The sequence below is a fragment of the Kocuria cellulosilytica genome (assembly GCF_040981245.1).
GTDB lineage: Bacteria > Actinomycetota > Actinomycetes > Actinomycetales > Micrococcaceae > Kocuria > Kocuria cellulosilytica.
Map to the genome: position 1 here is coordinate 1 of NZ_JAVFWZ010000008.1, position 112,872 is coordinate 112,872.

Annotated in this window: 104 protein-coding genes, 1 pseudogene and 1 riboswitch (1 of these 106 only partly in view); of the genes and pseudogenes, 62 read left to right on the forward strand and 43 right to left on the reverse strand. The window is 73.6% G+C overall.

Annotated elements, in window-relative coordinates; all coding sequences use genetic code 11:
- Positions 1-631: 631 nt before the first annotated feature.
- From RCG67_RS12215 to RCG67_RS12235, 5 genes are all read right to left on the reverse strand, one after another.
- Positions 632-1,666 (reverse strand): hemolysin family protein, encoded by a 1,035-nt coding sequence (locus tag RCG67_RS12215; RefSeq protein ID WP_368826579.1) that lies wholly within the window; start codon positions 1,664-1,666, stop codon positions 632-634.
- The gene (locus tag RCG67_RS12220; protein WP_368826581.1) at positions 1,663-3,093 is read right to left on the reverse strand and encodes a hemolysin family protein; all 1,431 of its coding nucleotides are present in this window, start codon (positions 3,091-3,093) and stop codon (positions 1,663-1,665) included. The genes RCG67_RS12215 and RCG67_RS12220 overlap by 4 nt, the downstream gene beginning before the upstream one ends.
- 227 nt (positions 3,094-3,320) lie before the next feature.
- Positions 3,321-3,689 carry a hypothetical protein gene (locus tag RCG67_RS12225; protein ID WP_368826582.1) on the reverse strand — a complete coding sequence of 123 codons (369 nt, stop codon included), beginning with the start codon at positions 3,687-3,689 and terminating at the stop codon, positions 3,321-3,323.
- 10 nt (positions 3,690-3,699) lie between these two features.
- Positions 3,700-6,321, reverse strand: a complete 2,622-nt coding sequence (locus tag RCG67_RS12230; RefSeq protein WP_368826584.1) for a cation-translocating P-type ATPase — start codon at positions 6,319-6,321, stop codon at positions 3,700-3,702.
- A gap of 445 nt (positions 6,322-6,766) precedes the next feature.
- Entirely contained in the window at positions 6,767-7,891 is a 1,125-nt protein-coding gene (locus tag RCG67_RS12235; RefSeq protein ID WP_368826586.1) for a zinc-binding dehydrogenase, read from the reverse strand.
- 213 nt (positions 7,892-8,104) lie between these two features.
- Between RCG67_RS12235 and RCG67_RS12240 the strand changes: the two are divergent.
- A pseudogene (locus RCG67_RS12240) lies at positions 8,105-8,317 on the forward strand (aa3-type cytochrome oxidase subunit I); the annotation flags it as partial.
- 466 nt (positions 8,318-8,783) lie between these two features.
- Here the strand turns inward: RCG67_RS12240 and RCG67_RS12245 are convergent.
- Positions 8,784-9,440: an isochorismatase family protein gene (locus tag RCG67_RS12245; protein ID WP_368826588.1), complete on the reverse strand. Its 657-nt coding sequence runs from the start codon at positions 9,438-9,440 to the stop codon at positions 8,784-8,786.
- 140 nt (positions 9,441-9,580) lie between these two features.
- Between RCG67_RS12245 and RCG67_RS12250 the strand changes: the two genes are divergently transcribed.
- From RCG67_RS12250 to RCG67_RS12260, 3 genes are all read left to right on the forward strand, one after another.
- Complete coding sequence (locus tag RCG67_RS12250; RefSeq protein ID WP_368826589.1) at positions 9,581-10,543, forward strand: GlxA family transcriptional regulator; 963 nt, start codon at positions 9,581-9,583, stop codon at positions 10,541-10,543.
- Between the two features lie 297 nt (positions 10,544-10,840).
- Complete coding sequence (locus RCG67_RS12255; protein WP_368826590.1) at positions 10,841-11,917, forward strand: SDR family oxidoreductase; 1,077 nt, start codon at positions 10,841-10,843, stop codon at positions 11,915-11,917.
- Between the two features lie 337 nt (positions 11,918-12,254).
- The gene (locus RCG67_RS12260) at positions 12,255-12,809 is read left to right on the forward strand and encodes a dTMP kinase (protein ID WP_368826592.1); all 555 of its coding nucleotides are present in this window, start codon (positions 12,255-12,257) and stop codon (positions 12,807-12,809) included.
- A 114-nt stretch (positions 12,810-12,923) separates the two neighbouring features.
- Here the strand turns inward: RCG67_RS12260 and RCG67_RS12265 are convergent, their stop codons facing one another.
- Complete coding sequence (locus RCG67_RS12265) at positions 12,924-13,958, reverse strand: MBL fold metallo-hydrolase (protein WP_368826593.1); 1,035 nt, start codon at positions 13,956-13,958, stop codon at positions 12,924-12,926.
- Between the two features lie 429 nt (positions 13,959-14,387).
- Between RCG67_RS12265 and RCG67_RS12270 the strand changes: the two genes are divergently transcribed.
- The 8 genes from RCG67_RS12270 (at position 14,388) to RCG67_RS12305 (ending at position 22,576) form a co-directional block, all read left to right on the forward strand.
- The gene (locus RCG67_RS12270) at positions 14,388-14,762 is read left to right on the forward strand and encodes an ArsR/SmtB family transcription factor (RefSeq protein WP_368826594.1); all 375 of its coding nucleotides are present in this window, start codon (positions 14,388-14,390) and stop codon (positions 14,760-14,762) included.
- Entirely contained in the window at positions 14,759-15,295 is a 537-nt protein-coding gene (locus RCG67_RS12275; protein WP_368826596.1) for an SRPBCC family protein, read from the forward strand. The genes RCG67_RS12270 and RCG67_RS12275 overlap by 4 nt, the downstream gene beginning before the upstream one ends.
- A 358-nt stretch (positions 15,296-15,653) precedes the next feature.
- Entirely contained in the window at positions 15,654-15,953 is a 300-nt protein-coding gene (locus tag RCG67_RS12280) for a hypothetical protein (RefSeq protein WP_368826597.1), read from the forward strand.
- 316 nt (positions 15,954-16,269) lie between these two features.
- Positions 16,270-17,787 (forward strand): ABC transporter substrate-binding protein, encoded by a 1,518-nt coding sequence (locus tag RCG67_RS12285; RefSeq protein WP_368826801.1) that lies wholly within the window; start codon positions 16,270-16,272, stop codon positions 17,785-17,787.
- 43 nt (positions 17,788-17,830) lie between these two features.
- A complete protein-coding gene (locus RCG67_RS12290; RefSeq protein ID WP_368826598.1) occupies positions 17,831-18,772 on the forward strand; it encodes an ABC transporter permease in 942 nt (313 codons plus the stop codon).
- Positions 18,765-19,610 carry an ABC transporter permease gene (locus tag RCG67_RS12295; protein WP_368826599.1) on the forward strand — a complete coding sequence of 282 codons (846 nt, stop codon included), beginning with the start codon at positions 18,765-18,767 and terminating at the stop codon, positions 19,608-19,610. Before RCG67_RS12290 ends, RCG67_RS12295 begins: the two co-directional genes overlap by 8 nt.
- The gene (locus RCG67_RS12300; RefSeq protein WP_368826600.1) at positions 19,603-21,267 is read left to right on the forward strand and encodes an ATP-binding cassette domain-containing protein; all 1,665 of its coding nucleotides are present in this window, start codon (positions 19,603-19,605) and stop codon (positions 21,265-21,267) included. The genes RCG67_RS12295 and RCG67_RS12300 overlap by 8 nt, the downstream gene beginning before the upstream one ends.
- Positions 21,254-22,576: an MFS transporter gene (locus RCG67_RS12305; protein WP_368826602.1), complete on the forward strand. Its 1,323-nt coding sequence runs from the start codon at positions 21,254-21,256 to the stop codon at positions 22,574-22,576. The genes RCG67_RS12300 and RCG67_RS12305 overlap by 14 nt, the downstream gene beginning before the upstream one ends.
- A gap of 151 nt (positions 22,577-22,727) precedes the next feature.
- Here RCG67_RS12305 and RCG67_RS12310 read toward each other — a convergent pair whose 3' ends face one another.
- Entirely contained in the window at positions 22,728-23,897 is a 1,170-nt protein-coding gene (locus RCG67_RS12310; protein WP_368826603.1) for an MFS transporter, read from the reverse strand.
- A 544-nt stretch (positions 23,898-24,441) separates the two neighbouring features.
- Between RCG67_RS12310 and RCG67_RS12315 the strand changes: the two genes are divergently transcribed.
- Both RCG67_RS12315 and RCG67_RS12320 read left to right on the forward strand, forming a co-directional pair.
- Entirely contained in the window at positions 24,442-25,461 is a 1,020-nt protein-coding gene (locus RCG67_RS12315; protein ID WP_368826604.1) for a bile acid:sodium symporter, read from the forward strand.
- Positions 25,458-26,045 (forward strand): hypothetical protein, encoded by a 588-nt coding sequence (locus RCG67_RS12320; protein ID WP_368826605.1) that lies wholly within the window; start codon positions 25,458-25,460, stop codon positions 26,043-26,045. Before RCG67_RS12315 ends, RCG67_RS12320 begins: the two co-directional genes overlap by 4 nt.
- A gap of 15 nt (positions 26,046-26,060) precedes the next feature.
- Here the strand turns inward: RCG67_RS12320 and RCG67_RS12325 are convergent, their stop codons facing one another.
- Positions 26,061-26,669 (reverse strand): flavodoxin family protein, encoded by a 609-nt coding sequence (locus tag RCG67_RS12325; protein WP_368826607.1) that lies wholly within the window; start codon positions 26,667-26,669, stop codon positions 26,061-26,063.
- A 215-nt stretch (positions 26,670-26,884) separates the two neighbouring features.
- Here RCG67_RS12325 and RCG67_RS12330 point away from each other — a divergent pair, with 215 nt between their 5' ends.
- The gene (locus RCG67_RS12330) at positions 26,885-27,370 is read left to right on the forward strand and encodes a pyridoxamine 5'-phosphate oxidase family protein (protein ID WP_368826608.1); all 486 of its coding nucleotides are present in this window, start codon (positions 26,885-26,887) and stop codon (positions 27,368-27,370) included.
- Positions 27,371-27,453: 83 nt separating this feature from the next.
- On the forward strand, positions 27,454-27,636 hold the full coding sequence (locus RCG67_RS12335; RefSeq protein WP_368826609.1) for a PspC domain-containing protein: 183 nt from the start codon (positions 27,454-27,456) through the stop codon (positions 27,634-27,636).
- Between the two features lie 109 nt (positions 27,637-27,745).
- On the opposite strand, the gene RCG67_RS12340 is transcribed toward RCG67_RS12335, so the two are convergent.
- The 8 genes from RCG67_RS12340 to RCG67_RS12375 all read right to left on the reverse strand — a co-directional run bounded on the left by RCG67_RS12340 (position 27,746) and on the right by RCG67_RS12375 (position 34,937).
- Positions 27,746-28,774 (reverse strand): ion channel, encoded by a 1,029-nt coding sequence (locus tag RCG67_RS12340; protein WP_497801006.1) that lies wholly within the window; start codon positions 28,772-28,774, stop codon positions 27,746-27,748.
- Positions 28,775-28,860: 86 nt separating this feature from the next.
- Positions 28,861-30,024 (reverse strand): NAD(P)/FAD-dependent oxidoreductase, encoded by a 1,164-nt coding sequence (locus RCG67_RS12345; protein WP_368826612.1) that lies wholly within the window; start codon positions 30,022-30,024, stop codon positions 28,861-28,863.
- 8 nt (positions 30,025-30,032) lie between these two features.
- A complete protein-coding gene (locus RCG67_RS12350) occupies positions 30,033-30,239 on the reverse strand; it encodes a hypothetical protein (RefSeq protein ID WP_058874083.1) in 207 nt (68 codons plus the stop codon).
- 45 nt (positions 30,240-30,284) lie between these two features.
- Positions 30,285-31,229: an EamA family transporter gene (locus RCG67_RS12355; protein ID WP_368826614.1), complete on the reverse strand. Its 945-nt coding sequence runs from the start codon at positions 31,227-31,229 to the stop codon at positions 30,285-30,287.
- Between the two features lie 33 nt (positions 31,230-31,262).
- On the reverse strand, positions 31,263-32,135 hold the full coding sequence (locus RCG67_RS12360) for an N-acetylglucosamine kinase (protein WP_368826616.1): 873 nt from the start codon (positions 32,133-32,135) through the stop codon (positions 31,263-31,265).
- A gap of 97 nt (positions 32,136-32,232) precedes the next feature.
- Positions 32,233-32,454, reverse strand: coding sequence for a hypothetical protein (locus tag RCG67_RS12365; RefSeq protein WP_368826618.1), 222 nt, complete (start codon positions 32,452-32,454; stop codon positions 32,233-32,235).
- A gap of 275 nt (positions 32,455-32,729) precedes the next feature.
- A complete protein-coding gene (locus tag RCG67_RS12370) occupies positions 32,730-33,488 on the reverse strand; it encodes a dienelactone hydrolase family protein (RefSeq protein WP_368826619.1) in 759 nt (252 codons plus the stop codon).
- A 6-nt stretch (positions 33,489-33,494) separates the two neighbouring features.
- Positions 33,495-34,937 (reverse strand): sodium/glutamate symporter, encoded by a 1,443-nt coding sequence (locus tag RCG67_RS12375; RefSeq protein WP_368826621.1) that lies wholly within the window; start codon positions 34,935-34,937, stop codon positions 33,495-33,497.
- Positions 34,938-35,076: 139 nt separating this feature from the next.
- On the opposite strand from RCG67_RS12375, the gene RCG67_RS12380 reads away from it, so the two are divergent.
- From RCG67_RS12380 to RCG67_RS12395, 4 genes are all read left to right on the forward strand, one after another.
- Positions 35,077-36,108: a DUF368 domain-containing protein gene (locus RCG67_RS12380; RefSeq protein ID WP_368826623.1), complete on the forward strand. Its 1,032-nt coding sequence runs from the start codon at positions 35,077-35,079 to the stop codon at positions 36,106-36,108.
- A 79-nt stretch (positions 36,109-36,187) separates the two neighbouring features.
- Complete coding sequence (locus RCG67_RS12385; RefSeq protein WP_368826625.1) at positions 36,188-37,669, forward strand: DUF1538 domain-containing protein; 1,482 nt, start codon at positions 36,188-36,190, stop codon at positions 37,667-37,669.
- Complete coding sequence (locus RCG67_RS12390; RefSeq protein ID WP_368826626.1) at positions 37,666-38,016, forward strand: P-II family nitrogen regulator; 351 nt, start codon at positions 37,666-37,668, stop codon at positions 38,014-38,016. Before RCG67_RS12385 ends, RCG67_RS12390 begins: the two co-directional genes overlap by 4 nt.
- A gap of 46 nt (positions 38,017-38,062) precedes the next feature.
- Positions 38,063-38,452 (forward strand): CBS domain-containing protein, encoded by a 390-nt coding sequence (locus tag RCG67_RS12395; protein ID WP_368826627.1) that lies wholly within the window; start codon positions 38,063-38,065, stop codon positions 38,450-38,452.
- A gap of 87 nt (positions 38,453-38,539) precedes the next feature.
- On the opposite strand, the gene RCG67_RS12400 is transcribed toward RCG67_RS12395, so the two are convergent.
- From RCG67_RS12400 to RCG67_RS12420, 5 genes are all read right to left on the reverse strand, one after another.
- Positions 38,540-38,731 carry a CsbD family protein gene (locus RCG67_RS12400; RefSeq protein ID WP_368826628.1) on the reverse strand — a complete coding sequence of 64 codons (192 nt, stop codon included), beginning with the start codon at positions 38,729-38,731 and terminating at the stop codon, positions 38,540-38,542.
- A gap of 113 nt (positions 38,732-38,844) precedes the next feature.
- Positions 38,845-39,348: a hypothetical protein gene (locus RCG67_RS12405; RefSeq protein WP_368826630.1), complete on the reverse strand. Its 504-nt coding sequence runs from the start codon at positions 39,346-39,348 to the stop codon at positions 38,845-38,847.
- A gap of 32 nt (positions 39,349-39,380) precedes the next feature.
- A complete protein-coding gene (locus RCG67_RS12410; protein ID WP_368826632.1) occupies positions 39,381-40,433 on the reverse strand; it encodes an alcohol dehydrogenase catalytic domain-containing protein in 1,053 nt (350 codons plus the stop codon).
- An 83-nt stretch (positions 40,434-40,516) separates the two neighbouring features.
- Entirely contained in the window at positions 40,517-41,488 is a 972-nt protein-coding gene (locus RCG67_RS12415) for a hypothetical protein (RefSeq protein ID WP_368826633.1), read from the reverse strand.
- A gap of 180 nt (positions 41,489-41,668) precedes the next feature.
- Positions 41,669-42,283, reverse strand: a complete 615-nt coding sequence (locus RCG67_RS12420) for a PadR family transcriptional regulator (protein WP_368826634.1) — start codon at positions 42,281-42,283, stop codon at positions 41,669-41,671.
- A gap of 177 nt (positions 42,284-42,460) precedes the next feature.
- On the opposite strand from RCG67_RS12420, the gene RCG67_RS12425 reads away from it, so the two are divergent.
- From RCG67_RS12425 to RCG67_RS12435, 3 genes are read left to right on the forward strand one after another with little or no spacing between them, the layout of a single operon-like run.
- Positions 42,461-43,576, forward strand: a complete 1,116-nt coding sequence (locus RCG67_RS12425; protein WP_368826636.1) for an aromatic ring-hydroxylating dioxygenase subunit alpha — start codon at positions 42,461-42,463, stop codon at positions 43,574-43,576.
- A gap of 10 nt (positions 43,577-43,586) precedes the next feature.
- Complete coding sequence (locus RCG67_RS12430) at positions 43,587-44,591, forward strand: PDR/VanB family oxidoreductase (protein ID WP_368826637.1); 1,005 nt, start codon at positions 43,587-43,589, stop codon at positions 44,589-44,591.
- A gap of 10 nt (positions 44,592-44,601) precedes the next feature.
- Entirely contained in the window at positions 44,602-45,963 is a 1,362-nt protein-coding gene (locus tag RCG67_RS12435; RefSeq protein WP_368826639.1) for an MFS transporter, read from the forward strand.
- Between the two features lie 14 nt (positions 45,964-45,977).
- On the opposite strand, the gene RCG67_RS12440 is transcribed toward RCG67_RS12435, so the two are convergent.
- Together RCG67_RS12440 and RCG67_RS12445 are read right to left on the reverse strand one after the other, a co-directional pair.
- Positions 45,978-46,910: a hypothetical protein gene (locus RCG67_RS12440; RefSeq protein WP_368826641.1), complete on the reverse strand. Its 933-nt coding sequence runs from the start codon at positions 46,908-46,910 to the stop codon at positions 45,978-45,980.
- Between the two features lie 7 nt (positions 46,911-46,917).
- Positions 46,918-47,415 carry a DUF427 domain-containing protein gene (locus RCG67_RS12445; protein WP_368826642.1) on the reverse strand — a complete coding sequence of 166 codons (498 nt, stop codon included), beginning with the start codon at positions 47,413-47,415 and terminating at the stop codon, positions 46,918-46,920.
- A gap of 147 nt (positions 47,416-47,562) precedes the next feature.
- On the opposite strand from RCG67_RS12445, the gene RCG67_RS12450 reads away from it, so the two are divergent.
- From RCG67_RS12450 to RCG67_RS12460, 3 genes are all read left to right on the forward strand, one after another.
- A complete protein-coding gene (locus RCG67_RS12450; protein WP_368826644.1) occupies positions 47,563-48,618 on the forward strand; it encodes a YeeE/YedE family protein in 1,056 nt (351 codons plus the stop codon).
- A 35-nt stretch (positions 48,619-48,653) separates the two neighbouring features.
- Complete coding sequence (locus tag RCG67_RS12455; protein WP_058874103.1) at positions 48,654-48,881, forward strand: sulfurtransferase TusA family protein; 228 nt, start codon at positions 48,654-48,656, stop codon at positions 48,879-48,881.
- Between the two features lie 196 nt (positions 48,882-49,077).
- Complete coding sequence (locus RCG67_RS12460) at positions 49,078-50,511, forward strand: aminobutyraldehyde dehydrogenase (protein WP_368826646.1); 1,434 nt, start codon at positions 49,078-49,080, stop codon at positions 50,509-50,511.
- A 62-nt stretch (positions 50,512-50,573) separates the two neighbouring features.
- Here the strand turns inward: RCG67_RS12460 and RCG67_RS12465 are convergent, their stop codons facing one another.
- On the reverse strand, positions 50,574-51,257 hold the full coding sequence (locus RCG67_RS12465) for a TetR/AcrR family transcriptional regulator (protein WP_368826648.1): 684 nt from the start codon (positions 51,255-51,257) through the stop codon (positions 50,574-50,576).
- Positions 51,258-51,401: 144 nt separating this feature from the next.
- On the opposite strand from RCG67_RS12465, the gene RCG67_RS12470 reads away from it, so the two are divergent.
- The 4 genes from RCG67_RS12470 to RCG67_RS12485 all read left to right on the forward strand — a co-directional run bounded on the left by RCG67_RS12470 (position 51,402) and on the right by RCG67_RS12485 (position 56,075).
- On the forward strand, positions 51,402-52,133 hold the full coding sequence (locus tag RCG67_RS12470) for a mycothiol-dependent nitroreductase Rv2466c family protein (RefSeq protein WP_368826650.1): 732 nt from the start codon (positions 51,402-51,404) through the stop codon (positions 52,131-52,133).
- A gap of 101 nt (positions 52,134-52,234) precedes the next feature.
- The gene (locus RCG67_RS12475; RefSeq protein ID WP_368826651.1) at positions 52,235-53,686 is read left to right on the forward strand and encodes a flavin monoamine oxidase family protein; all 1,452 of its coding nucleotides are present in this window, start codon (positions 52,235-52,237) and stop codon (positions 53,684-53,686) included.
- Entirely contained in the window at positions 53,683-54,558 is an 876-nt protein-coding gene (locus RCG67_RS12480) for a universal stress protein (protein ID WP_368826652.1), read from the forward strand. Before RCG67_RS12475 ends, RCG67_RS12480 begins: the two co-directional genes overlap by 4 nt.
- Positions 54,555-56,075, forward strand: coding sequence for an APC family permease (locus tag RCG67_RS12485; protein WP_368826654.1), 1,521 nt, complete (start codon positions 54,555-54,557; stop codon positions 56,073-56,075). Before RCG67_RS12480 ends, RCG67_RS12485 begins: the two co-directional genes overlap by 4 nt.
- 91 nt (positions 56,076-56,166) lie before the next feature.
- Here the strand turns inward: RCG67_RS12485 and RCG67_RS12490 are convergent, their stop codons facing one another.
- Positions 56,167-58,146, reverse strand: coding sequence for a M13 family metallopeptidase (locus RCG67_RS12490; RefSeq protein WP_368826656.1), 1,980 nt, complete (start codon positions 58,144-58,146; stop codon positions 56,167-56,169).
- Positions 58,147-58,282: 136 nt separating this feature from the next.
- Positions 58,283-59,140: a transporter substrate-binding domain-containing protein gene (locus tag RCG67_RS12495; protein ID WP_368826657.1), complete on the reverse strand. Its 858-nt coding sequence runs from the start codon at positions 59,138-59,140 to the stop codon at positions 58,283-58,285.
- Positions 59,141-59,416: 276 nt separating this feature from the next.
- On the opposite strand from RCG67_RS12495, the gene RCG67_RS12500 reads away from it, so the two are divergent.
- The 6 genes from RCG67_RS12500 (at position 59,417) to RCG67_RS12525 (ending at position 65,773) form a co-directional block, all read left to right on the forward strand.
- Positions 59,417-59,794, forward strand: a complete 378-nt coding sequence (locus RCG67_RS12500; RefSeq protein WP_368826658.1) for an RNA-binding S4 domain-containing protein — start codon at positions 59,417-59,419, stop codon at positions 59,792-59,794.
- Positions 59,795-59,923: 129 nt separating this feature from the next.
- Positions 59,924-61,381, forward strand: coding sequence for a benzaldehyde dehydrogenase (locus RCG67_RS12505; RefSeq protein ID WP_368826659.1), 1,458 nt, complete (start codon positions 59,924-59,926; stop codon positions 61,379-61,381).
- Between the two features lie 51 nt (positions 61,382-61,432).
- On the forward strand, positions 61,433-62,785 hold the full coding sequence (locus RCG67_RS12510; RefSeq protein ID WP_368826660.1) for an MATE family efflux transporter: 1,353 nt from the start codon (positions 61,433-61,435) through the stop codon (positions 62,783-62,785).
- A 51-nt stretch (positions 62,786-62,836) separates the two neighbouring features.
- Positions 62,837-63,817: a universal stress protein gene (locus tag RCG67_RS12515; RefSeq protein ID WP_368826661.1), complete on the forward strand. Its 981-nt coding sequence runs from the start codon at positions 62,837-62,839 to the stop codon at positions 63,815-63,817.
- Between the two features lie 52 nt (positions 63,818-63,869).
- Positions 63,870-64,763, forward strand: a complete 894-nt coding sequence (locus tag RCG67_RS12520) for a universal stress protein (protein ID WP_368826662.1) — start codon at positions 63,870-63,872, stop codon at positions 64,761-64,763.
- Positions 64,764-64,900: 137 nt separating this feature from the next.
- On the forward strand, positions 64,901-65,773 hold the full coding sequence (locus RCG67_RS12525; protein WP_368826663.1) for a TPM domain-containing protein: 873 nt from the start codon (positions 64,901-64,903) through the stop codon (positions 65,771-65,773).
- A 121-nt stretch (positions 65,774-65,894) separates the two neighbouring features.
- Here RCG67_RS12525 and pdxT read toward each other — a convergent pair whose 3' ends face one another.
- Together pdxT and pdxS are read right to left on the reverse strand one after the other, a co-directional pair.
- Positions 65,895-66,497, reverse strand: coding sequence for a pyridoxal 5'-phosphate synthase glutaminase subunit PdxT (gene pdxT, locus RCG67_RS12530; protein ID WP_368826665.1), 603 nt, complete (start codon positions 66,495-66,497; stop codon positions 65,895-65,897).
- On the reverse strand, positions 66,494-67,459 hold the full coding sequence (gene pdxS / locus RCG67_RS12535) for a pyridoxal 5'-phosphate synthase lyase subunit PdxS (RefSeq protein WP_197412676.1): 966 nt from the start codon (positions 67,457-67,459) through the stop codon (positions 66,494-66,496). Before pdxS ends, pdxT begins: the two co-directional genes overlap by 4 nt.
- A 108-nt stretch (positions 67,460-67,567) precedes the next feature.
- Between pdxS and pdxR the strand changes: the two genes are divergently transcribed.
- The 4 genes from pdxR (at position 67,568) to RCG67_RS12555 (ending at position 70,699) form a co-directional block, all read left to right on the forward strand.
- Positions 67,568-69,118 carry a MocR-like pyridoxine biosynthesis transcription factor PdxR gene (gene pdxR / locus RCG67_RS12540; protein WP_368826666.1) on the forward strand — a complete coding sequence of 517 codons (1,551 nt, stop codon included), beginning with the start codon at positions 67,568-67,570 and terminating at the stop codon, positions 69,116-69,118.
- Between the two features lie 69 nt (positions 69,119-69,187).
- The gene (locus RCG67_RS12545; RefSeq protein WP_368826667.1) at positions 69,188-69,778 is read left to right on the forward strand and encodes a DUF308 domain-containing protein; all 591 of its coding nucleotides are present in this window, start codon (positions 69,188-69,190) and stop codon (positions 69,776-69,778) included.
- A gap of 60 nt (positions 69,779-69,838) precedes the next feature.
- Positions 69,839-70,345, forward strand: coding sequence for a hypothetical protein (locus RCG67_RS12550; protein ID WP_368826668.1), 507 nt, complete (start codon positions 69,839-69,841; stop codon positions 70,343-70,345).
- Positions 70,346-70,501: 156 nt separating this feature from the next.
- Positions 70,502-70,699: a hypothetical protein gene (locus RCG67_RS12555; RefSeq protein ID WP_058874119.1), complete on the forward strand. Its 198-nt coding sequence runs from the start codon at positions 70,502-70,504 to the stop codon at positions 70,697-70,699.
- Between the two features lie 82 nt (positions 70,700-70,781).
- Here RCG67_RS12555 and RCG67_RS12560 read toward each other — a convergent pair whose 3' ends face one another.
- The 3 genes from RCG67_RS12560 to RCG67_RS12570 all read right to left on the reverse strand — a co-directional run bounded on the left by RCG67_RS12560 (position 70,782) and on the right by RCG67_RS12570 (position 73,661).
- On the reverse strand, positions 70,782-73,079 hold the full coding sequence (locus RCG67_RS12560) for a heavy metal translocating P-type ATPase (RefSeq protein ID WP_497801007.1): 2,298 nt from the start codon (positions 73,077-73,079) through the stop codon (positions 70,782-70,784).
- Positions 73,072-73,281 (reverse strand): heavy-metal-associated domain-containing protein, encoded by a 210-nt coding sequence (locus RCG67_RS12565; protein ID WP_368826670.1) that lies wholly within the window; start codon positions 73,279-73,281, stop codon positions 73,072-73,074. The genes RCG67_RS12560 and RCG67_RS12565 overlap by 8 nt, the downstream gene beginning before the upstream one ends.
- A 65-nt stretch (positions 73,282-73,346) precedes the next feature.
- Entirely contained in the window at positions 73,347-73,661 is a 315-nt protein-coding gene (locus RCG67_RS12570; protein ID WP_368826672.1) for a metal-sensitive transcriptional regulator, read from the reverse strand.
- Between the two features lie 99 nt (positions 73,662-73,760).
- On the opposite strand from RCG67_RS12570, the gene RCG67_RS12575 reads away from it, so the two are divergent.
- The 3 genes from RCG67_RS12575 to RCG67_RS12585 are packed head-to-tail and all read left to right on the forward strand — an operon-like array spanning position 73,761 to position 76,833.
- Positions 73,761-75,800 carry a glycoside hydrolase family 15 protein gene (locus RCG67_RS12575; protein WP_368826674.1) on the forward strand — a complete coding sequence of 680 codons (2,040 nt, stop codon included), beginning with the start codon at positions 73,761-73,763 and terminating at the stop codon, positions 75,798-75,800.
- Complete coding sequence (locus tag RCG67_RS12580; protein WP_368826675.1) at positions 75,797-76,525, forward strand: AzlC family ABC transporter permease; 729 nt, start codon at positions 75,797-75,799, stop codon at positions 76,523-76,525. The genes RCG67_RS12575 and RCG67_RS12580 overlap by 4 nt, the downstream gene beginning before the upstream one ends.
- Positions 76,522-76,833 (forward strand): AzlD domain-containing protein, encoded by a 312-nt coding sequence (locus RCG67_RS12585; RefSeq protein ID WP_368826677.1) that lies wholly within the window; start codon positions 76,522-76,524, stop codon positions 76,831-76,833. Before RCG67_RS12580 ends, RCG67_RS12585 begins: the two co-directional genes overlap by 4 nt.
- A gap of 100 nt (positions 76,834-76,933) precedes the next feature.
- Here the strand turns inward: RCG67_RS12585 and RCG67_RS12590 are convergent, their stop codons facing one another.
- Both RCG67_RS12590 and RCG67_RS12595 read right to left on the reverse strand, forming a co-directional pair.
- A complete protein-coding gene (locus RCG67_RS12590; RefSeq protein ID WP_368826678.1) occupies positions 76,934-78,355 on the reverse strand; it encodes an FAD-binding oxidoreductase in 1,422 nt (473 codons plus the stop codon).
- Between the two features lie 357 nt (positions 78,356-78,712).
- Positions 78,713-79,363, reverse strand: a complete 651-nt coding sequence (locus tag RCG67_RS12595) for a helix-turn-helix transcriptional regulator (RefSeq protein WP_368826679.1) — start codon at positions 79,361-79,363, stop codon at positions 78,713-78,715.
- A 420-nt stretch (positions 79,364-79,783) separates the two neighbouring features.
- On the opposite strand from RCG67_RS12595, the gene RCG67_RS12600 reads away from it, so the two are divergent.
- From RCG67_RS12600 to RCG67_RS17640, 3 genes are all read left to right on the forward strand, one after another.
- On the forward strand, positions 79,784-81,934 hold the full coding sequence (locus RCG67_RS12600) for a glycosyltransferase (RefSeq protein ID WP_368826680.1): 2,151 nt from the start codon (positions 79,784-79,786) through the stop codon (positions 81,932-81,934).
- A gap of 163 nt (positions 81,935-82,097) precedes the next feature.
- The gene (locus RCG67_RS12605; protein ID WP_368826681.1) at positions 82,098-83,486 is read left to right on the forward strand and encodes an OFA family MFS transporter; all 1,389 of its coding nucleotides are present in this window, start codon (positions 82,098-82,100) and stop codon (positions 83,484-83,486) included.
- A 1-nt stretch (position 83,487) separates the two neighbouring features.
- Positions 83,488-83,589: an MFS transporter small subunit gene (locus RCG67_RS17640; RefSeq protein WP_424346921.1), complete on the forward strand. Its 102-nt coding sequence runs from the start codon at positions 83,488-83,490 to the stop codon at positions 83,587-83,589.
- A 333-nt stretch (positions 83,590-83,922) separates the two neighbouring features.
- On the opposite strand, the gene RCG67_RS12610 is transcribed toward RCG67_RS17640, so the two are convergent.
- The 4 genes from RCG67_RS12610 to RCG67_RS12625 form a co-directional block, all read right to left on the reverse strand.
- Positions 83,923-85,335 carry an LLM class flavin-dependent oxidoreductase gene (locus tag RCG67_RS12610; protein WP_368826682.1) on the reverse strand — a complete coding sequence of 471 codons (1,413 nt, stop codon included), beginning with the start codon at positions 85,333-85,335 and terminating at the stop codon, positions 83,923-83,925.
- Positions 85,335-86,099 carry a 3-oxoacyl-ACP reductase gene (locus RCG67_RS12615; RefSeq protein ID WP_368826684.1) on the reverse strand — a complete coding sequence of 255 codons (765 nt, stop codon included), beginning with the start codon at positions 86,097-86,099 and terminating at the stop codon, positions 85,335-85,337. The genes RCG67_RS12610 and RCG67_RS12615 overlap by 1 nt, the downstream gene beginning before the upstream one ends.
- 46 nt (positions 86,100-86,145) lie before the next feature.
- Positions 86,146-86,249, reverse strand: a riboswitch (TPP riboswitch).
- A 54-nt stretch (positions 86,250-86,303) separates the two neighbouring features.
- The gene (locus RCG67_RS12620; protein WP_368826685.1) at positions 86,304-87,062 is read right to left on the reverse strand and encodes a FadR/GntR family transcriptional regulator; all 759 of its coding nucleotides are present in this window, start codon (positions 87,060-87,062) and stop codon (positions 86,304-86,306) included.
- Positions 87,063-87,147: 85 nt separating this feature from the next.
- Positions 87,148-87,294, reverse strand: coding sequence for a hypothetical protein (locus RCG67_RS12625; protein WP_368826686.1), 147 nt, complete (start codon positions 87,292-87,294; stop codon positions 87,148-87,150).
- Positions 87,295-87,466: 172 nt separating this feature from the next.
- Here RCG67_RS12625 and eat point away from each other — a divergent pair, with 172 nt between their 5' ends.
- The 5 genes from eat to RCG67_RS12650 all read left to right on the forward strand — a co-directional run bounded on the left by eat (position 87,467) and on the right by RCG67_RS12650 (position 93,335).
- Positions 87,467-88,897 carry an ethanolamine permease gene (gene eat / locus RCG67_RS12630; protein ID WP_368826687.1) on the forward strand — a complete coding sequence of 477 codons (1,431 nt, stop codon included), beginning with the start codon at positions 87,467-87,469 and terminating at the stop codon, positions 88,895-88,897.
- A gap of 69 nt (positions 88,898-88,966) precedes the next feature.
- Positions 88,967-90,349, forward strand: a complete 1,383-nt coding sequence (locus RCG67_RS12635; protein ID WP_368826689.1) for a glutamine synthetase family protein — start codon at positions 88,967-88,969, stop codon at positions 90,347-90,349.
- A complete protein-coding gene (locus RCG67_RS12640; RefSeq protein WP_368826691.1) occupies positions 90,330-91,145 on the forward strand; it encodes a gamma-glutamyl-gamma-aminobutyrate hydrolase family protein in 816 nt (271 codons plus the stop codon). Before RCG67_RS12635 ends, RCG67_RS12640 begins: the two co-directional genes overlap by 20 nt.
- Entirely contained in the window at positions 91,142-92,500 is a 1,359-nt protein-coding gene (locus tag RCG67_RS12645) for an aldehyde dehydrogenase family protein (RefSeq protein ID WP_368826693.1), read from the forward strand. The genes RCG67_RS12640 and RCG67_RS12645 overlap by 4 nt, the downstream gene beginning before the upstream one ends.
- A gap of 58 nt (positions 92,501-92,558) precedes the next feature.
- Positions 92,559-93,335 (forward strand): 3-oxoacyl-ACP reductase, encoded by a 777-nt coding sequence (locus tag RCG67_RS12650; RefSeq protein WP_368826695.1) that lies wholly within the window; start codon positions 92,559-92,561, stop codon positions 93,333-93,335.
- 64 nt (positions 93,336-93,399) lie between these two features.
- Here RCG67_RS12650 and RCG67_RS12655 read toward each other — a convergent pair whose 3' ends face one another.
- Positions 93,400-94,473 carry a threonine aldolase family protein gene (locus RCG67_RS12655; protein ID WP_368826696.1) on the reverse strand — a complete coding sequence of 358 codons (1,074 nt, stop codon included), beginning with the start codon at positions 94,471-94,473 and terminating at the stop codon, positions 93,400-93,402.
- A 95-nt stretch (positions 94,474-94,568) separates the two neighbouring features.
- On the opposite strand from RCG67_RS12655, the gene RCG67_RS12660 reads away from it, so the two are divergent.
- The 6 genes from RCG67_RS12660 (at position 94,569) to RCG67_RS12685 (ending at position 103,226) form a co-directional block, all read left to right on the forward strand.
- Positions 94,569-94,967 carry an NUDIX hydrolase gene (locus RCG67_RS12660; protein WP_368826698.1) on the forward strand — a complete coding sequence of 133 codons (399 nt, stop codon included), beginning with the start codon at positions 94,569-94,571 and terminating at the stop codon, positions 94,965-94,967.
- A gap of 192 nt (positions 94,968-95,159) precedes the next feature.
- Complete coding sequence (locus tag RCG67_RS12665) at positions 95,160-95,633, forward strand: DUF2867 domain-containing protein (protein WP_058874138.1); 474 nt, start codon at positions 95,160-95,162, stop codon at positions 95,631-95,633.
- Between the two features lie 131 nt (positions 95,634-95,764).
- Positions 95,765-99,316 (forward strand): proline dehydrogenase family protein, encoded by a 3,552-nt coding sequence (locus RCG67_RS12670; RefSeq protein WP_368826700.1) that lies wholly within the window; start codon positions 95,765-95,767, stop codon positions 99,314-99,316.
- A 39-nt stretch (positions 99,317-99,355) separates the two neighbouring features.
- Positions 99,356-101,206 (forward strand): gamma-glutamyltransferase, encoded by a 1,851-nt coding sequence (ggt, locus tag RCG67_RS12675; RefSeq protein ID WP_368826701.1) that lies wholly within the window; start codon positions 99,356-99,358, stop codon positions 101,204-101,206.
- Positions 101,207-101,335: 129 nt separating this feature from the next.
- Positions 101,336-102,025 carry a hypothetical protein gene (locus RCG67_RS12680; RefSeq protein WP_368826702.1) on the forward strand — a complete coding sequence of 230 codons (690 nt, stop codon included), beginning with the start codon at positions 101,336-101,338 and terminating at the stop codon, positions 102,023-102,025.
- A gap of 148 nt (positions 102,026-102,173) precedes the next feature.
- On the forward strand, positions 102,174-103,226 hold the full coding sequence (locus RCG67_RS12685) for an LLM class flavin-dependent oxidoreductase (RefSeq protein WP_368826704.1): 1,053 nt from the start codon (positions 102,174-102,176) through the stop codon (positions 103,224-103,226).
- 66 nt (positions 103,227-103,292) lie between these two features.
- Here the strand turns inward: RCG67_RS12685 and RCG67_RS12690 are convergent, their stop codons facing one another.
- The 3 genes from RCG67_RS12690 to RCG67_RS12700 all read right to left on the reverse strand — a co-directional run bounded on the left by RCG67_RS12690 (position 103,293) and on the right by RCG67_RS12700 (position 106,407).
- Positions 103,293-104,678 carry a sensor histidine kinase gene (locus RCG67_RS12690; RefSeq protein ID WP_368826705.1) on the reverse strand — a complete coding sequence of 462 codons (1,386 nt, stop codon included), beginning with the start codon at positions 104,676-104,678 and terminating at the stop codon, positions 103,293-103,295.
- Positions 104,675-105,340, reverse strand: coding sequence for a response regulator (locus RCG67_RS12695; protein ID WP_368826707.1), 666 nt, complete (start codon positions 105,338-105,340; stop codon positions 104,675-104,677). Before RCG67_RS12695 ends, RCG67_RS12690 begins: the two co-directional genes overlap by 4 nt.
- Before the next feature lie 155 nt (positions 105,341-105,495).
- Positions 105,496-106,407 (reverse strand): AfsR/SARP family transcriptional regulator, encoded by a 912-nt coding sequence (locus tag RCG67_RS12700; protein ID WP_368826709.1) that lies wholly within the window; start codon positions 106,405-106,407, stop codon positions 105,496-105,498.
- Between the two features lie 286 nt (positions 106,408-106,693).
- Between RCG67_RS12700 and RCG67_RS12705 the strand changes: the two genes are divergently transcribed.
- The 5 genes from RCG67_RS12705 (at position 106,694) to RCG67_RS12725 (ending at position 112,292) form a co-directional block, all read left to right on the forward strand.
- Positions 106,694-107,272, forward strand: coding sequence for a hypothetical protein (locus RCG67_RS12705; RefSeq protein ID WP_368826711.1), 579 nt, complete (start codon positions 106,694-106,696; stop codon positions 107,270-107,272).
- Between the two features lie 169 nt (positions 107,273-107,441).
- Entirely contained in the window at positions 107,442-109,238 is a 1,797-nt protein-coding gene (locus RCG67_RS12710) for a multicopper oxidase family protein (protein ID WP_368826712.1), read from the forward strand.
- Positions 109,235-109,726, forward strand: a complete 492-nt coding sequence (lepB, locus tag RCG67_RS12715) for a signal peptidase I (RefSeq protein ID WP_368826713.1) — start codon at positions 109,235-109,237, stop codon at positions 109,724-109,726. Before RCG67_RS12710 ends, lepB begins: the two co-directional genes overlap by 4 nt.
- A 99-nt stretch (positions 109,727-109,825) precedes the next feature.
- Positions 109,826-111,490 carry a peroxidase family protein gene (locus tag RCG67_RS12720; protein WP_368826714.1) on the forward strand — a complete coding sequence of 555 codons (1,665 nt, stop codon included), beginning with the start codon at positions 109,826-109,828 and terminating at the stop codon, positions 111,488-111,490.
- Between the two features lie 91 nt (positions 111,491-111,581).
- On the forward strand, positions 111,582-112,292 hold the full coding sequence (locus RCG67_RS12725; RefSeq protein WP_368826715.1) for a cation diffusion facilitator family transporter: 711 nt from the start codon (positions 111,582-111,584) through the stop codon (positions 112,290-112,292).
- 144 nt (positions 112,293-112,436) lie between these two features.
- Here the strand turns inward: RCG67_RS12725 and RCG67_RS12730 are convergent, their stop codons facing one another.
- Positions 112,437-112,872 carry the 3' portion of a hypothetical protein gene (locus tag RCG67_RS12730; RefSeq protein ID WP_368826717.1) on the reverse strand. 1,517 nt of this gene lie beyond the right edge of the window, so only the last 436 of its 1,953 coding nucleotides appear in the window; the start codon falls outside the window, past its right edge; the stop codon is at positions 112,437-112,439.

Sequence of the window (112,872 nt, forward strand, 5' to 3'; positions counted from 1 at the left end):
TTGCGCACGTGGAACACGTAGTCGAACAGCAGCAGGCCGACGATCGCGACGATCGTCACGGCCCACACGGTAGTGGAGACGTCCATGGGAATTGGCTTTCCGGGTCGGGTGCAGGACCGCCGTAAGTCTCTCCGCCGCCCCGGCAGGGACCGCTGTGGTCCGTGCTGCCGAGCTGGGCCGCTGCGTCCGGCCGGGAATCGACTCCCCGACGTACTGACGTCCGCAGCGCTGAGGGATACTCCCCTAAAGCTCCCCCGATCCTATCCGAGGATCCGTGCCGCCCCTGTCACGAAGGACACACACCGGGCCGCGTGTCCCCGGGACGGGCTGGCGGGGCGGCGACCGCTCCGCGGGAGAAGTTGGTTCACCGATCCGCAGATCCGCCACGCGGTGGAGCCGACCGGGACCGGGGAACCGGCCGGCCGGATCACCTGCGATCTGGGGAAGTCGCGAACGCCCCTGTACCGACGGATCCGGGAGCTTCCACGGCCCGCCGGTTGATGCGGCCGTGGTCGGCGGGCTCCCTGATGCACCTGCAGACGGGCAGGAGCTCATGGGGTGAGAAGGTCCGGCCGAGCTGAATGATCACCACGGCTGGGGCTGCCGAGCACGATCGCGGTCGCCGGTCGCGTTACTGACTGGTGTGCTTCTCCTCGGTGAGCTCTCGGGGCAGGACCCGTCGCAGAACGTCGGAGAGGGTGATCACGCCGATGAAGCGGCCGTGCTGCATGACGGCGGCGAGCTGCTCGCCGGCCGCCCGGACCTGGGCCAGGGCCTCGTACACCGGGGTGTCGGCCTCGAGCACGAACGCCGGGCGGGCCAGGTCCCGGACGGGCCGGTCCGGCGGCTCGAGCAGCGTGTCGCGCACGTGGACCACACCGGGGGCACCGGAGCCGGGGTCCTCCACGAGGATGCGCAGGTGCCCCGACCTGGCGGCGGCTTCCTGCACGTCGGCCGCGGTGGCCCGGACCGGAACGGTGGTCGGCGTCGTGCCCGGTGCGACCAGTGCTTGGACGGTGAGCTTCTCGAGCTCGAGCACGCCGGACAGATGCGTGCGGAAGGACGCGTCGAGCGCGCCCACGGAGGCGGAGTGCTCCACGAGGTGCCGGATGGTGTCGACATCGTGGCCGCCCACGGCCGCCCGGTTCACCGGGGTGACACCGCTGGCCTCGACCAGCCGGTTGGCGATCGCGTTGACCCAGCTCAGGAGCGGCCGCACCAGCCAGATGAAGCCGCGGGAGGGCACGCCGATCAGCTTGGCCGAGGTCTCGGGGTAGGCGATGGCCCAGGACTTGGGCGCCATCTCGCCCACGACGAGGTGCAGGAACGTGACGAACAGCAGGGAGAGACCGAAGGCGGTCCCGTCGGCCAGTCCCTCCGGTGCGCCCCAGGAGGCGAACACGGGGCTCAGCCACGCGTCCACGGCCGGTTTGGTGACCGCCCCCAGGGCGAAGGTGCAGGCGGTGATGCCCAGCTGCGCGCCGGCGAGCATGATGGTCAGCTCGTTGATCCCGCGCAGCGCGGCACGGGCGGAGCGGTTGGTCGCGGCCTCGGCCTCGAGCCTGTGGCGGCGCGCGCCCAGCAGGGCGAACTCGACGATGACGAAGAAGGCGCTGAGCACGATGAGCAGCGCGGTCACGGCGATGACGGTCAGCGGATCGCTCATCGGTCCTCCTCGCTCTCGGTCTCGGCCTCGGTCTCGGAGCGGATGGCGGTGCTCCCGTTCGGGTCGGCGCCGTCGGCAGTGATCTCGACGAGCCGCACGAGCAGCTCACTGGGCACGTGCCGGGAGAGCTCCAGCACTTCGACGTCGAGGACCCGGTGGACGGGGCGGTCGAGGACGAGATCGCGGGGGTCGTCGGCCAGTTCGACCCGCACCACCTCGCCGGAGGCCGGGAGCTCACCGCGGTGGGCGATGAGCAGGCCCGAGATGGTCTCGTAGTCACCGTCGGGCAACTCGTAGCCGACCGCCCGTTCGACCTCGTCGACGTGGATGTCACCGCTCATCCGCCAGGCGTCCCCGTGCTGGGGCGTGATGGTGGCGGGCGGCTCGTCGTCGTGCTCGTCGGTGATCTCCCCGACCAGCTCCTCGGCCAGGTCCTCGACGGTCAGCACTCCGGCGAAGCCACCGTACTCGTCGATGATGCAGGCGATCCTCTTGCGCGACTCCGTCAGCTGCGCCAGGGCGTCGGGCAGGGACATGAGCGTGGGTAGCACCAGCGGGGGCGCCATGATGGAGGAGACCGCGGCGTCGTCGGGCGCGCTGCCGCGCAGCAGATCGGTGAGCTGGACGACGCCGAGGGGCTCCTCGGTCGCGGAGATCACCGGATAGCGGGTGTGCTCGGCCGCCATGAGGACGCGCAGCTCACCCACGGTCGTGTCCGGGGTGACGGTGCCGACCTGGGAGCGGGGGATCATGGCGTGCTCCACGTCCCGGTCGGGGAAGTCGATGATGCGGTCGATGAGCACCGAGAGCTCCTCGGGCAGGTCCCCGCTCTCTCGGGAGTCGGCGACGATGCGCTCGAGGTCCTCGACGGTCGCGGTCGTGTCGACGTCGTGCACCGGCTCCACGCGCACCAGGCGGAGCAGGGCGTTGGCGGCGTGGTCGAACACGGTGATCAGCCAGCCGAAGAGACCGAGGTAGATCGTGGTGGAGCGGGCCAGAGCGCGGGCGAGCGGCTCGGCATTGGCGATCGCGAGATTCTTCGGGTACAGCTCGCCGAAGATCATCTGCACCACCGCGGCCACGACCAGGGCCACCACCGTCCCCACCGAGATGCTCAGCGCAGCCGGCACTCCGGCGCCGCCGAGCAGCACGCCCAGGGACTCACCGACCATGGGCTCGGCCACGTAGCCGATGAGCAGACCGGTGACGGTGATGCCCAGCTGGGCGCCCGAGAGCATGAACGAGGTCCGGCCGGTGACCTTCAGGGCGCGCTGGGCGGCCTTGTCGCCGGCCTCGGCGCGGGCGCCGAGCTTGGCGCGGTCCACCGACATGTAGGCGAACTCCTGGGCGACGAAGTACCCATTGGCGGCGATGATCGCCAGAATCACCACGATCCCGAGGAGGAGAGTCAGGGCTGCGGCGATCATCGGGAGCTCACCCCCGCAACGGGGGAGCCGGGCGAGAGCGTGCGGCGCTGGTCAGTCGTGGCGGGCGAACAACAACTGTCTCCCGGGTCGTCGGACGACCCGGATCTGGCAGGCGATAGGCCCATGGTGCTGGTTCACACTCTTCGTGATCGAGGGAGTCGGAGTCGTTCCATCGTACATTTTCCGATGCGCGGCCAGGAGCGAGCAGTGCCCGGGCGGACCGTGGCCTACTGCAGCACCGGTAGCAGCAGCCCGAGGAGCACGAGGGCCGCCCCGCAGACCCCCAGCGCCCCGGCGAGGCGGTGCGGGCTGGTCAGTCTCCACTGCTCGGGGTGCCGGGAGTGGAACCAGACGATCACGTCCGCCCCCGGGGCGGGTGCCGGTGAGCAGTGCCAGGGCTCCTCGTGGATCTCGTAGCGGGTGGTGTGCCAGCGCAGGCAGTGCGCCCCGTCCCGGAGGACGTGGATCGCCTCAGTCCGGTGCCACCGGGCGTGCAGGCAGCGGATGATCAGGGCGGCCGCCACCAGGGCCACACCGGTGTTGGTGGTGGCGGCGCTGATGACTTCGAGCAGAGCCGCTCCACTGAGTCCGGTCACGACCCTGAGCCTAGCGGCCCGCGGGGCGGCTGCTCGTGCGGTGCTCGTCCTTCCAGGACTCCTCCGAACCGGTGGTGCTGGGTCGGCGCTGCCCAGCGGCTCGGGTGCGGGCGCGGGTCATCCGCACCGTCTGGGTGAGGAGCAGCGGCAGCGGGGCCAGGGCGGCCGCGACCCACCAGCCGCCGGCCGGCAGCAGCGCCAGGCCCAGCACTTCCCGCAGCGGGGTGATGCCCAGGGCGGCGGCCTCCAGGGCCACGGTGATGCCCAGCGCCGCCCAGAGGTAGGGGTTGCGGGTGGCTCCGGTGAAGCCGGAACCGTGCTCGGAGCGGGCGTTGAACACCGCCAGCAGCTGTGCGCTCGTCACCGCCACGAACGTGGTGGTCTGGGCCTGGGCCGGGGACAGATCCAGCGGGCCCAGGGCCAGGAAGTAGGCGGCCAGCCCCACCGAGGCGATCAGCACGCCCTGGACGAGGATGCGCGCCAGGGTGCCGCGGCCGAGCACCGGTTCGCCCTTGGGGCGGGGCCGGTCCTTCATCGCGTCCTGGCGCCCGGGTTCCAGGGCGAGGGCGAAGGAGGGGATGACGTCGATGACCAGGTTGTTCCACAGGATCATCAGCCCGGCCAGCGGGGCGCTGAACCCCGCGGTGAGGCTCGTGGCGATCAGCAGCACGATGCCCAGATGCCAGCTGAAGAGGAACTGCCCGAAGCGGCGGATGTTGGCCACGATCCGCCGGCCCTCCTCCACCGCGGCCTCGATGGTGGCGAAGTCGTCGTCCATCAGCACGATGTCGGCGGCCTCCCGGGCCACGTCGGTGCCGGACCGGCCCATGGCCACCCCGACGTCGGCCTGGCGCAGGGCGGGGGCGTCGTTGACCCCGTCCCCGGTGACGGCCACGACCTCCCCGGCCGCCTGCAGGGCGCGCACGATGCGCAGCTTCTGCTCCGGGGCGACCCGGGCGTAGACGTCCACGTCCCCGGCGATCTCCGCGAACCGGTCGGAGTCGAGGGCGGCGAGCTCCTGGCCGGTCAGCACGTGGGCGGCGTCCATCCCGATCTGCCGGGCCACCGCCTGGGCGGTGCGGGGCTGGTCGCCGGTGACCATCACCACCCGGATCCCGGCCTCCCGGAAGGTGTCCACCGCCTGCACGGCCTCCGGTCGGGGCGGGTCCTGGATGCCGACCACCCCCAGCAGCTCGAGTTCCTCGTAGGCGCTCTCCCCGGGGTCGGTGCCGTCGTCGATCTCCCCCTCGGCGACCGTGCGGCGCCCGATCGCGAGGGTGCGCAGCGCCCGGTGCCCCATCTCCTCGGCCGCCCCGGCCAGCTCCGAGTGCTCCTGTCCGGTCAGCAGCACTTCCGGGGCGCCCTTGGCGTGGACGGTGGAGCCGACGACCACGGCCATCCGCTTGGACTCGGAGTCGAACGGGTCCTCCGCCCGCCGCGCGCGGCCGGCGCGGAGTCCACGCCAGTCCACTCCGGCGGCCTCGGCCGCCCGCAGCAGGGCGGTCTCGGTCGGATCCCCGACCTCGTCGCCGTCCTCGGCCAGGTCGGCGTCGTTGGCCAGCACGGCGGACTCCCACAGGACGTGCTCCTCCACACCGTCGGCGAGGGCGAGGTCGACGACCTCCATCACGTTGGTGGTCAGCGTGCCGGTCTTGTCCGAGGCGATGACGGTGGTCGAGCCCAGGGTCTCGACGGTCGGCAGGCGCCGGACCAGGGCGTGTCGCTGGGCCATCCGCCGCATTCCCACCGTCAGGGTGAGGGTCGCCACGGCGGGCAGGCCCTCGGGGACGACCGCCACGGCCAGGGCGATGGCCACCTCCAGGACCTCCTCGACCGCCAGACCCCGCCACAGGCCGATCGCGATCAGCGCCCCCGTCAGTCCGACGACCACGATCGACAGCGTCCGGCCCAGCCGGTCCAGGCCCTCCTGCAGCGGGGCGCGCCCGGACTCGGCCTGGTCCACCATCGTGGCGATCTGCCCGACCTCGGTGTCCAGGCCGGTGGCCACCACCACACCGCGGGCCCGGCCCGACTGCACCGTGGTCCCCATGAACACCATGCTCAGACGGTCCCCGATGCCCGCCTCGGTCTCGACGGCGTCCAGGGACTTCTCCACCGGATCGCTCTCCCCGGTCAGGGCCGACTCCACCACGGTCAGCTCCGAGGCCTCCACCAGGCGCAGGTCCGCCGGGACCCGGTCGCCGGCCTCCAGGCTCACCATGTCGCCGGGCACCAGCTCGACGGCGTCGACCTCGTCGCGGGAGTCCTCGCGCTCCACGTCGGCGACGGCCGAGGCCAGACCGCGCAGCCCCTCGACCGAGCGCACCGCGCGCAGCTCGGTGACGAAGCCCACCACGGTGTTCACGACCAGGACCACGGCGATGGCGGCCGCCTCGATGTACTCCCCGATCAGCACCCCGGCCACCGCGGCCACGGCCAGCAGCACGACCACCGTGCTGCGCACCTGGTCCAGCAGGATCCGGGCGGTGGGGACCTTCTGCTGAGCGCCGAGCTCGTTGCGGCCGTGGCGCTCACGGCGCCGGGAGACCTCGGGGTGGGACAGCCCTGTGTCCGGGTCCACCGACAGGGCCGCCAGCACGTCGTCGATGCCGGTGGCGTGCGGATCCTCCACCCGGAGCTCCCCGCCGCGCGAGGCCATCACCGGCCCCCCGTGCCGGTCGGACGAGCTGTGCGGGCTGGGTCACCCCCCATGCCCACAGTTTAAGAGGGGGACTTCCGCGACACCAGGTATGAGCTGCCGCTGGCCGGCTGACGGCCACTGACCCCCTGGAAGTCTTGTATCCGGTGGACCTCCCGTTCGGCCGATCCTGCTCCGGTTCCGTGGTGTTCGGCGGTCCGCCGGACCGTGCCAGTGGTCGGACGGCTCAACCGGGTGCCGGCGCGCCGCCGGCCGACACAGACGTCCTGCATCGGAGGCACGATTCCACGGTGAGGTGGGATCCGGGTGGACGCTGTGCCGGGTCCGGTGCCTGATGTCCGGAACGACGCCCTCACGGCTCGCGCCGGATGCCTCGGGTTGGTGCTCGGTCGGGGCGTCTTCTCGTGCGTCAGCCCTGTCAGGCGGGATCGGGGTGGGGCGGGACCAGGACGAGGTTGCCGACGTGCGTCCTCTCGAGGAATTCCTGTTGCGCGATCGCGATCCGGTCGAGCGGGAAGACCTTGGCGAGCAGCGGCCGGATCTCCTCGCGTTCGATGTAACGGATGAGGTCGGGGAAGACCTGTTCGTCCCACGCTGTGCACCCGATCAGGGTGAGGTCCTTCAGGTAGAGGGTGCGCATGTCGAGCTCGACCAGGGGACCGCCGATGGCGCCGGAGGAGACATACCGCCCACCCCGTACGAGGAGGCCGAGCAGCCCCGGGAAGCCGGGGCCGGCCACGTTGTCGATCACGACGTCCACGCTCTGCGCGTCCAGCAGGTCCGGTGGCTCGTGGCGCCCGATGACCTCGTCGGCGCCCAGGGCACGGACCCGGTCCTGTTTGGTCTCACCGGCCGTGCCGATGACGTGGGCTCCGCGTCGTTTCGCCAGTTGCACCACGGCCGATCCGACGCCACCGGAGGCGCCGGTCACCAGGACCCGGGTTCCGGTGGTGATCCCGGCGCGCCCGACCATGTTCTCCGCCGTTCCGTAGGCGCACGGGATGGTGGCCAGCTCCGCGTCGCTCCAGTGCGAGTCGACCGGGAAGACCTCGTGGGCGGGGACAGCGACGAACTGCGCGAAGGCCCCGTCGACGTCGGAGCCCAGCCAGGCGGTGTCCCACGAGGAGAAGCCCCGGGTGCGCATGCAGGGCCGGACCAGCACCCGGGCCCCGAGCACGGACTCGTCCCCGCCGGAACCGACGGCGACAACCCGGCCGCAGCAGTCCGCGCCCTGGATCAGGGGGAACGGGGTGGCCGCGTTCCAGCCCCCGTCCGGCCGCGCCGAGACGTCCCCGGTGAGGTTCTCCGAGGCGTCGTCGGTGCCGGCAGCCACTGAGGAGGAGTACCAGCCCAGTCGGGTGTTGATCTCGGTGTTGTTCATCCCGGCCGCCAGGACCTGGACGAGCACCTTGCCCTCACCCGGCTCGGGTATCGGGACACGGGACAGCACGAGCCGGTCGTAGTCGCCGACCCCGGTGGTGACGACCGCGACCATGGTCCGGGCGGGAGCGCGTTCCGCGGGGCGGGATGAAGGCGTGGCCATGGCCCCATCTTCTGCCACCCGGGCCAGGGGCGCCACAGAGTCGACGGTGGCGGTGTGCCTGTCGACGGGCCGACAGCGCGCACCGGCTGCCTGCCTCCGGTCAACAGCTCGCGTCAGGCGCACACAGTGCGGGACTGAGGTCAAGTGACCCCGTCGGGGGCTGAACTCAGGACCTTGGGGGCATGGCGCGGGGCAAGCGGCGGCGCCACCGTGTCCATGATCCCGTGGTTCTGGAACGTGCGCTCGACCTGGCGCAACGGCACGAAGGTCGAGGTCGACGACCCGTGGGGCTTCGGCGGCTCCCTGGAGTGGGCGACGTCGTGCCCGCCGCCGCGGCACAACGTCACCTCGCCGCCGCGGATCCGCTCCGAGCGGCCTGCGCTGGACCTGTGCCGCCCGGAGCCGGCCGCGGAGTCCCCGCAGCAGTCCCCGGTCGACGACGCCGCCATGGCCACGCGGAAGGATCGAGCCTCGTCCTCCGCACGGTGCAGTGCAGGCACTGGAAGGAAGAGGACTCCACCCCACCGAACCAGCGGATCGCCGCTCCGGAAGAGCCGCCGTGGCCGAACACGTGGCATGGGATGCCGGCGGTCGTCAGCATCCCCATCGGACTCACCTCGGCCCACCTGCGCGCCGTGTGAAGAAGCCGCCGACAGGTCACGGCCCTCTGACCGGTCGACGGGCCCGCCGACGGCGAACACCCCGCAGGACCGTTGACCGGCGGTCCGCCGCCGGGTGGCCGTCCAGCACGGGACGTCCGAGGCCGGTCCCCGGAGCGCGACCGAGGTCTCGCCGGATCCCGACGGGGGCATCAGCAACGGCAGGGCGCCTCCGGCGTGTGCCGGAAGCGCCCTGCGGAACGGCTGCGGTCGTCAGCGAGCGGGCGACGGCCTCAGGCGGAACGTCCGGCCACGGCGGCGTGCTGCTGGGCGCCGGCCACGGCGGAGCTGCCCAGGTCGCTGCCCGGCAGGGGCTGCCGGGCGTGCAGGGCCTCGACCCAGGCATCCGTCGAGGCGACGGCGGCCCAGTTGGAGTGCAGCAGGGTCATGAGCGTGGTGTGCACGGTCTCGGCGTCGACGGAGCCGGCGTCATTGGCGAGGTTGACCGCGCCCGTGGCGTCGGCGAGCACCTCGGTGGTGAAGCCGAGCCCCTCGCCCTCGACGGCAGAGGCCAGGACGCAGTTGTTCGTCATGTATCCGACCAGCGTGACGGTGTCGACTCCCTGCTCGCGCAGCCAGGTGGAGACGTCGGTGTCGGCGTAGACGGAGCCGTACTGCTTCACGACGGTCTTCCAGTTCTCGGTGCGGCGCTCCGCCACCTCTGGGTGCAGCTGGAAGCCGGGCTGGGTCGGGTCGAACACCGGCGCGCCCTCACCCATCGTGTGCTGGACCACGACGACGGGGATCCCGGCGGCGGAGGCCGCCTCGATCGCCTGGGCGATGCGCGGGACCGACTCGCTGTGCGGCGGGTGCTGGATCTCCAGCGGGCCGTCGCCGAAGTAGTCCTGCTGGACGTCGATGAGGACGAGCGCGCGCTGCGGGCTGGGCATGGGGGACTCCTGGGGTTCCGGCGGTCGCGGAGGTGCGACCGGTGATGGGTGCTCCTCCATCCTGCGAAGGCCGGTCAGGATCCACCAGTGGCGCAAAGGCCGACGTACGATGGATTCACGCCAAGCGGGAGGGGGAACGGGTGCGGATCGGGATCCATGCCTTCGACGGGATCACCATGTTCCACCTGTCGGTGCCGCAGATGGTCTTCGACGAGGTCGCCCGGCAGGGCCTGGGCGACTGGGAGACCTTCCTGTTCGGCGACCGGCCCGGCAGGATCCGCACCGCGGAGGGATACGGCATCGAGGGCATCCAGGCCCTGACGGCCGCGGAGGGTGCCGACGTCCTCGTGATGCCGTCGTGGTTCCTCGACGGGCGCCCGGCCGGTGCGGCGGTGCGCGGCACGCTGAGGGCGGCCCATGCCGCGGAGGCGACCATCGTCGGTCTCTGCCTCGGGGCGATCCCGGTGGCCGATGCCGGGCTGCTCGCCGGGCGCCCGGCCGTCACGCACTGGCAGGCCTTCGACCTGCTGGCGCAGCGGCATCCGGACCTCGCCCTGGACGAGTCGGTGCTCTACCTCGACCACGGCGACGTCCTCACCTCGGCGGGCACCGCATCGGGGCTGGACGCCTGCCTGCACCTGGTCCGGACACGCCTCGGGGCCGACGCGGCGAACAAGGTGGCTCGGAGCCTGGTCATCGCCCCGCACCGGGAGGGCGGACAGGCCCAGTACATCGAGCGCCCCCTGCCTCCCCGGCCCGACGACGACGCGATCTCCCGGGTCATGGACTGGGCCGGGCAGCATCTGGCCGAACCCTTGTCGATCGAGGTCCTGGCCGCCGCGGCGCACATGAGCACGCGGACCTTCGTGCGCACGTTCCGGGCGGCGACCGGAACCACGCCGGCCACCTGGGTGCGGACGCGGCGCCTGGACGAGGCCCGCCGGCTGCTGGAGACCACCGATCGGCCGATCGACACGATCGCAACCGACTGCGGCATCGGCAGCCCCGTGACACTGCGCCAGAACTTCTCGGCCGCCTTCAAGATCTCACCCTCGCAGTACCGCGCGCGCTTCCGAGCCGAGGCGGCCGAGCCCGAGGAGTGACCCCGTCGGTCCCGACGGGCGGGCGCCGAGGGAGCGGCCCTGGGCACCGGCGGGGTGGTGGCTCTGGTGCACGCGATCACCCGGTTCGGCGAGGACGGGTTCACCGACCTCTGACCGGGCCACCGCTGCACGCATGGTCCGGTCAGGGGTCGGGGACGATGGCCGCGCTGCCGTCGAGGCTCCGGCTCACGGGGCCGCCCTCTGCCGGGCAGCGGCTGGTGCCGTCGATTACTCCCTCCGCGCACATCGCCCCTCGGGAGCAGTGGTGCCCGGGGCACGGTGGCACAGTGGGGTCCCATGAACTCATCCGAGATCTCCGCCCGGAACGCCCTGGTCGTCGGCGCGAGCGGCATCACCGGCTCCGCGATCGTCGAGCAGCTCTCTGCCCAGGACTGGGACGTCGTGGCGCTGTCGCGCACTCCCGTGCCCGGCAGCACCGCACGGCACGTGAGCGCGGACCTGCGCTCGGCCGAGAGCCTCGAAGCCGCGCTCGCCGGTGAGCGGCCGACGCACGTGTTCTTCACCGCGTGGTCCCGCCAGGCCACCGAGAAGGAGAACATCGAGGTCAACGCCGGGATGATCCGCAACCTCCTGGCCGCTCTGGCCCACGCCCCGGTGGAGCACGTCGGGCTCATGACCGGGCTCAAGCACTACCTGGGTCCGTTCGAGGCCTACGGACAGGGCGACATGCCCGACACCCCCTTCCTGGAGGAGGAGCCCCGGCTGCCGGTGGAGAACTTCTACTACGCCCAGGAGGACGAGCTGTGGGCCGCCGCCGAGCGCCAGGGATTCCGCTGGTCGGTGCACCGGGCGCACACGGTCATCGGGCACGCGGTGGGCAACGCCATGAACATGGGACTCACCCTGGCGGTGCAGGCCGCGATCTGCCGGGAGACCGGCCGGCCCTTCGTGTTCCCCGGCTCCGAGACGCAGTGGAACAGCCTGACCGACATGACCGACGCCACGCTGCTGGCCGAGCACATGATCTGGGCTGCCACCACGGAGGCGGCCGGGAACGAGGCCTACAACGCGGTCAACGGCGACGTCTTCCGGTGGCGGAGGATGTGGCCGGTCCTGGCCGACTTCTTCGGGGTCGACTGGGAGGGCTTCCAGGAGGCGCCGCGGCCCCTTGAGGAGCAGATGCGCGACGCCGACGACGTCTGGGCCCGGATCGTGGCCCAGCACGATCTGGTCGAGCCGCGGATCGAGCGCGTGGCCTCGTGGTGGCACACGGATGCGGACCTGGGCCGGCCGATCGAGGTCGTCGCCGACATGAGCAAGAGCCGGCTGGCCGGGTTCACCGGCTATCGCCGCACCCAGGACTGCTTCATCAGCCTGTTCGAGCGCTACCGGGCCGAGGGCATCATCCCCTGAGCGGAGCCACTGGCCGGTCACCGCGGCACCCGTGATCGGCCCCGATGTCCGTCCAAGCACAACAGGAGGGGGCGGGCCTGACGGGCGGACCCTTTATGGTCTGTCCGCCGCGGCCGGCCGTGCTGCCGTCGCCGGTGCCATCCGCCCAGATGATGACGGTGCTGATGACCGAACCGTTGAGCGTCATCAGGATCTCAGCACCGCTGCCGGCGGGTCGGCCATGCTGACAGCAGTGTCCGGAGCAGTCGAGGGAGGGGGCCGGATGCGTCGTTCACCGGCAGGCCGATGGAGGTCGCGGCCCGATGGGCTCCGAGCTGGACGTGCCCCGAAGATCGTTGTGCTGCTGGGCATCGATGGGGCCGGCAAGACGACCACGGCGGCTGCGCTGGCGGCGGCGGGGCGGAAGGCAGGACACCCGGCGATCGTGCTGCGCAACCGATCCGGTCGGCGCTGGCTGGCGCGTGTCTCAGCACGCTGCGGGCTGGAGGTGTCCGTGCAGTGGGCGGACCGGTTCGAGACCGGAGTGCGCCTCGTCAACGTCCTGGTGTCCCAGGTGCGGGCAGGCCACCGGGAGGGTCTGGTGGTCATCGACCGTCATCTGGTGTGCCAATCGGTGCTGCGCCGGGGCCGGGGTCTGCCGCCGGGTCGCGTCCTGCCGTGGTTGGCGGCCCGGTCCATCCGGCCGTGCACGGTGGTCCTCCTCGACGTCCCGGCCCGGACCGCGCAGCAACGGATCCTGAGCCGGGGAGAGGACCACGAGTCGCTGGACTACTTGCGGGCCGCCCGCACCGCCTACCTGGAGCTCGCCGGAGCCGGGGGATGGCACGTGGTGGACGCGACCGGATCGACCGACGTGCTGGTCGCCCGGATCGCCGATGCTGCCGGCCTCTGACCGATCGGCACCATCCTGGACCTTCCCGGCAGGACGGGCCGTCCCGTGCTCGGCCGGCGGCTCGGGAGGTTGCCGGGGCTCAGGGCGTTCCTTCGCCCCGGGATCATTCGACGGTCAGCCGATGGCGATGGAGTCGAAGTCCTCGCTGATGATCAGTTCCCCGGAGAAGTTCTTCCCGGCCTCCTGCCACTTCTCGACCGGCCAGTTGCCGGGCACGAGGTGGTTGAGCACCAGGGTTCTCACCCCGGCGCGTTCGGCCACGCCCCCGACGTCCTCGATGGTGGTGTGCGCTCCGATCAGGTGCTGGTACTCGGCCTCGGAGGTCGCATCGCGCGGGGCGGGGTGGTGCTGGCCGACCCACTCCTCGGCGATGGCTTCGTGCACCAGGATGTCCGAACCCTTCGCCAGCTCCACGAGGTTCTCACTCGGGCTGGTGTCCCCGGAGAAGGTCACGGAGCCGGTGTCGGTGTCGAAGCGGTAGGCGAAGGCCGGGAAGACCGGGGCGTGCTGGACCAGGGTGGCGGTGACCTTGACCCGGTCGTCCTCGAAGACCTCGATCGGGCTCATCCTCGGGTGCGGGTCACCGTTGGGGTCGTCGGTCAGCTCGGCCGGCAGGGCGATGTCGCGGCCCACGAAGAACTCCCGGGGCGGGGGGTAGCCGGAGTCGATGATCCGGTCGTTGAAGTCCGTGGCGAAGGTCTTGATCATCGCCTCGATGGTCTCCCGGGTGCCCGGGGTTGGGTTGGCCGGATTGACCACCTGGTCGGCGGGGATCTGCTCGCCCTTGTAGTTGACCGGCAGCGCCCCGCGGTTGCCGGGGCCGAAGACCTGCAGCACCCGGTCGGGCACGGTCACGCCGTTCTGCAGACCGGTGCCGAAGATGTTGTAGAGATCGGAGATGTGGTCCGAGTGCAGGTGGGTGAGGAACACGGCCTCCAGGGCGTCCAGGGGACCGCGCATGTCCTGGTCCCAGGTGCCCAGCTTGGCCTTCTTGATCTGCTTGCCGACCCCGTCGCCGGCGTCGACGAGGTAGTACTTGTCGCCGACGACGACGGCGGAGGCCACGCCTTCGCGGTGGGAGTCGTTCCACCAGGGCGGCCCGCCGCTGGTGCCCAGCAGAACGATCCGGTTCCGCGCCTCGGTGGTCAAGGGCTCCCGGCCCGCAGCCCGGCCGGGAGCGGTCGAGGTGGGCGAGGCGGAGGCGCTTCCGCCGCTGGAGGAGGCTGCGCTGCCCGGGGCGCAGGCGGTGACCGCCAGCGGCGTCAGCCCCAGGGCGGAAGCCAGCCCGAGCGCGCGGCGACGGGAGATGCCTCCCGGAGAGTGGGCATGGTGATCGGATCCAGAAGCAGACATGGAGTTCCCCCAAGGATATGGCGCACGTCATGTGTGGAGATCCCAGTATGGAGCACCGCTCGAGGCCCGTGCCCTCTTCTGGGGGTTTATCCAAGACATGATCAGCGGTCACTGATACGTGTCTCGGATGAATATGCACACCTTTTTGGTGAGCGTGGGGAGCCTCCTGATGACCTTGCCTGAGATGTCTGGCAAATAGGTAACTGGAGGATTACCATAAGTGTCGTGGACGTGTTCACGGCTCTGGGGGACCCGGTGCGGCGGGCCCTGCTGCGGCGGCTGGCCGAGGGGCCGGCCCGGGTGGTCGACCTGGCGGCCGATCACGACATCAGCCGCCCGGCGGTCAGCAGGCACCTGAAGGTGCTCGGGGACGCGGGTCTGGTGGCCGGGACCGCGCACGGCCGCGAGCGGCACTACACCCTGGTGCCCTCCGCCCTGGAGCCGGTCGCCGTCCTGCTCGAGGAGCTCAGCGGTCGGACACCGCGGCTCCCGGAGCACGTCCTGGACGGACTCGACCTCGAGGTCCGCCGCACCGGCCGCGACCGCGCCGCCGGCCGGCAGGACCGGCAGGCCCGCACCGAGAGGAAGGACGCAGGATGACCGCACCACAGGCCACCGGTCGGCCCGAGACCCGCCAGGACGGTGAGTGGATCGTGTTCACCCGCCACTTCGGCGCTCCTGTCGAGGACGTGTGGGCCGCTGTCACGGACCCCGAACGCCTCGGGCGCTGGATCGGGACGTGGACCGGGGACCCGGCCTCCGGCAGCGTCACCTTCCGGATGACCGCCGAGGACGGCATGCCGGAGGAGGAGCATCACATCGAGGCCTGTGAGCCGCCGCGGCTGCTGCGCACCCGCGCACGCAGCGAGGGCCTGGACGGACAGGACCACGACTGGAGAGTGGAGTTCCGCCTCACCGAGGACGACGGTGGTACGACGCTGCACTTCGGCCAGGTCCTCCCGGAACCGGAGTGGGCGCACAACATCGGCCCGGGCTGGGACTACTACCTGGACCGCCTCGTGGCGGCCGAGACGGGCGGGGACGTCGCCGCGATCGACTTCGAGCGCGACTACTACCCCGCCCTGGTCCCCGCCTACGAGGAACGCTTCCCGGCCGCGCCCCGGCAGCCCTGACCCGCCGGCCTGGAGCGCGGGCCGGCTGCCGGGCGACGGCGGCCCGTGCTCCAGCACCCTCCGGCCCGTTCTCGCGCCGATGCAACGACATATTTCGTCGAGTGGTTCCGCGCCAGGGTCCGCTTCACTAGGGTCAGGGGCACCTGCGGGCGAACGCGAGGCCACACCGGTGCGTCGCCTGCCACTCTCGCAGTCCTCGGCGTCCACCAGCACGCCCGGTTCCACCCGGACCGCCGAGATCCCCGGGCCCAGCGACGGACCCGGAGATCCGGGAGGCGGAGCACTCCACCGGAGTCCTCGCACCCTGCGCGGGTGGAGACCGCCCCAGCACACCACTACAACGACGTAGGGAAGCGCGATGACCACGACCACCAGCATCCACTTCGGATCCACTCCTTCTGCGCCGCCGGAGACCGAGGGCCCCGGAGGGCTCCAGCTCCGACCCCTCGAGCAGACCTGGCCCAGCACCCCACCGGTCACCGGAGTCGGGGGTTCCCCGAGTCCTCGGAGCCGCGAGCGGGAACGGCCCGAGGACGACGAGGCCGTGGTCACCGCGGTGCTGGCCGCCGTCACCCGTCGTGCCTTCGGGGAACGACCCGAGGACGACGAGGTGATCCTCACCTACACGAGCGAGCCCGCCTGCCGGCGCGTGCGGTGAGGCCCCGCCCGGGCGCATCAGTGACCGAGGGCCGACGGGCCGGGAGGAGCCGGCTCGTCCGATGCCAGGAGTGTCCGCGGGTGCAGCATGGGCCGGGGTCGATGCGAGCCGATGTGCATAGCACATGCGCGGCGGAAATCGGCCATCACGCTGTTCCATGACGATTTCCCTCGTCCGGGTGGACCTCGGACTTAGGACTGCCTAACCTCTCCTCCGGGGGATTTCCCGATCCCTCGTGAGTCGTCGACGGACTGTCTGTCCGGGGACGTTGAACTGAGGTGGTCTTGTGCGCGCTGTGCTCCGGTCGTCGGTGCCCATGGGGGTGGTGGCCCTCCTGACCTTGTCGGGCTGTGGCTTCAGCGGTGGGAGCGGGGGGAGCGAGCAGGCGGCCGACCCCGATCAGCGCATCGTGGTGGACAACTTCCGTGCCCCGGTGGCGGACTGGGCTCTGGAGAGCGATGCCGCGTACATCCTGTCCCTGTCCGGGTGCCTGGAGACCCTGACGCGTTACGACGAGTCCCAGGGCGAGATCGTTCCGGCGCTGGCCACGGAGTGGAGCCAGGTCTCGCCCACGGAGTGGGACTTCACCCTGCGGGAGGGCGTGCGGTTCCAGGACGGCACCGAGCTCACGGCGGAAACAGTGGTGACGTCCCTGCAGAACGTCCTGGACGCGCAGGTCCCGGCGCGAGCCTTCAGCCCGGCCGTGGTCAGCGGTGTCGAGGCCGTCGGCGAGCGCACGGTGCGGATCACCACCCCGGCCGAGAGCCCCCTGGTTCCGCACCGGCTGGCCAGTGTCAACACCGGGGTGCTGGCCCCGGCCGCCTTCGAGGGCGAGACGGTCGACCCGTTCGGGCACTGCACCGGCCCGTTCACCCCCGTCTCGGAGCAGCCCGAGCAGTCCCTGACCCTGGACCGCAACGAGGGCTACTGGGGCGGGGACGTGCAGCTCGCCGGAGCCGAGGTGCGGTTCATCACCGACGGGGCGACGCGCGCGACCCAGGTGCAGACCGGTGAGGCCGACGTCTCCCTGTCCATCCCCGTCGCCAACCTGTCCGCCCTCGAGGCCGATTCCGACGTCGAGGTCCTCAAGGCCGAGTCCCCGCGGACCGCGACGCTGTACATGAACAACAGCAGGGCGCCGTTCGACGACGTCGACTTCCGCAGAGCCGTCCGCTCGGCGCTGGACCTGGAGGCTCTGGCCGGCAGCGTCTACGAAGGCGCGGCCCTGCCGGGCACCGGGCCCTTCGCCTCGTCGGAGCCCTGGGCCGCCGAGGGGGCCGGAACGCCGGACCAGGACGTCGAGGCGGCCAAGGAGCTGCTGTCGGCCGCCGGCTACACCGCCGAGCGGCCGCTGGAGATCATCGCGATCGTGGAGCGGGCGGAGTTCGCCGACGTGGCCACGGTCATCCAGGAGAACCTGAAGAGCATCGGCGTCCCCGTCACCATCACGACCAAGGAATACGCCGCGGTGGAACCGGACCTGCTGTCCGGGGACTACGACATGGTGCTCAGCCAGCGCAACCGGCTGATCGACATCGCCGACCCGATCGGTTTCCTCACTGCCGACTACACCTGCGAGGGCAGCTACAACCTCAGCCACTTCTGCGACGAGGACTACGACGAGCTCATCGCCCAGGCCGCCGCGACCGCTGACACCGAGCAGCGTTATCAGCTGTACGCCCAGGCGGGCCAGATCCTGGAGGATCAGGCGGTGAACGTCTGGCTGGTCAACGAGCAGGCCATCGACGCGGTCCGCACCGATCTGCAGGACTACGTGCAGGATCCGCTGTCGAGGTACGTGCTGCGCGCGGAGACGACGAAGCCCGGCTCGTGAGCGCGACCGGCATCTGCGGAGCCCCGAGAGCGCGAGGTCGTCGGTGACGGCGTTCCTGGCCAGGAGGACGGCGACCCTGGGGGTCACCGTCCTGCTGGCGTCCTTCGTGGTCTTTCTCATCCCCTACGTGACTCCCGGGGACCCGGTGCGCAAGATCATCCGGTCACGGGTGGCCGGAGAGGTGATCGACGACACCGTCGCCCAGGAACTGGCGCTCGAGCTGGGACTCCAGGACCCCCTGGCGGTGCAGTACCTGCGCTGGCTGGGCCGGCTCGCCGGCGGGGACATGGGCCTGTCCTACGCCGGCCGCACCCCGGTGATCGACCAGGTGCTGCCCGCCCTGTGGATCACGCTGAGCCTGGTGGTCCTGACCCTGGCGGTGGCCGCCGCGGTGTCCGTGGTGCTGGGGATCCTCGCCGCTCTGCAGGAGGGACGCCCGGCCGACCGGGTGATCACCACGGTCACCCAGGCCTTCATCGCGATGCCCGAGTACTGGCTGGCGCCGATGCTGGTTCTCGTCCTCGCCCTGAAACTGTCCCTGCTGCCCTCGGCCGGGTGGGAGGGCCCGGCGTCCGCAGTGCTGCCCGTGACCGTCCTGGCCCTGCGCCCGATCAGCTACTTCACCTCGGCCGTGCGTGAGGGGATGCTCGATGCGCTGGGTGCCGAGCACGTCGTCGCCGCCCGGGCTCGGGGGCTCAGCCATGTCCGCACCGTCGGGAAGCATGTCATACCCAACGGCCTGCTGCCGCTGACCACCCTGGTGGCCGTGTGGTTCGCCGGCCTGCTGGGGGGCTCCGTCATCGTCGAGGTCATCTTCGCGATCCCCGGCATGGGGCGGCTGCTGTACGACGCCGTGCTCAACAGCGACATCCCTCTCGCGCAGGGCGGTGTGGTCGTCGTGGTGGGACTGGCCGTCGTCCTGACCACCGCGGCGGACCTGGTCCACGGGCTCCTCAACCCTCGGCTCAGGGGGCACCGTGCGTGAGCGGCCGGTGCTCGCCTGGGCTGCCATCGCGGTGCTGGCGCTCATCGTGGTGTCCGTGGCGGCCTCGCCCTGGATCGCACCGTACCCGCCCGCTCACCAGGACCTCACGGCCAGGCTGGCCCCGCCCGGCCCGGCGCACTGGCTGGGCACGGACCACCTGGGCCGGGACACCCTGAGCCGGCTGCTGGACGGCGGCCGGTTCTCGCTGGTGATCGCGACCCTGGCCACGGTGCTGACCGGTGTGATCGGCACGGGAATCGGCGTGGTCAGTGCCCGCCGCCGGGGCTGGCTCGACGAGCTGTTCACCCGCACCAACGACGTCCTGCTGGCGCTGCCGGAGATGGTGGTGGCCCTGTTCCTGGTCGCCGTGCTGGGTCCCGGTTTTCTGTCCCTGGTGCTGGCCCTGACCGTGACCGGCTGGACGCCCTTCGCCCGGCTGGCCCGCGCCCTGGCCTACGACGTCTCGGCCCGAGGATTCATCGAGGCCGCCCGTGTGCTGGGGTGCTCGACGTCCTTCATCGTCTTCCGGCACATCCTGCCGCACCTGGCCGGCCCCTTGCTGGGGCAGGCCGCGCTGCGGTTCGGGCAGTTCCTGATCACCGTCGGAGCCCTGTCCTACCTGGGGCTGGGGGTGCAGCCGCCGCAGTCCGACTGGGGATCGATGCTGGCCGCGGCCCAGCCCTACGCCGACCGGGCGCCGGCGGCGATCCTGGCCCCGGGCCTCGTGGTCTTCACCGTTGCCCTGTGCGTGACCTTCCTCGGACAGCGCCTGGCACGCACGAGCAGCACCCGCATGCTGCTGGCCCCGACCTCATCGGAGGCGGCCCCGCATGCCTGAGGGCCTGGTCGTCGAGGACCTGCACGTCAGCCACCGGGCGCCCGTGCCCGCGCGCCGCTCCAGCACCGCGCCCGCGGACGGCGCCGGCGTCCGCCCGATCCTGTCCGGGATCGACCTCACGGTGGCCCCGGGGGAGTTCGTGGCCCTGGTGGGCGCCTCCGGATCGGGCAAGACCCTGACGGCCATGTCCGTCCTGGGTCTGCTGCCCCCGCAGGTGCACCGGGACGCCGGGACGATCCGGCTGGGCGGGGCAGACCTCACCCGGGCCGGTGAGGCGGAGCTGAACCGCGTGCGCGGCGGCCGGATCGGCATGCTCCACCAGCAGCCCAGGCGGATGTTCAACCCGCGCCGGACCGTCGGTGACCACCTGCGGGAGCCGCTGAAGCTCCACGCCGGGCTCCGCGGTGCGCGAGCTCGTGCACGGGCGCTGGAACTGCTGGCCGAAGTGGGGTTCGAGGATCCCCGGTGGTGCGCCGGGGCGCATCCGCACCAGCTCTCCGGGGGCATGGCCCAACGAGCCATGATGGCCCTGGCGCTGGCCGGCCATCCGGAGCTGCTCCTGGCCGACGAGCCGACCTCGGCCCTGGACACGGTGCTCGAACGGCAGGTCCTGGAGCTCGTCGACCGCGAACGACGCGACCGCGGACTGGGGGTCCTCTACATCACCCACAACCTGGCCACCGTCTCCGCCTACGCCGACCGGGTCGTGGTGATGGACGCCGGACGCGTGCAGGAGTCCGGGCCGGCCGGCACCGTGCTCAACGATCCGCGGAGCCCGTGCACGAAGGCCCTCCTGGACGCAGCGGCCCTCACGCCCACCGGCACCCCGCCCGCCATCGGCGGGACGCGCCCCGTCGTGGTGCTGGACCACCTCACCAAGCGCTTCGAGCCGAAGCGGCGGGCGACCCGTCCGGCCGTGGACGAGGTGTCCCTCGAACTGCGGGAGGGCGAGATCCTCGGGGTGCTGGGGCAGTCGGGCTCCGGCAAGAGCACCCTCGCACGGCTGATCGTCGGACTCGAGACACCGGACGGCGGGCGGGTCACCAGCACCCAGGACGCCGACCGCGGTGGCACCGGCGCGGCGGCCTCGCACATGCAGCTCGTCTTCCAGGACCCGCACGACTCCTTCGACCCCCGCATGCGGCTGCGCACCAGTCTGGAGGCGCCTCTGCTGCGCGAGCGGAACAGCACGCCCGAGCAGCGGCGGAAACGCCTCCACGGGGTCGTGCGGGAGGTCGGGCTGGACCCCGGACTGCTCGACAGGCATCCCGGCCAGTGCTCCGGAGGACAGCTGCAGCGGCTCACCATCGCCAGAGCCCTGCTGCTGGAACCGGCGGTGCTGATCTGCGACGAGGCCACCTCGGCCCTGGACGCGGTGACCCAGCGCACCGTCCTGGATCTGCTGCTGCGCCTGCACCGGGACCGGCGCCTGACCCTGGTGATGATCTCCCACGATCTGAGCGTGGTGCGCTACATGAGCCACCGGGTCGCTGTGCTCTTCCGGGGCCGCCTGGTCGAGCTCGCGGAGACCTCCCAGCTCTTCGCGCACCCGTGCCACGAGCACAGCAGGCAGCTGGTGGCAGCGGCACTGCCCCAGGTGTGCGCGATCCTGGACACGCACCCCCTGCCGCAGGAGCACCTCGATGCCCTTCGGTGACCACCGGACCGAGACCCGCACCCTGCTGGGTGCCCAGCTGGTGTTCAACATCGGCTTCTACGCTGTCGTGCCGTTCCTGGCCGGAGCCATGAGCACCGAGTACGGCCTGGACGCCGCAGCCATCGGACTGGTGCTGGGCGCCCGGACCTTCAGCCAACAGGGCATGTTCCTGCTCGGCGGGATGCTGGCCGACCGGTGGGGTGCCCGCCGGGCCATCCTCACCGGCTGTCTCGTGCGCATCGTCGGCTACGCCACGCTGGCGGCGGCGTCCGACTTCTCCCTGTTCCTGCTCGGCGCGGTTCTCACCGGTGCCGGTGGCGCCCTCTTCTCACCGGCCCTGGAGGCACGGCTCTCCCACGCCGATCAGCCGGCCGGGACGGGAGCGCCGAGCCGCGGACGGGGACGCCGGCGGTCGGTGTTCGTGTGGTTGGCGATCACCGGGGAGATCGGGGCCGTCCTGGGGCCGGTCCTCGGATCGATCCTCCTGGGGTGGGGGCTCGACGCGGCCCTGTCCCTGGGGATCGGCGTGTTCGCTGCGGTCACGGTGCTGCTCTGGTACCTGCTCCCGGCCGGACCGGACCGCCTGCCGCCCGACCACGGCGGTGCGGTGCCCGCCGCGGCACCCGCTGCGGCCGGCTCCCGGTGGGCCTGCCTGCGCGACCGGCGCTTCGTGCTGTTCTGCGCACTGGCCGGCATGAACATGCTGGCCTACCACCAGCTCTACTTCGCCGTCCCCGTCGAGCTGAGCCGACGAGGTCTCGACGGCGCCTGGCTCGGCGCGCTGTTCCTCCTGGCCTCGGTCCTGACCCTGCTGCTGCAGCTGCCTGTCTCCGCCGCCGGCCAGCGCATGGGCCCCGGCCGCGCCCTGGCGGCCGGCTTCGTGCTGGAAGCCGGTGCGTTCACCGGCGCGGCAGTGACCTCGATGCACCCCGGGGCCCCGGACGGCTCCCTGGTGCCGCTGCTGGGCGTCGTCGCCGTCCTGATTCTCGGCCACATGCTCCTGACCCCCACGATCCTGTCCCTGATCCCCTCGTTCGTCCCCGCGCAGGGGCCGTCCTCGGGGCGGGGCGCCTACTACGGGCTGGTCGCCACCTGCGGCGGTGTCGCCGTGCTGACCGGCAACGCCGTGCTCGGCCGGCTGCTCGACCTCACCGAGCAGCACCAGTGGTGGCCCGGCACGCCCTGGATGCCGCTGGTCCTGCTGGCGCTCCTGGCGGCTGCAGCACTGCCGGTCGTGCTCCGCGGACACGGCACGGCCCGGTCCGCCGACCCGTCACCCAGCACGGCGCCGTCCGGAAGAGCTCGCTGACGTCGACCGTGGGCCGGCCCGCGAAAGCCGTGGTCGAGGAGTCCGGGGTCCGTGGTCTGCGGGACCGGCTCGGCTCGACCGGCTGCGGGACCTCGTGGACGGAGCCGCCCTGGGTGGGACCCTCCGCCGGCGACGGGCAGGGCCCCGGTGCTCACGGGCCGGTCTCGCCGACGGCCGCCCTCCGGGAGCTCCCGTGCAGCAGGAGCGCCGCTCCGCTGAGCAGTGCCACCGCGGCGGTGAGCACGAGCAGGGTCCCCAGGCCCAGGCCGGGGATGACGGCGCCGGCGACGGCCGGTGCGGCGACCGAGCTGAAGGCCCCCACGACCAGGCAGGCCGTGAACGCCGCCCCGGCGCGCTCGGGCACCAGCTCGGCGGTCCAGACGGCGAGCACCGCCGACCCGGTCATGTACCCGACACCGAAGATGCACGCCGAGGCCATCGTCGCGAGCAGGGAGCTGCTGGCCAGCCCGAGCAGCGCCAGCGCCGCGGCGACCGTCACGAGACTCAGCGCGGCCACCCGCCCGCTGCCCATCCGCTGCGCGAGGGCCCCGGTCGTCACGCCCACCATGCCGGTCAGGCCGATGACCGCGTAGAGGGCGGGGACGGCCGCCGCCGGAAGGGTGCCGCTGCCGAGGGCGTCGGCGGCGTAGGTGAAGTAGATGACGACGACCGCGAAGTAGACGACGGAGTAGGCGCCCGGGACGCGCAGCGCGGTGACCAGGGAGGAGGCGCCGAGCTGTCCCTCCGGGCGCGGGGCCGGCCTGGTGCGCGGCACCAGGCGGAGGTTCACGACCGCGGCGGCCACCGCGGCGAGGGCGATGCCGGCCCAGACCAGGCGCCAGGAGCCCAGCGCGGCCGTCACGGCCAGCCCGCCCAGCAGCAGCAGCCCACCGCTGGTGCCGGTCGTGATGATCGCCAGGGCTCTGGGCTGCTGCCGCAGGGGCACCGCACGGGTCACGATGTCGGAGTAGGGCGCCCAGACCCAGCCGCCGGCGCTGCCGGCCAGGACGACCCCGACGGCGAGCAGCCAGGGCGACTGCGCGAAGGTCACGATCACCGCCCCCGCGGTGCCGCAGGCCCCGCCCACGGTCGTCGGAGCGCGCGAACCGTGCCGAGCGGCGAGCCGTCCTGCGAGCAGCAGCCCGGCCAGGTAGCCGGCGAACGTGGCACTGGAGACCAGGCCGAGCACCAGCTCGGAGAGCCCCAGGTCCTCCCGGATGCCGGGCAGCGTCAGGCCGTAGGCGTACCGGGCCATGCCGAAGGCGACCCCGACCACCGCCGCTCCGGCCAGGCCGATCCGGTGGCCCGCGGAAAGTGTCATGAATGCCTCCTGGTTCTGCGGCGCGCCCCGGTGCCGCTGCGGCAGCGGGGTGCGCCGCGCCCGGCCGGACTGCCCATCGGTGCACGGGGTCGAAAGAGCCGACAGCGCCGCTCGTGCCGTTCGCCCGACCTCGAGGCTACCGCGAGAGCTGAGCAGGGTCCGGGGCCGGCGCCGGACCGCGTCAGCGGGCGCCCATGTGTTCGCGATCACACACGTTTGCTTCCTTTTGTGAATGCCCGGAACCCCGGAGGCCTTGCCTCGAGGGGCGGGATGAGCGACGCTCCTGGTGAGAGGGCGATTTCCATGACCCCTCGAGCTCTGGGACAGGCGGGCGGCACAACGGATCCGGGGGGATCCGCCACCGTGGGTGGGCGTCCGTCCTGAGGCGGAGAACAGAGGGGCGGGAACGGCTGGGGGGCCGTCCCGCCCCTTTCTCCTGTCCTCCCGTGGCGACCTCTCCTCGGGGTCCCGGGCGGGGGCGGCAGGGAGCCGGCGGTGCCGCTCGAGCGGTGGCCGGCGGAGCCCTGCCCCTAGGCTGGGGCGGGTGAACGCGTCGACGGCCGCCGGGTGGGCGGAGCGCCACCAGGTGGCCGTGTACCTGGCCGCCATCGCGGCCGCGGTCCTCGTGGGCTGGACGGTGCCCGGTGCGCCGGTGCTCGCCCCGGCCATCACCCCGGTCCTGGGGCTGCTGCTGTTCGCCACGTTCCTGGCCGTCCCGTTCGCGTCGCTGGGCCGCGCCTTCGCGGACCTGCGTTTCCTGGCGGCGCTGCTGGTGCTCAACTTCGTGGTGGTCCCGGTGGTGGTCCTCGGGCTGTCCCGGGCGGTCGCGGGGGACGAGGCGCTGCTGCTGGGCGTGCTGCTGGTGCTGCTGGCTCCTTGCGTGGACTACGTCATCGTCTTCACCGGTCTCGCCGGCGGTGCGGCCGGCCGGCTGCTGGCGGCGGCCCCGCTGCTGATGCTCGCGCAGATGCTGCTCCTGCCGGCCTACCTGCTGCTCCTCGCCGGCCCGGAGGCGGTCGCCCCCGTGGAGCTCGGCCCCTTCGCGGAGGCGTTCGTGCTCCTGATCCTGCTGCCCCTCGCCGCGGCCGCGCTCGTGCAGCGGGCGGCGTCCCGCTCCGCCACGGCCCGGCGGGTGGGGTCCGCGACGACCGCCGCCATGGTGCCGCTGATGGCCCTCACCCTGTTCACGGTGATCGCCTCGCAGGTGCGCGGGGTGGGGGAGCAGCTGGCCGGCCTCGCGGCGGTCGTGCCGATCTACGCCGGTTTCCTGCTGCTCATGGTCCCGCTCGGGGTCCTCGCCGCCCGGCTGGCCCGCCTGGACGTGCCGTCCTCCCGGGCCCTGGTCTTCGGCGGGGCCACCCGCAACTCCCTCGTGGTGCTGCCCCTGGCCCTGGCGCTGCCGGAGCGGCTCGCGCTCACGCCGTTCGTCGTCGTCACCCAGACCCTGGTCGAGCTCGTGGGGATGGTGCTGCTGGTGCGGCTGGTCCCCGCGCTGGTGCGGGACCGCGATCCACGACACAGTGGGGGGAACCCCCCGTCCGATCGAAAGGCTCCCCGCCCATGACGCAGCGCCTCCGCCCCGCCGCCCAGGCTCTCCGACTGTGGGGCCCGCGCCAGTGGGGCGTGGCCGTGCTCACGGGCCTCGCCACCGCCCTGGTCCTGGGCCTGGCCACCGTGCTCATCCCCAACAGCGTCTTCAGCCGCGAGATCCCGCCGGTGTGGTGGAACTACCCCGTCTGGCTCGCCACCTCGGCGCTCACCGGTGTCCTCGTGGCCTCCTACGTCTCGCCCGTCGCCGGCGGGACCCCCCTGCCCGACGACGACGTCGCCGCGGCCACCGTGGCCCGTGCCGTCGAGTCCGGCGAGCGCCGCAGCGCCCGGCTGGGCGCGGCCGGCACGTTCGCCGCCTGGTTCGCCGTGGGCTGCCCGGTCTGCAACAAGATCGCGCTCCTGGCCCTGGGATCCACCGGGGCCATGACCTGGTTCGCGCCCGTGCAGCCGTGGCTGGGGGTGCTGGCCCTGGCCCTGAGCGCGTTCGCCGTGGTCCACCGCCTCGCCGGGCAGATGGCGTGCCCCGTGAACCTGCCCGTCAGCACCGCGAGGAACGCGGTGGTCCCGGCCGCGTCCGAGACCCCGGGCGACCGGTAGGCCCCGGAGCCGGTCTCAGGCCACCGGGTACGGCTCGGCGCGCAGCAGCCGCGCCAGGTGCGCGGCGTTGCGGGCGGCCCCGGCCGTGGTGGCCGCGACCTTCTCCGGCACCTGGTCGAGGTCCTGGTAGTCCACGGACTGCATGGCCTCGCCCACCCAGTACGTCCCGGCCTGCGCCGGAACGGTGAACCCGATGTCGCTCAGGGCCTGCGTCATGTCGGCGATCGTCTTGTGGGCGCCGTCCTCGTTGCCCACCACGGCCACGATCGCGGTCCGGTCGTACATGATGGGCCGGCCCTGCTCGTCGGTCTCGGCGAGGTCCGCGTCGAGGCGCTCGAGCACCCGCTGGGCGATGCTGCAGGGGTGGCCCATCCAGATGGGGGTCGCGAGCACCAGGATGTCGGCGTCCAGGACCTGCTGCCGCAGCGCCGGCCACTCGTCGCCGGCGCCCATGTCCACCTGCACGCCCGGCTTCACGTCGTGGTCGACCACCCGGACCGAGGAGGTGCGCACCCCGTGCTGCTCGAGCTGGTCCAGCACGTGCCGGGCCATCAGCTCGCTGCTCGAGGGCTTCGGCGAGGGGGTCAGGGTGCAGACGAGGGCGACGGCGGAGAGCTGCTGCATGGGGCGGTCCTTCCGGGAGGAGCTGACCTCGGGGCGGTGTCAGCTCCAACCTAGCGGTGACCGACCGCCAGGACACCCCCCCCCCTCGTGCGACGCGCCCGGTGTTCGTAGACTGGCCCTCCGTGCCGCGGTCCGCAGTGCGGACGTCGACCGGTTCAGGTCGGCCGGCCCGGTTCTCGACCAGCCCAGTTGCCGAACAGAGAAGGGACCTCCCCATGACCGACCAGGACGACGGCACCGCCAAGGTGCGCGAGCTCATCAAGAACACCCGGATCGCCATGCTCACCCACGCGGACGAGCACGGGAACCTGATCTCCAAGCCGATGGCCACGCAGGACGTGGACTTCGACGGCACCGTCTACTTCATCGCCGAGCGCACCTCGGACCAGGTCCAGGACCTGCAGCAGCGGCCCTCCGTGAACGTCGCCTACGCCGGGGACGGCGCCTGGGTCTCGCTGACCGGGACGGCGCTCGTGCTCAACGACGAGGCGAAGCTCGAGGAGCTGTGGGACAGCTTCACCGGCTCCTGGCTCGAGGGCGGGCCCGAGAACCCGGACAACGTCCTCATCGAGGTCACCGGCCGCTCCGCCGAGTACTGGGACACCCCCGGCGGCGGCAAGGTCACGCAGGTGGCCAACCTCGTGAAGGCCAAGGTCACCGGCGACACCATCAAGGGCGACAAGGGCGTCGTCGACCTCTGACGCCTGTCCGGGGCCGTCCGCACCGCCCGTCCGGACGGCCCTGCGCCCGGGCGTGTCCCGGAGGCCGTTGGTAGAATCCGGACATGAGAACTGCACTGGTCCGCCCCCGCAACGGCAAGCTCATCGCCGGCGTCTGCGCGGCCCTCGCGGCCCGCTTCGGACTGCCGAAGTTCCTCCTGCGCCTGGGCTTCGTCGTCTTCGGCCTGGTGGGCGTGGGGGAGCTGGTCTACATCGCCCTGTGGATCATCATCCCCAAGGAGTCCTGAGCCCCGTCTCCGTCCGCGCTCCGCGCCGGTCCGCGCCCCGACCGCCGGGGCCGGACCGGGCGGAGTCGCGTCCTGCCCGCCGGGCAGGGCGTTGCAGCAGCCGCCGGCCTCAGGCCGAGCAGGTGTCGGCGATCTCCTCCGCCGTGAGGCGGCGCCGGCCCACGTAGTACAGCACGGAGCCCTCCGGCAGCGGGGTCTCCCAGCTCGGGTCGAGCAGCTCGCCCTGGTGCTGGACGGCGAGCACGGTGGCGCCGAAACCGCGCCCCAGGGCCTCCTGGACCCGCCCGAACCCCCTGCCGGCCAGCCGCGCGGGCAGCCGGGCGCTGTAGGTGTTCCGCCCGCCGTGGGTCATCAGCTCGGCGTAGACCGCGGCGATGCCCGGGTCCTGCAGCTCCTCGGTGGCCAGCCGCGGCGAGTGCCACTGCACGCACCGCACGTCGTCGTCGACGTAGGAGAAGTTCCGGGCCCGGCCCATGTCCCGCAGGGTCACGACGACGTGGGCGTCCGGGCGCACGTGCGTGACCGCCACGGTGAGCGTGAGCGCCTCGTTGTCGTCGCGGGCGTCGACGAGGACGCGGGCCGCGCGGTGCAGGCCCGCCCGGCGCAGCACGGCCTCGTCGGCGAGGTCGCCGCGGACGAACTCGACGCCGGCGTGCTCGGGCATCGGGTGCTGCGGCACGTCCTCCCACGCGCACAGCGCGATCGGCCCGGTGCCGTCCCCGGCGAGCTCCTCGACGAGCCGTTCCGTGCGGCCGGGCGTGTAGCCGAGGAGCACCAGGTGGTCCGAGGAGTCGAGCTCGATCCGGCCCTTCATGCGCTGTCCCTTCGCGGTCTCGATCGCGGTGGCGATCCTGGTGAAGACGGTGGTCAGCGTGGCGATGCCGCCGACGATGACGTACACGCCGACCAGGTGGCCGCCGAGCGTGGTGGGGAAGAAGTCGCCGTAGCCCACGGTGGACGCGGTGACCAGGAACCACCACCAGTAGTTCTCCGCGGCGGTGATGGTGTTCTCGGGCGGCTCCGCCCAGGCCATCAGGGGCCAGCTGGTCAGGAACACCGTGAGGATGATCAGCAGCGGCAGTCCCCAGGCCTGCACGCGGCCGAGCCGGCGGACCAGGCGGATCAGGATGAACGGCACCGGACGTCTCCCGTCTGCTCGCGGGGCACCTCCGGTGACCTTACGCCGATCCGCGCCGGCGGCCACCACCGCGTGGCCCGGCGGTGTCAGCCGGCCGAGCGGCCCAGCTGCTGCCCGTGGTGGAGGTGCCCGGGGACCGTGCCGGTCAGCGCGGTCTCCGCCAGCGCCTCGCCGAGCGCCGGGGCCTGCTTGAAGAGGTTGTGCCCGGCCAGGGCGGTGAGCCCGTCCCCGGACCAGATCCCCACGCCGTCGTCGCCCCACGGCAGCCGCGTGACCCAGCAGTGCACGTGGTCCACCGGGCGCGGGTCCAGCCCGGGCAGGGCGCGCTCCACGTAGGCCACGGTCCGGTCGGCCAGGGCGGCGAGCGCAGCGGGATCGGCGACACCCCCGTCCGGGCGGGAGGGGGTGTCGGCGCTGAGACCCACCGAGAAGTGGCGGCCGTCCGGGTACGGCGCGGCGTACACGCCGGTCTCCCCGAAGGCCCCGCTGCCGTCCTGGAAGGTCGGCAGACCGCGGTCGGCGGGCCCGCCGGGGGTCACCGCGAAGGTGAGGCGGACGTGCGCGCCCACCTCCACGGGCAGATCGAACCCGGCGCCATGGGCCAGCGGGGCGGTGCCCCGGCCCGCGCACAGCACCACGTGGTCGTAGGTCTCGCACGTGGTCCCGGTGCGCACCTCCACCGGTCCGGCGTCCGTGCGCCGCACCGAGAGCACGTGCTCGCGCAGCATCGCGTCCTCGAGCCGGTCCGTCAGCGCCGCGACGGCGGCGAGGGTGCGGATGGCGCCGCCGTCGACGTCGAGCATCGCCGGGCCCGTCCAGCCGGCCAGGAGGGGCATCCGCTCGTGCAGCTCCTCGGGCGCCAGGCGCCGCACGGGGATCTCCGCGAAAGGCTCCAGGGTGCGGAGCTTGTCCTCGACCCCGTCCCCGATCGCCACGGCGCCGTCGGGGGAGATCAGCTCGAGGCCGAACTCCTGCTCCCACTCCCGCCACAGGGCCCGGCTGCGGGCGACCAGCGCCACCAGCCGGGGGTCCTCGTGGGCGTGCCGGAAGATCCGGCCCTGTCCGGCGGACTGTCCGCCGCCGGGCGGCCCGGACTCGTAGAGGGTGACGTCGGCGCCGCGTGCGCGCAGGGCGTGGGCGGCGGCGAGGCCCACGATGCCCGCGCCGACCACGGCCGTGCGGGCCGCCGGTCCGCTCCGGGCGGCCTCCTCGTCGCGTGCGGGCGCGCCGTGGTCCGAGGGTCCGGGCACCCGGGTGCTCAGCCGTCCTGCTCGGGGTCGGAGCTCTCGCCGAGGATGTCGTCGAAGGCCTCGCGCACGGCCTGCCGGGTGGCCAGGCGCACGCTCGCGGCGCCCTGCTTGTCCGCGGTGTCGGCGGAGGCGATGTTGCTGCGCTCCTCGCGCTCCTGCTCCAGGGCGTGGTCGCGGGCGGAGCGGATGCGGTCCATGATCTCGTTGGCTTCCATGGGCCCATCCCATCACGGGAGATCAGGTTTTGAACAGGGGGCTGATCATTTTCTGTCCGGCCCGGCGTCCGGCTCGGCGTCCGTCCCGAGCGCGGCGTCCGCTGCGGGGTCCGTCCCGAGCTCGGGCGTGCCGCCGCCGACCATGACCACGGCGCTCGCGGCGACCACCAGGCCCATGCCCGCGAGCTGCGGGCCGGTGAGCCCCTGGCCGAGCACCAGCAGCCCGGCGAGGGCGGCGACCGCGGGCTCCAGGCTCAGCAGGATCCCGAAGACCTTGGGCGGGATGGCTCGCAGCGCCAGCAGCTCGAGGGAGTAGGGGACCACCGAGGAGAGCATCGCGATCCCCGCCCCGGCGCCCAGCACGGCCCACGTGAGGGCGGGGGCGTGCGCGGTGAGCACGCCCACGGGGGTGACCAGGACCGCGGCCACGACCAGCGCCACGGCCAGGCCGTCCAGGCGGTCGAAGTGCCGGCCCGCGGAGCGGCTGCCCAGGATGTAGGCGGCCCAGCCCGCCCCGGCCAGGGCCGCCCAGGCGATGCCGGCGAGGTCCAGCTCCGCCCACGGCACGGTGAGGGCCTCGGAGATGAGCACGATCCCGGCCAGGGCCGCCACCACGGCGAGGACGTCCCGGGGGCGGCGGGAGAGCACCGCCGAGAGGGTGAGCGGGCCCAGGAACTCGATGGTCACGGCCACGCCCAGCGGGAGGGTGGCCAGGGACTGGTAGAACGCGAAGTTCATGCCCGCCAGGGCCGCCCCGAAGAACAGGCCGGACCGCCACGCCTGCCGGGACCGGCCGCGCAGCCGCGGGCGGATGACGGCCAGCATGATCGCGGCGCTGATGAGCAGCCGCATGGTCACCGTGGCGGAGGCCCCGATCAGGGGCACCAGCACTGCGGCGAGGGCCCCGCCGAACTGGACGGAGACGACGGCGGCCAGCACGTAGACGGTCGGCCGCAGCCCGGGGCGGCGGGCGGGAGCGAGGGTGGTCACCCGTTCAGGGTAGGGCTCCGCCGCGCCCCTCGCTCATCGGCGGGCCGCGAGGGCCGGGGCGCCGTGCACGGGATCGCGCTTGAGCACCCGCAGCTCGCCCAGCCCGCGGGCCGCGGCCGCCTCCCGCAGCCGCTCGCGCAGCAGCGGCTGGTGCCGCGCCAGGCCGCCGCCCACCACCACGGGTCCGGTCAGCTCCAGCCGCCGGGACACGGTGGCGGCGAGGTCGGCCAGGGCCCCGGCCGCGCGGTCCACCAGCAGCAGGGCGTCGTCGTCGTGCGCCGCGGCCTCGAAGGCGACCCGGGAGAGCCCGGCCCAGTGCCCGCGGTCCGCGCCGCCGTGGAAGCGCTCGATGAGCAGGCCGGGCTCGGTCAGCCCGCAGTGCGCCAGCACCGCGCGGTCCAGGGCGTCGGGGCGCAGCCCGTCGTCGAGCCGGGCGAGGGCACGCCGGACGAGCTCGCGGCCCAGCCAGTAGCCGCTGCCCTCGTCGCCCAGCAGGTGCCCCCAGCCGCCGGCCCGGGCCTCCCGGCCGTCCGGGGTGGTGCCCCACGCGGCGGAGCCGGTGCCGGCGATGACCGCGATGCCGGTGCTGCACCCGCCGGCCGCCAGGACCAGCCGGGTGTCGTGCACGACGACGATCCGCGCCGCGCCCGTGTGCGGGGCGATGAGCGCGCGCAGCGCCTCGGCGTCCGCGGCCGTGTCGACGCCCCCGGCCCCCGCCACGACCACGTCGGCGTCGGAGGCCGCGAGCTCGCCGAGGACGCCCGCCAGGGCGCGGGAGGCCTCCTCGGCGCTGACGTTCTGCACGTTGGCGCTGCCGCCGACGGCCTCCCGCGCCGGGCGGCCGTCCTCGGCCCGCAGGCCGTGGGTCGAGGTGCCGCCGATGTCCAGGCCGATGAGGATGCTCATGGGTCCATCCTGCCGTGCGGGCCCCGGCCGGGCACGACGACGCCCGACCGGGCGCCGGTGGGAACCGGCCCGGTCGGGCGTCGTGGACCGTGTCCGGTCAGGCCGCGAGGGCCAGGGGCGCGGGGCGCAGGCGGCACCCCTCGAAGGAGAACAGCCGGCGGACCCCGGTGCCGGCCTCGAGGATCCACAGGACCCCCAGGGGGTGCGAGACCTGCCCCACGGTGCCGATGCAGCTCTCGTAGAACTCGTCCCAGATCTCGAGCCGGTCACCGGGCTGGATCCCGCTCAGATCGGTCATCCACTTCTCAGCAGCGGTCATGTCGCCACCTCCCATCACGTGTTCGTCTGTGTACCCCTCCATGGTGCACCGTCCCGGGCGACCTGCGCGGACGCGCCGATTTGACAAACGCCCCGGACGTCTTGAGCTTCGTCACACCCTCTCCCGGCCGGCAACCCGCACGGGTTGTCCGCGCCCGTGCAGGGCGGCGATCTGTGACGGGCGTCCCGGCCGGGAGCGTGAACATCACCACGTCATGAATTCCGCCGTCGCACGCCGTCATCCGTGTCGCGCAGGCCCGCCGGCGCCCCGCGGGCTCAGCCGGCGGTGTTCTGCGCCACGTCCGGGCCGGACCGCTCCCGCAGGTGCCGGTCGAAGAACGCGGCGATCCGGCGCCGGGCGTCCTGGGCGGCGGGGTCGTCGTAGGCGGTGCGGCTGAACCGGCCGAGGACCCGCAGCACCGGGGAGAGGTCCCCGGGGTCGTGGTCGTTCATGAAGCCGTGGCCCACGCCGGGATAGATCTTGATGTCGTGCTCCAACCCGAGCTCCGTGAGGATGCCCTCCAGGCGGCGGCCGGCGTCCCCGCCCAGGGGTGTGGTGTCCGCCCCGCCGTAGCTGCCCACGATCGGGCACGCGCTCGGGAGCCACTGCTCGGCGCCCGCGGGGCACCCGCCGTAGTTCGTGCTCGCGGCCGAGAAGCCGTGCTCCGCGGCCAGCGCGAGCGCGTAGCCGCCGCCCATGCAGAAGCCGATCACCCCGATCCGGCCGGTGCAGTCGGGGCGTTCCGCGAGCCAGGACCGGGCCGCCTCGACGTCGTCGAACGTGCGTCCCCGGCGGGCGCCGATGTCCTTCATGATCGTGCGCAGGCAGCGCAGCCGCCCGCCCCAGTGGAAGAGGTCCGGGGCGACGGCCAGGAATCCCTCGCCCGCCAGCCAGTCCGCCTGGTGGCGCAGGTCCTGGCTCATCCCGGTGAAGTCGTGCACGAGCACCACGCCGGGCCAGGGCCCCGGGCCGTCGGGCACCGCCACGTGGGCGGGCATCCGCCCGTGCTCGGTGGCGACGACGACGTCGCTCATGACCGCTCAGGCCTGCCGGGCGTGGACGGCGTCGGCGGATCCGGTCGCCACGAGCCGGCGGCGGTAGGCCATGCCGCCGAACAGGGCGACCACGAACAGCACCGACATGGCGATGAACAGGGGCCACGGGCCGAACTGGTAGATCAGCGGCACCGAGGCCGCGGTGATCAGCCCGCCGCCGAAGAACGGCTCGAAGAACAGCTGCTTGTAGCCGAAGGCCTCCATCGCCGGGCTCTCGTCGTGCGGATCGGCGATGCGCATGAGGATGAGGCCGGTGGCGGTCACGCCCATGGACTGGCCGAAGTCCGCGATGCCGCGCTCGAGCCAGTAGTCGGGGATGACCTTGGGCACGAACAGGAGCAGGAAGCCGGTGCAGAAGACGACGCCCGCGACGGACAGGACCAGGAAGACCTCCCAGTTCGCGGCGATCGCGGTGAGGGACAGGGTCGCGATCGCGGCGAGGATCAGGAAGTCGAGGGCGAGCCCCTGGATGCGCAGCATCATCTGGTGGTCCAGCAGGTGGCCGATGCCCCGCCAGTCCATCACCAGCTGGACCACCACGCCGCCCAGCATGGCGAGCGGGAACAGGGGCACGAACGCGAGCAGCTCCACGGTGTCCGCCCACAGCGCCTGCTCGACCCACTGCAGGGCCGTGAGCATGAGGTAGCCGATGAGGATCGCGATCCCCACGACGGCCACGTGCAGGGTCAGCGGCTCGATCGAGGCCGGCCGGGAGGTCATCATGGCCGCGGGGATGTTCTCGTCCCGGCGGTAGAGGCCCTTCTGCTCCTCGACGGACTGCTCCACGTTGCCCTTGAGCACCTTGGTGCGCCCGGTGCGCACGCCCCAGTTGATGACGGCGATCCCGATGACGATGCCGCCCACCAGGCCGATCGTGGCCATGCCCAGGGCCAGGTCCGCGCCCTCCTCGAAGCCGAGCTCCTCCATCACCGGGCGCATCCCGGCCGCGGTGCCGTGGCCGCCCTCGAAGCCGATCTCGATGAGGGCCCCGGCCATGGGGGAGATCCCGAACAGGGGGCCGAGCACCGCGATCACCAGCAGCAGGCCGACGACGTACTGGCCCGAGCCGAAGGCGAGACCCACCGACAGCTGCGGGCCCGCGAGCCGGGCGACGCGGCGGGGACCGGGGATGGACGCCCCGAGGAAGAGCGTCGCGAACACCACGCTGATGAGCAGGCTGGGCAGCGTGGCCCAGATCTCGAGGATCTCCGGGGTGAAGACGCCCCCGTCCGCGAGCCAGCCGACGCCGGCGGCCTCACCGACCCGGCCCAGGACCTGAGGACCGGCCAGCAGGGCCAGGAAGCCCGCGATGATCGAGCTGGGCAGGAAGATCTTCTGGATCCACCGCACCCGGACCCGCAACCACTTCCCCACGAGGAACAGCGCTGCCAGCAGAATCAGGGCGAAACCGACGTGGTCGGGACTCATGGCGGACTCCTGGGTCGAAGGCGCGTGCGGTCCGGTCAGTCTATGCACGAGTGGCCGACGGCACACCAGGGGCCGCTCGGGTGGGCCGCCGTCCCGGTACCCTGGCAGGCGTCCCCTCTTCCCCTGCCCAGGAGCACCCGTGACGCCCTCGTCGCCCCCGGACCGGCCCTCGTCCCCGCCGACCACCACCACGACCGCCGCCCCCGCCGGTGAGCCCCGCCGCAGCATCCCCGGCAACGTGGTGCGCGGCGCCCTCATCGGCGTGGTCGAGACCGTCCCCGGGGTCAGCGGCGGCACCGTGGCCCTCGTGGTCGGCATCTACGACGAGCTCATCAACTCCGCCGGGCACGTGGTGTCCGCCGGCAAACGGGCACTGCTGGGGCCCGACCGCGCCGCCGGGGTGCGCCACCACCTGGCCCTGGTCCACTGGCGCATCGTGGTGCCCGTGGTGCTCGGCATGGTCGCGGCCCTGCTCACCGTGGCCGGGCCCATGAGCCACCTCGTCGAGGAGTACCCGGTCACCATGCGGGCGCTGTTCTTCGGCATGGTCCTGGCCTCCGTCGGGGTGCCCCTGCGCCTGGCGGGCGGACCCCTGCGGGCCCGGGACGCGGCCGTGGTGGCGCTCGCGGCGGTGGTCGCGTTCGTGCTCGTGTCCATCCCGCCCACCACGGTGGCGCCCGCGCCGCTGCTCGTGGTGCTCGCGGCCATGGTCGCGGTGTCCGCGCTGCTGCTGCCCGGGCTCTCCGGCTCGTTCCTGCTCCTGACGATCGGGCTCTACCAGCCGACGCTGCGGGCCGTCGACGAGCTCGACCTCGGCTATCTGTCCCTGTTCTTCCTCGGCGCCGCCCTGGGCATGGTGGTCATCGTCAAGGGCCTGCAGTGGCTCCTCGACCACCACCACCGCGTCACCATGCTGGCGCTCACCGGGCTGATGCTCGGGGCCCTGCGCACCCTGTGGCCCTGGCAGCTCGAGGACCGCACGCTGCTCCCGCCCGAGGGGGAGTGGTGGGTCCAGCTGCTCGCGGCCGCGGCCGGCTGCGTCGTCGTCCTCGCCCTGCTGGCCGTCGACGCCCGCACCCGGGCGCGCACCGGGCACGGCTCCCAGGAGGAGCTCGCCGGCGTGGAGTCCGGCGACGAGGCGACCGGCGAGGCCCCCGGCAGCACCCGGTAGACGACCCCCGGCCCGCCACGACAGACTGGCAGGGCACACTCCCGTCCGCGGACCCCCCGGAGGAGGCCCGGCAGCGCCCATGGAGCACCTCACGCACTTCGCCCGGGAGTTCCTCAGGGCCCTGCGGAGCCTGCTGCCCATCGTGGCGGTCGTCGTGGTGTTCCAGCTGGCCGTGTTCCGGGAGGCCCCGGACCAGCCCCTGCAGCTCGTGGCCGGGCTGCTGATCGTGGGCGCCGGCATCGCCCTGTTCCTGCACGGGCTGGACCTGAGCGTCTTCCCCGTGGGCAAGAACCTGGCCAACCAGTTCGCCCGCCGCGGCGCCCTGGGCCTGCTGCTGCCGTTCGGCTTCGCCATCGGCTTCGCCGCGGCGGTCGCCGAGCCCGCGCTGATCGCCGTGGCCGCGCAGGCCGAGCTCGTGAGCGAGGGGCGCGTCAACGCCCTCACGCTGCGCCTCGTCGTCGCCGTGTCCGTGGGCGCGGTGCTCGTCCTCGGGATCCTGCGCATCCTCCGGGGCTGGGCCGTGCAGAAGCTGCTGATCCCCGGCTACGCGCTCGTGCTCGTCGTCACGTACGTCTCACCCCCGGAGATCGTCGGCCTCGCCTACGACTCCGGCGGCGTCACCACGAACATCGTCACCGTCCCCCTCATCGCCGCCATCGGGATCGGCCTGGCCAACTCGATCCGGGGCCGCAGCGCGCTCACGGACGGGTTCGGCCTCGTGGCCCTGTGCGTCATGGTGCCCATGATCGGCGTGCAGCTCTACGGCATCTGGGTCTACACCTTCGGCGACGCCGCGCCCGTCGGCGCCGGCGCGTCCGGGGACGCCCCGGCGCACCCGGTCCTGGAGCACGTCCTGGGACTCGCGCAGATGGTCCGGGACGTCCTGCCCATGGTGCTCGTGGTCCTCTTCTTCCAGTACGTCGCCCTGCGGCGCCGGCTGTCCCACCCGCTGCGCGTCGCCGTGGGCTTCGTGATGGTCCTCGTGGGGCTCTACGCGTTCGTCGTCGGGCTCAAGATCGGACTGTTCCCGATCGGGACGATGATGGCGGAGCAGCTGATCGAACGCGGAGCGCCCGCCCTCATCCTGCTCTTCGCCCTGCTCATCGGCTTCGCCACGACCATGGCCGAGCCCGCCCTGGTGGCCATCGGCGAGCAGGCCGAGGCGGCCTCGCCCGGCAGGATCAGCGGATCCGCCATCCGGATCGTCGTGGCCGTCGGCGTGGCGGTCGGCATCACCCTGGGCGTCTACCGCATCCTCGTGGGAGCACCGCTGCACTACGTGATCATGGCGTCCTACGCCGTGGTCATCGTCCTGGTCCTGCTGGCGCCGAAGTACATCGTGGCCCTGGCCTTCGACCTCGGGGGCGTGACCACCTCGGAGGTCACCGTGCCTCTCGTGACCGCCCTCGGCATCGGGCTCGCGAGCTCGATCGAGGGCCGGGACGCGCTGATCGACGGCTTCGGCCTGATCGCCTTCGCCTCCATCTTCCCGATCATCTCGGTGCTCGGGTACGCCATGATCCTGGAGAGGATCCCCCGCCTGCAGAAGGAGCCGACATGAAGTTCACCGCCGTGGTGGTCATCGCCCCCGACGACCTCGAGGACACCGTCATCCGGGAGGCCCAGCGCGCCGGCGCCACGGGCGTGACCATCCTCCCGGGCAAGGGCATCGGGGGCGAGACCAAGCGGACGTTCTTCGGCCTGACGTTCGAGGGAGCCCAGACGGTGCTCCTGATGGTCGTGGGCACGCACCTGGCCACGCCCATCCTCAAGGTGCTGCACGACATACTGATCGACGAGGACGGCTCCCGCGGCATCGCCTTCTCCGTGCCCATCGACCACCTCACCGGCATCGACATGCAGCAGGTCGCCCGGTTCGAGGAGCACATGCGCCGCGAGGGCGCCTGACCCCGCCGCCGTCCGAGCCCTGTCCGAGAACCCCAGGAGGATCCCCGTGCTGACCGTCAAGGACGTCATGGTGCGTGACGTCATCACCATCTCCCCCTACAGCACTCTCCGGGAGGCGCTGTCGGCCATGCGCACCCGCCAGGTCAAGAGCCTGGTGGTGGAGCCGCAGCACCCGCACGACGGCTACGGGCTGCTCAGCTACAACGAGCTGCTGCAGACCATCGTGGCGGAGGAGGGGGACGTGGACCTGCTCAACGTCTACGACGCCGCCGTGAAACCGGTGGTCACGGTCGGCGAGGACCTCTCCGTGAACCAGGCCGCGGCCCTGATGACCCGCTTCCACCTCAACCGCCTGGTGGTGGTCCAGGGCAACGAGCTCATCGGGCTGCTCGCGATGAACGACATCCTGGCAAGGCTGATCAGCGACCTCACCTGAGCCCCGGGACCACCCCGGGCACGGCGGAGGGCCCCGGTGTCGCGTGCGACACCGGGGCCCTCCGGGCGGTCCGACGGCTGGACCGTCCTACTGAGTTCCGTCCTTGAAGTTCTTGCCCGCGTCCTTGACGTTCTCGCCGGCCTGCTTGGCGCTGCCGGAGAGCTTGTCCGCCTGGCCCTCGGCCTGGAGGTCGCGGTTGTCGGTGGCGTCGCCGACCTTCTCCTTCGCGGTGCCGCTCGCCTTCTCCGCGGCGTTGCTGATCTTGTCTCCGAGTCCCATGGGCTCTCCCTCCGGTCGGTGAACAGGTGCTACCAGCGTAGGCCTGTCAGCATGCTGAGGGAACAGGGAGAGCGCCCGGGCCGGAGTGTTCCCCCAGGGCGAACAGCCCCGGCTCAGCGCTCGGGGACGACGAGCCCGGCCCCGGTCAGGCGTTCCCGCAGCCAGCCCGGGATCCTGCGGTCCATCCGCCGGTAGCGAGCGAGGTGCCGCCGCCAGTCCTCCGCGGCCACCGGGTGCGGGGCGTGCGCCGGGAGGACGGGGTCGTCGCCGTAGTTGAGCACGAGCTCCACTCCGGGGCGCTGCCAGCGGCGCCCGGCCACGGTGACGATCAGCGTCGCGGAGAACCACGACCCGTCGACGAGGTCGGCGTAGTCGTCCTGCAGGGCGCGGACCAGCCGCCGCGGGGTGCTGCGCGGGCCCGCGGCGTCCCCGGGCCGGCAGCCCGTGGCGTCGCCGCGGACCTCCCGCACCTGCAGGCGCACGTCCCGGCCCACGCTCAGGGCGTCCAGCACGAGCGCGTCCCAGCCCGGCTCGGCCCCGTGGGCGCGGACGAGCCACCGGGCCAGCCGGTCGATGGTCCGGCGCTGCCGGGGGCTCTGGAGTCTGTCGGTCCGCACGGCCACACGCTAGCAAGTGCCGGGCGGGCTGCTCAGTCGGCCGTGATGACCACCTTCACCGCCTGGTGCTGCGCGGCGTTGCCGAACAGCTCGTAGGCCTCCTCCATCCGGGACATGGTGAAGCGGTGGGTGGCCATGGCGCGGGCGTTGAGGCGGCCGGAGCGGACCATGTTCAGCAGGTTGCCCACGGTGCGGCAGTCCACCAGGCCCATGTTGATGCGGACGTTGGAGATCCACATCCGGTCCAGGGGCAGCTCCACCGGTCTGCCGTGCACGCCGGCGTTGGCCACGGTGCCGTAGGGCCGGACCACGTCGAGGCAGGTCCGGAACGTCTGTGGGACGCCCACGGCCTCGATGGCCACGTCCACGCCGAGACCGTCCGGGGACAGCGCCCGGATCTTTTCGACGGCGTCCGGGTCCCCGGCGTCGACCTTGTCCGTGGCCCCGAGCTCGAGGGCCTTGTCCATCCGGTTCCCGTCGAGGTCCACGGTGATGACCCGTCCGGCGCCGCACAGGTTGGCCGTCATGACCGCGCCCAGGCCCACCGGCCCCGCGCCCACGATCGCGACCGTGTCGCCGGGCTTCGTGTTGCCGTTGAGGATCCCGATCTCGAAGCCCGTGGGCAGGGCGTCGGTCAGGAACAGCACGTCCTCGTCGTCGAGCCCCTCGGGGACCTTGTGCACCGAGGTCTCGGCGAACGGCACGCGCACGTACTCGGCCTGCGTCCCGTCGATGAGGTGCCCGAACACCCAGCCGATCCCGCCCAGGGTCTGGCAGTGGGAGGGCTGGTTGTTCCGGCAGTAGGAGCACTTCCCGCAGTTGGTGACGGCCGGGATGATGATCCGGTCACCGGGCTTCAGCCCGGTCACGGCGTCCCCGACCTCGGTGATCGTGCCGACCGCCTCGTGGCCGAGGATCCGCCCGTCGACGACGGCGGGGACGTCGCCCTTGAGGATGTGCAGGTCGGTGCCGCAGATGGTGGTCGTGTCGACCTTCGCGATGACGTCCGTGGGGTCCTGGAGAGCAGGGTCCGGGACCTCCTCCCACGCCTTGCTGCCCGGTCCGTGGTAGACGAGTGCCTTCATGGGGTCCTCCTCGGTCGCCGGTCCGGCGGGCTGCCGGGCCGCCCGTCCTCATCGTAGGCGCGAGGATCCCGGACCGGCAGGGCTCACTGGTAGGAGACGAACCAGGGCTGCGGCTCGATCGCGGACGTCTCCTCCGGCGTGAAGGTGGGCGTGTCCTCGTCGTAGAAGTTCTTCCACGCCATCCGGATCCCCTCCGGCAGGCCCTGCTGCAGCCGCTCCCACGTCCCCATCTTCAGCTCGGGGGTGCCGTGGCCGTCGGCGTGCAGGACCAGGGCGAGCTCCGGGCGGGAGGCGTCCACGAGGTGGCGGTTCGTGATCATCGACTCCGCGAACTGGTGCAGGACCACCACCTTCTGCGGCAGGTCGTGCTCCCGGGTCAGCTCGGCGAGCCACGCCGTGGTCGCGTTGATCTCCGCCGCGTCCACCGAGCCGATCTGCACCATGTGCACCTGTCCGGGGGCGAGCCGCCACTCGGGGTCCAGGGCCAGTCCGACGTTGGGCAGCTCGAGCAGCTCCTCGTACTGCTGCGCCTGGCTCAGGAAGTCCTGATGACCCGGCTGGAGGTCCAGCACCACGTAGACGTCCTGCTCCGCGGCGGCCTCCACGTACGGGCGCAGCTCCTCGACCGGGGTCTCCTCGGAGTAGTCCCCGTCCTCCCCGGGCCCCGCGGACGCCGTGGTCGCGATGATCTCGAACGCGGGGACCACCGGCACCTCGCTGAAGGGCTCGTACTGGGCGGCGAGCTCCTTCGCCCGGGCGGCGGACTCCTCGGGGCCCTGTTCGCCGAGCACGCCCAGGGCCGGCGTCCCGGGCCGGCCGTAGAGGGCCACCATCCGCCGGTCGGGGAACACCTCGGTGCCCCCGCCGATCAGCTCCGCGGGCTCCTCCGGCGTGGGCGTGGGGGTGGGGGTGGGGGACGGAGTGGCCGACGACGGCGACGCGCTCGCCGCCGGTGCCGCCGCCGAGCCGGGGTCGGCGCCCTGGGCGCAGCCGGTCAGGAGGAGGGCGGCGCACAGGGCCGGGACGAGCGGGCGGGGCGGCGACGAGCGGGTCATGGTCTGTCCTGGGGGCCGGAAGCGGGGGTCCGTCCAGCCTACGCACCGCACGGCGTGCCCGGCGGGAACGGGGCCGGACGCGGCCCGCGCCGCGTTCCGGGGCGCGTTCCAGGGCGCACCGCGGGGCGGCCCGGACCGCGCCGGCCCGGCCGGCCGGGGTCCGGCGAGGCCCGCCGGGGCTCACGGGATGCCGGGTCCCTCCGGTGCGCCCAGCTCGCCCAGTTCCGCGAGCAGCTCCAGGCCGCGCTCGGCCCAGGCGATCTCCTGGTCGGCACGGGCCACCTGGCCCTCGTAGGCGAAGATCTTGAACCGGGTGATCCGCTCCCACTGGTCCTCGGGGTTCACGGCCAGCCGGCGTGCCAGTGTGGGGCTCGTGCGGTCCCGGAGCGCCCCGATCTGCTGGAGGGCCTGCGCGCGCTGGTCCCGGTAGTGCTCGATGTGGGCGCGCAGCTGCGCGGCCGCCGCGCCGGGGGGCGCCCACTCGAAGTAAGCGGCCCGGAGGTGGGCGGGGTCCCGCTCCCGGACGTAGCCGAGCGGCTGCTCCTGCCACAGCCGCAGGGCGCGCTCGCCCTCGGGCGTGATGGAGTACTCCGTCTTGGTGGCCCCGCGCGAGCCCCACGGGACGGGCCGGCTCGCGAGCAGCCCCTCCGCGTGCATCTTGCGCAGCTCCGGGTAGATCTGCGAGTCGGGGGCGTGCCACACGTGGCCCACGGAGGAGCTGAACTGCTTGACCACGTCGTAGCCCGTCAGCGGCCCCGAGGAGAGCAGTGCCAGCAGGGCCGAGCGGAGGCTCACGGGCGTTCCTTTCCGTCGAAGCAGAGCGTCGTCCTGCAGAGCCTAGCGGGGACGGGTGCGCCGTGACCCTTGTCACTCACTATCGACATAGGTATTGTGTGTTCCGCGCCACCAACTATCTATGGAGATAGTGAGTGGACCGTGCTCTCCCCGGACCGCCCAGCAGAGGACCGCGCCATGACCGTCGCCGCCACGAAGACCACTTCCACCGCCAAGCTGCTCTCCCACCCGCTCGACGCCTGGTACGTGGCCGGGTGGGACCACGAGATCACCGGCAGGGGCATCCTCTCCCGCACGGTCGCGGGCCGTCCGCTGGCCCTGTACCGCACCGAGGACGGGCGCCCGGTGGCCCTGGCGGATGCCTGCTGGCACCGGCTGGCCCCGCTGTCCCAGGGGAAGCTGGTGGGCCGCGACGAGATCCAGTGCCCGTACCACGGGCTGCGCTACAACGCCGCGGGCCGGTGCACCTCGATGCCCGCCCAGGAGACGCTGAACCCCTCCGCCACGGTGCCGTCCTACCCCGTGGTCGAGCGCCACCGCTACGTGTGGGTGTGGCTGGGCGAGCCCACGCGGGCGGATCCGGCCCTGGTGCCCGACATGCACCAGCTGGACAGCCCCGAGTGGGCCGGGGACGGGGAGACCATCCACGCCCCCTGCAACTACCAGTTGGTCCTGGACAACCTCATGGACCTCACCCACGAGGAGTTCGTGCACTCCTCCAGCATCGGCCAGGAGGAGCTCTCCGAGTCCGAGTTCGAGACCACCCACGACGAGAACTCCGTGACCGTCACCCGGTGGATGCGCAACATCGACGCCCCGCCCTTCTGGCTCAAGAACATGCGGGACAGGTTCCCGGGCTTCGAGGGCAAGGTGGACCGCTGGCAGATCATCCACTACACCTTCCCGTCCACCATCTGCATCGACGTGGGCGTCGCCGAGGCCGGCACCGGGGCCCCGGAGGGGGACCGCTCCCGCGGGGTCAACGGCTACGTGATGAACACGATCACCCCGGAGACGGACCGGTCCTGCCACTACTTCTGGGCGTTCATGCGCAACTACCGGCTGGAGAGCCAGCTCATCACCACGCAGCTGCGCAACGGGGTGCACGGGGTGTTCGGCGAGGACGAGGCCATGCTGCAGGCCCAGCAGGCGGCCATCGACGCCAACCCCGAGCACGAGTTCTACAACCTCAACATCGACATGGGCGGGATGTGGGTGCGCCGGCTCCTCGAGCGCGCGCTCGAGGCCGAGGGCCGCCCCGCCGCCGCCCCGGCCGCTCCCGCCGGGGCCTGAGGAGGCGACCGTGGCAGATTCCCAGCACGAGGTCTGGCAGAACGCGGTCGTGGTCGCCGTCGAGGACGTCGCCGCCGGCATCCGGCGCGTCGTCCTGGCCCCCGAGCAGCCCCGGCCGGTGCGGCCCGGCGAGCACGTGGACGTCCGCGTCCTCGTCCACGGCGAGCAGCAGGTGCGCTCCTACTCCGTGGTCGACGCCGACGACGACGGCGCGCAGCTGGCCCTGAGCGTGTTCCGCACCCCCGCCTCCCGCGGCGGCTCGATCTTCATGCACGAGCTCCGGCCCGGGCAGGTCCTGGAGATCACCCAGCCGCTGCAGAACTTCCCGCTGCGCGTCGGGGCCCCCTCCTACGTCCTGCTGGCCGGCGGCATCGGCATCACGGCCGTCGCCGGGATGGCCGCGCTGCTGCGCCGGCTCGGGGCGGACTACCGCCTCGTCTACGTGGCCCGCTCCCGGGCCGCGATGGCCTATCTCGACGAGCTCGCCGACCTGCACGGGGACCGGCTCGAGGCCCACGTCGACGACGAGGGCGGTTCGCTCGACGTGCCGGCCCTGGTGGCCGGGGTCCCGGAGGACGCCGAGCTCTACATGTGCGGCCCGATCCGGCTCATGGACGCGGTGCGCCGGTCCTGGGCCGAGCGCGGGCTCGACCGGACCGGCCTGCGCTACGAGACCTTCGGCAACAGCGGCTGGTTCGCCGCCGAGCCGTTCGTGGTGCGCGTCCCGCGGCTGGGCGCCGAGGCCGTCGTCGGCTCCGACGAGTCCCTGCTCGAGGCCCTCGAGCGGGAGGGCCTCGACATGATGTCCGACTGCCGCAAGGGCGAGTGCGGGCTGTGCCAGGTCAAGGTCCTCGGGCTGGCCGGGCGGATCGACCACCGCGACGTGTTCTACTCCGACCGTCAGAAGGAGGCCGGCACGTCCCTGTGCTGCTGCGTCTCGCGGGTGGTCTCCGCCGCGCCGGAGACCGGTCCCGGCGAGCGCCCGGCCGCCGTCCTCACCATCGACGTCCCCTGAGAGGCTCCCCATGGACATCCGACACCAGATCGACGCATCCAGGATGTCGTCGTACCAGTGGCTCATCATCGCGGTGACCACGTTCCTCAACGCCCTCGACGGCTACGACGTCCTCGCCATGGCCTTCACGGCCACGTCCGTGACCGAGGAGTTCGGGCTCTCCGGCTCCCAGCTGGGCTGGCTGCTCAGCGCGGGGCTCATCGGCATGGCCGCGGGCTCCCTCGTGCTCGGGCCCTTCGCGGACCGGTACGGCCGGCGGAAGATCCTCGTCGTGGCCCTCGCCGTCAACGCCCTCGGCCTGTTCCTGTCCACCACGGCCGGGACCGTGCTCGAGCTCGGGCTGTGGCGGGTCGTCACGGGCCTGGGCGTGGGCGGCATCCTCGCCTCCGCGACGGTCATCACCAGCGAGTACGCCAGCGCGCGCCGCCGCGGCATGGCGGTCAGCATCTTCACCGCGGGCTACGGCGTGGGCGCCACCCTCGGCGGCATGGGCGCGACCCAGCTGATCCCCGCCTTCGGCTGGCGCTCCGTGTTCCTCACCGGCGGCCTGCTCACCCTCGTGGCGATCGCGCTGGTGCTGGCCGTGCTGCCCGAGTCCGTCGACTACCTCCGCACCCGGCGGCCGGCGGGCGCCCTGCAGAAGCTGGACCGCATCGCCCGGCGCATCCGCCTCGACGGCGAGGTCGAGCTGGGCCCGGCCCCGGCCGGCGCGGACGGGCGGCACAGCAGCGTCGGCATGCTGCTCAGCGGCCGCTACCGCACCGCGACCCTCCTGCTGTGGGCCGCCTTCTTCGTCATCATGTTCGGCTTCTACTTCGCCAACTCCTGGACGCCCCGGCTCCTCGTGGAGACCGGGATGACCGAGCAGCAGGGGATCGTCGGCGGGCTCATGCTCACGATGGGCGGCACCTTCGGGTCCCTGCTCTACGGGGCGCTGACCACCAGGTGGGACGAGCGGCTGACGCTGATGGCCTTCACCGTGCTCTCCGCGGTGACCCTCGTCCTGTTCATCACCACCACGTCGGTGCCGCTGCTGGCGTTCTCGTCCGGCGTGGTGGTCGGCATGCTCATCAACGGCTGCATCGCCGGGCTCTACACCGTGGCCCCCATGACCTATGAGCCCGGGATCCGGACCACCGGGGTGGGCTGGGGCATCGGGGTCGGCCGGGCCGGCGCGATCCTGGCCCCCATCGCGGTCGGCGCGCTGCTGGACACCGGCTGGACGCCCGTCCAGCTCTACGTGGGGGTGGCGGTGGTCGTGGCCCTCGCGGCCCTGGCCCTCGTGCGGCTGCGTCCCTGGGAGGAGCCGGGCGAGGAGCCGGTGGCCGGCCGGCCGGGGCGGCGGAGCACGCCGTCCTCCTCGGCCGGCTGACGCCGGCCGAGGGCTCACCACCCCGCGAGATCCCCGCAGCCCTGCTCGTGGGGCAGCAGCGGCCGGAGGGCCACCGACCAGCGCTCGCCGTCCTCGGACAGCCAGGGGGTCTGCGTGTCGGCCGATCCGGCGGCGTCCAGGACGGCCCGGGCCTGCTCGCCCGTGGCGGCCACGCAGCTCAGCCCCAGCCGCGGCTCGAGCGGCTCGCCGGGCAGCGGGGGCCCCGGCCACGGCACCGGGCGGGGCTCCTGACCGCCCTGCGGATCCCGCCACTCGGTGACCACCCCGGCGACCGCCTCCGGGGCCCAGACCTCCTGCGCGCCGACGGCGTCCTCCGGCAGCACCGAGGCCGGGTCGCCCAGCTCCTCGACGAGCGCCTGCAGCTCGGCCCGTGCGGCCCGCTGCGCCGGGGTCAGGGCGCCGTCCGTGCTCCCGGGGCGGTCCCCGGCCGGCGGGCCGGGCGGCGTCTCGGCGCCCAGGGCGTACACCTCCCGCACGTAGGTCCGCTCCGCCGTCCGCACCGTGAAGCGGGTCGAGGGGAGGTCGGCCACGGGTGGCCGGCCGAGGTCCGCGGACCCGTCGACCCCCGCCCGGAGCGCGTGCTCGACCAGCACCGCCACGGCGTCCTCGTCGACGTGCTGGACCTGCAGGGCGGGAAGGGCCGGCGGCGGGAAGACCTGGATCTGCGGGCCCGGGGTGATGACCCGGCCGTCGGCGTGGACGCTGACCAGCGGCAGCCGGGCGGCCAGCAGCTCCGGGGTGGTGAAGCCCCCGGTGTGGGCCACCTCGATCACCTGACCTTCCGCGGGGGTCGCCGGCGCCGATCGCGCGCCCGCGGTCGCCGTCCCCGGGGCCGTGGCGGCGGCCCCGGCGGGATCCCGCTGCGCGCACGCGGTGGTCAGGAGCAGGGCGGTCAGCAGGAGCGCGGGCCACGGGGCGCGGGGCATCGCGGGTTCACCAGCCCCGGCTGCCGGGAGCGCCCTTGAACGGGCCGGCCACCCGCGAGGTGATCCAGCCCCCGTAGAACCCGCCCTCCTGCGGGCGCACCTGCTCCCCGGCCACGAGGCACCGGTCCATGAGCCCGGGCATCAGGGCCACGTGCCCGCGCAGGGCCTCGAAGCCCGGAGCGGGGCAGGGGTAGGTCCAGGCCGCCCGGGGGGCCGTGCGGTCCCCGCCCCGCACGTCGAAGTACGCCGCCGCGCCCTTCCACTCGCACCACGAGCTCCCCTCGCACGCACGCAGGCTGCCCTCGGCGAAGGCCTCGCGGGGCAGGTAGTAGGTGGGCGGGTGGCTGGTCTCGAGCACCCGCAGCGCGGCCGTGGTCGAGGCGACGCGCTCGCCGCCCAGCCACACCTCCACGTGCTCCGCGCTGGGCTCCGTCCGGGGCGGTCTCGGATAGTCCCACACGGACTCCTGGCCGGGGCCGGGGATGTCGGGCCGGGGTCGTCCCATCGGTGCTCCGTCCACGACGCCCGCCCGCGGGCACCGGGCCGGCCGGTGCCCGCCGAGGACGTCACAATGCGCTGAGTGCTGGGTCACTATGCTACGGCGCATGACGGCGCACTGGAGTGCTTTCTGCGGGAATCATAAGGTTCTCGGGTGCTCATCTCAGGTCTTCTCATCGGTGCCGCCCTCGGGTTCGTCCTCCAGCGCGGCCGCTTCTGCGTCACCGGCGCGTTCCGCGACGTCTGGATCGCCAGGAACACGTGGTGGCTGTCCGCCTTCTTCGTGGCCATCGCCGTCCAGGCGGTCGGCATCTGGGTGCTGAACGCCCTCGGCGTCATCACCCTCGAGGCCTCCGCCTTCCCGTGGCTGGCCACGGTCGTCGGCGGCTTCGTCTTCGGCTTCGGCATCGTGCTCGCCGGCGGCTGCGCCACCGGCACGTACTACCGCACGTCCGAGGGCCTCGTCGGCTCCTGGTTCGCGCTCATCTTCTACGCCCTGTTCGCGGCCGTCTCCAAGTACGGCCCGCTGGCCGGGACCACCGAGGCCGTGCGCGGTGTCACGGTCGGGACCCAGGGCTCGATCCACGAGACGCTCGGGATCTCCCCGTGGGTGCTCGTGCTGGCCCTCGTCGGCATCGCCGCCGTGTGGGCCCGCCACCACCTCACCAAGCCGCGGGCCAGGTTCGCGACCCTCCCGCCGGAGAAGACCGGCCTGAACCACCTGCTGTTCGAGAAGGCGTGGAACCCGTTCGCCACCGCGCTGGTCATCGGCGTCATCGCGATCATCGCCTGGCCCGCCAGCTGGGCCACCGGCCGCGAGTCCGGCCTCGGCATCACCACCCCGTCCGCCAACATCGCGAGCTACCTCACCACGGGCGACGTCGAGCTCGTCGACTGGGGCGTGTTCCTGGTCCTCGGCATCCTGATCGGCTCGTTCGTCGCGGCCAAGGGCTCGGGCGAGTTCAAGCTCCGCGTCCCCGACGCGCCGACGATCGTGCGCTCCATCGGCGGCGGCGCCCTCATGGGCGTCGGCGCGGCGTGGGCCGGCGGGTGCACCATCGGCAACGCCCTGGTCGCCACCGCCGCCTTCGAGTGGCAGGGCTGGGTGAGCTTCGCCGTCATGATCCTCGGCACCGGGGTGGCCGCCAAGATCTTCATCGCCCCCCGCAAGAAGTCCGCCGCCCCGGGCCGCGTCCCGGCCGGCGTCTGATCCGCACCGACCCCCAGCCCCAGGAGGCACCACTGATGGCACAGCACATCCTCGAGACCGACGGCCTCGTCTGCCCGTTCCCCGTGGTCGAGGCGAAGGCCGCGATGGCCGGGATGCCCGCCGGCGACGAGCTCGTCATCAACTTCGACTGCACGCAGGGCACCGAGGCCATTCCCCGCTGGGCGGCCGAGAACGGCTACCCGGTCACGGAGTTCAGCAAGCGCGGTGCGGCCGAGTGGTCGATCACCGTGCAGAAGGCCTGATCCCCCGCGAGATCCCTGACAGCGGCGGATCCCCGCGACCGAGCTTCCTCGGCCGCGGGGGTCCGCCGCTGTCGGTCGCGCCCGTCGCGCCCCACCTGCCACCACGGTGCTGCCGGTCACGCCGGACCCTTCTAAAATGAACCCTCGTCATTTAGAGTGGCAGGCACCGCGCACTCGCCCGCAGAGAGGAACCACCATGAGCGACGTCCTGCAGAACTACGTCGACGGCGCCTTCGTCGACGCCCACGGCACCGGCCGGATCGACGTCGTCGACCCCACCACCGGCTCGACGGTCGCCGTCTCCCCGGTCTCGGACGCCACGGACGTGGACGCGGCCTTCGCCGCCGCGCGGAGGGCGTTCCGGACCTGGAAGCGCACCACCCCGAGCGAGCGCCAGCTCCTGCTGCTTCGGCTCGCGGACGCGCTCGAGGCCCACAGCGCCGAGCTCGTCGACGCCCAGCACCGCAACACCGGCCAGCCCCGCCGGATGATCGCGGACGAGGAGGTCGGCGCCGGCGCCGACAACCTGCGCTTCTTCGCCGGCGCGGCCCGCACCCTCGAGGGCAAGGCCGCGGCGGAATACATGAGCGAGCACACCTCCTACGTGCGGCGCGAGCCGGTCGGCGTCGTGGCGCAGGTGACCCCCTGGAACTACCCGCTGCTCATGGCGATCTGGAAGCTCGGCCCCGCGCTGGCCGCCGGCAACACCGTGGTCCTCAAGCCCTCGGACACCACCCCGGAGTCCACCCTGGTCCTCGCCCGGCTCATCGACGGGATCTTCCCCGCCGGCGTGGTGAACGTCCTCCTGGGGGACGGCTCCACGGGGGCGCTCATGACCGCCCACCGCACGCCCTCCATGGTCTCCATCACCGGCTCCGTGCGCGCCGGTCGCGCCGTGGCCCTGGCCGCGGCGCAGAACCTCACGTGCGGCCACCTCGAGCTGGGCGGGAAAGCGCCCGCTGTCGTGTTCGCGGACGCCGACCTGCCCGCCGCGGCCAAGGCCCTCGTGGAGTTCGGCACCTTCAACGCCGGCCAGGACTGCACCGCGGTGACCCGCATCCTGGTCCAGGACAGCGCCCACGACGAGTTCGTGCGCCTGCTCGCCGCGGCCGCCCGGGACACCGTGACGGGGGACCCGGACGAGTCGAAGAACTTCTACGGCCCCCTCAACAACGCCCACCACTTCGAGGACGTCTGCCGCAAGCTCGCCGACCTCCCCGAGCACGCGACCGTGGTCACCGGCGGGAAGCCGGTCGAGGGCGCCCCCGGCTATTTCTTCGAGCCCACCGTGGTGTCCGGGGTGCACCAGGACGACGCCCTCGTCCAGGAGGAGACCTTCGGCCCGGTGCTCACCGTGCAGCCGTTCGCCACGGAGGAGGAGGCGCTCGAGCTGGCCAACGACGTCGACTACGCCCTGGCCTCGAGCGTGTGGACCACCGACCACGGCACGGCCATGCGGGTCTCCCGCGAGCTCGAGTTCGGGTGCGTGTGGGTCAACACCCACGTCATGCTGATCTCCGAGATGCCGCACGGCGGGTTCAAGAACTCCGGCTACGGCAAGGACCTCTCGCTCTACTCGGTCGAGGAGTACACCCAGGTCAAGCACGTCATGCACGCCCTGGACGCCTGAGCCGGGCCGCCGCGCGGCGCCGCCGGCGGCCCGGTCCCCGCGGGCTGCTCCCCGCCGGCCGCTCAGCCCGGTGCGGGGGCCCCATCCTGAACGGCCGCCAGGCGCATCCGGAAGCCGTCCAGCATGGCGGTGAGGGCCACGTCGAACGCCTCGTCCGCCGCCGCGGCGGCGTCGGCCGGCCGTGCCCGCACGGCGTCGGCGAACACGGGGGCGAGGTCCGAGCGCTCCCCGGGGTCGAAGATGTCGGCGGGCGCCGTGGCGTCGTAGGCGGCGCCGAAGACCAGGGACTCGATCGAGACGATCACGTCCGCGATGCCGGCCCCCTCCCAGCCCGCGTCCGCGAGGCCGCGGGCCACGGTCTCGTACATCTGCAGGGTGTGCGGGGAGTTCGCGACCGGCAGCACGGCCATGATCGGGATCATGGCCGTGTGCTGGGCGTAGCAGTCCCGGTACGACCGTGCCCAGCGCTCGAGGGCCTCGTCCCACGGGACGGCGCCGAACGCGGAGCGGTCGATCCCCTGGTTGATCCGGTCCTGCACCCGGATCAGCACGTCCCGCTTCGACGGCGTGTGGTTGTACAGGGCCGAGGTGGAGACCTTCAGCTCCTGCGCCAGCTCCGTCATCGTCAGGTGCTGGTAGCCCCGGGTGGCCACGATCTTGATCGCGGCCTTGGTGATCCGCTCCTCGGAGAGCACGGGCTTGCTCGGGCGCCCGCGTCGGCGCGGGGTGGTGCCGGCGGCAGCCATGAGCAGATCCTCCTGTGGTCGGTGCTGCGGGCCCCGGGGCGAGGGATCCGGGCCGCGGCGTCGGGCGGTCACCTCCGAGTCTAGGGCGGCGGCCCGACGCCCGTGTCCTTGACCGCCGCCCCGCCGGCTCCTAGCATCTGCCCGATGAGCAGCGCCGACATCCACTTCTACTTCGATCCGACGTGCCCCTTCGCGTGGCTGACCAGCTCGTGGGTCCGCACGGTGACGGCCCGCCGGGAGTACCGGGTGGACTGGCGGTTCATCTCCCTGCGCCTGCTCAACGAGCACGTGGACTACGACGCGTGGTTCCCGCCGGAGTACGAGGAGTCCCACACGGCGGGGCTGCGCCTGCTGCGCGTGGCCGCGCGGACCCGTGCGGAGCACGGGCGCGCAGCCGTCGGCCGGCTGTACGAGGGTCTCGGGGCCCGGATCTTCGACGCCGATCCCGTGCCCGGCACCGAGGGGGCGGGGCACGGCCACCGCGGCACCCGTGCCTTCCTCGAGCCGGTGCTGACCGCCACGGGGCTCCCGGTGGAGCTCGCCGACGCCCTCGAGGACCGGTCGTGGGACGCGGTGGTCCGGGCGGAGACGGAGGAGGCCCTGGCGCTCACCGGCCGGGACGTCGGGACCCCCATCATCCACTTCGAGCCGCCGGAGGGCGTGGCCTTCTTCGGTCCCGTCATCAGCCGTCTGCCGGCCGAGGAGGACGCGGTGGAGCTGTGGGACCACGTGGTGGCCCTCGCCCGGTTCCCCGGCTTCGCCGAGCTCAAGCGCAGCCTCCGGGAGCAGCCGCGGCTGCGGGGCCTCGGCGCCGCGCCGGACGCGCCCGGGATCGAGGAGGACTGGCACGCCGGGAGCCGCCGGACCAAGAAGTAGGCGGCCCCGCCGCCGGGTGAATTCCTCGCCGCAGGTCTTGACGGACCGCTGTGCGCACGCGCTTAATGAAACGAGTTCATTTTAGCGTGAAGGAGAGCACAGTGACCGATCAACGCACCCTGGGCAGCCGGACGGCGATCGAGCGCGACGTCGTCGTCGTCGGCGCCGGCCCCGCCGGACTGATGGCGGCCCGCCGCCTGGCCGCCGCCGGGAGGTCCGTGGCCGTCCTCGAGGCCCGTGACCGCGTGGGCGGACGGACCTGGTCGAAGACCGTGGACGGGGCGTTCCTGGAGGTCGGGGGGCAGTGGATCTCCCCGGACCAGACCGAGCTGCTGGCGCTGGTGGACGAGCTCGGCATGCAGACCTACCAGCGCTACCGCGAGGGCGAGTCCGTCTACCTGGCCCCGGACGGCACCCGCCACACCTACACCGGCTCGATGTTCCCGGCGGGGGAGTCCACGACCGCCGAGATGGCGAAGCTCGTCGCGCTCCTGGACGGGCTGGTCGAGCAGATCGGCGCCGCCGAGCCGTGGGCGCACCCGGCGGCCCGGGAGCTGGACACCGTCTCCTTCCACCACTGGCTGCGGCAGCACTCCGACGACGAGGCCGCCTGCAACAACATCGGGATCTTCGTGGCCGGCGGGATGCTCACCAAGCCGGCGCACGCGTTCTCCACGCTGCAGGCCGTGCTCATGGCCGCCTCCGCCGGGTCCTTCTCGAACCTCGTGGACGAGGACTTCATCCTCGACCGGCGCGTGGTCGGGGGCATGCAGTCCGTCTCCGAGGCCGTGGCCGCCGAGCTCGGGCCCGACGTCGTGTTCCTCGACACCCCGGTGCGCACCATCCGGTGGGCCGGGAACGACGGGACCTACGCCGAGCACGTCCCCGGCACCCCCGTCACCGTCTGGTCCGACCGGCTCACCGTGGTCGCCCGCGACGTGGTCGTGGCCGTGCCCCCGAACCTCTACTCCCGGATCTCCTTCGAGCCGCCCCTGCCGCGGCTGCAGCACCAGATGCACCAGCACCAGTCCCTGGGCCTCGTGATCAAGGTGCACGCCGTCTACGAGACGCCCTTCTGGCGGGACAAGGGCCTCTCCGGCACCGGCTTCGGCGCCCACGAGCTGTCCCAGGAGGTCTACGACAACACCAACCACGGGGACCCCCGCGGCACCCTGGTCGGCTTCGTCTCGGACGAGAAGGCCGACGAGGTCTTCCGCCTGCCCGCCGAGGAGCGCCGGCGGCTGGTCCTCGAGTCCCTCGCCCGCTACCTCGGGGAGGAGGCCCTGCACCCGGTGGTCTACTACGAGTCGGACTTCGGCTCCGAGGAGTGGACCCGCGGCGCCTACGCCGCCAGCTACGACCTCGGCGGGCTGCACCGCTACGGCGCTCACCAGCGCACCCCCGTGGGCCCGATCCGCTGGGCCTGCTCCGACCTCGCCGCCGAGGGCTACCAGCACGTCGACGGCGCCCTGCGCCAGGGCCGGCTCGCCGCCGCCGAGATCCTCGGCGCCGGCACCGCGCCCGTCGCCGCGATGCAGGGAGCCGGGCGGTGACCGGCGACCGGCCAGGGCGCTGCGTCGTCGGCTACAACGGGGACCGGCCCAGCAAGGACGCCGTCCGGCTCGCGGGGGCGATGGCCCGGGCCTTCGGGGCCGAGCTGGAGATCGTGCTCGTGCTGCGCGCGGACAGCCCCTACCAGCAGGTCTACCCGCCGGTCGGGGACATCGCCCCGGTCGTGCGGCACCAGGCCCGCACGTGGCTCGAGGAGGCCGCGCAGCTCGTGCCGGAGGGCGTCACGGTCCGCACGCACCTGCGGGAGGACGGCTCCGCCGCCGCGGGCCTCCTCCGGGCCGCCGAGGAGCTCGGCGCGCAGCTGATCGTGGTGGGCTCCGGCACCGGGGCGGGACGCTTCTCGGCCGGGCCCGTGGTCAGCGCCCTGCTGCACAGCTCGCCCGTGCCCGTGGCCCTCGCCCCGCGCCGGTATTCCGGGGACGTCCCGCTCACCCGGCTCTCCGCCGCCGTGGGCACCCGCCCCGGCGCCCACCAGGTCATCCGGGAGGCCGTCCGGGCGGTCGAGCACTCCGGGCTCGAGCTGGAGCTGATCTCCTTCCTCGAGGGCGAGGCCGCGGACCCGGGCGCGGCCGAGCAGGTCCGCCGGCGGGTCGAGGAGCACCTCGAGGCCGCGGCGGACGAGGTCCGCCGCCACCGGCCCGTGAGCGTGCGGGTCGCCACCGGGCGCACCCTCAAGAAGGCCGCGCAGGACGTCGACTGGTCTCCCGGCGGCCTCCTGCTCATCGGTTCGTCCCGCCTGGCCCAGGGGCGGCAGACCTTCCTGGGCACCACCGCAGCACGGCTGCTCAAGCACATCCCGGTGCCGATGGTCGTCGTGCCGCGCCCGGACCGCACCGAGGAGGACGCGTCATGAGCACATCCGACATCGAGGCGCCGGCGCGCACCGGCACCGACAAGGGACTCAGCAAGGGCGCCGTGGGGCTGCTCGGCTCCGTGGTCATCGGCGTCTCCTGCATCGCCCCGGCCTACACCCTCTCCGCGGCCCTGGGGCCCACCGCCGCGGAGATCGGCACCTCCCTGCCGGCCATCTTCCTCGTGGGCTTCCTCCCCATGCTGCTCGTGGCCCTCGGCTACCAGCAGCTCAACCGGGCCATGCCGGACTCGGGCACCACCTTCACGTGGGGCTCCAAGGCCTTCGGGCCGTGGTTGGGCTGGATGGGCGGCTGGGGCCTGCTGGCCGCCACCATCCTGGTGCTCTCCAACCTCGCGGGCGTGGCCGTGGACTTCCTCTACCTGGCCCTCGCCCAGCTCACCGGCAACGCCGCCATCGCGGAGCTCACGCGCAACGTGCCCGTCAACGTGGCCACGTGCCTCGTGTTCGTGGCCCTGGCCGCCTGGATCTCCTACCGCGGGATGGAGACCACCAAGGCGTTCCAGTACGTGCTCGTGGCGTTCCAGGCGGTCGTGCTCCTGTGGTTCTCGTTCGCCGCCTTCGGCCACGTGGCCGCCGGCACCGCCTACGAGGGGCTGACCGTGCGCGCCGAGTGGTTCAATCCGTTCGGCGTCGAGTCCTTCTCCGCGTTCGCGGCGGGCGTGTCCCTGTCCGTGTTCGTCTACTGGGGCTGGGACGTGGTGCTCACCATCAACGAGGAGACCAAGGGGGCCGCCACCACCCCGGGCAAGGCCGCCGTGACCACCATCTTCGTGATCGTCGCCCTCTACCTGACCATCGCCCTCGCGGTGCTCACGTTCTCCGGGGTCTCCGACCAGGGGCTGGGCATGGGCAACGAGGAGATCCAGGAGAACATCTTCGCGGCACTCGCGGGCCCCGTGATGGGTCCCTTCGCGATCCTGATGTCCCTCGCGGTGCTGTCCTCCTCGGCGGCCTCCCTGCAGTCCACGTTCGTCTCCCCGGCCCGCACGATGCTGGCCATGGGCTACTACGGTGCGCTGCCGCCGGAGTTCGCGCGGGTCACCCCGCGGTACCAGACCCCGGGCTACGCGACGGTCGCGGCGGCCGTGATCTCCGCGGGCTTCTACGCCGTGATGCGCGTGGTCTCGGAGAACGTCCTCTGGGACACCATCACCACCCTCGGCATGATGGTCTGCTTCTACTACGGGGTCACCGCCCTGGCCTGCGTCTGGTACTTCCGGCGCGAGGCCTTCCGGGGCGCGAAGAACGTGGTCACCAAGTTCCTCGCGCCGCTGCTCGGCGGGATCCTGCTGCTGGTGTTCTTCGGGCAGACCGCCTACGACTCGATGGACCCGGAGTACGGCTCCGGCTCGCAGATCGGCGGCGTGGGCCTCGTGTTCCTCCTGGGCGTGGGCATCCTGCTGCTCGGCGTCGCGATGATGCTCGTGCAGTACCGGCGCAATCCTGCGTTCTTCCGGGAGCGCTTCGAGACCACCGAGCTGCCCGTCCTGGACTGACTCCCCGCCCCGCGAGATGGCAGCTGACGGCCACCGTGGCCGCTCCGCTCGCCGTCGGCTGCCATCTCGCGCAAGGGGGAGGGGAGGAGGGTCACCAGATGTTCACGCGGTCCTCCGGGGGCAGCCACAGGCCGTCCCCGGGCCGGGTGCCGAAGGTGTCGTGGAACGCGAACATGTTCTGCACCACCCGGTTGCAGCGGAACTCGTCCGGGGCGTGCGGATCGGTGGCCAGCCGGTTGACCAGCTCCTGCTCCCGGGCGCTCGAGCGCCACAGCGCCGCGTAGGCGTAGAAGAAGCGCTCCGCACCGGTCAGCCCGTCGAGCACCGGCGCGCTGTCCTGGTCCAGGCCCCGCTCGGCCAGGGACATCCGGTAGGCCACCAGCGCGATCTCCAGCCCGCCGAGGTCCCCGATGTTCTCGCCCACCGTGAAGGCCCCGCTGACGTGGTGCCGCTCCGGGTCCAGCCCGCGCGGCGTGCAGCCGTCGTACTGGGCCACGAGCGCGGCGGTGCGCCGGGCGAACTCCGCGCGGTCCTCGTCGGTCCACCAGTTCTCCAGGTGGCCCCGGGAATCGTACTTGGCGCCCTGGTCGTCGAACCCGTGGCCGATCTCGTGGCCGATCACGGAGCCGATCGCCCCGTAGTTCACGGCGTCGTCGGCCTCGATGTCGAAGAACGGCGGCTGCAGGATCCCCGCCGGGAAGACCACCTCGTTGAGCACGGGGTGGAAGTAGGCGTTGACCCAGTGGGGGTAGAGGAACCACTCGCCGCGGTCCACGGGGGTGCCCATCCTCCCGACCGTGCGGTCGTGCTCCAGCGCCAGCCCCGCCCGGACGTTGCCCAGCAGGTCCGCCGGATCCGGCTGCAGGGAGGAGTAGTCCCGCCAGGACCCGGGATAGCCGACCTTGACCGTGAACGTGGACAGCTTCTCCAGGGCGCGGGCCCGGGTGGCCTCCGACATCCACTCCAGCCGGGAGATCCGCTCCCGGTACGCGGCCAGCAGGTGCGCCACGAGCTGCTCCACCCGGGCCTTGTGCGCCGGCGGGAACCAGCGGGCCACGTAGTCGCGCGCCACGTCGTCGCCCAGGACCCGGGTGACCAGGTACTCGGCCCGCTTCCACCGCTCGCGGGGGCGGGTGATCCCCGACAGGGCGGTGCTGTAGAAGCGGAAGTTCTCCTCGACGAAGGCCCGGGGCAGGAACGGGGCGCGCTTGGACACGATCCGCCACGACTGCCAGATCCGGATCTGCTCCTCCGACCACTCCTGCCACAGCAGGCCCAGCCGCGCCGTGAAGGAGGGCTGGCGCACGATGACCCGGTCGAAGACCCCCGCGCCGCGCTCCGGGGCGGTGCCCTCGAGCCACGCCGTCCACGGGAAGCCCGGCGCCATGGCCTCCAGGCCGGGCAGGTCCACGGGGTTGTACATCTCCTCGACGTCGCGCGCCGAGACGGTGTCCCAGTGGGCGGCGGCGAGCTGCGTCTCCATGGCGAGCACGGTCGCCGCGGCGTCCCGGGCGGGCACGCCCCAGCGCGCCGGCAGGTCCGCCAGCTCCAGCATCGCCGCGACGTGGGCCGTGAACGCCGTGCGCAGCCGTTCGTGCAGCGGGTCCGTGTAGTAGCTGTCCGCGGGCAGGGACAGCCCGTCCTGGCGGAGGAAGAAGGAGTAGCGGGACGAGTCCCGGGAGTCGTTCTCCACGAAGAAGGACAGCGGCCCGTCCACGCCGGTGCGGTGCAGGGCGGCCGAGGCGCGGGCGAGCCCCTCCTTGCCCCGGGCGGCGTCGAGCACCGCGAGGTCCGGGGCCAGGGCGGCCCGCCCGCGGCGCTCGATCTCGTCCTCGTCGAGGAAGGAGCGGTACAGCGCGCCCATCCGGGACCCGGCCGGAGCCTCCTGCACGATCTCGTGCACCCGCCGCGTGTTCAGGTCGGCGAGGATCGCGGAGGCGCCGTCGAACGCGCGGTCCGCCGGGAGCTCGTGCGCCTCGATCCAGCCGCCGTTGACGTGGCGGTACAGGTCGTCCTGGGGGCGGACCCCGGGGTGGACGTGCTGCAGCTCGAGGCCGGAGACGGTGGTCACGGGAGCTTCCCCTGTCGTCGTGGCGGGGCGGCGCGGTCCGCCTCGCCCCAGCCTACGGACGACGGCGCCGTGGCCCGCTCCGCGCGGGCCACGGCGTCCGTGGCGCTCGTCACACCCGTCCGGCGGATGCGGCGGATCAGCTCGCGGCCGGCTCCGGGCTCGCCGAGGAGTCCGCGCCCTCGGAGTCCGCGGTGCCCAGCCACTCGGCCTTGAGCTGGTCGAGGGTGCCGTCCTCCTCCATGGCGGCCAGCGACTCGTTCACCCGCTCCAGCAGGGCCGTGTTGCCGGTCTTCACGGCCAGGCCGAGCTGCTCGCCGGTCTCGATCTCCTCGACCAGCCGCAGCTCCGGGTTGTCCGCGATGGCGGGGCCGGTCACGGAGATGTTGCCGAGCACGGCCTTGACGTCGTCGGTGTTGAGCCCCTGGATCATCAGCGAGGAGGTCTCGTACTGGACGACGTCCGCTCCGTTGTCCCGGGCGTAGTCCTCGCCGGTGGTGGCCTGCTGCGCGCCCACGCGCTGGCCCTCGATGTCGGCCACGGACTCGATGCCGGAGTCCGGCGCCACGAGCAGGGCGAGGTTGTCCTCGAGGTAGGGGTCGGAGAAGTCCATCACCGACTCGCGCTCCTCGTTGATGGTCATGCCGGACGCGGCGAGGTCGCACTGGTCGGTGTCCAGCGCGGAGCCGGTCTCGATGGCCTCGAAGGGCGTGGTGATGACGTTCGTCTCCACACCGAGGTCCTCGGCGATCCGGTTGACCAGGTCGATGTCGAAGCCCACGGTCTCGCCGTCCTCGACGTACTCGAAGGGGGCGTAGGGGATGTCCGAGCAGACCGTGAGGGTTCCTGGGCTGATCAGACTGACCTCGCCCCCGCCCTCGCCCCCGCCCCCGCCGGAGGCCTCCTCGCCCCCTCCGGTGCTCGTGCACGCGCTCAGGGCCAGCGCGGAGACGGCCAGCACGGACAGGGTCGCTGCCCCGTGGAACCTGCTCTTCATGGATCTGTCCTTCCCTCGGGAGGTGGCCGGCCGCCGGTCCGTGCGCGGCGTCGTGCTCCGGTGCGGCCCACCGCTGAATGAGCCTCAGTGTAGGGGCTGTCCCGCCCCCCGGTGTGTCGCGCACCACTGGTCGGTAGCTAATTCCCCGAGCTCCGCTCGCGACGACGGGCGCGGCCCGCGGGAGCCGCCCGGTGCCCGGGGCCGGCACGGCTTCGGCACAATGGAGCCCATGACTCCGATCGACGACGTCCTGGGACCGGCTCCCGAGGAGGGGCGATGACGGCGGCTCCGGCGCCCGCGAGCGTGCGCGTGGACGTGTGGCTGTGGGCGGTGCGCGTGTTCAAGACCCGCTCCGCCGCGACGGCCGCGTGCCGCGCCGGGCACGTGAAGATCGACGGGACCTCGGTCAAGGCCGCCCAGCCGGTGCGGCCCGGCCAGCGGGTGGCCGTGCGCCGGCCCGGCCACGAGCAGGTCCTGGAGGTGGTGCAGCTGCTGACCAAGCGCGTCGGGGCCCCGGTGGCCGCGAAGGCGTACGTGGACCACAGCCCGCCTCCGCCCCCCGCGCTGCACGCGGCCGTCCCGCGGCGGGACCGGGGCACCGGCCGGCCCACCAAGAAGGACCGCCGGGAGATGGACCGCCTCCGGGGTCTCTGAGGGCCCCGGCGCGCCCGGCTCCGGGCCGGCTCCCAGGAAGGCGCAGAATAATCCCCACTGCACGTGTGCCGTGGGTCACCCCGCCGTCCGGTGGTCCGACCCGCGGCCGGAACCCGAGGAGTTCGACCCATGGCACTGCTGGACACATCGGTGTGGACCGGAAAGATCTACGTCAACGGGTGGCGCGACGGCCGCGGCGGCACCGAGGACGTCACGAACCCGTCGACGGACGAGACGCTGGGGCAGATCGGCTTCGCGTCCCCCGAGGACGTGTACGAGGCGGCGGAGAAGGCCGCGGCGGCCCAGAAGGAGTGGGCGGCGCTGAAGCCCTCCGAGCGCGCCGCGGTGCTGCGCCGCGCCGGTCTCCTGTTCGAGGAGCACGCCGAGGAGGTCATGGACTGGGTGGTCCGGGAGACCGGGGCGATCCAGCCCAAGGCCGGGCTGGAGGCCTCGGTCGCGGCCGCGGAGTGCTACGAATCCTCCGCGCTGCCGACCCATCCGCACGGGGAGTACCTGCCCTCCGACGCGCCGCACTGGTCGCTGTCGCGCCGGGTGCCGGCCGGGGTGGTCTCGGTCATCTCGCCGTTCAACTTCCCGCTGATCCTCTCGATCCGCTCCGTGGCCCCCGCCCTGGCCCTGGGCAACGCGGTGCTGCTCAAGCCGGACCCCCGCACCTCGGTCACGGGCGGCGCGCTCATCATGCGCGTGTTCGAGGAGGCCGGGCTGCCGCCCGGGGTCCTGCAGCTGCTGCCCGGCGGCGGCGACGTGGGGGCCGCCACGGTCGAGGCCCCGCAGGTGGACGTCGTGTCCTTCACCGGGTCCACCGCGGCGGGACGGCACGTGGGCGCCGCCGCGGCGCAGCACCTCAAGCGGGCCCACCTGGAGCTCGGCGGCAACAACGTGGTCATCGTGCTGCCGGGCGCGGACGTGGACCTGGCCGCCGGGGTCGGGGCGATGGGCTCCTTCTTCCACCAGGGCCAGATCTGCATGACCACGGGGCGTCACCTGGTGCACGAGGACCTGCACGACGAGTACGTGGACAAGCTCGCGGCGAAGGCCGAGGCGCTGGTGGTCGGGGATCCCGCCGAGGGGCCCGTCCACCTGGGCCCGATCATCGACGAGCGCCAGCTCAAGTCCATCGACGCGATCGTGCAGGAGACCGCCATCGCCGGCGCCCGGGTGGTCGCCGGCGGCTCCCACGACGGGCTGTTCTACCGGCCCACGGTGCTCGCCGACCTGACCCACGAGATGACGGCCTGGAAGGACGAGATCTTCGGCCCGGTGGCCCCCGTGATGAAGGTGTCCAGCGCCGAGGAGGCGGTGGAGTTCGCCAACGCCTCCCAGTACGGCCTCTCGGTGTCCATCATCGGGGACGTCGGCGAGGCCATGAAGATCGCCGACCGGATCCGCTCCGGCAAGATCCACATCAACGAGATGACGGTCGCCGACGAGGCCAACGCCCCCTTCGGCGGCATGGGCGCCTCGGGCACCGGCTCCCGGTTCGGCGGACCCACCGCCAACATCGACGCGTTCACCGAGACGCAGTGGATCACGATCAGCCCGGACGTCCCGCACTACCCCTTCTGAGCACCACCCCCTCCGGCCGCGGGGGCGGATGGTCGTCGGTAGCCTGGACCGGTGACCACGACCTCCCGTCCCCGCGGCCTCAACCGGCAGATCCTGGCCCTGGCGGTCCCCGCCTTCGGGGCGCTCGTGGCCGAGCCGCTGTTCCTGCTGGCGGACTCCGCCATCGTCGGCCACCTCGGCACGCCCCAGCTCGCCGGCGTGGGCGTGGCGGCGGCCGTGCTGCAGACGGTCGTGGGGCTCATGGTCTTCCTCGCCTACAGCACCACCCCGGCGGTCGCCCGGCACCTCGGCGCGGGCCGGCTCCACGAGGCCGTGGCGGTGGGCCGGGACGGGCTGTGGGTGGCCGCGGGACTCGGCCTGCTCCTGTCCGCGGCGGGCTGGGCGGCGGGCCGCCCGCTGCTGGCGCTGATGGGCGCGCGCGGCGAGGTCCTGGAGCACGCCGTCGTCTACCTGCACTGGTCCCTGCCCGGGCTCACCGCGATGCTCCTGGTGCTCGCGGCCACCGGCGTGCTCCGCGGGCTCCAGGACACCAGGACGCCGCTGCTCATCGCGGGGATCGGGGCCGCGGCCAACGCGGGGCTCAACCTCCTGCTCGTCCACGGCGCGGGCCTGGGCGTGGCCGGCGCGGCGATCGGCACGAGCGCCGTGCAGTGGGCCATGGCCCTGGCGTACCTCCGGATCCTCCGCCGGCTCGCCCGCGAGCACGGCGTGGGGTCCTCGACCACGTGGCCGCGGCTGCGCTCGCACCTCGCGGTGGGCTCCTGGCTCATGCTCCGCACCGTGTCCCTGCGGGTGGCCATCCTCGCGACCGTCCTGGTGGTCACCGGACAGGGGGCGCAGAACCTCGCGGCGCACCAGCTCGTGATGACGGTGTTCAACTTCCTGGCGTTCGCCCTGGACGCCCTCGCCATCGCCGCGCAGGCACTGCTCGGCCGGGACATGGGGGCGCGGGACGTCGGGGACCCCGCGCAGCGCCGGGCGGTCCGGGCGCTGATGAACCGGCTGGTGCTGTGGGGGCTCGGCTTCGGCGTGCTGACCGGTCTCCTCGTGGCCCTGGTCGGCACGCGACTGGGCTTCCTGCTCAGCCCCGACCCGGCGGTGCAGGCCCTCTTCGCGGCGGGGCTGCTGGTGGTGGCGGTCGGCCAGCCGCTGGCCGCCTACGTCTTCGTCCTGGACGGCGTGCTCATCGGGGCCGGGGACGCCCGCTACCTCGCGGTGGCCGGGGTGCTCAACCTCGCGGTCTACGCCCCGCTGCTGGTGCTCGTCGCGCTCCGCGCGGGGGCGGGGACCGGAGGATTCGTGTGGCTGTGGGTCGCCTACGCCGGCGGGTACCTGGGGGCCCGCGCCCTGACCCTGGGGCTGCGTGCCCGCGGCGACTCCTGGCTGCTCAGGAACGCTCGGTAACAAGCAGGGGCGCACCCGGGGGATGTGGGGCGGATCACCTACGATGCCAATATGAACAGTGATTCCCGTGCAGAGAACCAGTCCGCCGCCGACTCCGGGCACAACGTGGTGCTCGTCGGCATCGACGGCTCCGACCAGGCCCGCCACGCGCTCGAGCGCGCCATCGACGAGGCCCGGGCCCAGAGCCTGACGGTGCGCCTGCTGGGCGCCTACCCGGTCATCGGGGTCGGGGACCCCGGGCTCGAGATGCGGTTCACCGAGGCCGTGATGAAGGAGAACGCCGACCACCTGGCCGAGGCCCGGCAGGCCGTGGAGCAGGCGGGGCTGCCCGTCGAGGTCGTCGAGGCGGCCGGGGACGCCGCCAAGGCCGTCGTGGAGCAGTCGGGCGAGGCCGCCCTCGTGGTCATGGGCAAGCGAGGGCGCGGCGGCGCGCTGCGCGGCCGGCTGGGCTCGGTGTCCGCGGCCGTCGCGGCGCACGCCAAGAGCCCGGTCATCATCGTCCCCGAGGCCGCGGAGAGCCGGCACTCCGAACGGCGCGGCGGCAGCGCGGGCGACTTCGCGCTCGAGGCCGAGGGCCCGGTCAAGGCCGACGAGATCGACTTCACCGGCCGGGTGGTCGTGGGCCTGGACGCCCTCGGCTCGCGCAGCCCCGCGCTGGGGAAGGCCGTGGCGTACGCCCAGGAGCACGGCAAGTCCCTGGCGCTGGTCTCCGTGAACGGTGCCCTGTCCGGCACGCCCGCCTGGTTCCAGGACGAGTTCAACCAGGCGCGGTACTTCCACGAGGCCGACCGGAAGCTCACCGAGATCTCCGACGAGATCGCCGCCGAGCACCCCGAGCTGACGGTGGAGCACCACATCTTCGTGGGCCGCCCGGGCCGCATCCTGATGAACGCCACGCACTCCGCGGACCTGGTCGTGGTGGGCTCCCGCGGCATCGGCGGCTTCCGGGGACTGCTGCTCGGCTCGGTGTCCCAGGCGGTGCTGGAGAACGCCACCGGCCCGGTCATGGTCGTGCCCGCGCACCGCTCCTGAGCGGGCGTCCCCGGCACCACACCCCCACGGCGAGCACAGGGAGCAGCGGCACATGGCGGAGCAGATCGTCGTCGGCTACGACGGGTCCGAGAACAGCGAGCGGGCCCTGGACTGGGCCGTCCGGGAGGCCGCCGCCCTCGGCGGCGAGCTGAAGGTGGTGGTCTCCATGGGGCGGCCCGTGGCCGTGGACCCCAGTCTCTACGGGCCGTTCCTGGAGGCGATCGAGGAGGAGGCGGACAAGCTGGCCGGCACCGCCGTCACCCGGGCCCGGGACGCCGGCGTCCCGGCGGTCGCGGTGGTCGAGCGCGGTGACGCGGCCGGGGTCCTGGTGCACGAGTCGGAGGGCGCCGCGGCCCTGGTGCTCGGCCGGCGCGGGCGCCGCGGCGTGCGCGGCCGCCTCGGGTCGGTCACGGCCGCGGCGTCCGCGCACGCGAAGTGCCCCGTGATCGTCCTCCCGGACCGGTGGGACCCGGAGGCGAGGGCCGCCCAGGGCACGGCCGGGCCCTTCGCGGGCCGCGTGGTGGTCGGCGTGGACCGGCTCGGGCGGGACAACCCGGCCGTGCTGGCGGCCGGACGGTACGCGGTGCGGCACGGCGCGGGCCTGGCGCTGATCACCGTGGTCCCGGAGGCGCTGAGCATGCCGACGGGCTCCGCCGACCTGGACCGGGCCGTGCGCGAGCAGCTCACCGAGCCCGCCCAGGGGCTCGTGGACCAGGTCGCGGCGTCGGTCCGGGAGGACCACCCGGACCTGGACGTCCGGACGTTCGTCTTCTCCGGTACGCCCGCGGACCAGCTCGTGGAGGCCGGCCGGTCGGCGGAGCTCGTGGTGGTCGGCAGCCGCGGCTACGGCGGGTTCCGGGGACTGCTCATGGGCTCCGTCTCGCAGGCCGTGCTCAACGAGGGCGAGGGCCCCGTGATGGTGGTCCCGAACCGCAGGAAGGACTGACCGGTCCGCCCGCAGGAGGAGCGCCCGGCCCGGGACGGCCGCGGAACTCCTCCTCCCGGAGGTTCTCCGGACCGGGGGTGCCTTGCCATCCTGGGGACGAGCCCGCGGACCCGCCGCGGACGGAGGAGGGGCCCACCGTGGACCGCAGAGCACTCGCCGGGATCGCCCTGGTCCTTGCCGCGCTCACCGGGTGCTCGGCCCCGGTGGAGGTCCCCGACCCGCCGGCCGGGTCCAACGTGCTGGACGCGGCCGGCGTCCTGACCGACGCGCAGGAGCAGGAGCTCGACGCCCTGATCGAGGACCGCAACGCGAGCACGGACGCCGCCCGCGTCGCCGTGCTCACCGTGGAGGAGGCGGCCGGGTCGATCGAGGACCACGCCCGCGAGGTCGCTGCGGCCTGGGAGGTGGGCGACGCCGGGGCGGACAACGGCGTGCTCGTGGTCGCCGCCACCGAGGACCGGGAGCTGCGGATCGAGTCGGCGGACGGGGTGCGCGAGGCCTTCTCGGACGACGAGGCGCAGCGGGTGGTCGACGACGTGCTGGCACCGGCCTTCGCGGACGGGCGCTACGCGCAGGGCCTGAACGGGGCCGTCGAGCAGATCTACGTCTACGCGCAGGGCGGGGAGCCGCCGCAGGAGCCCTTCGACTGGGCCCTGCTCGGCTGGGTGGCCGGCGGCTTCGGCCTGGTCGGAGCGCTGGTGGCGTGGTGGATCGCCGCAGACCTCCGCCGCCGGCGCCGGATCGCCGACGAGGAGCTCCGGGCGGCCGGGCAGCGCGACCCCGGGCTGCGGCTCACCGAGGAGCAGCGCGAGGCCTACCGGAAGTACCGCTACCACCACCGCAAGCAGGACGCCGTGACGAACCCCGCCGTCTGGCTGCCGCTCTACCTGGCCAATCCGGGGCTGTACTCCGGCGGCCCGGGAGGGGGCACGGGCGGGGACGGACCGGGCGGCTCCTCGTTCGGCGGGGGCGGCGGCTTCACCGGCGGCGGGGCGTCCGGAAGCTACTGAGCACCCCGCACGCGGGGGCGTGCGCCCCCGCGTGCGGGGCGGAGCCGGCCGGCCGGGGCAGAACGGCTCAGCGAAGCGGGACCGCTCAGCGATACGGGACCGCTCAGCGGTACGGGACCGCTCAGGCGGGGAGGCCGCGCCGAGCGGCCACGAGGGAGAGCAGGTGCCGGTGGACCGTGGTCTCCCCGGTCAGCTCGGGGTGGAACGAGATGCCGAGGACGGCACCGCCGGCCACCGCGACCACCTGGCCCCGGTGCCGGGCGAGGACCTCGACGCCCTCGCCGACGCGGGTCACCGCGGGAGCCCGGATGAAGGCCGCGCGCACGACGTCCCCGGCGCCGCCCCAGGCGAGGGTGACCTCCTCGGAGGCCGTCTGGGGGCCGAACGCGTTGCGGGCCACCGTGACGTCCAGGACCCCGAGGGACTGCTGGCCGGGGGCGGGGTCCTCGATGCCCGTGGAGAGCAGGATCAGCCCGGCGCACGTGCCCAGCGTGGGGAGGCCGCCGAGGACGGCCTCCCGCAGCGGCTCCCGCAGCCCGAACAGGCGCAGCAGCCGGTCCACGGTGGAGGACTCCCCGCCGGGCAGCACGATCGCGTCCAGCCCGGCGAGCTGCCCGGCCGTCTTCACGAGCACGGGCTCGGCGCCGAGCTCCTGCAGCATCGCGGCGTGCTCGGCGACCCCGCCCTGCAGGGCGAGGACGCCGACGCGGGGCGCGGAACTCACCAGCCGCGCTCCGCGAGCCGGTGCGGGGCCGGGAGGTCGCCCACGTTGATGCCGACCATCGCCTCGCCGAGCCCGCGGGAGGCCTCGGCGATCTTCTCCGGGTCGTCGAAGTAGGCGGTGGCCTTCACGATGGCCTGGGCGCGGGCCGCGGGGTTGCCGGACTTGAAGATCCCGGAGCCCACGAACACGCCGTCGGCGCCGAGCTGCATCATCATGGCGGCGTCCGCGGGGGTGGCCACGCCGCCGGCGGTGAACAGCACGACCGGCAGCTTCCCGGTGCGGGCGACCTCGAGGACGATGTCGTAGGGGGCCGCGAGCTCCTTCGCCTTCACGTACAGGGCGTCGGGGGAGACCTTGTAGAGGGCCTGCAGCTCGGCGATCTGCCCGCGGATGGTGCGGATGTGCTTGGTGGCCTCGGAGACGTCGCCGGTGCCGGCCTCGCCCTTCGAGCGGATCATGGCGGCACCCTCGGCGAGCCGGCGCAGGGCCTCGCCCAGGTTGGTGGCCCCGCACACGAACGGGACGGTGAAGCGCTGCTTGTCGATGTGGTTGACGTAGTCGGCGGGGGAGAGCACCTCGGACTCGTCGATGTAGTCGACCTTCAGGTGCTCGAGCACCTGGGCCTCCACGAAGTGGCCGATGCGCACCTTCGCCATGACGGGGATGGAGACGGCGGCCTGGATGCCCTCGATCAGGTCGGGGTCGGACATGCGGGCCACGCCGCCCTGCGCGCGGATGTCCGCGGGCACGCGCTCGAGGGCCATGACGGCCACGGCGCCGGCGTCCTCGGCGATGCGGGCCTGCTCGGCGGTGACGACGTCCATGATGACGCCGCCCTTGAGCATGTCGGCGAGGCCGCGCTTGACGAGCGGGGAGCCGGTCAGCGGGGTCGCGTCCGAGGCGGCGCCGCGGGCGGTGTCGTGGGCGGGGGTCTGGGCAGGGGTGGTCTGCAGATCGGTCATGGAGTCCATCCTCCGTTCCGGAGTGGTCCATCAACAGGTCCACCATCGATAGAATCTGTTGGACCACCGAACATCCTGTGGAGACCTGCGGGAGAGAGGAGCCGGCCCGTGAGACACCCCCACGACGTGGAGCTGCCCGTGCGCGTGGACCGGGCCGACCCCGCGCCCCTGCCCGCGCAGCTCGTCCAGCAGCTGCGGGAGCTGGTGGTCTCCGGGGCCCTGCGCCCCGGGGACCCGCTGCCCTCCACGCGCGGGCTGGCCGCCCGGCTGGGGATCTCGCGCGGCTCCGTGGTCACCGCCTACGACCAGCTCCACGGCGAGGGCTACCTGCACGCGACCAACGGGGCCACGGTGGTCCACCCCGACCTGGCGCGTTCCCGGGCGGAGCCCCCGGCCGCCCGCACCGGCCCCCGCCCGCCCGTGGCGCGGCCGCGCCGGGCCCGCGAGCGGCCCATGATCGACCTCACGCCCGGGCGGCCCGACACCGGGCGGCTGGCCACCCCGCAGTGGCGCGCCGCGTGGCGGGACGCCGCGGCCGCCGCCGGGACGGGCGCGCCCCCGCCCCAGGGCTCGGAGCCGCTGCGCGAGCAGATCGCCGAGCACCTGCGGCTGATGCGCGGCGTGGTCCGGGACCCCGGGGACCTCTTCGTCACGGCGGGCGCGCGGGACGGGCTCCAGCTGCTGCTCGCGGTGCTCGGCGGCCACGCGGGCCGCGGGCTGCGGGTCGCCGTCGAGGACCCCGGCTACCCCTCGCTGCGCCGGGTGCCGCAGCGGCTCGGCCACGAGGTGCTGCCCGTGCCCATCGACGACCAGGGGCTCGACCCCGCCCGGCTGCCGTCCGGCGCCTGGGCCGGCCCGGGGGAGTGGGAGATCGAGCGGCCCCCGGACGCCGTGATCGTGACCCCCAGCCACCAGTACCCCCTCGGCGCGTCGATGCCCGCCGCCCGCCGGCTCGAGCTGCTCGGCTGGGCGCGCGCCCACGACGCGCTGATCGTGGAGGACGACTACGACTCCGAGCTGCGCTACGTGGGCGAGCCGCTCCCGGCGCTGTCCTCCCTCGACCACGCCCCGGGCGCGGTCCCGGAGCCGCCCGCCCCGGGGCGGCTGCTCGGCGCCGGCGGCCACGTGGCCACGCTGGGCTCCTTCACCAAGGTCCTCGCGCCCGGGCTGGGGGTCGGCTACCTGCTGGCCCCGCCCTCCCTCCGGGAGGAGCTGCTGCGGCTGCGCACGGACCTGGGCAACCCCGCCTCCGCGGTCGCCCAGGACGCCATGGCCCGGTTCCTGGCCGAGGGCGGGCTGCGCCGGCACACCGCCCGGATGCGGCGGGAGTACCGGCGCCGGCGGGACCTGCTCACCGCGGCCCTCGCGGGCGTCCGCGGGGTGCGGGCCGTGCCCATGGACGGCGGGCTGCACGCCGTCCTCGAGTTCACGGGGGAGGTGCCGTTCGAGGAGCAGGACGTCGTGGACCGGGCCGCGGCCGCGGGCGTGCGGGTGGCGGCGCTGGGCTCGTACTGGGCGCACGGCGCGCGGGGCGCCCGCCGCGGCGTCGTCGTCGGCTTCGGCGCCACCGGCGCCGCCCCGCAGGGGGACGCCCTGCCGGACGCCCTCGCGGTGCTGGCCCGGGTGCTCTCCGCGCCCGGCCGCGGCTCCGGTCGCTAGACTGACCCGGGCCCCGCGGGCCGTTCCGCCCGGGCCTTCCCGCCCGCACGTCCTCCCGAAAGGCGCACCGTGAACCCCGACCCGAGCACCGGCATCCACCGCGACCTGTTCGCGCCCACGCTGCTGCGCGCGCTCGTGGCCCTGGTCCTCGGCGCCGTGACCGTGTTCTGGCAGGAGCCGACGCTGCCCGTGGTGGCCTGGGGCGTGGGGCTCTACCTCGTGCTCACGGGGGCTGCGAGCGTGTTCCTGCAGCTGCGGCTCAACGGCAACGACGCCGTGGACCTGGGCCCCGCCCGGCAGGTCCCGCAGTCCTACGGCGTGCTGTACCTGCTGGGCGGGATCTTCACGGTCCTCGGCGCCGACAGCCCCGCGTGGCTCGTGGTCTACGCGGCGTCCGTCATGGGCCTGGCCGGGCTCACGGAGCTGGCCCTCGGGCTGCGGTTCCGCACGAGCTTCCCCCTGGGCCGCGACTGGACCATCGCCGGGCTCGTCACGGTCCTCGCCGCCACCGGCCTCGTGCTCGTGGTGGACCTCGGCGCCAAGGCCCTCTTCGGGGTGGTGGGGGCCGCCGCGGTGGTCATCGGCGTCACCCACCTGCTGGCCGCCCTGACCCTCCGGCACGAGGACCGCCGGGGACGGACTCCCTCCGGGACCGCGTAGACTGGGCTACCGCACGGCAGGCCCCGTCCTGCCGAGGACACCAGCTCACGAGGAGGACCAGTGGCACAGCGCAAGGGCTCGAGAGGCGGCTCCCGGGCCGACGTCAAGGGCCCCCTGATCCTGTCCGCCGTGCTCGCGGCGGTCGCGTTCGTCGCCGTGGGGATCTTCGCCAGCGGTGGCACGGACAACACCCTGCGCCTGGATCTCGCCTTCATCGCCGCCGGCGTCGTGTTCATCGTGACGCTCGTGATCAGCGCCACGCTGATGATCGTCGAGAAGCCCAACGACCCCCACCTCGGCGAGGGCACGGGCGTCAACCGCTCCTCGGCCAAGCTCTACGCCGAGGCCCGGGCCCGCCGGCAGGCGGCCGCACGGCCCGCCGGCGAGGCCGAGTTCGGCCAGCGCGTCCGGCCCGACACCGAGGGCGAGGACCTCCTCGGCCGGCGCTCCGCCGACGGCGCCGCACCGGACGACGGACCCGCGCGGGCGGACGACGGCGGCCCCGCGGGCGGCCGCGGCCCGGTGCACGGGCCGGACGGCGACGACGGCCCGGCCCCGCGCGCCTGAGGCCCCGCTCGCGCCGCTCCGCCCGCCCGGGGCCCCGGCGGGTCCGGCCGCCGGGCGGGCCTGTTGCCGCCGGGCGTCCGCTCGATAGATTGGACGGCACCTGAGCAGCAGGGCCGGTCCCCGTGCCCTGCTCGAGACCGGACGACGGGAACCAGCATGAGCCAGCAACCGGAACCGCCCACCGAGGGCGACGCGGAGTTCGAGCAGAAGGTCCAGCAGCGGATGGCCGACCAGCAGGAGGACGGCCCCGACCAGGACCCCGTGGACGTGGCGCAGGAGGACTACAAGTCCGAGGTGCCGGAGCTCCCGGAGAACGAGGAGAGCCCGGTCGACCCCGGACAGGCCGGCGCCTGAGCAGCACGTCGCACGGACGACGACGCCCCGGGGCGGACCAGGAGGTCCGCCCCGGGGCGTCGTCGCGTCCGGAGGCCCCGGCTCAGCGGCCGAAGCCGCGCAGCCGCAGGGAGTTCAGCACCACGAACACGGAGCTGAAGGCCATGGCGGCGCCCGCGATCACTGGGTTGAGCAGGCCCGCGGCCGCCACGGGGATGGCCACCGTGTTGTAGGCGAAGGCCCAGAACAGGTTCGACTTGATGATCGACAGCGTCCGGCGCGACAGGGCGATGGCCGTGGGGACCGAGCCGACGTCGCTGCGCACCACGGTGATGTCCGCGGCCTCGATCGCCGCGTCCGTGCCGGCGCCCATCGCGATCCCGAGATCGGCCTGTGCCAGGGCCGCGGCGTCGTTGACGCCGTCGCCCACCATGGCGACCACGCGGCCGTCGTCCTGGAGGTCGCGGACCACCGCGACCTTGCCCTCCGGGCTGACGTCCGCGACGACGTCCTCGGCGGCGATGCCGGCCTCGGTGGCGACGGCCCGCGCCACGGGCTCGTTGTCGCCGGTCAGCAGCATGGGCCGCAGCCCCAGCTCCTTGAGCCGCGCGATCGCCGCCCGGGCGTCGTCCTTGACGGTGTCGCGCAGGTCCACGAAACCGACCAGGGCCCCGTCGACGGCCACGAGGATCGTGGTGAACCCGCCCTCCTGGGCCCGGCGCAGGGCGTCGAGCTGGGCGCTGTCCAGGCGCACGCCGTTCTCGGCCAGCCAGGTGGTGCGCCCGACCACCACCGAGCGGGAGTGCATCCCGTCCGTCACGTGCGCGCGCACGCCGCCGCCGGGGGCCGAGACGAACCCGGAGACCGGGAACCGGTGCGGGGTGGCCGCGGCCACGGCTCGGGCGATGGGGTGCTCGGAGTGCTGCTCCACGGTGGCGGCGAGGTCCAGCACCTGGTCCCGGGAGTACCCGGACACGGGCGTCACCGCCGCGACGGAGAGCTGGCCGCTCGTGACGGTGCCCGTCTTGTCGAGCACCACGGTGTCCACCGTGCGGGTGTCCTCGAGCACCTCGGCGCCCTTGATCAGGATGCCCAGCTGCGCGCCCCGGCCCGTGCCGGTGAGCAGGGCCGTGGGGGTGGCCAGGCCGAGGGCGCAGGGGCAGGCGATCACGAGCACGGAGACCGCGGCCACGAAGGCCGCGTTGGCGTCCCCGGTCAGCAGCAGCCAGCCGATCAGCGTGGCCAGGGCGAGCACCAGGACGATCGGGACGAAGACCCCGGAGATCCGGTCGGCCAGCCGGGCCACGGGGGCCTTGCTCGACTGGGCCCGGGCCACCATCCGGCCCATCTGGGCCAGGGTGGTGTCGGAGCCCACGCGGGTCGCCTCGACCAGCAGGCGGCCGTTGGTGTTGATCGTGGCGCCGGTGACGGTGTCGCCGACCTCGACCTCCACGGGCAGGGACTCGCCGGTGAGCAGGGAGGTGTTCACGGCCGAGCGGCCGTCCACGACCACGCCGTCGGCGGCGATCTTCTCGCCGGGGCGCACCACGATCAGGTCCCCCGGGCGCAGCTGCTCCGCGGGCAGGTCGGTCTCGACGCCGTCCCGCAGGACCACCGCGTCCTTCGCGCCGAGCTCCAGCAGCGCGCGCAGCGCCTCGCCGGAACGGGCCTTCGCCCGGGCCTCCAGCCAGCGGCCCAGCAGCAGGAACGCGGTGACGAGGGCCCCCGTCTCGAAGTAGAGCTGGTGCCCGCTCATGTCCATCGCGTGGCCGAGCATCGCGCCGGCCGTCATGCCGGGCTCCCGCAGCAGGTTCCACAGCGAGAACAGGTACGCGGCGGACACGCCCAGGGACACGAGGGTGTCCATGGTCGAGGTCAGGTGCCGGGCGTTGATCGCCGCCGAGCGGTGGAACGGCCACGCCGCCCACGTGACGACCGGCAGGCTCAGCACCGCGACCACCCAGCCCCAGTGCGGGAACTGGAAGCCGGGCAGCATCGAGATCACGAACACCGGGACGGAGAACGCGGCCGCCACGAGCAGGCGCCGGCGCAGGGACTCGGGCGAGCGCAGCGACGACGCCTCCCGCCCCGCGACCTTCGTCATGGCGTCGGGGCCGTCCCCGGCCGCCTCGTCGTCGTCCCCGGGGGCGTTCCTGAGCGTGGCGCCGTATCCGGCCTTCTCGACCGTCTCGACGACCTGCTCGTCGCTCACGCCCGCGGGCACGTGGACGGTGGCGGTCTCGAGGGCGAGGTTGACGGACGCGTCGACGCCCTCGAGCTTGCCCAGCTTCTTCTCGACCCGGCTGACGCACGAGGAGCACGTCATGCCGGTGATCTCGAGCTCGAGGGTGCGCAGGGGCCCGGCGACCTCGGTGGGAACGGGCGTGCGGGTCTCAGGCAACGGTGTACCCCGCTTCCTCGACGGCCTCCCTGATCTCGTCCTCCGACAGCTCGCGGGAGGTGGTCAGGACGACGGGGGAGACCCCGCCGGCCACGAGGTCGACGTCGACGGACTCGACGCCCTCCAGCTCGGTGAGCTCCTCGGTGACGGACACGACGCAGTGGCCGCAGGTCATGCCGGAAACGTTGACGGTGGTCTGCACGATGTTCTCCTCGGTGGGCAGGTCGGTTCGGGGGTGGTTCGGTCGGTCCGGTGCGCCGGTCCGGGTCAGCTCTTGAGCAGGCGGGCGATGGCCGCGGACGCCTCCTGGAGCTTGTCGTCGATGCGGGCGGCGTCCCCGGACTCCTGGGCGGCCTCGACGGCGCCGACCACGCAGTGGTTCAGGTGCTCGTCCAGCAGGCCCAGGCTCACGGCCTTGAGGGCGGACTGGATCGCGGAGACCTGGGTGAGGATGTCGATGCAGTACTTGTCCTCCTCGACCATCCGGTGGATGCCGCGGACCTGTCCCTCGATGCGGCGCAGCCGCTTGAGCCAGGCATCCTTGTCGTGGCTGTACCCGTGCGGCGGCAGGGTCTGCGTCATGAGCTCCTCCTCGGTCGTCCTGCCCCCACTGTATACCCCTTGGGGGTATAGGTCCATCCCGGTGCCGGCCGGTCGCCGCAGGTGTGCGAATCTTGAGGCATGGCTTCACTGATCGAGGACTACGCCCTGCTCTCGAACATGCGCACGGGTCCGCTGGTCTCCCGCACCGGGTCCATCGACTGGCTGTGCGCTCCCCGGTTCGACTCCCCCTCGGTCTTCGGCGCCCTGCTCGGGGAGGCCGACCACGGGCGGTGGCTGCTCGCCCCCGCGTGCACGGTCGTGGAGGGGGAGGACGGGGAGGTCCTCGACGAGGACGAGGGCGGCGCCCAGGTCGCCGAACGGTTCTACGTGGAGAACACGTTCGTGCTGCAGACCGTGTGGGTCACCGACTCCGGCTCCGTGCGCGTGACCGACTTCCTCCCGCTGACCTCCCGCACGGACGTGGTCCGCCGTGTCGAGGGCCTCACGGGCGAGGTCGAGATGTACCACGAGCTGCGGGTGCGCTTCGGCTACGGCGCCGTGGTCCCCTGGGTCAGCCGCTTCGAGGGGGAGGCCGACCCCGGCGGCGGCGACGCCGCCCCGCCCATGCTCGTGGCCATGGCCGGCCCGGACGCCCTCGTGCTGCGCGGGGAGCCCCTGCCCGAGTCCACGGACGACGACGACCAGCGCCGCCACCGCGGCACCTTCACCGTCTCCGCCGGGCAGGCACGGGACTTCGTCCTCACCCACTTCCCGTCCCACCGCACGCCCCCGGCGCCCATCGACGTCAACGAGCAGCTCACCCGCACCGTGGAGCTGTGGCAGGAGTGGTCCGGGCTGTACTCCCCGCCGGCCGTGGAGGGGGAGGAGCCGGTGCACATCGTCCCGGTCCGCGGCCACGCCGTGGCCCGGCGCTCGGACGTGGTCCGGCGCTCGCTGCTCGTGGTCCGGGCCCTGATGCACCAGGAGACGGGCGGGCTCGTGGCCGCCCCCACCACGTCCCTGCCGGACGTGGTGGGCGGGGAGCGCAACTGGGACCACCGCTTCGCCTGGCTGCGGGACGCCGCGATGGCCCTCGAGGTCATGCTCGACCACGACCACGACCGCGAGGCCGCGCAGCTGCGCAACTGGCTGCTGCGCGCCGTGGCGGGCGATCCGCACGACCTGCAGAACATCTACGGGGTCGCCGGGGAGCGCCGCGGGCGCGAGCACCAGCTCGACCTGCCCGGCTACGAGCGCTCCCGGCCGGTCCGCGAGGGCAACGGCGCCGCGGGCCAGCACCAGTCCGACGCCGTGGGCCACGTCATGGTGGTCTTCGAGCGGCTCCGCCGCCGCGGCGCCGTGGAGGACCACCTCTCCTGGCCCCTGCAGCAGGCGATGCTGCGCTCGGTCGTGGACAACTACGAGGTCACGGACCAGGGCCTCTGGGAGATGCGCGGCGAACGGCAGTACTACACGCACTCGCGCGTGCTGATGTGGGCGGCCCTCCAGTGCGGTGTGGACGCGGTGCGCGTGCACGGCCTGCCCGGCGACGCGCAGCTCTGGGAGCAGCTGCGGGACGCGCTCGCCGAGGAGATCTGGACCAGCGGCTACGACCCCGAGGTCGGCTCCTTCGTGCAGTACTACGGGGCGAAGACCGTGGACGCCTCCCTGCTCCAGCTGCCGCAGGTCGGGTTCGTGGCCTACGACGACGAGCGGATGCTCGGGACCGTGCGGCGGATCGAGGAGGAGCTGCGCCACCCCAGCGGACTGATCCACCGCTACCGCAACGTCCTGGGGCCGGTGGATCCGGACGACCCCGACGCGTACTCCGGGGTCATCGGGGTGGACGGCTTCCCCGGCCAGGACAACCCGCACCTCGGCGCGTCCCTGTGGCTGGCCGCCCAGTACGCGCGCTCGGGTCGCACGGACAGCGCCCGCAAGCTCGTGGACCTCGTGCTGTCCCGCGCCAACGACCTCGGGCTGCTCTCCACCGAGTGGTCGCCCGAGCAGCGCCGGATGACCGGCAATTTCCCCCAGACCTTCACCCACCTCGCCCTCGTACAGGCGCTGGACGCGCTCGACGCCGCCCAGGGGCGCCGGACGCCGGCCGAGCAGCACGGGAGCGCGGAGGAGCCCGCGCCGGGCCCGAGCGAGTCGTCCGCGGCCGGGGCGTCGTGAGCCACGCGGCTCCCGTCGACTGGCGGTCCTCGCCGGCGGTGCGGATCGGGCTGTCCGTGGCCGTGGCCACCGGGCTGTACGGCATCTCCTTCGGGGCCCTGGCCGTGGCGGCCGGGCTGAGCTTCTGGCAGACCGTCGCCCTGTCGGCGCTCATGTTCACGGGCGGCTCCCAGTTCGCCTTCATCGGCGTGGTCTCGGGCGGTGGCGCCGGGGCCTCGGCACTGGGGGCGGCGACCCTGCTGGGGGTCCGCAACGCCGTCTACGGGATGAACATGAACGCCCTGGTCCGCCCGCGCGGCTGGCGCCGGCTCATCGCCGCGCACGTGACCATCGACGAGTCCAACGCGGCCGCCTCCTCCCAGGTCCATCCGGTCGAGGAGCGGCGGGGGTTCTGGACCGCGGGCCTCGGCGTGTTCGTGCTCTGGAACCTCTTCACCGTGCTGGGCGCCCTGCTCGGCAACGCCCTGGGCGATCCCGCCCGCTGGGGTCTGGACGGCGCCGCGGTCGCCGCGTTCCTGGGCCTGCTGTGGCCGCGGCTGAGCGCCCGGGAGCCCGTGGCGGTCGCGGTGGTCTGCGGTCTCGTCACGGCCCTGACCATCCCGGTGCTGCCGGCGGGGCTGCCGATCCTCGTGGCCGCCGTGGTCGCGGCGTTCCTGGGCCGCTCGCGCGGCGCCGGCCCGGCCGGGGCCCCCTCCGGCCCCGGCGCGCAGGAGGCGGGGGCATGAGCATGTGGTTCTGGGTGCTCGGGGCGTGCGCGCTCGCCTACGCCCTGAAGCTCGTCGGCTACCTCGTGCCGGACCGGGTGCTGGACGACCCGCGCGTGGGGCGCATGGCAGGCACCGTCACGGTGGGCCTGCTCGCCGCGCTCGTGGTCATGAACGCGTTCGGCTCCGGCCAGGCCCTGGCCCTCGACGCCCGGCTGGGCGCGCTGCTCGTGGCGGGGCTCGCGCTCGTGCTGCGGGCGCCGTTCCTCGTGGTCGTCGTGCTGGGGGCGGTCGCGGCCGCCGTGCTCCGGCTGCTCGGCGCCCCCTGAGCCCGCGCCGCGGCAGGGCGGCCCGACCGGTCCGGCGCACCCCGTGGCCCCGGCCGCCGCGTGCTCCCGGCGCGCGCGGCGGCCGGGGCCACGGGCGCGGTCAGGCGGTGCTCGGCAGGATGTTGTGGTTGAGCCGGAACAGGTTGGCGGGGTCGTAGCGGTCCTTCAGCTCCACGAGCCGCCGGTGCGTCCGCTCCCCGTAGGCCTCCCGTGCCGCCTCGGACGTGACCGGCCCGTGCTCGGCGCCGAGGAAGTTCACGTACTGCCCGGCGTCGGCGAACGGTTCCACGGCGGCGTGCACGCGGCGGGCGAACGCCGTGAGGCGGGCGTCCTCGGCGGCGTCCGGCCAGTAGCCGTAGACGTTGAGCCAGTACCGCGCGGACCGGTTGGGGAAGGCGGTGGCCCCGGCGGGGACCCGCCCGAAGAAGCCCTCCATGTGGTGGATGTCGATGCCCGTGCCGAACCAGGTGATCTCCGAGGCCACGCCGAGCAGGGCGTCGACCACCTCGTCGTCCAGGCGGGAGAACGAGGCGTTCTTCCAGTACGCGCGCGCCCCCTTCGGGAAGAGCTCGTCCATGGCCGACTGCCACTCGGTCCACTGCACCGGGCCGACCTCCTCCTCGTCCGGCGGGGCGTCGGCGCGCAGCCGCTCGGCCAGGCGCAGCCCCTCGGCGTGGTCGGGCGACATCCACGCGAAGGCGATGATCAGCCAGGGCTCGTCGCCCATCCCGAAGCTGGGCGGCAGCCGGAGGATCGAGACGATGCCGTTCATCTCCTCCGGCAGGTCGTCCGTCCAGCGCGCGAAGGCCTGCAGGGCCGTGCGCCACTTCTCGCGCCGGTAGAACAGGTTCCCGCCCAGCACGGACGGGGGCAGCTCCCGGGCGCGGAACGTGAAGGAGGACACCACCCCGAAGTTGCCGCCGCCGCCGCGGATGCCCCAGAACAGGTCCGGGTTGTGCTCCGCGTCGGCGTGCAGGTGCTCCCGGGTCCCGGTGATCACCTCGGCGTGCACGAGGTTGTCGAGGCTCAGGCCGTCGCTGCGGGTCAACCAGCCCACTCCGCCGCCGAGGGTCAGCCCCGCGACCCCGGTGGCGCTCACCACGCCGAGGGGCACCGCCAGCCCGTGCGGCACGGTGGCGCGGTCGACGTCCGCGAGGGTGGCACCGGGCTCGACCGTCACGAGACGGGTCCCGGGATCCACCCGTACCTCGCGCAGCGCGCCGAGGTCCAGGACCAGTCCGCCCTCCACGGTGCCGTGGCCGGCCACGCCGTGCCCGCCGCCGCGGACGGCCAGCGGCAGGCCCGTGTGCTGGGCGGCGGCCAGCACCGGGTTGATGTCGGACACGGCGCCGGCCCGCACGATCGCGCGCGGCCGCACGTCCACCATGCCGTTCCAGACCCGTCTCGCCTCGTCGTAGAGCGGGTCGTCGGGCTCGACGAGCGTCCCCGTCAGGTGGTTGCGCAGCTTCTCGAGCTCGCGGGCGGTCTCGTGGTCTTGGTCCCCGCGGTCCACGGCGTTCATGGGATCGGCTTCCTGTGGGCGGGGCGCGTCCCCCGGGCTGCTGCTCGCGCTCGGCGGCGGTGCGCGGACCGTCGCCGGCGGTGCCGGAAGGGCCACGGGCGGACTCGGAGCGGTCCGGGCGTTCGGCCCCGCCGGGGCTGGGGTTCCGGTGGGGGAGGCGGAACGGCACAGGATGGTGGTCCCACCAGCGTAGGAGCGTCCGCGGCGCGGCACAACGGTGCGGCCACAACGGTGCGGCTACAGCGGTCCGGCCACAGCGGTGCGGCTACAGCGGTCCGGCCACAGCGGTTCGGGCACCGTTGCGCCGGGCCTGAGCCGAACGAGGGGGCGTCCCCGGGCGCGGGCCGCACCCGGTGCTCAGGCCAGCGGCAGCACCGGCGGAATGATCCCGTCCTCCACGGCCCGCTTGTAGAGCTCGAGCTTGGTGCGGGCCGGCCGCTCCACCAGGGCGTACTTGCGGCGGATCCGCTTGAGGTGCTCCTCCACCGTGGACTCCGCGATCTGCAGCAGCCCGGCCACCTCCTGCTCCTGGAGGCCGTCCACGTAGAGCGCGAGCACCTCGCGCTCCCGGGCGGAGAGCTTCGCCGGGGCCCTGCTGGGCAGCTCGACCAGGGCCGACTGGAGCAGGTCGCTCACGAAGTGGCCCAGCTGGCGGGAGAGGCGCATGGTGCGGAAGACGGTCCTGATGGGCTCGCACTTGCCCACGGCACCGGACGCCCCGCAGGCGAACGCGGAGCGGACCCGGGCGAGGTCGTCCGGCGGCACCAGCACGACCACGGTGTGCTCCCGTCCGATGAGGTCCGTGACGTTCTGCACGAGGCTGCGGCCGTCCAGGGTGTTCAGGCTCAGCAGCACCACCATCTCCTCCGCCGGATTCTCCGCGAGGAACTCCGGGACGCTCGCGGCCACGGCGCTCACCCGCACGCCGTGCTCGGGGTGCTCGACGGACTCGCGCTGGAGCGCGATGCGCGTCATGGGCTGGGGGCTGATGACGGCTGCATTCAACATGGTGGGACTCCTCGACGTCTCCCGCGGTGCGGTGCGCGGGATCTCCGGGGCCGGGGATCGGCGGCCCGTTCCGGCGGCGGGCGGACCGCGTCCCCGGGCGGACCCGGCGTCCGCCCCGCATATGCCTTCAGGGGAATATGCGGTGGTGCGTCAGGGGGTGCCAGGGCTCGTGGTCCTCGGGGCGGTCGCCGCCGGTGGAGATGGTGCACTGTGTCCCTCCACAGTGGCGGACCCGCCCGCGCGCGGGCAAGGGAATTCCGTGCGGACCCGGAACCTCGCACACCGTCCGCGGCCGGGCGGGACTCGGCCGGGGCGGCCCTTCCCGGTCCGGGCGGGGCCGCCCGGACCGGGGCGGGCGGAGGAGGGCCCGGCTGGAAGAATGGGGGAGCACGCATCGGTCGAGGAAAGGTCCGTTCCGTCATGCACGTCGACGTACTTCTCGGGCCGGTCGGTCCGGGCCGCCTCCCCGGTGGGGAGCACGAGATCGACCGGCTCCTCGGGGAGCTCGCCCTGCGCGGTGTCGACGCACGGCTCGTCGACCCGGCCGGCGAGCCCGGGCCCGCGGCGCCCTCCCCGAACCACCCCGAGCCCGGGGGCGACCTCCTCGGAGCGCCTCCCGAGGCGGACGCGCTCCTGCTGTTCGGGCCCGGGGCCGGCGCACCCGCGGACGACGCCCGGCTCGGCCACTGGATCGACCGCGCACGGGTCGCGGCGGCGGCCGGGCGGCCCGTCGTCATCAGCGGTCTGGGCCTCCGCGCCGGGGCGGTTCCGGAGGAGCCCGTGCGCCGGCTGCTCTCGACCGCCTCCCTCGTGGGCCTGCAGGACGAGGCGTCCCTGGCGGTGGCCCGCCGGCTGAGCCCCGAGCACCCCGGCCTGCGCGTCGGCCGGCAGGACGACCTCCTCCTGCCGGGGCCCGCCGGCCCGCAGGGGGCGCCGGACGGGCCGGCCGCACAGCGGCAGGAGGCGGACGGGGCGGCGCCGCCGCGGATCGCCGCGGTGGTGGAGCGCCCGGGCGGCCCCTGGCCCCCCGGGGTGGCCGCTCCGGTGCTGGCCGCCCTGCTGGACGCCCTGGTGCATCGGACCGGCGGGACGGTGACGGTCCTCGCCTGCGGCGGCACGTCCGCCGACGAGGAGTTCGCGGCGGACGTCGCGGCGCGGCTGCGGGACGACGTCCGCCGGGCCGCGCCGGCGGAGGCCGGCGCGGAGGCGGCCGCGCTCCGGGCGGACTGGGTCCTGACCACGTGCCCCCGCGGCGCGGTCCTCGGCTCCGCGGCGCGGGCCGTCGTGCTCCCCGTGGCGCCGGAGAAACATTCCCTGAACGGCATGGATGTCGTCCTGGGCCGCTGGGGGCTCGGCGGCGGCGCCGTGCCCCTCGCGGCGCTGCTCACCCCGGGGGACGTCGCGTGGGACACTCGTGCCGCCGTCCAGCAGTGGGCCTCGGAGGCCGTCGAGCACCGCGGGGCCGTGCGTGCCGCCCTGGCGGACGCCGAGCCGGCGGTCCGGGACGCGGCGGCCCGCTGGTGGGACGACGTGGCCGGGGCGCTGCACGGCCGGCAGGCTCCGCCCGCTCCGGAGGCGGCGGTCGCGGCGCGGGGAGTCGGCGCCCCGGTGGTGCGGGCGCTCCGCCGCCGGTACACCGTCCCCGCGGTGCCGCCCGAGCGCCCCACCGTCGCGGTCGTGCTGCGGCACCGCGGCGGTCCCGCACGTCTGCACCGGGCCGTCGAGGACCTCCTGGCACAGACGTTCACCGACTGGCGGCTGGTCGTGGTGGACGACGGCGGCGACCCCGCCGAGGTGGACGACGTCCTGGCGCTGCTGCAAGACGAGCTCGCCGGGCGGGCGGCGGTCCTGCACCACCGCAGGGTCCTCGGCCCCGCGGCGTCCGCCAACCGCGGGCTGCGGGCCGGGGAGTCCGAGCTCGTCGTCCGGCACGACGGGACCGGGCACTGGCCCCCCACGCTGCTGCAGCGCGCCGTGGCCCACCTCGAGGACCCGCTCGTGAGCGACGACGGGGTCGTGGTGCGGACCGAGGACGCGCCCGGGGCCGCCGAGGGGACGCCGGCCGGCCGGCCGGACCGGAGAGCGCTCACCCTCACCGACGTGCTGGACGGCGACCGCACCGCCGTCGACTCGCCGTTCGTGTACCGGCGGGCGGTGCACGGCGTGCTCGGCGACCACGACGAGACGCTGGGGGCCGCGGCGGACTGGGAGTTCGTGCTCCGCTTTCTCGAGACGTTCACCGTGGGACTGCTCCCCGCGCGCCCGCCCGGGGACGGCGAGCGGGCGGCGGGGACCTCCGCCGCGCAGGACGAGCTGGTGGTGCGCGAGCGCCGCCTGCGGCAGTGGAGCGCGGAGCACGGGATCGGCCTGCCGCTCTACCTGCGCCGAGCGGCCGCCCAGGAGGCCGCCGCCCTGCACCGGCGGCTGGACGCCGCCGAGGAGCTCGCGCACGAGCTCCTCGACGTGGTCCGGGAGCAGTCCCGGCAGATCGACCGGCTGGAACGGGCCGTGGCGGAGCGGGGCTTCCTCGCCTTCTGGCGGCGTGCGTGGCGGTCCCTGCGCGGCCGCTGAGCGCCCCGGACCGGCGCGCCGGTCAGCAGGTTGCTTCCCAAATTTCTGCACCGTGTGACATGCTTCACCATCAGGTGCCCGGGCCCGGGTGTGCGCGGCCCGCCCGGGACGCACCGTTCGCGCACCGTTCGCGCAGTGTTCGCAGCAGATGAGGAGTCGGGGCATGGGATGGCTTGATCGACAGCACTCGGTGGCGCCACCGGGATTCAACCGCTGGCTCATTCCGCCGGCAGCCCTCGCGGTCCACCTGTGCATCGGACAGGCCTACGCCACCAGCGTGTACAAGAACGCGCTGGTGGCGCACTTCGACGCGAGCCTCACCCAGATCGGCATCATCTTCTCCATCGCGATCGTCATGCTGGGGCTGTCCGCCGCCGTCTTCGGCACGTGGGTGGACACCGGCGGGCCGCGCAAGGCGATGTTCACCGCCGCACTGCTGTGGTCCGGCGGATTCCTGGTCGGGGCGCTCGGGATCTTCACCGAACAGCTCTGGCTCGTCTACCTGGGCTACGGGGTCATCGGCGGCATCGGGCTGGGCATCGGCTACATCTCGCCCGTCTCCACGCTGATCAAGTGGTTCCCGGACCGTCCCGGCCTCGCCACGGGCATGGCGATCATGGGCTTCGGCGGCGGCGCGCTGATCGCCAGCCCCCTCTCGGCGGCCCTGCTCAACTTCTACGACCCCGACTCCGGCACGCCGGGCTGGGTGGCGAGCGGGGACGCCGTCGGCAAGCTGTTCCTGACGCTGGCGGTCGTCTACCTCGCCTACATGCTCTTCGGGGCGTTCACCATCAGGGTCCCCGCCGCGGACTGGAAGCCCGAGGGGTTCGACCCGTCGAAGGTCAAGTCCAAGGCCCTCGTCACCAAGAACCACGTCTCGGCCCGCAACGCGATCCGCACCCGGCAGTTCTGGCTCGTGTGGATCGTGCTGTTCTGCAACGTGACCGCCGGCATCGGCATCCTCGAGCAGGCGGCCCCGATGATCCAGGACTTCTTCCGCCAGGCGGACGGCACCTCCCTCGTGACGGTGGCCGTGGCCGGCGGCTTCGTGGGCCTGCTGTCCATCGGCAACATGGGCGGACGCTTCGTGTGGTCCACCACCTCGGACATCCTGGGCCGCAAGCGCATCTACATGGTCTACCTCGGCGTGGGGGCGATCCTCTACACCGTGCTGGCGCTGTTCGGCTCGACCTCCACCCTGCTGTTCGTGCTGCTGGCCTTCGTGATCATCTCGTTCTACGGCGGCGGCTTCGCCACGGTGCCGGCCTATCTGCGGGACCTCTTCGGGACCTTCCAGGTGGGGGCCATCCACGGCCGCCTGCTCACGGCCTGGTCCGCGGCGGGCATCGCCGGGCCCCTCATCGTCAACGCGTTCCTCGACGCCCAGGGCACTCCCGGCGAGCTCACCTCGCAGGCGTACCAGCCGGCGCTGCTGACCATGGTCGGCCTGCTGGTCGTCGGCTTCGTCGCCAACCTCCTGGTGAAGCCGGTGGACGCCAAGTACCACGAACCCGCACCGTCCGGCACCAAGGCCCACGCGAAGGAGTCCTGACATGACCAAGGCACGACTGGCACTCGGGTGGGTCCTCGTCGGGGTCCCGCTCGCCTACGGAGTGACGGCGACCCTCATGCGGGTGACCGCGCTGTTCTACTGACGCGTGCACGGGGCAGGGGCGGACCGGGACGGTCCGCCCCTGCCCCGTGCACCGGAGAACAGCGGACGCCCACGGCGCCGCGGGGTGCGGGCCGGTGCGCGGGGACGCGGGAGGACCCGTGGCCGTTCCACCCCGATGGTGCGCTGCGTGTCCTGCGGTGACGACCGTGGCGGACCCCGGCGTTCACCGCGGGTGGCGCACATTCGACCATGGGTCCGGGACCGATGCCACAACGGGTGCCATCGAGTCCTCGGGGGTCGCCATGGACGTCGGACGCACTCTGCCGTGCAACCTGCTCGCCGCCGTGCGCTCCGGCCACGGCCCGAGACCGCCCTACAGCCTGCGCCGGCCCGTCGAGGACGTGCTGACCGACCCACCGGGGGCGCCGGAGGGAGCTCCCGGCGCACCGGGTTCCGCCGACCGCTCCTGAGCGCCGCCGGGCCGCGGCAGCCCGAGGTGCCCGCGCAGCGTGGAGGCGGTGTACCGGGTGCGGAAGAGCCCCCGGCACTGGAGCACGGGAACCACGTGGTCCACGAAGTCGTCGAGGGAGTCGGGCAGCCGGGGCGGCATGAGGTTGAACCCGTCGGCCGCTCCCGAGCGGAACCACAGCTCCATCCGGTCGGCGACGGCCTCCGGGGTGCCGACCACGGTGCAGTGCCCGCCCCCGGCGGCCAGCCGCCCCAGCAGCTGCCGCACCGTGGGCCGCTCGAGCGCCACGATCCGCAGGATCGTGGCGTACCGGCCCTGCGGCCCGGAGAAGCCCTCGAGCGGAGCCAGCCGCGGGACCGGAGCGTCCAGCTCCCAGTCGCTGCAGTCCTGCTGGACGAAGGCGGACAGCTGGGCCAGGGACTGTGCCACGGGCAGCAGGGCGTCCAGCTCGGCCTGCCTGGCCCGGGCCTCCTCCTCCGTGGAGCCCACCCAGGCCACCAGCCCGGGCATGACGGCCACGGACCCCGGGTCCCGCCCGGCCGCGGCGAGGCGCCGCTTCAGGTCCGTCGTGTACTCCCGGGCGCTGTCGAGGTCGTAGGCCACGGCGTAGACCCCCTCGGCGTGCCGGGCGGCCAGATCCCGGCCCGGGCCGGATGCGCCCGCCTGGAAGAGGACCGGTCGGCCCTGCGGCGGGCGCGGCACCGTCAGCGGACCGTCCACGCGGAAGTGCTCGCCGACGTGGTCGACCCGGGCGACCCGCTCGGGGTCCGCGTGCAGGCCGTGCCGGTCGCCGACCAGGGCGTCGTCGGACCAGGAGTCCCACAGCCGGAGGGCCACGTCCACGAACTCGGCGGCCCGGGCGTAGCGCAGGGCGTGCGGCGGCATCTCCGGCAGCCCGTGGTTGCGCGCCTCGGCGTCGAACATGGAGGTGACCACGTTCCAGCCGGCCCGCCCCCGGCTGATGTGGTCGAGCGAGGCCAGCATGCGGGCGGCGTGGAACGGCGTCCAGAAGGTCGTCGAGACGGTGCTGACCAGCCCGATCCGCTCCGTGGCGCGCGCCATGGCGGAGAGGGCCGTCAACGGCTCGAGGAACCACCGGGGCCCGTCCCCGACGTCGCCGGTGCTGTGCCCGTCGGCGAAGAACACGGCGTCGAAAAGACCGCGCTCGGCGGTGCGGGCGAGATCCTCCCAGTGGGCGATGTCCCCGAGCTGCTCCAGCGCGGAGTCCGGGTGCCGCCAGGCGGCCTGGTGGTGGCCCGCGCCGAAGAGGAAGGCGTTGAGGTGCAGCTGTCGCGGCGGGGTCCCGGCGGCCCCCATCAGTCGAGGACCAGTCCGCCGTCGACCACCAGGTTCTGCCCGGTGACCGAGCGCGCCCACGGTGAGGCGAAGAACAGGAGGGCGTCGGCGAACTCGGCCGGGGTGGTGACGCGGCCCAGCGGCGTGCCCGCCGCGATCTGGTCGAAGACCGCCTCGGGCGTGGCGGCGCTGGCGTCGGTGGTGCGCAGCAGCCCGCCGGAGGCCATGTTGACGGTGATGTCGTACCGTCCGAGGTCCTTGGCCAGGGTGCGGGTCAGTGACAGGAGCGCGGCCTTGGCGGCCGTGTAGTCGTGGTACGGCACCACGGGGTTCTGGAAGAGGTTCGTGCCGATGTTCACGATCCGGCCGAAGCCCCGTTCCCGCATGCCCGGCAGCGCCTGCTGGGTGGTGTTGAGCGCCCCGCGGACGCTGCCGGTGAACTGGGCGTCGAACTCCTCCCAGCGGATGCCCTCCGCCGTGGCGCGGGCGTCGCCGTTGAAGGAGAAGTCGGCCAGCGCGTTGTTCACCACCGTGCTGACGGGGGAGCCGAAGTGCTCCCGCGCCGCGCGCAGCATGTCCGCCACCTGCGCGGGGTCGGTCACGTCGGCGCGCAGGGCCACGGCCTGCTCGGGGCCGTACCGGTCCGCGAGCTCCTCCGCGGCCGCCTCGCTGGTCCGGTGGTTGACCACCACCTGCGCGCCCTGGGCCGCGAAGGCCTCGACGACGCTGCGGCCGAGGCCGCGGGCCCCGCCGGTGACGAGGACGGTCTGTTCTGCGATCTGCATGGGACTCCCTGGGATCAGGGCGAGGAGACGCGGGGGCCGGCCACGGCGAGCCCCGGCAGGACATCCCTTCGCCAGTACGAACTGGATCAGGTTCGACGGGTGTCATCTCAGCCGGCTCCTCGTGCGGTGCCGGCACCCCGTGTCACTGCGGACGAGTATAGGCACGCCGCTCCGGGATCCGCCCGTTGCCCGCGAACGGGCAGCTCAGGCGGGACGGCGGCCACCGGGGGCGTCGTCGCCGGAGGAGCGCGTCCCGTGCCCGAGGAAGCCGCGCAGCAGCGCGGCCGTGCCCTCGAGGTGTGCGAGGGAGGAGGCCCGGGCGGCCGGGGCGTCGCCCGCCAGGACGGCGTCGGCGAGCTCGCGGTGCTGGCGGTCGGAGTGCTCGAGGTTGACCGGCAGCAGGGGGATCCGGTCCAGCAGGTCGCTGGCCCGCGAGCGGACCTCCGCGACGGCGCGGACCAGGCTGGGGCAGCCGCCCAACTCGGCGACGGCGATGTGGAAGCGGGCGTCCGCGGGACGGTAGTCCTCCGGCGAGCTCTCCTCGACCTGCCGCAGGCACGCGAGCAGGTGCTCCCGGGCGGCCGCGCTGAGGGCCGCCGCCGCGGCCAGCTCCGCCGCGGCGGGCTCGACGACGGCGCGGAACACGAGCACGTCCTCGACGTCCGCGGGGTCCACCGGGGGGAGGGTCCCGTCCGGCAGGGCGGTGCGGCCGGTCACGAAGGTCCCGCCGTAGCGGCCGCGCACCACCTCCAGGACGCCGGCGGCCTGGAGCTCGTGCAGGGCCTCCCGCAGCGTGGCACGGGAGATCCCGAGCATCGCCGCGGTCTCCCGCTCGGGCGGGAGGCGCTCGCCCCTGCGGAACAGGCCGAGCCGGATCGAGTCGAGGATCCGCTCCACGGCCTCCTCGAAGGCGTTGCCCTGCCGCACGGGCCGGATGAGGGGGTGCTGGACCGGGTCGCTCACGGTGGCGCTCCTCCCTGCGGTGCGGCGGGCGCCCGCCGTGCCACGGTGCCGGCGGGCACCCGGCGGGCGCCCGCCGGGGTTCCGCCTAGCTGAGGTCGAGGGCGACCACGCCCACGGCGATCATCAGCGCGACGGAGACGAGGAAGCCCGCCGTCACGGCGATGAACGCCCAGGAGGGGCCCTGGCCGGAGTGCTGCGAGCTGGAGCGGTCGGAGGCGTCGTTCTGGTTCATGCTCCCCATTGTGCGTCATCCGCCCGCGGCCGTCAGTACGGCGCCCCGCCCCGTGCGCCGCCGGCGGACCGGGCCCCGGGGTCTTGACGGGGTGGAGGGCAGCCCACAGACTGTGACCACTCGCGCCATATGTCTGTTTTCAGACCTTTGTGGAACCCGGAGGGATCGTCCCATGCCCGACTCCCCAGCCCAGCCCGACCGCACCGACGAGTACTTCCAACACCGCCAGCTCCGCTCCGGCGCCGCCGGCTGGGTGCTGCTCGCGGGCCTGGGCATCGCCTACGTCATCTCCGGGGACTTCTCCGGCTGGAACATCGGGCTCTCCGAGGGCGGGTGGGGCGGGCTGCTCATCGCCTTCGTGCTCATGGGCCTCATGTACACCTGCATGGTCTTCGGCCTCGCCGAGCTCTCCTCGACCCTGCCCACGGCAGGGGCCGGCTACGGCTTCGCCCGCCGCGCGCTGGGCCCGCTCGGCGGCTTCGCCACCGGGATGGCCGTGCTGATCGAGTACGCCGTGGCCCCGGCGGCGATCGCCACGTTCATCGGCGGCTACATCGAGGCGCTGGGCCTGTTCGGGATCACCAACTCCTGGCCGGTGTACCTCGTGACCTACCTCGTGTTCATGGGCATCCACATGTACGGGGTGGGCGAGGCCCTCAAGCTGATGTTCGGGATCACCGTGATCGCGGTGCTCGCGCTGGGGGTGACCGTCGTCGCGCTCGTGCCGCACTTCGACGCCGCCAACCTCTTCGACATCGTCCCGGACGACGCCGTGGGGGCGAGCACGTTCCTGCCCATGGGGTACGCGGGGGCGATGGCGGCCCTGGTGTACGGGATCTGGTTCTTCCTGGCGATCGAGGGCGTACCGCTGGCCGCCGAGGAGACCGCCGACCCCCGCCGCGACATGCCGCGCGGGATCATCGTGGCCATGGCCTTCCTGCTGGTCTCCGGGGCGCTGATGCTCGTCCTCGTCCCCGGGGCCGCGGGCTCGGAGGCGATGAGCACCTCGGACAACCCGCTGCCGGAGGCCATCCGCGCGGTCGCCGGGGCGGACAGCGTCATGGCGAACATCGTGAACTACGCGGGCCTGGCCGGGCTGGTCGCGAGCTTCTTCTCCATCATGTTCGCCTACTCACGGCAGCTCTTCGCCCTCTCCCGCGCCGGGTACCTGCCCCGGTGGCTCTCGCTGACCGGCAAGCGCAGGACCCCGTGGGTGGCCCTCATCGTGCCGGGCACCATCGGCTTCGTGCTGGCGGCCGTGACCGGCGACGGCGGGCTGCTCATCAACATCGCGGTGTTCGGCGCCACCGTCTCCTACGTGCTGCTGAACCTCTCCCACATCGTGCTGCGGCTGCGCGAGCCCGATCTCCCGCGCGGCTACCGCACCCCGGGGGGCGTGGTCACCACCGGCATCGCCCTGGTGCTCGCCCTCGTGGCGGTGGTCGCGACGTTCCTGGTCGACGTGCTCGCCGCGTCCATCACCGCCCTCGTGTTCGTGGTCTTCCTCGCCTACTACTGGTTCTACAGCCGGCACCGGCTGGTGGGCCACGCCCCCGAGGAGGAGTTCGCGCAGATCCGCACCGCCGAGGCGGACCTGCACTGACCACCCGTTCCCCACCACCGTGGCCACCCCCCGCGGCACCACCGATCTCAGCGACGAAGGACCGGACCCATGACCCAGACTCCCCAGCACCCGCGGAACGACCGGATGCTCACCGTCGAGCAGCTTCGCCGGCACGTCGCCGACGGGCTCGTGGACACCGTCGTGCTCGCCTTCACCGACATGCAGGGCCGGCTGCAGGGCAAGCTCAACCACGCGCAGTTCTTCCTGGACTCGGTGCTCGACGAGGGCGCCGAGGGCTGCAACTACCTGCTGGCCGTGGACACGGAGATGAACACCGTGGGCGGCTACTCGATCAGCAGCTGGTCCTCGGGCTACGGGGACATGGAGTTCGCCATGGACCTGGACACGATCCGGCTGATGCCGCACAACCCCGGCCAGGTCCTGATCCAGTGCGACCTCACCGGCCACGGCGGCCGGCCCATCCCGATGTCGCCGCGGTCCATGCTGCGCCGCCAGCTGGACCGCGCCCGGGACATGGGCTTCACCATGGTCACCGGCACCGAGCTGGAGTTCTGCGTGTACAACACCAGCTACGAGGACGCCTGGGACGGCGGCTACCGCAACCTGGTCCCGGCCAACCAGTACAACGTGGACTACTCCGTGCTGGGCTCCCAGCGGGTCGAGCCGCTGCTGCGGGAGATCCGCAACGCGATGTACGCGGCCGGGCTGACCGTGGAGTCCGCGAAGGGCGAGTGCAACCTCGGCCAGCACGAGATCGCGTTCCGCTACGACGAGGGCATGGTCACCGCGGACAACCACGTGGTCTACAAGCTGGCCTCGAAGCAGATCGCCCACCAGCAGGGGAAGTCCATCACCTTCATGGCCAAGCCCAACGAGCGCGAGGGCAGCTCCTGCCACATCCACATGTCCCTGCGCGGGCCCGACGGCGAACTGGTCTTCTGGGACCGCGAGCGGGACGCCCGGTCCCGGACCTACGACCGGTTCATCGCCGGGGTGCTGCGGACCATGCGCGAGTTCACGCTGTTCTACGCGCCCACGATCAACTCGTACAAGCGCTTCGTCGAGGGCAGCTTCGCCCCCACCTCGGTGGCCTGGGGCGTGGACAACCGGTCCTGCGCCGTGCGCCTCGTGGGCAGCGGGCAGTCCGCCCGGATGGAGAACCGGCTCCCCGGCGGCGACGTGAACCCGTACCTGGCGCTCGCCGCGATGCTGGCCTCCGGGCTGCACGGCATCGAGCAGGAGCTCGAGCTCGAGCCGATGACCGAGGGCAACGCCTACGAGTCCGACGCCCCCGTGGTGCCCTCGACCATGCGCGAGGCCCGGGACCTGCTGGCCGGCTCGGAGCTCGCGCGGGAGCTGTTCGGCGAGGACGTCGTGGAGCACTACGTGCACTACGCCGACGTGGAGCTGGCGGCCTTCGAGGCCGCCGTCACCGACTGGGAGCTGCGCCGTGGCTTCGAGCGCCTCTGAGCCGGGCGGGCCCGGGTACCGGCCCCGGATCGGGCTGACCACCTACTACCAGGAGGGCTCCTGGGGGGTCTGGAACTCCGTCGCCGCGATCGTCCCCGGCGCCTACGTGGAGGCGGTCGCCGCGGCCAGCGGCACGCCCCTGCTGCTGCCCCCGGTGGGCACGGACCCGGACGTGCTGGAGCTCGTGGACGGGCTGATCGTCATCGGGGGAGTGGACGTGGACCCGCAGTTCTACGGCGCCGACCGGCACGAGCTGACCTCGTCGCAGCCCTCCCGCGACGAGCACGACCTCGCCCTGACCCGGGCGGCGCTGGAGCGTGGGCTGCCCCTGTTCGCGATCTGCCGCGGCGCCCAGATCCTCAACGTGGCGCTCGGCGGCACGCTGATCCAGCACCTGCCGGACGTCAACGAGAACGCCGTGCGCTACCAGCCCGAGCCGGGCCGGTACGGGGAGGTCGAGTTCAGCACCGCGCCGGGCAGCCGCTGCCGGGAGCTGCTGGGCGAGACGGCGTGGTCCCCGTGCTACCACCACCAGGCCCTGGGGACGGTGGCCGAGGGACTGGTCGTCACCGCCCGCGCCGAGGACGGGACGGTCGAGGCCGTCGAGACCGTCGAGGGCGGCTGGACGCTCGGCGTGCAGTTCCACCCCGAGGAGAACCGGAAGGACGCCCGGCTCTTCGACGGCTTCGTCCGCGTGGCCCACGGCTGGGCGCAGCACCGCGCCCGGCAGGACCGCCCCGGGGGCACCGGCCGGGCACAGACCGCCCCACAGCGAGAGGACACCCGCATCCCATGACCACCACGCAGATCATCGACCCCGCCACGGAGGAGGTCGTCGGCTCCGTCGAGCTGACGTCCCTGGAGCAGACGGACGCGGCGGTGGAACGGGCCCGGCGCGCCTTCGGGACCTGGCGCGCCGTCGCCCCGGCCGACCGGGCCCGGCTGCTGCGCCGGTTCGCCGACGCGGTGGACGCCGACCTGGAGCACCTCGCGGCCCTGGAGGTGCGCAACGCGGGGCACACCATCGGCAACGCCCGCTGGGAGGCGGGCAACGTCCGGGACGTGCTGACCTACTACTCCGGGGCGCCCGAGCGGCTCTCCGGCCGGCAGATCCCCGCCCCGGGCGGGGTCAACCTCACCTTCCACGAGCCCCTGGGCGTGGTGGGCGTGATCGTGCCGTGGAACTTCCCCATGCCGATCGCCGCGTGGGGGCTCGCCCCGGCGCTGGCCGCCGGGAACACGGTGGTGCTCAAACCGGCCGAGCTCACCCCGCTGACCGCGATCCGGCTCGGGGAGCTCGCGCTCGAGGCGGGCCTGCCCGAGGGCGTGCTCACGGTGCTGCCGGGCAAGGGCTCGGTGGTGGGGGAGCGCTTCGTGACCCACCCGGACGTCCGCAAGGTCGTGTTCACCGGCTCCACCGAGGTGGGCCGGCGGATCATGGCCGGGTGCGCGGAGCAGGTCAAGCGCCTGACCCTGGAGCTGGGCGGGAAGAACTCGAACATCGTCTTCGCGGACGCCGACCTCGAGCGGGCCGCCGCGTCCGCCCCCGCCGGCGCCCTGGACAACGCCGGCCAGGACTGCTGCGCCCGCTCCCGCGTGCTCGTCCAGCGCTCCGTGCTCGAGACGTTCCTGGAGCTGCTGGAACCGGCCGTGCGGGACTTCGCCTGCGGGGACCCGTGGGACGAGCGCACGCAGATGGGACCTTTGGTCTCCGCCGCGCACCGGGACTCCGTGGCGTCCTTCCTCGACGACGACGCCCCGGTCGCCTTCCGCGGCACGGCCCCCGAGGACCCCGGCTGGTGGTTCCCGCCGACCGTGCTCACCCCCGCCCCGGACTCCCGGGTGTTCCGGGAGGAGATCTTCGGCCCCGTGCTCGCCGTGGTGCCCTTCGAGGACGAGGCGGACGCCGTCCGGATCGCCAACGACACCGACTACGGGCTCTCCGGGTCGATCTGGACCCGGGACGTCGGGCGGGCGCTGCGGGTGTCCCGCGCCGTGGACGCCGGGAACCTCTCCGTCAACTCGCACGCCTCCGTGCGCTACTGGACGCCGTTCGGCGGCTTCAAGCAGTCCGGCTTCGGCCGGGAGCTCGGCCCGGACGCCCCGCAGGCGTTCACCGAGACCAAGAACGTGTTCCTCGCCGACGACTGACGCCCCGGCCCAGCACCGTCCCGTCCCGGGGCATCCCCCCACCACCGAAGGAGGACCCATGGAGGTCAACGCCCGCCGTCTGGTCGGCCGCAGCGCCGTCGTCACCGGAGGCGCCAGCGGCATCGGACTCGCCGCGGCCCGCCGGCTCGCCGCCGAGGGCGCGCACGTCGTCGTCGCCGACCTGAACCCCGCGGCCGGGGAGGCGGCCGCCGAGGAGGTCGGGGGGCTGTTCGTGCGCACCGACGTGGCGGACGAGGCCGACGTGGTCGCGCTCTACGCCGCCGCGCACGAGGCCTGCGGATCGGTGGACATCGCCTTCAACAACGCCGGGATCAACCCGACCGACGACGGCTCGATCCTGGACACCGGCCTCGACGCGTGGCGGAGGGTGCAGGAGGTCAACCTCACGAGCGTCTTCCACTGCTGCAAGCACGCCCTCCCGTACATGCGCGAGCAGGGGAAGGGGTCGATCATCAACACCGCGTCCTTCGTGGCCGTGCTGGGCGCGGCGACCTCCCAGATCTCCTACAGCGCCTCGAAGGGCGGCGTGCTGTCGATGAGCCGGGAGCTGGGCGTGCAGTTCGCCCGGGAGGGGATCCGGGTCAACGCGCTGTGCCCGGGCCCCGTCAACACGCCGCTGCTGCAGGAGCTGTTCGCCGCGGACCCCGAGCAGGCCCAGCGCCGGCTCGTGCACGTGCCGGCCGGGCGGTTCGCCGAGCCGGAGGAGATCGCCGCGGCGGTCGCGTTCCTGGCCAGCGACGACGCCTCGTTCGTCAACGCCGCCACGTTCCTGGTGGACGGGGGGATCTCCGGGGCCTACGTCACCCCGGTGTGAGCGCGCGGCCGCGGACCGCTCCCGGCACCGCCGTGGGGCCCTCCGGCGCCGGGCGACTCCGGGGTCAGGGGGCGGCGGTGGCCATCTGCTCCCGCAGCGCCGCCACGAACCCGTCCACGTCCTCCTCGGTGGTGTCCCACGAGCACATCAGCCGGACCTCGCCGGCGGCCGGGTCCCACACGTAGAACGGCCAGCGCTCCTGCAGCCGGGCCGTGACCCCGGGCGGGAGCACCGCGAAGACCGCGTTGGCCTCGGGGGTCTGCGTCACCCGGGCACCGGGGACCTCCGCGATCCCGGCCGCCAGCCGACCGGCCATCGTGTTGGCGCGGCGGGCCGCCTCGAGCCACAGGTCCCCCGTGTGCAGAGCCAGCAGCTGCGCGGAGACGAAGCGCATCTTCGAGGCCAGCTGGGTCGAGAGCTTGCGCACGAACCGGGGCTGCCGCACGGCGTCCGGGGTGAGCACCACGACGGCCTCCGCGCCCATCAGCCCGTTCTTGGTCCCGCCCCACGAGACCACGTCCACGCCGGCGTCGGTGGTCAGGGCCCGCAGCGGGACGTCCAGGGCCGCGGCGGCGTTCGCGAGCCGGGCGCCGTCCAGGTGGACCGACAGGCCCAGGCCGTGGGCGTGCTCGCAGACCGCGCGCAGCTCCCCGGGCGTGTAGACGGTGCCGAGCTCCGTGGACTGGGTGACGGTCACGACGCGCGGCTGGGCGTGGTGCTCGAAGCCGAAGCCGTGCGCCTCCCGGTCGACCAGCTCCGGGGTGAGCTTCCCGTCCGGCGTGGGCACGGCCAGCATCTTCACGCCCGCGACCTTCTCGGGGGCCCCGCACTCGTCCACGTGCGCGTGGGCGGTGGCCGTGCAGATCGCCGCGTCCCAGCGGTCGGTCATCGCCGCGAGCGCCACGACGTTCGCGCCGGTGCCGTTGAACAGCGGATAGCAGGCGGCCTGCTCCCCGAAGTGCCGGCGGACCACGTCCTGCAGCGCCTCGGTGTAGGGGTCGGCGCCGTAGGCCCCCACGTGACCGCCGTTGGCGGTCGCGAGGGCCTGGAGCACCTCGGGGTGGACCCCCGCGTGGTTGTCGCTGGCGAAGCCCTTCCGGGCGGGGTCGTGCAGGCGGGACAGGACGGAGTCGCTCACGGGTGGCCCTTCCGGTGGGTCGGCGGTGTGCCGGGCGGCACTCGCACTCTACTCGTGCCCCCGGGCCCGGCGCGGGCCCTCGGTAGGGTCGGGGCATGCGCATCGTCCAGGCCGCCGCGGCGGTGGTCGTCCGGGAGGACGGCCGGCTCCTGCTGGTCCGCCGGGGCCGGGAGCCCCAGCGCGGACGCTGGAGCGTGCCGGGCGGGAAGCTGGAGCCCGGTGAGACGGCGGCTCAGGCAGCGGTCCGCGAGACGTTCGAGGAGACCGGGGCCCGGGTGCGCGCGGAGCGCGAGCTCGGGACGGTCCGCGTCCCCGGGGAACCGGGCCTCGTGTACGAGGTGCACGACGTCGCCGCGACCTACCTCGGCGGGACGCTGCGCCCCGGCGACGACGCCGACGCCGTGCGCTGGGTCGCCCCCGCGGAGCTGCCGGGGCTGGAGACCACCGACGGCCTGCTGGAGCACCTCGTCCGGTTCGGGATCTCCCGGGGCTGAGCCCCGGGGACCCGGTCCGGGCCGGATCCTCCGTCCGGGCGGGTCGTCGCGCGCCGCGGCCGGTCGTACCCTGCCCGGCCGTACCCTGCCCGGCTGCGCCCTGCCCGGCCGCACCCTGCCCGGGCCCGGACTGCCAAAGCCGCCCGGGCCCGGCCCCTCGTCCGAGCCGGGAGCGCGTGCTTGGATAGGGGCATGGCACAGACGCGGGGCTTCTACGTCGACACCGTGGAGCGCACCACCACGGCGGACCGGGACGCGGTGTGGGCGGTCGTCGAGGGGATCGGCGGCGAGCGCGGCTGGTACAGCACCGACCGGGTGTGGGCCGCCCGCGCCGCGGCCAACCGCCTGGGCCTGCCGCCCGGGCGGCTGCGGCACCGCGAGGACCCGGACCGTCTCGCGGCCGGGGAGCGCCTGGACTGGTGGACGGTCGAGGCCCTCGAGCCGCCGCGGCGGCTGCGGCTGCGGTCCCTGGTGCGGATGCCGGGGGACGCCTGGCTGGACATCTGCCTGGAACCGGGGCCGGACGGGACCCTCGTCTACCGCCAGACCACGGTCTTCCGCCCGGCGGGCTCGGCCGGCCGCGCCTACTGGTACGCGATGCTCGCCCCGCACAAGGCGGTCCTGGGCCGGCTCGCCACCGACATCCTGCGGCAGGCGGGCGGATAGGGCTCTTCCGCCCCGGCCGCTCCGGCCGTAGCGTGGACTCACCGGCCACCGTGACGCCCGGTGGACACGGCCGGTGGCCGAGGGTGTGCCTCGGCACCGCTGCCGGGCGGAGTCCTCAGGAGAGTGCCGCCATGACCGCCGACGCCCCGTCCGTCCCCGACTCCCGCGCGCTGGCCGACGAGGCCGTCGCCCTGGTCCGCGAGTGGCTCGGCCGCGCCGCCGAGGGCCGCCGGCACCGCGACGGCGCGGCCGACCGGCTCGCCACCGTCCTCCAGGACCCCCACGGGCTGGAGTTCACGGTCGGCTTCGTGGACCGGGTGGTGCGCACCGAGGACGTGCGGGCCGCGGCGCGGGCCCTGCACGCGCTCGCCGGGATCGTGCCCCGCACCATGCCCGCGGCGGACCGCGCCCAGATCCGGGTCGGGGCCGCTCTCTCCGGCCGGGCGCCCCAGGTGGTCGTGCCCGCCGCCCGCGCCAGGCTCCGGCAGCTCGTGGGGCACATGATCGTCGACGCCCGCCCCAAGGCCTTCGGGCAGGCCGTGAAGAAGCTGACGGCCCAGGGCCACCGCCTCAACATCAACCTGCTCGGCGAGGAGGTCCTCGGCGCGGAGGAGGCGGACAAGCACCTCGCCGACGCCGCCGCGCTGCTGGACCGGGACGACGTCGACTACGTCTCCGTGAAGGTCTCCTCCGTGGTCCCGCAGCTGTCCCACTGGGGGTTCGAGGGGACCGTGGCGAAGGTCGTGGAGCGGCTGCTGCCCGTCTACCGCGCCGCCGCCGAGGCCCCGGCCGGGAGCAAGTTCATCAACCTCGACATGGAGGTCTACTCCGACCTGCACCTGACCACCGAGGTGTTCACCCGCCTCCTGGAGCACCCGGAGCTGCGGGGGCTCGAGGCGGGGATCGTGGTCCAGGCCTACCTGCCGGACGCCCTCGCGGTGGTCCGGCGGCTCTCGGCGTGGTCCGCCGAGCGGGTCGAGTCCGGGGGCGCGGGGATCAAGGTCCGGCTCGTGAAGGGCGCGAACCTCCCCATGGAGCGCGTGGACGCCGAGCTGCACGGCTGGCCCCTGGCCACGTGGAGCAGCAAGCAGGAGACCGACACCAACTACAAGCGGGTCCTCGACTGGCTGTTCGTGCCCGGGCGGATGACGGGGCTGCGGCTGGGGGTGGCCGGGCACAACCTCTTCGACATCGCCTTCGCGCACCTGCTCGCCGAGCGCCGCGGCGTGACGGACCGGATCGAGTTCGAGATGCTCCAGGGCATGGCGGTGGAGCAGGCGCGGGCCGTGAGCGCCGACGTCGGGCAGCTGCTGCTCTACGTGCCCGCCGTGCGCCCGGCCGAGTTCGACGTGGCCGTGTCCTACCTCGTGCGCCGGCTCGAGGAGAACGCCTCGCACGAGAACTTCATGTCGGGGATCTTCGAGCTGGCCCCCGGCAACGAGATCTTCGCGCGGGAGGAGCAGCGCTTCCGGGCCGCCCTCGAGGCGCTGGACCCGCAGGAGGAGGCCGCGCCGGCCCCCGCCCGCGCCCAGGACCGCACCGCGCCCGGCGCCGGGTCCGCGCACCTGCCGCTGGAGCAGCCCTTCCGCAACGAGCCGGACACCGACGTCGCCGTGCCGGCGAACCAGGCGTGGGCTGAGGAGATCGCCGCCCGGATCGAGGACCGGCAGTGGTACGAGGCCCTGCCCGTGCCCGATCCCGTCGACGCGGAGGACGTCGAGCGGCTGGTGCGCACGGGCCGGGCCGCCGCCGAGGACTGGCACGCCCGCGGCGCCCGCGAGCGCGCGGAGATCCTCAACCGTGCGGCCGACGTCCTGGCCGAGCGCCGGGGGCACCTGCTGGCCGTGGCCGGCGCGGAGGCGGGCAAGACCCTGGGCCAGTCGGACCCGGAGGTCTCGGAGGCCGTCGACTTCTGCCGCTGGTACGCCCGCCGGGCCCTCGAGCTCGAGGACGTGGACGGCGCCCGCTTCGTCCCGGACCGGCTCGTGCTGATCACCCCGCCGTGGAACTTCCCGCTGGCGATCCCCACCGGCTCCACGGTCGCGGCCCTGGCCGCCGGCGCCGCCGTGCTGCACAAGCCCGCCCCCGAGGTCCGGCGCTGCTCGACGGCCGTGGTCGAGGCGCTGTGGGAGGCCGGGGTGCCGCGGGACGTGCTCCAGCTCGTCGACTCCGTCGAGGGGGAGGTGGGGCAGGCCCTGGTCTCCCACCCGGGGGTGGACCGCATCGTCCTCACCGGCGCCTACGAGACGGCCCGGCTGTTCCAGTCCTGGCGGGCGGGGCGGGCGATGACCGCGGAGACCTCGGGCAAGAACGCCCTGGTCATCACCCCCAGCGCGGACCGGGACCGGGCCGTGTGGGACCTCGTGACCAGCGCGTTCGGCCACGCCGGGCAGAAGTGCTCGGCGGCCTCCCTGGGCATCCTGGTGGGCAGCGTGGCGAACTCGGAGCGGTTCCGGCGGCAGCTGCTGGACGCCGCGTCCTCGATGGTCGTGGACTGGCCGCAGAACCTGCAGGCGTCGGTGGGCCCGGTGATCGCCGAGCCCGGCGACAAGCTGCACCGCGCCCTGACCCGCCTCGACCCGGGGGAGCGGTGGCTGCTCGAGCCGCGCCCGCTCGACGACACCGGGCGGCTGTGGCGGCCCGGGATCAAGACGGGGGTGGCCCCGGGCTCCTTCTTCCACCGCACCGAGTGCTTCGGCCCCGTCCTGGGGCTGATGGAGGCCGCCGACCTGCAGGAGGCGCTCGAGCTGCAGAACGCGGTCGCGTACGGACTGACCGCCGGGCTGCACTCCCTGGACCCGGAGGAGATCAGCACCTGGGTCGAGCTCGTCGAGGCGGGCAACCTCTACGTCAACCGCGGCATCACCGGGGCGATCGTCCAGCGCCAGCCCTTCGGCGGCTGGAAGAAGTCCTCGGTGGGCCTGGGCGCCAAGGCCGGCGGACCGAACTACCTGGCCCAGCTCGGCTCGTGGCAGAAGGCGCCCTTCCGGGAGGTCCCCGCCGGGGAGACCCCGTCCGAGGAGGCCGGCACAGAGCCCTCGGAGGCCGTCGCCCACCACCTCGCCGCGCTCCGGCCGCTCGTGCCCGAGGCGGACGCCGCCTGGCTGACCGCCTGCGCCGAGCAGGACCAGGCGTGGTGGGACCGGGAGTTCGGCCGCGCCCACGACCCCACCGGCCTGGAGAGCGAGGCCAACCTGTTCCGCTACCGCCCGCGCGACGTCGTCGTGCGCGCGGCCGAGGACGCCCCCCTGACGGACGTCATCCGGGTCGGGCTCGCCGCGGTGCGCTCCGGCGCGCGCGCGGTCCTCGTCCCCGCGGGCGAGCTCCCCGCCGAGGTGCGGGAGCTGTTCCGCTCCGTGCTGGACCCCTGCGGGGACGAGGCCTTCGCCCGGGTCGCCGCGGACTGGACCGACCCGAGCGGCGCCGGGCGGATCCGGGTCGTGGGCACGGCGCCCGGCCTCGCCGAGGCGCTCGCGGAGCGGCCCGAGATCGCGCTGCTCGCGGACCCGGTGGTCGGCGCGTCCCGCGTGGAGATGCTCCCGCTGCTCGCGGAGCAGGCCGTCTCGATCACGATGCACCGCTTCGGCAACCCCTCGACGGACGCCGAGACGGTGGTGCACCGGCTCATCGCCGCCTCGCAGGGCCTGGGCACGCCGGCGACACCCACCGAAATGTCGGCGTAGCCCCTGGTCGGAACGGTGCGGCGGTGCCAGCATGAGCCCATGCGCGCATCCCTGAGACACCTCGCACTGGGCCTGGCCGGAGCGCTCGGCGTCTCCGGCACCGTTCTCGGCGGCTCCCCGGCCGTCGCGCACGACGACGGGGGGCACGGTGGCCGGGACGCGCCCGTCACCGCCGAGCTGCCCAAGGTCCCCACCATGACCGGCGGCGGCGGCGCGGTCTCCTCGGTGGACCCCCTCGCCAGCCAGGTGGGCATCGACGTGCTCGAGCGGGGCGGCACCGCCGCGGACGCCGCCGTGGCCGCGGCCGCGGCCCTGGGCGTCACCGAGCCGTACTCCGCGGGCATCGGCGGCGGCGGGTTCTTCGTCCACCACAGCGGGCGGACCGGGGAGGTCCGCACGATCGACGGGCGCGAGACCGCGCCGGCCACCTTCACGGAGGACGAGTTCCTGGGCGCGGACGGCGAGCCCCTCGACTTCGCCACGGTGGTCAGCTCCGGGAGGTCCGTGGGCGTGCCCGGCACCCTGGCCACGTGGGAGGCCGCGGCCGAGGAGTTCGGCACGATGGACCTGCACGACCTGCTGCGGCCCGCGGAGCGGATCGCCTCCCGCGGGTTCGTGGTGGACGAGAACTTCCACGAGCAGACGGCGCAGAACGCCGAGCGCTTCGGCATGTTCCCGGAGACCGCGGAGCTGTTCCTGCCCGACGGCGAGGCGCCCGCGGTCGGGACCGTGTTCCGCAATCCCGATCTCGCCCGCACCTACCACACGATCCGGCACGAGGGCACCGGCGTCTTCTACGAGGGCGAGATCGGGCGGGCGGTGGTCGACGCGAGCCGTGCGCCGGCCACCGCCGAGGGCGTGGAGGTGCTCGCCGGGGAGCTGACCGCCGCGGACCTGGCGTCCTACGAGGCCCTGCTCAAGGAGCCGACGCACACCGAGTACCGCGGCCTGGACGTCTACGGCATGGGCCTGCCCAGCTCCGGCGGCATCACGGTGGCCGAGACCCTCAACCTGCTCGAGGCCTACGACGAGCGCACCGGGACCGGCCTCGGCGAGGTCTCCGAGGCCCAGTACCTGCACCGCTTCTCGGAGGCGACCGCCACGGCCTTCGCGGACCGCAACCGGTGGATCGGGGACGTCGAGGGCGTTCCCGTGGCGGAGCTCACGAGCCAGGAGTTCGCCGACGAGCGCGCCTGCCTCTTCGACCCCGGGGCGGCCCAGGAGCGCCCGGTCCCGTTCGGGGAGCCCGACGGGGAGTACGCCGGGTGCGGGGCGCCCGGGGCCCGCCAGCCGGCGTCCGCCGGGGGCGTCTCGACGACCCACCTGAACGTGGCCGACCGGTGGGGCGACGTGGTCTCCTACACCCTCACCATCGAGCAGACCGGCGGCTCCGGGATCACGGTCCCGGAGCACGGGTTCCTGCTCAACAACGAGCTGACCGACTTCAGCTTCGCGTCCGTCACCGAGGGCGTGCCGGACCCGAACCTGCCGGGTCCGGGCAAGCGGCCCCGCTCGTCGATGAGCCCCACGATCGTGCTGAAGGACGGGGAGCCGTGGATGTCGGTGGGCACGCCCGGCGGCGCCACGATCATCACCACGGTGGCGCAGATCCTCACCGGGCACGTCGACCGGGACCTCGCCCTCGTCGACGCCGTGGCCGCGCCGCGGCTGAGCTCGCGCAACGGGGCGGAGGAGGCCGACCTCGGCCTGGCCGAGTCCGAGGTCGGCCGGCAGCTGAGCGGGCTGGGCCACGACCTCGTCCCGCCCCCGCGCCGCTGGATCGGCAACGCCTCGGCGCTGCGGATCCTCGGCGGCGACCGCTTCGAGGCGGCGGCCGAGACCGAGCGCGGCTACGGCGGCTCCGCGATGGTGGTGCATCCCGAGCCGTGACCCCGCCCCGCCGGTGACGCCCCGGGCCCCGTCCGCTCCGGACGGGGCCCGGACCCGTGCCGGGAACGCCCTACGCTGGGTCCGGACCGCGCGTCCCGCACCAGTCCCGTCCGACCCAGGAGCCGCACCGTGTTCAGCCACCCGCCCGCCGACCGTCCCGGCCCCACCGAGCCCGCCGTGCCGGGGGACCCCGCCCTGGACGACCGGTGGCGGGCGGCGACGGCCGGCTGGCGCCCGTCCTCGATCCGCCCCTCGACCGTCCGCTCTGGCGAGCCCGACCGGACCCGGGCGTGGGTGCGCCACGCCTGGGAGGCCCTCGAGAACGAGGTCCCCGCCCCCGAGGTCGGCGACGCCCCGGCCGGCCGGCGGGTGCGCGACCTCCTGACCGTCGCCGCGCTGTTCGCCCTCCAGGAGCGCTTCCTGGCCGTCGCCGCCGGCGAGCCGGTCCCGGCCGAGGTCCCCGACCCCCGCCGGGACGGGGCTCCCCTGGACGACGACGAGGTCCTGGCGGTCGTGCGGCAGACGTGGGAGATCGACCCGGCGGAGGAGGGGACCCCGGGGTTCTCGGCGGAGCTCACCGGTTTCCTGCAGGACCACCTGGACGAGCTCGCCGAGGAGGTCCGCGAGCGGCTCGTGGACCGGCGCGGTCCCACCCAGGTGTTCGCCGAGCTGTGGAGCCTCGAGCACCCGGACGAGCTCGAGCCCGCCGAGCAGGAGGAGGCGCCGCCGTTCCCGCTGTCCACCGACGACATCGCGTGGATCGTCAGCGGGGTCCCCGGCCCCGAGAAGCACACCGCGTGGGAGTGGCTGACCCACTGATCCGACCGCCCGTGGCCCCGTCGGCCACCGCGGTCCCGCCAGCCACCGGGCCCCGCCGGCCACGGCGATCCCGCGGTCCCCCGGAATAAGGACGCCTGACGGAGACTTTTATGGATGTATCCACAAAATCGGCAACGAGGAGCTCCGCATGACCGTCCAGCTCGGCCTCAACACCTTCGGCGACCTCTACCCCGGGCCGGACGGGGAGCTGCTCAGCGGCGCGCAGGTGATCCGCAACGTCGTGGCGGAGGCGGTGCTGGCCGACCAGGTGGGCCTGGACTTCTTCGGCGTCGGGGAGCACCACCGGGAGGACTTCGCGGTCTCCTCGCCCGAGACGGTGCTCGCCGGCATCGCCACGGTCACGGAGCGGATCCGCCTGGGCTCCGCGGTGACGGTGCTCAGCTCCGACGACCCGGTGCGGGTCTACCAGCGCTTCGCCACCGTGGACGCCCTCTCCTCCGGCCGCGCCGACGTGATCCTGGGCCGTGGCTCCTTCACCGAGTCCTTCCCGCTGTTCGGCTACCCGCTGGACGAGTACGAGGCCCTGTTCGAGGAGAAGCTGCAGCTGTTCGACCGGCTCCGCACCGAAGGCCGGATCGACTGGCAGGGCCGGCTGCGCGCGCCGATCCAGGGCCTGGAGGTGTACCCCAAGACCGAGGCCGGGGCGCTGCGCACCTGGATCGCCGTGGGCGGCTCACCCACCTCGGTGGTGCGCGCCGCCCACTACGGGCTGCCCGTCATCTTCGCCATCATCGGCGGCAGCCCGGCGGCCTTCGCGCCCTTCGCCGACTACTACCGCCAGGCCCTCGAGCACTTCGGCAAGGAGCCGCAGCCGGTGGCCTTCCACTCCCCGGGCTACGTGGCGGAGACCGACGCGCAGGCCCGCGAGGAGTTCTTCCCGCACCAGGCCTACACGCACGCCCGGATCGGCAGGGAGCGCGGCTGGGGCCCGCTGACCCGCGCGGAGTTCGACTCGATGTGCGGGCCGGAGGGCGCCTACTTCGTGGGCTCGCCGGAGACGGTCGCCCGCAAGATCGTGCGGTCCTCGGCGGCACTGGGCGCCTCCCGCTTCGACCTCAAGTACGCGGTGGGGACCCTGGACCACGCCCGGATGAGCCGCAGCATCGAGCTGTTCGGCACCGAGGTGCGCCGCTACGTCGCGGACATGGCCGCCGACCTGCCCGAGACCGCCGACGCGTAGACCCGGTCCCGGGGGCACCCGTGCCGCGGGCGCCCGTGCCGTGGCCGCCGGCGCCGGGCCTGGCACTCAGAAGCGGCGTGTGACCGCGCCGTGGGGCAGGGTCACGAGCACCGTGGTCCCCACCCCGGGCCGTGAGCTGAGCTCGAGGGCGGCGCCGGCGGCGTCGGCGATGTCCCGCATGATGCGCAGGCCCAGGTGGCCCTCCGGGGACCCGTGGGAGTCGTCGAAGCCGGTGCCGTCGTCGGTGATCGACATGACCGTGGCGCCGGGCTCCGCGTCGAGCCGCAGCCGGACCGTGGACGCGTGGGCGTGCTTCGAGATGTTGGCGAACGCCTCCCGCGCCACCTTCAGGAACATGCCCTCCTGCTCGGGCGTGAGGAGCACGGCGGGGCTGATCTGCACGGACGTGTCGATCCCGCGCTGGGCCAGCGGGTCCGCGAGGCGGGCCAGGGCCCGGGGCAGTCCGAGGGTCAGCAGGTCGGGGGAGTACAGGGCGGTGGTGATCCCGCGCAGGGTGCGCAGGCTGCCCTGCAGGACGGACCGCGACCGGCCCAGCGCGCTGCGCTGCTCCGGCACCGCCGCCGTCATCTCCTGGGCCTCGAGGGAGTAGGACAGCCCCGCCAGCTCCTGGATCACGTCGTCGTGCAGGTCCCGGGCGACCCGGACGCGCTCCAGCTCGGCGGCGTCCACGGCGTGCTGGAGCAGCTGGGCGCGCGCCGTCCGGTGGTCCTGGATCCGCCGGGCGAGGCCCACGGCCGGGGCGAGCTGCGCGAGCTGGAACAGCAGCAGGGTCAGCAGGAACGCCGGGGCCATGCCCATGAGCACGGAGCGCTGCTCGTCCCGCACGATCGAGTCGTCGTAGTACGCCTCGAAGACGAGCTGCTCGCCGCCGGCCGGGACGAACCCCACGTAGACCTCCACGAGCTGTCCGGCGCCCGACTCGTGGGAGTTCTCCGGGTCCTGCTGGTGCTCGACGGTGGCGACCCCCTCGCCCCGGGAGACGAGGTCGCCGTCCCACGCGGGCGGGCCGTAGTTCTGCCCGATGAGCTCGTGCTCGTCCGAGTAGACGATCGTCCCCTCCGCGTCCCAGATCTTGATCCGGCGGATGGTCCCGTCGTTCAGCCAGGGTTGCAGCCGCACGTCCAGCTGGGCGGTGGCGGCCGGGCCGCCGGCCAGCAGCTCGTCGGTGATCAGGGGCGCCACGGCGTAGTTGGCCAGCCGCTGGGTGACGCGCAGGACGTGCTCCACGGCGTGCTCCTCGGCGACGGCCCGGATCCACCACGTCGCCGGCACGGCTGCGACCAGCAGCACCACGAGTCCCGTGAGGAGGAAGCGGCGCACGGCGGCCCGCACCTCCGAGCGGTCGGCCGGGGGCGGGGGCGCCGGCCAGTCGGCGAGCAGGCCCTCGGTGTCGGGGACGGCCCGGTCCGTGCGGGGGAGCAGGCGCCTCATGGCTGTGCCGTCAGCAGGCCGAGCCTCGAGGCGACGGCGACCGCCTCGAGCTGGGAGTGGGCCCCCAGCTTGGCCAGGATCGCCTTCACGTAGCCGCGGCAGGTGTTCGGCGTGATGTGCAGCAGCCGGGCGTTCGCGCACACGCTGTGCCCCTGGGCCATGAGGTGCAGGACCTGGAGCTCGCGCCGGGTGAGCACCGGCACCTCGGCGCCCGGCCGGCGGCCCGGGTCCGCGGCCGCGAGCAGCGAGGGGTGGACCGCCATCGTGCCGCAGCGGGCGCTGCGGATCGTCCCGAGCAGGGTCGCGAGCGAGCCGTCCTTCGGCAGGAACGCACAGATCCCGGTGGCCGCCGCGGCCTCGAGCACGTGCTGCGCGGGGTCGCCCGTCAGCATGACGATCCGTGTCCCCGGCCGGTCGCGGAGGATCCGGGCGGAGGCCGTCAGGCCGTTGCCGCCGGTGAGGTGGTAGTCCATGACCACCACGTCCGGCCGCAGGGCCGCGCACAGGCGCACGCTCGAGTCGACGTCGGAGGCCACGCCGACGCTGTCCAGGTCCGGTTCTTGGCCCAGAGCGCCGGTCAGCAGCTCCGCGAACGTGGTGTGGTCGTCGACCACGAGGATCGAGGTGCGCGCGGCGCGCCCCTCCTCGTTCTCAGTGCCCATCCCGGCCCAGCCCCCCGGCATTCCCCCGACTGCGTAGCCGTAGTATGGCGATCGCAAATCCCGGGAGGCAAGTCGGGGGCTGTACCCATTTCGGGGGTTGACCAGGAGGAACACCGTGCGGCACCGCGGTGCGCGCGGTCGCGCGGCCCGTTCTTTCACGCGGCTGCGCTCAGGGAGCGGCCCAGGAAGGCCTGCAGCACCGAGGCCGCCTCCTGCCGGGCGAGGGGGTCGCGGGTGCCGGGCATCCAGTCCGGGTCGCCGAGCTGGCCGTGCAGCACCAGCAGGGCCGTCAGGGCCTGACCCAGCTCGTTGCCGGTCGCGGCCGTGGTGCGCAGCATGCGGGCGTAGGCGCCCTGCAGCGCCGCGGACGGAGCGCAGCCCAGCTCGTGGTCGAGGGCCTGCCGGCACTGCTCGTAGGCCTGCAGGCCCTCGACGGGGCGGCCCGAGCCCTCGAGACCCAGGACCAGCGCCGTCCACGCCCGCTCCTGGAGCACGTCCTCGACGAGCGCCGCCCGCGCGTGCCGCACGGCCTCGGCGTGGAGCCGAAGCTCCAGGGCGCACTCGGCGGCCGAGACACGGGTCTCGAGCACGCGGGCGGCGTGCACCTCGCGCTGCAGCTCCGCCCACTCGCAGCGCAGCTCGTTCTCGAGCAGCGGCGCCGACGCCCGCTCGAGCGCCTCGCACCACAGGGCGTAGGCCTCGTGCGGGCGGCGGTGGCCGGCGCGCTCCACCGCCAGCTCGAACCGGCGGAGGTCCAGGTCCACGGCCGCGGCGTCCATGACGTACCCGCCGTTGGCGGTCTGCAACGGTCCCTTGCGGCCCGCCCCCGGCTGCAGGCCGCGGCGCAGCACGCTGACGTAGCTCTCGAGGTTCTGCAGGGCGGCGGCCGGCGGCCGGTCCCCCCACAGGAGCTCGACCAGCCGGCCCTTGGACACCGGCGTGCCCAGCTGCAGCAGCAGGATCTCCAGGATCTGCCGCTGCTTCGGGCCGCCCAGCTCCCGCGCCGTCAGCACGCGGTCCCCCCGGCGCACCTCCAGCGGTCCCAGGACGCGGACGGACAGCCGCACGCCCGGGCCGTTCGGTCCTCCACCTTCACCTGTCGTTTCCACGGGTCCCCCTTCCCGAAAGTGAACTCCAGTGTGGGGTGTCTCCCCGCGTCCGGATCAGTCCCGTACGGGGGGTGCGCCACCCCCCAAAAATGGGGGTCGGGTGCCGGCGCCGGGATCCGCGGGGGACGGGGCCGGACCCGGGAACGTCACGCATGACGCCGTGTGTCCTCCCCGGTCGACAGCCCCCGGGGCGTGGCTGCCGGCCGGCAACTTTTCTCCAAGGTCGGCTCCTCATCGTGCTGGCATGACCTCATCCGCCACGCTTCCGACCTCCGGCGCCCCCGCCCCGGCCCGCCCCGCGGGCAGCGGCTCCCGGCGCTGGGTGGTGCCCGCCGCCTTCCTCCTCGGCCTGCTCGGGGTGCTGGGCGCCGCGGTGCTGGGCCAGGACGAGGAACCGGGGGCCCCGCTGGGCGCGGTCGCCACCGTGCCCGGGGGTCTCGCCCGCGTCAACGGCGTCCTGCCGGAGGAGCCGGCGGCCGGCGCGCCGGCCACCGGGGACGGGACCACAGGCAACGGGACCACAGGGGACGGGGCCGCCGAGGACGGCACCCACCGCGTCCGGGTCCTGCTCGAGCTCACCGCGCTCGAGCCCGGGGGCGTCGACTTCGACGCCGCGGACTGGGAGGTGGAGCGCCTCGGCGGCGGCTCCTCCCGCGCCGTGAACGCCTCCGTCCCGGAGCGGACGCTCGTCCAGGGCGAGGCCCTGCGGACCGAGCTCCTCTTCGAGGTCCCCGACCGAGCCCTCGAGCTGACCCTCGAGGGACCCCGCAGTGCACGTCTGTCCCTCGGGACGGACCACCACCGCGGTGGTGGTCCGCGGTGACCCCCGCGGTGATGCCCGTGGCAACGTCCCCGGTGCTCCCCACGTCGACCCCTGCGGCGACCGCCGAGGCGACCGCCTCGGCACGGCCGGCCGCTCCCGCTGCGCGGCTCCGCAGCGCGGGGCGCGGAGCCGGCCCGTCGTCGTCCTGCCAGCTCGAAGGAGAACTCCGATGACCGTCTCGAGAAGAAATGTCCTGCTGCTCGGCGGACTCGGTGCGCTGGGGGCCGGCGCGCTCGCGGTGCCCACCCGCTCCGTGGAGGCCAAGTCCGCCAGCGAGCTCCGCGACTCCGACATGCCCCGGCCGTTCCGCACACCCTTCGTCCAGTCGCCGGTGCTGCAGCCGCACGCCACGTCCGTGGACCCGGCCGACGGGCGGCCCGTGCACCACTACGTGGTGACCGAGCGCGCGGCCCAGGCACAGATCCTGCCCCGGGCCGGCCTCACCACGCCCATCCTGGGCTACAACGGGATCTTCCCCGGGCCCACGATCAGCATCGACCGGGGGACCAAGGCGGTCCTGCGGGTGCGCAACCAGCTGCCCGCCGTGCACCCCCTGGACGGCCACGTCCTGTCCACCTCCACGCACCTGCACGGGTCCGCGTCCCTGCCGCAGTACGACGGCTACGCCAACGACGTCACGAACCCGGGCTTCTACAAGGACTACTACTACCCGAACTTCCAACCGGCCCGGACCCTCTGGTACCACGACCACGGCGTGCACTACACGGCGCTCAACGCGTACTCCGGGCTCGCCGCGCACTACCACCTGCACGATCCCCTGGAGCGGGAGCTCCTGCCCCAGGGGCGCTACGACGTCGCTGTCACGATCTCGGACGCGATGTTCGCGGAGGACGGCTCGCTCGGCTACGACGACAACAGCCACTCCGGGCTGTGGGGGGACGTCATCCTGGTGAACGGGCGCCCCTGGCCCGTCATGCAGGTGCAGAAGCGCGTCTACCGGTTCCGGGTGCTCAACGCATGCATCTCCCGGTCGCTGCGCCCCACCCTGAGCACGGGCGACCCGATCGCGATCGTCGCCACGGACGGCGGCCTGATGCCGAGCACCCAGTTCGTGAACAACTACCGGCACGCCGGGGCGGAGCGCTACGAGCTGCTCATCGACTTCCGCCAGTACCGGACCGGCCAGCGCGTCGAGCTCCGCAACCTCTCCAACGACAACAACGTGGACTATGACTACACCCACCAGATCATGGCCTTCGACGTCGTCGACGAGCCCGTGGACACCTCGGACCCGACCTGGAACCGGATCCCCGCGCAGCTGGACGGGCACAACGAGGTGATGGCGCTGACCACCGCGCAGGCGACGCGGACCCGGCACTTCGAGCTGGACCGCACCGACAGCATGTGGACGATCAACGACGTCACCTGGCAGGAGGTCGTGGCCAGCGGCTTCCGGAAGGTCGCCGCCCAGGTGGACGTGGACGCCGTGGAGATCTGGGAGTTCGAGAACAACTCCGGCGGGTGGTACCACCCGCTGCACATCCACCTCGTCGACTTTCAGGTGCTCAGCCGCAACGGCAGGGCCGCGTACAACTACGAGCGCGGACCCAAGGACGTCGTCTACGTGGGCGAGGGCGAGACCGTCCGGCTGCTCATGAAGTTCGGCCCCCACAAGGGCCGGTACATGATCCACTGCCACAACCTCTCCCACGAGGACCACGACATGATGGTCCAGTTCCGGGTGGGTCTTGCGGAGGACGAGCCGGATCCCTGGGACCCGATGACGGCCGCGCCGGCGCAGTGGGACGACGGCTCCGCACCCGCTCCCTCCCCGAGCCCCTCCCCGAGCCCGTCCGAGAGCGCCACGCCCTCGCCCTCGCCCACCTCGAGCCCGACGCCCACGCCGAGCCCGGTGCCGACCACGAGCCCGACACCGAGCCCGACACCGAAGCCGACCAAGCGGGGCAAGGGAAAGAGCGGCGGCGGGAAGCCGGAACGCCGGTGACCGTTCCCCGGGTCCGGCGGCGGACGACCGCCGCGGTGCTGCTGGGCGCCGCGGCGGTCCTCGCCTGCCGGCTGTGGCTGGTCGAACCCCTCCTCGTCGGCTCCGACAGCATGGAGCCGACGCTGCCGGAGGGCGGCGTGGTCCTGCTGCTCAAGGCCGCGGCCCCGGAGCGGCGGGCCGTGCCGGGCGCCCTGGTGGTCTTCGCGGACCCGCAGGACGGCCGCACCACGGTCAAGCGGGTCGTGGCGGCCGGGGGCCAGACCGTGGCGATCGAGGACGCCGTGCTGGTGGTCGACGGAGAGGCGGTCCCCGAGCCCTTCGTGGACCACAGCAGGATCGACGCGACCTGGTTCGGGCCGGTCACGGTCCCGCCGGGACACCTGTTCGTGCTCGGCGACAACCGGTACCCGTCCGTGGACTCGCGCGACTACGGGACCGTGCCCGCCTCCTCCGTCGAGGCAACGGTGCTGCTGCCCCGCACCCCCTGAGCGATGCCCAGGACGCGGTCCAAGACTTTTCCAAGACCCTGTCGATTCACTGGAGCGAATACCTGCCCGCCGCGGCGCACCGTCCCGGAAGGACGCACCATGGAAGCCCAGCACCCCACCGCCTGCCCCGCGGCTCCGACGACGGGCGGCCCCGGCGTCTCGCGCCGCGGCATCCTCACCGGGCTGGCGGCGGGGCTCGCAGCCCTGCCCGCCGTGGAGGCCACGGCGGCCCACGCCGCCCCGCGCCGGCCGGCGCCGCCCCCCGCGGCCGGCGTCCTGTCCGGCGGCACGGGGCACGGGACGGGCGAGCTGCGAGGCTCCCAGATCGCTGTCACGGCCGGCCGGAAGGCCGAGGGACGGTTCGGCGTGATGTTCCCGAAGCTGCCGGCCTTCACACCCGACGACGCGCTGCTGATCGCCCTCGCCGAGCGGATGATCGACCGGACCCCGCCGCTGTCCGACGTGTCCCTGAGCAACGACGGCTTCGACAACCCCGAGATGCCCGCCGGGTTCGCCTACCTGGGACAGTTCATCGACCACGACATGACCCTCGACCAGACCCCGCTTCCGGAGCAGGAGCTCGATCCGAGGGCGCTGACCAACTTCGACACCCCCTTCTTCGACCTCGGCTCCGTGTACGGCAGGGGTCCCGGGTCCGATCCACAGCTCTACGACCCGGCGGATCCGCGGCGGATGCGCATCGGGGGCACTCCCGACGGCCGCCCCGACCTGCCGCGCCACGCGGACGGGACCGCGGTGATCGGCGACCACCGCAACGACGAGAACCTGATCATCGCCCAGCTCCACCTGGCCTTCCTGCAGGCGCACAACCGGTTCGTGGACTCCGGGGCGTCCTTCGAGGAGGCGCAGCGGCTGCTGCGCTGGCACTTCCAGTGGCTGATCGTGCACGACTTCCTGCCCCACGTGGTCGGCCGGCCGCTGGTGCAGAGCATGCTGACGGCGGGCAGGGCCGGCTCCGTGGCGGTGGACCGCCGCTTCTACAAGCCGGGCAACCCCGCCCGCCCCATGATGCCCATCGAGTACTCCGTGGGCGCCTACCGGTTCGGCCACTCCATGGTGCGGGCCGAGTACGAGATGCACGACGAGGTCACCATCCCGTTCTTCGGCTCTCCGGGCCACGACCTCCGCGGCTCCCGCCCGATCCCCTCGACGGCCCGGGCGGACTGGAACTACTTCTTCGAGATCCCCGGCATGAGCGACCCGGACGACCGCAACATGACCCGGCTCATCGACACGAAGCTCGCGCTGCCGCTGTCCGAGCTCCCGCCCACCGTGGTCAAGCACGTCGACGGGGCCATCCTCAACCTGGCCCGGCGCAACCTGCTCCGCGGCAAGCGGCTCGGGCTGCCGGCCGGCCAGGACGTCGCCAGAGCGATGGGGGTCACCCCGATCCCCAACGACCGGCTGGGGCTCACGGAGCGCGGCTGGAGCGGCAAGGCCCCGCTGTGGTTCTACGTGCTGAAGGAGGCCGAGCTGCTGGGCGGCCGCACCCTGGGACCGGTGGGCGGGCGGATCGTCGCCGAGGTCATCCTCGGGATCCTCGCCCTCGACCGGACCTCGTTCCTCAACGCGGACACCCCCTGGTCGCCGGCGGCGACTCCCTTCGCGTGCGGCGACTTCCTGCGCCTGGCCGGGGTCGCCCCGGGCGAGTTCCCCGCGGGGGAGGACCCGGAGGACGAGCTGCCCGAGGACGTGCTGCCGGAGGACGAGGCGCCCGAGGACGACATGCCCGAGGGGCTCTGACCGTTCCGCACCCTGCCCGCTCCGGGTCCTGACCGGTCCGGACCTCCCACCCGCCCCGCACCGGGGGCGCCGGGGCGGGTACCGTGGAGGCATGACCTCGGCATTCCTCGGGGCCGCGCCCCTCTCGACCGACCGGCGGGCGGTCCTGCACCGGCGGGTGCGCCTGATCGTGGCCGGGACCATCACCTACAACGTCCTCGAGGCGGTCGTCGCCCTGACCGCGGGCACCATCGCCTCCTCGGCGGCGCTGATCGGCTTCGGCCTGGACTCGATCGTGGAGGTCCTCTCGGCCGCGGCGGTCGCCTGGCAGTTCGCCGCCCCCGACCCGCACCGCCGGGAGAAGGTGGCGCTGCGGGTGATCGCGTTCTCCTTCTTCGGCCTGGCCGCCTTCGTCACCGTCGACGCGATCCGCACGCTGCTCGGGGCCGCCGAGCCCGAGCACTCCCCGGTGGGCATCGGCCTGGCCGCGGTGAGCCTGGTGGTCATGCCGCTGCTGTCCTGGTTCGAGCGCCGCACCGGCCGCGAACTGGGCTCGGCCTCGGCCGTGGCCGACTCCAAGCAGACCCTCATCTGCAGCTATCTCTCGGCCGTGCTGCTGGTGGGCCTGGTGCTCAACAGCACGCTGGGCTGGACCTGGGCCGACCCGGTGGCCGCGCTCGTCATCGCCGGGTTCGCCGTCAAGGAGGGCCTGGAGGCCTGGCGCGGGGACGCCTGCTGCACCCCTGTGGGCGCGATGCTGGGCGAGGGAGCCGACGACTGCGCCGACGGGTGCGGTCCGGGCTGCTCCTGCTGCGGGCCCTGACCTCTCCTCCGCCGCGCTGTGCGCGCACCGCCGCGCGCACAGGCGCCGGCCCGGGCGCCGGGCGCCGCTGCGCGCACAGAGGCCGGCCCGCGCTCCGAGGGGGTCGGAGCGCGGGCCGGCTGGGAGGAATGCTGTCTCAGATGCTCACCGGTTGCTGACCACCCCCCTCGCCTCTCCGCCGCGGGTGGACTGCACGAGCACGCTCGAAACGCGCCCGCCCGGTCCGGGCTTGGCCCGGTACTCCCAGTTGCCCAGCGAGTCCACCGGGGCGGAGCCGATCTTCACGGGCGTGCCCGAGGTCGTGTCGTAGATGTTCACCGACGTGGCCGGGTTCAGCAGGGTGGGCGCTCCGGGGACGAGGGCCGTCCCCGAGATCCGCAGCTCCTTGCCGCTCCGGTGCCGGGAGGCCGCCGCGACGGTCACCTCGTCGTCGCTGCTGAGCGTGATGGTCGCGGGCTCGCTCGCGACCCCCGCGGCGTTGGTGACCACCAGCTGCAGGACCGGGTCCTCGTCCGGGGCGGACGGCGCCGTGGCGGCGACGGTGGTGAAGAACGGCACCACGACCTTGGGCCTGGCCACG

What these genes read in the sequence shown, in the direction of transcription:
- RCG67_RS12215 (WP_368826579.1), bottom strand. Translation starts at nt 1,666, where the DNA reads ATGAGCGATCCGCTGACCGTCATCGCCGTGACCGCGCTGCTCATCGTG.
- RCG67_RS12220 (WP_368826581.1), bottom strand. Translation starts at nt 3,093, where the DNA reads ATGATCGCCGCAGCCCTGACTCTCCTCCTCGGGATCGTGGTGATTCTG.
- RCG67_RS12235 (WP_368826586.1), bottom strand. Translation starts at nt 7,891, where the DNA reads ATGGCCACGCCTTCATCCCGCCCCGCGGAACGCGCTCCCGCCCGGACC.
- RCG67_RS12245 (WP_368826588.1), bottom strand. Translation starts at nt 9,440, where the DNA reads ATGCCCAGCCCGCAGCGCGCGCTCGTCCTCATCGACGTCCAGCAGGAC.
- RCG67_RS12255 (WP_368826590.1), top strand. Translation starts at nt 10,841, where the DNA reads ATGAACTCATCCGAGATCTCCGCCCGGAACGCCCTGGTCGTCGGCGCG.
- RCG67_RS12275 (WP_368826596.1), top strand. Translation starts at nt 14,759, where the DNA reads ATGACCGCACCACAGGCCACCGGTCGGCCCGAGACCCGCCAGGACGGT.
- RCG67_RS12280 (WP_368826597.1), top strand. Translation starts at nt 15,654, where the DNA reads ATGACCACGACCACCAGCATCCACTTCGGATCCACTCCTTCTGCGCCG.
- RCG67_RS12285 (WP_368826801.1), top strand. Translation starts at nt 16,270, where the DNA reads ATGGGGGTGGTGGCCCTCCTGACCTTGTCGGGCTGTGGCTTCAGCGGT.
- RCG67_RS12300 (WP_368826600.1), top strand. Translation starts at nt 19,603, where the DNA reads ATGCCTGAGGGCCTGGTCGTCGAGGACCTGCACGTCAGCCACCGGGCG.
- RCG67_RS12305 (WP_368826602.1), top strand. Translation starts at nt 21,254, where the DNA reads ATGCCCTTCGGTGACCACCGGACCGAGACCCGCACCCTGCTGGGTGCC.
- RCG67_RS12310 (WP_368826603.1), bottom strand. Translation starts at nt 23,897, where the DNA reads ATGACACTTTCCGCGGGCCACCGGATCGGCCTGGCCGGAGCGGCGGTG.
- RCG67_RS12320 (WP_368826605.1), top strand. Translation starts at nt 25,458, where the DNA reads ATGACGCAGCGCCTCCGCCCCGCCGCCCAGGCTCTCCGACTGTGGGGC.
- RCG67_RS12325 (WP_368826607.1), bottom strand. Translation starts at nt 26,669, where the DNA reads ATGCAGCAGCTCTCCGCCGTCGCCCTCGTCTGCACCCTGACCCCCTCG.
- RCG67_RS12330 (WP_368826608.1), top strand. Translation starts at nt 26,885, where the DNA reads ATGACCGACCAGGACGACGGCACCGCCAAGGTGCGCGAGCTCATCAAG.
- RCG67_RS12335 (WP_368826609.1), top strand. Translation starts at nt 27,454, where the DNA reads ATGAGAACTGCACTGGTCCGCCCCCGCAACGGCAAGCTCATCGCCGGC.
- RCG67_RS12350 (WP_058874083.1), bottom strand. Translation starts at nt 30,239, where the DNA reads ATGGAAGCCAACGAGATCATGGACCGCATCCGCTCCGCCCGCGACCAC.
- RCG67_RS12360 (WP_368826616.1), bottom strand. Translation starts at nt 32,135, where the DNA reads ATGAGCATCCTCATCGGCCTGGACATCGGCGGCACCTCGACCCACGGC.
- RCG67_RS12365 (WP_368826618.1), bottom strand. Translation starts at nt 32,454, where the DNA reads ATGACCGCTGCTGAGAAGTGGATGACCGATCTGAGCGGGATCCAGCCC.
- RCG67_RS12370 (WP_368826619.1), bottom strand. Translation starts at nt 33,488, where the DNA reads ATGAGCGACGTCGTCGTCGCCACCGAGCACGGGCGGATGCCCGCCCAC.
- RCG67_RS12375 (WP_368826621.1), bottom strand. Translation starts at nt 34,937, where the DNA reads ATGAGTCCCGACCACGTCGGTTTCGCCCTGATTCTGCTGGCAGCGCTG.
- RCG67_RS12385 (WP_368826625.1), top strand. Translation starts at nt 36,188, where the DNA reads ATGGAGCACCTCACGCACTTCGCCCGGGAGTTCCTCAGGGCCCTGCGG.
- RCG67_RS12390 (WP_368826626.1), top strand. Translation starts at nt 37,666, where the DNA reads ATGAAGTTCACCGCCGTGGTGGTCATCGCCCCCGACGACCTCGAGGAC.
- RCG67_RS12400 (WP_368826628.1), bottom strand. Translation starts at nt 38,731, where the DNA reads ATGGGACTCGGAGACAAGATCAGCAACGCCGCGGAGAAGGCGAGCGGC.
- RCG67_RS12410 (WP_368826632.1), bottom strand. Translation starts at nt 40,433, where the DNA reads ATGAAGGCACTCGTCTACCACGGACCGGGCAGCAAGGCGTGGGAGGAG.
- RCG67_RS12415 (WP_368826633.1), bottom strand. Translation starts at nt 41,488, where the DNA reads ATGACCCGCTCGTCGCCGCCCCGCCCGCTCGTCCCGGCCCTGTGCGCC.
- RCG67_RS12425 (WP_368826636.1), top strand. Translation starts at nt 42,461, where the DNA reads ATGACCGTCGCCGCCACGAAGACCACTTCCACCGCCAAGCTGCTCTCC.
- RCG67_RS12435 (WP_368826639.1), top strand. Translation starts at nt 44,602, where the DNA reads ATGGACATCCGACACCAGATCGACGCATCCAGGATGTCGTCGTACCAG.
- RCG67_RS12440 (WP_368826641.1), bottom strand. Translation starts at nt 46,910, where the DNA reads ATGCCCCGCGCCCCGTGGCCCGCGCTCCTGCTGACCGCCCTGCTCCTG.
- RCG67_RS12445 (WP_368826642.1), bottom strand. Translation starts at nt 47,415, where the DNA reads ATGGGACGACCCCGGCCCGACATCCCCGGCCCCGGCCAGGAGTCCGTG.
- RCG67_RS12455 (WP_058874103.1), top strand. Translation starts at nt 48,654, where the DNA reads ATGGCACAGCACATCCTCGAGACCGACGGCCTCGTCTGCCCGTTCCCC.
- RCG67_RS12460 (WP_368826646.1), top strand. Translation starts at nt 49,078, where the DNA reads ATGAGCGACGTCCTGCAGAACTACGTCGACGGCGCCTTCGTCGACGCC.
- RCG67_RS12465 (WP_368826648.1), bottom strand. Translation starts at nt 51,257, where the DNA reads ATGGCTGCCGCCGGCACCACCCCGCGCCGACGCGGGCGCCCGAGCAAG.
- RCG67_RS12470 (WP_368826650.1), top strand. Translation starts at nt 51,402, where the DNA reads ATGAGCAGCGCCGACATCCACTTCTACTTCGATCCGACGTGCCCCTTC.
- RCG67_RS12485 (WP_368826654.1), top strand. Translation starts at nt 54,555, where the DNA reads ATGAGCACATCCGACATCGAGGCGCCGGCGCGCACCGGCACCGACAAG.
- RCG67_RS12495 (WP_368826657.1), bottom strand. Translation starts at nt 59,140, where the DNA reads ATGAAGAGCAGGTTCCACGGGGCAGCGACCCTGTCCGTGCTGGCCGTC.
- RCG67_RS12500 (WP_368826658.1), top strand. Translation starts at nt 59,417, where the DNA reads ATGACGGCGGCTCCGGCGCCCGCGAGCGTGCGCGTGGACGTGTGGCTG.
- RCG67_RS12505 (WP_368826659.1), top strand. Translation starts at nt 59,924, where the DNA reads ATGGCACTGCTGGACACATCGGTGTGGACCGGAAAGATCTACGTCAAC.
- RCG67_RS12515 (WP_368826661.1), top strand. Translation starts at nt 62,837, where the DNA reads ATGAACAGTGATTCCCGTGCAGAGAACCAGTCCGCCGCCGACTCCGGG.
- RCG67_RS12520 (WP_368826662.1), top strand. Translation starts at nt 63,870, where the DNA reads ATGGCGGAGCAGATCGTCGTCGGCTACGACGGGTCCGAGAACAGCGAG.
- pdxS (WP_197412676.1), bottom strand. Translation starts at nt 67,459, where the DNA reads ATGACCGATCTGCAGACCACCCCTGCCCAGACCCCCGCCCACGACACC.
- RCG67_RS12555 (WP_058874119.1), top strand. Translation starts at nt 70,502, where the DNA reads ATGAGCCAGCAACCGGAACCGCCCACCGAGGGCGACGCGGAGTTCGAG.
- RCG67_RS12570 (WP_368826672.1), bottom strand. Translation starts at nt 73,661, where the DNA reads ATGACGCAGACCCTGCCGCCGCACGGGTACAGCCACGACAAGGATGCC.
- RCG67_RS12575 (WP_368826674.1), top strand. Translation starts at nt 73,761, where the DNA reads ATGGCTTCACTGATCGAGGACTACGCCCTGCTCTCGAACATGCGCACG.
- RCG67_RS12585 (WP_368826677.1), top strand. Translation starts at nt 76,522, where the DNA reads ATGAGCATGTGGTTCTGGGTGCTCGGGGCGTGCGCGCTCGCCTACGCC.
- RCG67_RS12590 (WP_368826678.1), bottom strand. Translation starts at nt 78,355, where the DNA reads ATGAACGCCGTGGACCGCGGGGACCAAGACCACGAGACCGCCCGCGAG.
- RCG67_RS12595 (WP_368826679.1), bottom strand. Translation starts at nt 79,363, where the DNA reads ATGTTGAATGCAGCCGTCATCAGCCCCCAGCCCATGACGCGCATCGCG.
- RCG67_RS12600 (WP_368826680.1), top strand. Translation starts at nt 79,784, where the DNA reads ATGCACGTCGACGTACTTCTCGGGCCGGTCGGTCCGGGCCGCCTCCCC.
- RCG67_RS12605 (WP_368826681.1), top strand. Translation starts at nt 82,098, where the DNA reads ATGGGATGGCTTGATCGACAGCACTCGGTGGCGCCACCGGGATTCAAC.
- RCG67_RS17640 (WP_424346921.1), top strand. Translation starts at nt 83,488, where the DNA reads ATGACCAAGGCACGACTGGCACTCGGGTGGGTCCTCGTCGGGGTCCCG.
- RCG67_RS12610 (WP_368826682.1), bottom strand. Translation starts at nt 85,335, where the DNA reads ATGGGGGCCGCCGGGACCCCGCCGCGACAGCTGCACCTCAACGCCTTC.
- RCG67_RS12615 (WP_368826684.1), bottom strand. Translation starts at nt 86,099, where the DNA reads ATGCAGATCGCAGAACAGACCGTCCTCGTCACCGGCGGGGCCCGCGGC.
- RCG67_RS12625 (WP_368826686.1), bottom strand. Translation starts at nt 87,294, where the DNA reads ATGAACCAGAACGACGCCTCCGACCGCTCCAGCTCGCAGCACTCCGGC.
- eat (WP_368826687.1), top strand. Translation starts at nt 87,467, where the DNA reads ATGCCCGACTCCCCAGCCCAGCCCGACCGCACCGACGAGTACTTCCAA.
- RCG67_RS12635 (WP_368826689.1), top strand. Translation starts at nt 88,967, where the DNA reads ATGACCCAGACTCCCCAGCACCCGCGGAACGACCGGATGCTCACCGTC.
- RCG67_RS12645 (WP_368826693.1), top strand. Translation starts at nt 91,142, where the DNA reads ATGACCACCACGCAGATCATCGACCCCGCCACGGAGGAGGTCGTCGGC.
- RCG67_RS12650 (WP_368826695.1), top strand. Translation starts at nt 92,559, where the DNA reads ATGGAGGTCAACGCCCGCCGTCTGGTCGGCCGCAGCGCCGTCGTCACC.
- RCG67_RS12660 (WP_368826698.1), top strand. Translation starts at nt 94,569, where the DNA reads ATGCGCATCGTCCAGGCCGCCGCGGCGGTGGTCGTCCGGGAGGACGGC.
- RCG67_RS12665 (WP_058874138.1), top strand. Translation starts at nt 95,160, where the DNA reads ATGGCACAGACGCGGGGCTTCTACGTCGACACCGTGGAGCGCACCACC.
- RCG67_RS12670 (WP_368826700.1), top strand. Translation starts at nt 95,765, where the DNA reads ATGACCGCCGACGCCCCGTCCGTCCCCGACTCCCGCGCGCTGGCCGAC.
- ggt (WP_368826701.1), top strand. Translation starts at nt 99,356, where the DNA reads ATGCGCGCATCCCTGAGACACCTCGCACTGGGCCTGGCCGGAGCGCTC.
- RCG67_RS12685 (WP_368826704.1), top strand. Translation starts at nt 102,174, where the DNA reads ATGACCGTCCAGCTCGGCCTCAACACCTTCGGCGACCTCTACCCCGGG.
- RCG67_RS12690 (WP_368826705.1), bottom strand. Translation starts at nt 104,678, where the DNA reads ATGAGGCGCCTGCTCCCCCGCACGGACCGGGCCGTCCCCGACACCGAG.
- RCG67_RS12695 (WP_368826707.1), bottom strand. Translation starts at nt 105,340, where the DNA reads ATGGGCACTGAGAACGAGGAGGGGCGCGCCGCGCGCACCTCGATCCTC.
- RCG67_RS12705 (WP_368826711.1), top strand. Translation starts at nt 106,694, where the DNA reads ATGACCTCATCCGCCACGCTTCCGACCTCCGGCGCCCCCGCCCCGGCC.
- RCG67_RS12710 (WP_368826712.1), top strand. Translation starts at nt 107,442, where the DNA reads ATGACCGTCTCGAGAAGAAATGTCCTGCTGCTCGGCGGACTCGGTGCG.
- RCG67_RS12720 (WP_368826714.1), top strand. Translation starts at nt 109,826, where the DNA reads ATGGAAGCCCAGCACCCCACCGCCTGCCCCGCGGCTCCGACGACGGGC.
- RCG67_RS12725 (WP_368826715.1), top strand. Translation starts at nt 111,582, where the DNA reads ATGACCTCGGCATTCCTCGGGGCCGCGCCCCTCTCGACCGACCGGCGG.